General features: G+C 54.9%; 98 protein-coding genes, 2 tRNA genes, 2 pseudogenes, 1 riboswitch and 1 other annotated feature (2 of these 104 running past the window's edge). Of the genes and pseudogenes, 64 read left to right on the forward strand and 38 right to left on the reverse strand.

Annotated features, from left to right (window positions below):
* On the forward strand, positions 1 to 325 hold the 3' end of the coding sequence (locus LG383_RS04460; RefSeq protein ID WP_225758418.1) for a polysaccharide biosynthesis tyrosine autokinase. Its footprint begins 1,859 nt before the window's first position; only the last 325 of its 2,184 coding nucleotides appear in the window; its start codon lies beyond the left edge, outside the window; the stop codon is at positions 323 to 325.
* Positions 326 to 372: 47 nt separating this feature from the next.
* On the opposite strand, the gene LG383_RS04465 is transcribed toward LG383_RS04460, so the two are convergent.
* From LG383_RS04465 to LG383_RS04495, 7 genes are all read right to left on the reverse strand, one after another.
* Positions 373 to 1,839 carry an aspartate aminotransferase family protein gene (locus LG383_RS04465; protein ID WP_225758419.1) on the reverse strand — a complete coding sequence of 489 codons (1,467 nt, stop codon included), beginning with the start codon at positions 1,837 to 1,839 and terminating at the stop codon, positions 373 to 375.
* An 18-nt stretch (positions 1,840 to 1,857) separates the two neighbouring features.
* On the reverse strand, positions 1,858 to 3,240 hold the full coding sequence (locus LG383_RS04470) for a diaminobutyrate--2-oxoglutarate transaminase (RefSeq protein ID WP_039031094.1): 1,383 nt from the start codon (positions 3,238 to 3,240) through the stop codon (positions 1,858 to 1,860).
* 226 nt (positions 3,241 to 3,466) lie between these two features.
* Complete coding sequence (locus LG383_RS04475) at positions 3,467 to 3,943, reverse strand: hypothetical protein (protein ID WP_225758420.1); 477 nt, start codon at positions 3,941 to 3,943, stop codon at positions 3,467 to 3,469.
* 404 nt (positions 3,944 to 4,347) lie between these two features.
* A complete protein-coding gene (locus LG383_RS04480; RefSeq protein ID WP_225758421.1) occupies positions 4,348 to 4,740 on the reverse strand; it encodes a hypothetical protein in 393 nt (130 codons plus the stop codon).
* On the reverse strand, positions 4,737 to 6,125 hold the full coding sequence (locus tag LG383_RS04485; protein WP_225758422.1) for a PAAR domain-containing protein: 1,389 nt from the start codon (positions 6,123 to 6,125) through the stop codon (positions 4,737 to 4,739). Before LG383_RS04485 ends, LG383_RS04480 begins: the two co-directional genes overlap by 4 nt.
* An 857-nt stretch (positions 6,126 to 6,982) precedes the next feature.
* Positions 6,983 to 8,407: a PAAR domain-containing protein gene (locus tag LG383_RS04490; RefSeq protein WP_225758423.1), complete on the reverse strand. Its 1,425-nt coding sequence runs from the start codon at positions 8,405 to 8,407 to the stop codon at positions 6,983 to 6,985.
* Positions 8,408 to 8,905, reverse strand: a complete 498-nt coding sequence (locus LG383_RS04495; protein WP_225758424.1) for a hypothetical protein — start codon at positions 8,903 to 8,905, stop codon at positions 8,408 to 8,410. It abuts the gene before it with no gap.
* 242 nt (positions 8,906 to 9,147) lie between these two features.
* Positions 9,148 to 9,245: riboswitch (TPP riboswitch) on the forward strand.
* A gap of 35 nt (positions 9,246 to 9,280) precedes the next feature.
* Between LG383_RS04495 and thiM the strand changes: the two genes are divergently transcribed.
* Genes thiM through LG383_RS04510 form a run of 3 tightly spaced genes read left to right on the forward strand, consistent with a single transcriptional unit; the run spans position 9,281 to position 11,637 of the window.
* A complete protein-coding gene (gene thiM / locus LG383_RS04500; protein ID WP_225758425.1) occupies positions 9,281 to 10,051 on the forward strand; it encodes a hydroxyethylthiazole kinase in 771 nt (256 codons plus the stop codon).
* Entirely contained in the window at positions 10,048 to 10,848 is an 801-nt protein-coding gene (gene thiD / locus LG383_RS04505) for a bifunctional hydroxymethylpyrimidine kinase/phosphomethylpyrimidine kinase (RefSeq protein ID WP_225758426.1), read from the forward strand. The genes thiM and thiD overlap by 4 nt, the downstream gene beginning before the upstream one ends.
* 42 nt (positions 10,849 to 10,890) lie before the next feature.
* Complete coding sequence (locus LG383_RS04510) at positions 10,891 to 11,637, forward strand: GntR family transcriptional regulator (protein WP_225758427.1); 747 nt, start codon at positions 10,891 to 10,893, stop codon at positions 11,635 to 11,637.
* Here the strand turns inward: LG383_RS04510 and LG383_RS04515 are convergent.
* From LG383_RS04515 to LG383_RS04525, 3 genes are read right to left on the reverse strand one after another with little or no spacing between them, the layout of a single operon-like run.
* Complete coding sequence (locus tag LG383_RS04515) at positions 11,611 to 12,564, reverse strand: PfkB family carbohydrate kinase (protein ID WP_225758428.1); 954 nt, start codon at positions 12,562 to 12,564, stop codon at positions 11,611 to 11,613. The genes LG383_RS04510 and LG383_RS04515 overlap by 27 nt on opposite strands.
* Positions 12,561 to 13,565, reverse strand: coding sequence for an ADP-ribosylglycohydrolase family protein (locus LG383_RS04520; RefSeq protein WP_225758429.1), 1,005 nt, complete (start codon positions 13,563 to 13,565; stop codon positions 12,561 to 12,563). Before LG383_RS04520 ends, LG383_RS04515 begins: the two co-directional genes overlap by 4 nt.
* Positions 13,562 to 14,839, reverse strand: a complete 1,278-nt coding sequence (locus tag LG383_RS04525; protein ID WP_106993530.1) for a nucleoside permease — start codon at positions 14,837 to 14,839, stop codon at positions 13,562 to 13,564. The genes LG383_RS04520 and LG383_RS04525 overlap by 4 nt, the downstream gene beginning before the upstream one ends.
* Before the next feature lie 253 nt (positions 14,840 to 15,092).
* Here LG383_RS04525 and fbaB point away from each other — a divergent pair, with 253 nt between their 5' ends.
* From fbaB to LG383_RS04560, 7 genes are all read left to right on the forward strand, one after another.
* Positions 15,093 to 16,145 (forward strand): class I fructose-bisphosphate aldolase, encoded by a 1,053-nt coding sequence (fbaB, locus tag LG383_RS04530; RefSeq protein ID WP_106993529.1) that lies wholly within the window; start codon positions 15,093 to 15,095, stop codon positions 16,143 to 16,145.
* Positions 16,146 to 16,396: 251 nt separating this feature from the next.
* Complete coding sequence (locus tag LG383_RS04535; RefSeq protein WP_106993528.1) at positions 16,397 to 17,551, forward strand: mandelate racemase family protein; 1,155 nt, start codon at positions 16,397 to 16,399, stop codon at positions 17,549 to 17,551.
* Positions 17,552 to 17,584: 33 nt separating this feature from the next.
* A complete protein-coding gene (locus tag LG383_RS04540) occupies positions 17,585 to 19,201 on the forward strand; it encodes an ABC transporter substrate-binding protein (protein ID WP_225758430.1) in 1,617 nt (538 codons plus the stop codon).
* Positions 19,198 to 20,235: an ABC transporter permease gene (locus LG383_RS04545; RefSeq protein ID WP_225758431.1), complete on the forward strand. Its 1,038-nt coding sequence runs from the start codon at positions 19,198 to 19,200 to the stop codon at positions 20,233 to 20,235. Before LG383_RS04540 ends, LG383_RS04545 begins: the two co-directional genes overlap by 4 nt.
* Complete coding sequence (locus LG383_RS04550) at positions 20,232 to 21,137, forward strand: ABC transporter permease (protein ID WP_106993525.1); 906 nt, start codon at positions 20,232 to 20,234, stop codon at positions 21,135 to 21,137. The genes LG383_RS04545 and LG383_RS04550 overlap by 4 nt, the downstream gene beginning before the upstream one ends.
* Entirely contained in the window at positions 21,100 to 21,972 is an 873-nt protein-coding gene (locus LG383_RS04555; RefSeq protein WP_269468423.1) for an ABC transporter ATP-binding protein, read from the forward strand. The genes LG383_RS04550 and LG383_RS04555 overlap by 38 nt, the downstream gene beginning before the upstream one ends.
* Before the next feature lie 9 nt (positions 21,973 to 21,981).
* Positions 21,982 to 22,755 (forward strand): ABC transporter ATP-binding protein, encoded by a 774-nt coding sequence (locus LG383_RS04560; protein WP_106993524.1) that lies wholly within the window; start codon positions 21,982 to 21,984, stop codon positions 22,753 to 22,755.
* A gap of 95 nt (positions 22,756 to 22,850) precedes the next feature.
* Here the strand turns inward: LG383_RS04560 and yegS are convergent, their stop codons facing one another.
* The 6 genes from yegS to ycgZ form a co-directional block, all read right to left on the reverse strand.
* Complete coding sequence (gene yegS / locus LG383_RS04565; protein WP_106993523.1) at positions 22,851 to 23,750, reverse strand: lipid kinase YegS; 900 nt, start codon at positions 23,748 to 23,750, stop codon at positions 22,851 to 22,853.
* 127 nt (positions 23,751 to 23,877) lie between these two features.
* The gene (locus LG383_RS04570; protein WP_106993522.1) at positions 23,878 to 24,216 is read right to left on the reverse strand and encodes an anti-adapter protein iraM; all 339 of its coding nucleotides are present in this window, start codon (positions 24,214 to 24,216) and stop codon (positions 23,878 to 23,880) included.
* A gap of 406 nt (positions 24,217 to 24,622) precedes the next feature.
* On the reverse strand, positions 24,623 to 25,984 hold the full coding sequence (gene yegQ, locus LG383_RS04575; protein WP_225758432.1) for a tRNA 5-hydroxyuridine modification protein YegQ: 1,362 nt from the start codon (positions 25,982 to 25,984) through the stop codon (positions 24,623 to 24,625).
* Between the two features lie 172 nt (positions 25,985 to 26,156).
* The gene (locus LG383_RS04580) at positions 26,157 to 26,423 is read right to left on the reverse strand and encodes a biofilm development regulator YmgB/AriR family protein (RefSeq protein ID WP_106993569.1); all 267 of its coding nucleotides are present in this window, start codon (positions 26,421 to 26,423) and stop codon (positions 26,157 to 26,159) included.
* Positions 26,424 to 26,473: 50 nt separating this feature from the next.
* On the reverse strand, positions 26,474 to 26,788 hold the full coding sequence (locus LG383_RS04585) for a hypothetical protein (protein WP_106993520.1): 315 nt from the start codon (positions 26,786 to 26,788) through the stop codon (positions 26,474 to 26,476).
* A 139-nt stretch (positions 26,789 to 26,927) separates the two neighbouring features.
* Entirely contained in the window at positions 26,928 to 27,167 is a 240-nt protein-coding gene (gene ycgZ, locus LG383_RS04590; RefSeq protein WP_106993519.1) for a regulatory protein YcgZ, read from the reverse strand.
* A gap of 304 nt (positions 27,168 to 27,471) precedes the next feature.
* Here ycgZ and LG383_RS04595 point away from each other — a divergent pair, with 304 nt between their 5' ends.
* Both LG383_RS04595 and LG383_RS04600 read left to right on the forward strand, forming a co-directional pair.
* Positions 27,472 to 28,692 carry a diguanylate phosphodiesterase gene (locus LG383_RS04595; protein ID WP_225758433.1) on the forward strand — a complete coding sequence of 407 codons (1,221 nt, stop codon included), beginning with the start codon at positions 27,472 to 27,474 and terminating at the stop codon, positions 28,690 to 28,692.
* A gap of 114 nt (positions 28,693 to 28,806) precedes the next feature.
* Complete coding sequence (locus LG383_RS04600) at positions 28,807 to 29,550, forward strand: MerR family transcriptional regulator (RefSeq protein WP_225758434.1); 744 nt, start codon at positions 28,807 to 28,809, stop codon at positions 29,548 to 29,550.
* Between the two features lie 39 nt (positions 29,551 to 29,589).
* Here LG383_RS04600 and baeR read toward each other — a convergent pair whose 3' ends face one another.
* The 7 genes from baeR to yegD all read right to left on the reverse strand — a co-directional run bounded on the left by baeR (position 29,590) and on the right by yegD (position 42,159).
* Positions 29,590 to 30,312, reverse strand: a complete 723-nt coding sequence (gene baeR, locus LG383_RS04605) for a two-component system response regulator BaeR (protein WP_106993516.1) — start codon at positions 30,310 to 30,312, stop codon at positions 29,590 to 29,592.
* Positions 30,309 to 31,712, reverse strand: coding sequence for a two-component system sensor histidine kinase BaeS (baeS, locus tag LG383_RS04610; protein ID WP_106993515.1), 1,404 nt, complete (start codon positions 31,710 to 31,712; stop codon positions 30,309 to 30,311). The genes baeR and baeS overlap by 4 nt, the downstream gene beginning before the upstream one ends.
* Positions 31,709 to 33,124, reverse strand: a complete 1,416-nt coding sequence (locus tag LG383_RS04615; RefSeq protein WP_225758435.1) for an MFS transporter — start codon at positions 33,122 to 33,124, stop codon at positions 31,709 to 31,711. Before LG383_RS04615 ends, baeS begins: the two co-directional genes overlap by 4 nt.
* Positions 33,124 to 36,201, reverse strand: coding sequence for a multidrug efflux RND transporter permease subunit MdtC (mdtC, locus tag LG383_RS04620; protein ID WP_225758436.1), 3,078 nt, complete (start codon positions 36,199 to 36,201; stop codon positions 33,124 to 33,126). The genes LG383_RS04615 and mdtC overlap by 1 nt, the downstream gene beginning before the upstream one ends.
* Positions 36,202 to 39,327, reverse strand: a complete 3,126-nt coding sequence (locus LG383_RS04625) for an MdtB/MuxB family multidrug efflux RND transporter permease subunit (protein ID WP_225758437.1) — start codon at positions 39,325 to 39,327, stop codon at positions 36,202 to 36,204.
* Positions 39,327 to 40,559 carry an MdtA/MuxA family multidrug efflux RND transporter periplasmic adaptor subunit gene (locus LG383_RS04630; protein ID WP_225758438.1) on the reverse strand — a complete coding sequence of 411 codons (1,233 nt, stop codon included), beginning with the start codon at positions 40,557 to 40,559 and terminating at the stop codon, positions 39,327 to 39,329. Before LG383_RS04630 ends, LG383_RS04625 begins: the two co-directional genes overlap by 1 nt.
* Positions 40,560 to 40,806: 247 nt before the next feature.
* Positions 40,807 to 42,159 (reverse strand): molecular chaperone, encoded by a 1,353-nt coding sequence (gene yegD, locus LG383_RS04635; RefSeq protein ID WP_225758439.1) that lies wholly within the window; start codon positions 42,157 to 42,159, stop codon positions 40,807 to 40,809.
* 133 nt (positions 42,160 to 42,292) lie between these two features.
* On the opposite strand from yegD, the gene alkA reads away from it, so the two are divergent.
* A complete protein-coding gene (alkA, locus tag LG383_RS04640; RefSeq protein WP_225758440.1) occupies positions 42,293 to 43,156 on the forward strand; it encodes a DNA-3-methyladenine glycosylase 2 in 864 nt (287 codons plus the stop codon).
* On the opposite strand, the gene LG383_RS04645 is transcribed toward alkA, so the two are convergent.
* A complete protein-coding gene (locus LG383_RS04645; RefSeq protein ID WP_225759505.1) occupies positions 43,127 to 46,456 on the reverse strand; it encodes a diguanylate cyclase in 3,330 nt (1,109 codons plus the stop codon). The two genes, alkA and LG383_RS04645, sit on opposite strands and share 30 nt — an antisense overlap.
* A gap of 333 nt (positions 46,457 to 46,789) precedes the next feature.
* Between LG383_RS04645 and udk the strand changes: the two genes are divergently transcribed.
* The 3 genes from udk to asmA all read left to right on the forward strand — a co-directional run bounded on the left by udk (position 46,790) and on the right by asmA (position 49,985).
* The gene (gene udk / locus LG383_RS04650) at positions 46,790 to 47,431 is read left to right on the forward strand and encodes a uridine kinase (protein WP_032612454.1); all 642 of its coding nucleotides are present in this window, start codon (positions 46,790 to 46,792) and stop codon (positions 47,429 to 47,431) included.
* A 91-nt stretch (positions 47,432 to 47,522) separates the two neighbouring features.
* A complete protein-coding gene (gene dcd, locus LG383_RS04655; protein ID WP_106993508.1) occupies positions 47,523 to 48,104 on the forward strand; it encodes a dCTP deaminase in 582 nt (193 codons plus the stop codon).
* Positions 48,105 to 48,131: 27 nt separating this feature from the next.
* Positions 48,132 to 49,985 (forward strand): outer membrane assembly protein AsmA, encoded by a 1,854-nt coding sequence (gene asmA, locus LG383_RS04660; protein WP_225758441.1) that lies wholly within the window; start codon positions 48,132 to 48,134, stop codon positions 49,983 to 49,985.
* Positions 49,986 to 50,460: 475 nt separating this feature from the next.
* Here asmA and LG383_RS04665 read toward each other — a convergent pair whose 3' ends face one another.
* Entirely contained in the window at positions 50,461 to 52,044 is a 1,584-nt protein-coding gene (locus LG383_RS04665) for a TerC family protein (protein WP_225758442.1), read from the reverse strand.
* Between the two features lie 692 nt (positions 52,045 to 52,736).
* On the opposite strand from LG383_RS04665, the gene LG383_RS04670 reads away from it, so the two are divergent.
* The 35 genes from LG383_RS04670 (at position 52,737) to ugd (ending at position 93,820) form a co-directional block, all read left to right on the forward strand.
* The gene (locus LG383_RS04670; RefSeq protein ID WP_225758443.1) at positions 52,737 to 53,873 is read left to right on the forward strand and encodes a polysaccharide export protein; all 1,137 of its coding nucleotides are present in this window, start codon (positions 52,737 to 52,739) and stop codon (positions 53,871 to 53,873) included.
* A gap of 5 nt (positions 53,874 to 53,878) precedes the next feature.
* Positions 53,879 to 54,322: a low molecular weight protein-tyrosine-phosphatase Wzb gene (gene wzb, locus LG383_RS04675; RefSeq protein ID WP_106993504.1), complete on the forward strand. Its 444-nt coding sequence runs from the start codon at positions 53,879 to 53,881 to the stop codon at positions 54,320 to 54,322.
* 2 nt (positions 54,323 to 54,324) lie between these two features.
* A complete protein-coding gene (wzc, locus tag LG383_RS04680; RefSeq protein WP_225758444.1) occupies positions 54,325 to 56,487 on the forward strand; it encodes a tyrosine-protein kinase Wzc in 2,163 nt (720 codons plus the stop codon).
* Positions 56,488 to 56,507: 20 nt separating this feature from the next.
* On the forward strand, positions 56,508 to 57,347 hold the full coding sequence (gene wcaA, locus LG383_RS04685) for a colanic acid biosynthesis glycosyltransferase WcaA (RefSeq protein WP_106993567.1): 840 nt from the start codon (positions 56,508 to 56,510) through the stop codon (positions 57,345 to 57,347).
* 2 nt (positions 57,348 to 57,349) lie between these two features.
* Positions 57,350 to 57,838: a colanic acid biosynthesis acetyltransferase WcaB gene (wcaB, locus tag LG383_RS04690; protein ID WP_103792230.1), complete on the forward strand. Its 489-nt coding sequence runs from the start codon at positions 57,350 to 57,352 to the stop codon at positions 57,836 to 57,838.
* The gene (wcaC, locus tag LG383_RS04695; protein ID WP_106993502.1) at positions 57,835 to 59,052 is read left to right on the forward strand and encodes a colanic acid biosynthesis glycosyltransferase WcaC; all 1,218 of its coding nucleotides are present in this window, start codon (positions 57,835 to 57,837) and stop codon (positions 59,050 to 59,052) included. The genes wcaB and wcaC overlap by 4 nt, the downstream gene beginning before the upstream one ends.
* Entirely contained in the window at positions 59,027 to 60,247 is a 1,221-nt protein-coding gene (gene wcaD, locus LG383_RS04700) for a colanic acid polymerase WcaD (protein WP_225759506.1), read from the forward strand. Before wcaC ends, wcaD begins: the two co-directional genes overlap by 26 nt.
* Before the next feature lie 11 nt (positions 60,248 to 60,258).
* On the forward strand, positions 60,259 to 61,005 hold the full coding sequence (gene wcaE / locus LG383_RS04705; RefSeq protein ID WP_106993500.1) for a colanic acid biosynthesis glycosyltransferase WcaE: 747 nt from the start codon (positions 60,259 to 60,261) through the stop codon (positions 61,003 to 61,005).
* 15 nt (positions 61,006 to 61,020) lie between these two features.
* Entirely contained in the window at positions 61,021 to 61,569 is a 549-nt protein-coding gene (wcaF, locus tag LG383_RS04710) for a colanic acid biosynthesis acetyltransferase WcaF (protein ID WP_166182942.1), read from the forward strand.
* 27 nt (positions 61,570 to 61,596) lie between these two features.
* Positions 61,597 to 62,718 (forward strand): GDP-mannose 4,6-dehydratase, encoded by a 1,122-nt coding sequence (gmd, locus tag LG383_RS04715; protein WP_106993498.1) that lies wholly within the window; start codon positions 61,597 to 61,599, stop codon positions 62,716 to 62,718.
* A 2-nt stretch (positions 62,719 to 62,720) separates the two neighbouring features.
* A complete protein-coding gene (locus tag LG383_RS04720) occupies positions 62,721 to 63,686 on the forward strand; it encodes a GDP-L-fucose synthase (RefSeq protein WP_225758445.1) in 966 nt (321 codons plus the stop codon).
* Between the two features lie 2 nt (positions 63,687 to 63,688).
* Positions 63,689 to 64,162, forward strand: a complete 474-nt coding sequence (locus LG383_RS04725; RefSeq protein ID WP_225758446.1) for a GDP-mannose mannosyl hydrolase — start codon at positions 63,689 to 63,691, stop codon at positions 64,160 to 64,162.
* The gene (gene wcaI / locus LG383_RS04730) at positions 64,159 to 65,382 is read left to right on the forward strand and encodes a colanic acid biosynthesis fucosyltransferase WcaI (protein WP_225758447.1); all 1,224 of its coding nucleotides are present in this window, start codon (positions 64,159 to 64,161) and stop codon (positions 65,380 to 65,382) included. The genes LG383_RS04725 and wcaI overlap by 4 nt, the downstream gene beginning before the upstream one ends.
* Positions 65,383 to 65,385: 3 nt before the next feature.
* Positions 65,386 to 66,822: a mannose-1-phosphate guanyltransferase gene (gene cpsB, locus LG383_RS04735; protein ID WP_225758448.1), complete on the forward strand. Its 1,437-nt coding sequence runs from the start codon at positions 65,386 to 65,388 to the stop codon at positions 66,820 to 66,822.
* Between the two features lie 118 nt (positions 66,823 to 66,940).
* Positions 66,941 to 68,311 carry a colanic acid biosynthesis phosphomannomutase CpsG gene (cpsG, locus tag LG383_RS04740; protein ID WP_225758449.1) on the forward strand — a complete coding sequence of 457 codons (1,371 nt, stop codon included), beginning with the start codon at positions 66,941 to 66,943 and terminating at the stop codon, positions 68,309 to 68,311.
* Positions 68,312 to 68,360: 49 nt separating this feature from the next.
* Positions 68,361 to 69,755, forward strand: coding sequence for an undecaprenyl-phosphate glucose phosphotransferase (gene wcaJ, locus LG383_RS04745; protein WP_106993492.1), 1,395 nt, complete (start codon positions 68,361 to 68,363; stop codon positions 69,753 to 69,755).
* 1 nt (position 69,756) lies between these two features.
* Complete coding sequence (wzxC, locus tag LG383_RS04750; protein ID WP_225758450.1) at positions 69,757 to 71,235, forward strand: colanic acid undecaprenyl disphosphate flippase WzxC; 1,479 nt, start codon at positions 69,757 to 69,759, stop codon at positions 71,233 to 71,235.
* Positions 71,236 to 71,250: 15 nt separating this feature from the next.
* Positions 71,251 to 72,531 (forward strand): colanic acid biosynthesis pyruvyl transferase WcaK, encoded by a 1,281-nt coding sequence (gene wcaK, locus LG383_RS04755; RefSeq protein WP_156264201.1) that lies wholly within the window; start codon positions 71,251 to 71,253, stop codon positions 72,529 to 72,531.
* Positions 72,528 to 73,748, forward strand: coding sequence for a colanic acid biosynthesis glycosyltransferase WcaL (gene wcaL / locus LG383_RS04760; RefSeq protein ID WP_225758451.1), 1,221 nt, complete (start codon positions 72,528 to 72,530; stop codon positions 73,746 to 73,748). Before wcaK ends, wcaL begins: the two co-directional genes overlap by 4 nt.
* Positions 73,749 to 73,761: 13 nt before the next feature.
* On the forward strand, positions 73,762 to 75,147 hold the full coding sequence (wcaM, locus tag LG383_RS04765; RefSeq protein WP_225758452.1) for a colanic acid biosynthesis protein WcaM: 1,386 nt from the start codon (positions 73,762 to 73,764) through the stop codon (positions 75,145 to 75,147).
* Positions 75,148 to 75,325: 178 nt separating this feature from the next.
* Complete coding sequence (galF, locus tag LG383_RS04770; RefSeq protein ID WP_106993487.1) at positions 75,326 to 76,222, forward strand: GalU regulator GalF; 897 nt, start codon at positions 75,326 to 75,328, stop codon at positions 76,220 to 76,222.
* Positions 76,223 to 76,548: 326 nt separating this feature from the next.
* The gene (gene rfbB, locus LG383_RS04775; RefSeq protein ID WP_225758453.1) at positions 76,549 to 77,634 is read left to right on the forward strand and encodes a dTDP-glucose 4,6-dehydratase; all 1,086 of its coding nucleotides are present in this window, start codon (positions 76,549 to 76,551) and stop codon (positions 77,632 to 77,634) included.
* Positions 77,634 to 78,533 (forward strand): dTDP-4-dehydrorhamnose reductase, encoded by a 900-nt coding sequence (rfbD, locus tag LG383_RS04780; protein ID WP_225758454.1) that lies wholly within the window; start codon positions 77,634 to 77,636, stop codon positions 78,531 to 78,533. The genes rfbB and rfbD overlap by 1 nt, the downstream gene beginning before the upstream one ends.
* A gap of 52 nt (positions 78,534 to 78,585) precedes the next feature.
* Complete coding sequence (gene rfbA, locus LG383_RS04785; RefSeq protein ID WP_225758455.1) at positions 78,586 to 79,464, forward strand: glucose-1-phosphate thymidylyltransferase RfbA; 879 nt, start codon at positions 78,586 to 78,588, stop codon at positions 79,462 to 79,464.
* A 333-nt stretch (positions 79,465 to 79,797) separates the two neighbouring features.
* Positions 79,798 to 81,033, forward strand: a complete 1,236-nt coding sequence (locus tag LG383_RS04790; RefSeq protein WP_225758456.1) for a flippase — start codon at positions 79,798 to 79,800, stop codon at positions 81,031 to 81,033.
* On the forward strand, positions 81,033 to 81,860 hold the full coding sequence (locus LG383_RS04795; RefSeq protein WP_225758457.1) for a glycosyltransferase family 2 protein: 828 nt from the start codon (positions 81,033 to 81,035) through the stop codon (positions 81,858 to 81,860). The genes LG383_RS04790 and LG383_RS04795 overlap by 1 nt, the downstream gene beginning before the upstream one ends.
* 331 nt (positions 81,861 to 82,191) lie before the next feature.
* A complete protein-coding gene (locus LG383_RS04800) occupies positions 82,192 to 83,001 on the forward strand; it encodes a hypothetical protein (RefSeq protein ID WP_225758458.1) in 810 nt (269 codons plus the stop codon).
* Between the two features lie 19 nt (positions 83,002 to 83,020).
* Positions 83,021 to 84,361, forward strand: coding sequence for a hypothetical protein (locus LG383_RS04805; protein ID WP_225758459.1), 1,341 nt, complete (start codon positions 83,021 to 83,023; stop codon positions 84,359 to 84,361).
* A gap of 208 nt (positions 84,362 to 84,569) precedes the next feature.
* On the forward strand, positions 84,570 to 85,694 hold the full coding sequence (locus tag LG383_RS04810; protein ID WP_225758460.1) for a glycosyltransferase family 4 protein: 1,125 nt from the start codon (positions 84,570 to 84,572) through the stop codon (positions 85,692 to 85,694).
* A gap of 48 nt (positions 85,695 to 85,742) precedes the next feature.
* Positions 85,743 to 86,849 (forward strand): glycosyltransferase, encoded by a 1,107-nt coding sequence (locus tag LG383_RS04815; protein WP_225758461.1) that lies wholly within the window; start codon positions 85,743 to 85,745, stop codon positions 86,847 to 86,849.
* Position 86,850: 1 nt separating this feature from the next.
* A complete protein-coding gene (locus LG383_RS04820) occupies positions 86,851 to 88,272 on the forward strand; it encodes a mannose-1-phosphate guanylyltransferase/mannose-6-phosphate isomerase (protein WP_225758462.1) in 1,422 nt (473 codons plus the stop codon).
* Positions 88,272 to 89,699, forward strand: a complete 1,428-nt coding sequence (locus tag LG383_RS04825; RefSeq protein ID WP_225758463.1) for a phosphomannomutase — start codon at positions 88,272 to 88,274, stop codon at positions 89,697 to 89,699. Before LG383_RS04820 ends, LG383_RS04825 begins: the two co-directional genes overlap by 1 nt.
* A gap of 83 nt (positions 89,700 to 89,782) precedes the next feature.
* A complete protein-coding gene (locus LG383_RS04830) occupies positions 89,783 to 90,838 on the forward strand; it encodes an acyltransferase (RefSeq protein ID WP_225758464.1) in 1,056 nt (351 codons plus the stop codon).
* Positions 90,839 to 90,994: 156 nt separating this feature from the next.
* Positions 90,995 to 92,401, forward strand: a complete 1,407-nt coding sequence (gene gndA / locus LG383_RS04835) for an NADP-dependent phosphogluconate dehydrogenase (RefSeq protein ID WP_225758465.1) — start codon at positions 90,995 to 90,997, stop codon at positions 92,399 to 92,401.
* 252 nt (positions 92,402 to 92,653) lie between these two features.
* A complete protein-coding gene (ugd, locus tag LG383_RS04840) occupies positions 92,654 to 93,820 on the forward strand; it encodes a UDP-glucose 6-dehydrogenase (RefSeq protein ID WP_106993475.1) in 1,167 nt (388 codons plus the stop codon).
* Between the two features lie 45 nt (positions 93,821 to 93,865).
* Here ugd and LG383_RS04845 read toward each other — a convergent pair whose 3' ends face one another.
* Positions 93,866 to 94,870: an NAD-dependent epimerase gene (locus LG383_RS04845; RefSeq protein WP_225758466.1), complete on the reverse strand. Its 1,005-nt coding sequence runs from the start codon at positions 94,868 to 94,870 to the stop codon at positions 93,866 to 93,868.
* Positions 94,871 to 95,064: 194 nt separating this feature from the next.
* Here LG383_RS04845 and wzzB point away from each other — a divergent pair, with 194 nt between their 5' ends.
* Positions 95,065 to 96,045, forward strand: coding sequence for an LPS O-antigen chain length determinant protein WzzB (wzzB, locus tag LG383_RS04850; protein ID WP_225758467.1), 981 nt, complete (start codon positions 95,065 to 95,067; stop codon positions 96,043 to 96,045).
* A gap of 37 nt (positions 96,046 to 96,082) precedes the next feature.
* Here the strand turns inward: wzzB and hisIE are convergent, their stop codons facing one another.
* The 9 genes from hisIE to hisL form a co-directional block, all read right to left on the reverse strand.
* The gene (gene hisIE / locus LG383_RS04855) at positions 96,083 to 96,694 is read right to left on the reverse strand and encodes a bifunctional phosphoribosyl-AMP cyclohydrolase/phosphoribosyl-ATP diphosphatase HisIE (RefSeq protein ID WP_225758468.1); all 612 of its coding nucleotides are present in this window, start codon (positions 96,692 to 96,694) and stop codon (positions 96,083 to 96,085) included.
* The gene (hisF, locus tag LG383_RS04860) at positions 96,688 to 97,464 is read right to left on the reverse strand and encodes an imidazole glycerol phosphate synthase subunit HisF (protein WP_225758469.1); all 777 of its coding nucleotides are present in this window, start codon (positions 97,462 to 97,464) and stop codon (positions 96,688 to 96,690) included. Before hisF ends, hisIE begins: the two co-directional genes overlap by 7 nt.
* Positions 97,446 to 98,183 carry a 1-(5-phosphoribosyl)-5-[(5-phosphoribosylamino)methylideneamino]imidazole-4-carboxamide isomerase gene (hisA, locus tag LG383_RS04865; RefSeq protein WP_225758470.1) on the reverse strand — a complete coding sequence of 246 codons (738 nt, stop codon included), beginning with the start codon at positions 98,181 to 98,183 and terminating at the stop codon, positions 97,446 to 97,448. The genes hisF and hisA overlap by 19 nt, the downstream gene beginning before the upstream one ends.
* The gene (gene hisH, locus LG383_RS04870; RefSeq protein ID WP_225758471.1) at positions 98,183 to 98,773 is read right to left on the reverse strand and encodes an imidazole glycerol phosphate synthase subunit HisH; all 591 of its coding nucleotides are present in this window, start codon (positions 98,771 to 98,773) and stop codon (positions 98,183 to 98,185) included. The genes hisA and hisH overlap by 1 nt, the downstream gene beginning before the upstream one ends.
* Positions 98,773 to 99,840: a bifunctional histidinol-phosphatase/imidazoleglycerol-phosphate dehydratase HisB gene (gene hisB, locus LG383_RS04875; protein ID WP_225758472.1), complete on the reverse strand. Its 1,068-nt coding sequence runs from the start codon at positions 99,838 to 99,840 to the stop codon at positions 98,773 to 98,775. Before hisB ends, hisH begins: the two co-directional genes overlap by 1 nt.
* Positions 99,837 to 100,898 carry a histidinol-phosphate transaminase gene (gene hisC / locus LG383_RS04880; protein WP_225758473.1) on the reverse strand — a complete coding sequence of 354 codons (1,062 nt, stop codon included), beginning with the start codon at positions 100,896 to 100,898 and terminating at the stop codon, positions 99,837 to 99,839. Before hisC ends, hisB begins: the two co-directional genes overlap by 4 nt.
* The gene (gene hisD / locus LG383_RS04885; protein WP_225758474.1) at positions 100,895 to 102,199 is read right to left on the reverse strand and encodes a histidinol dehydrogenase; all 1,305 of its coding nucleotides are present in this window, start codon (positions 102,197 to 102,199) and stop codon (positions 100,895 to 100,897) included. Before hisD ends, hisC begins: the two co-directional genes overlap by 4 nt.
* 5 nt (positions 102,200 to 102,204) lie before the next feature.
* A complete protein-coding gene (hisG, locus tag LG383_RS04890; protein WP_106993465.1) occupies positions 102,205 to 103,104 on the reverse strand; it encodes an ATP phosphoribosyltransferase in 900 nt (299 codons plus the stop codon).
* 45 nt (positions 103,105 to 103,149) lie between these two features.
* Positions 103,150 to 103,273, reverse strand: a sequence feature (His leader region).
* Positions 103,249 to 103,299, reverse strand: a complete 51-nt coding sequence (gene hisL / locus LG383_RS04895; RefSeq protein WP_001364200.1) for a his operon leader peptide — start codon at positions 103,297 to 103,299, stop codon at positions 103,249 to 103,251. (Overlaps the previous feature by 25 nt.)
* A gap of 174 nt (positions 103,300 to 103,473) precedes the next feature.
* Between hisL and LG383_RS04900 the strand changes: the two genes are divergently transcribed.
* The 4 genes and pseudogenes from LG383_RS04900 to LG383_RS04915 all read left to right on the forward strand — a co-directional run bounded on the left by LG383_RS04900 (position 103,474) and on the right by LG383_RS04915 (position 106,897).
* On the forward strand, positions 103,474 to 104,301 hold the full coding sequence (locus LG383_RS04900) for an SDR family oxidoreductase (protein WP_166182917.1): 828 nt from the start codon (positions 103,474 to 103,476) through the stop codon (positions 104,299 to 104,301).
* Positions 104,302 to 104,341: 40 nt separating this feature from the next.
* Positions 104,342 to 105,327 (forward strand): annotated as a pseudogene (locus tag LG383_RS04905) (LysR family transcriptional regulator).
* 159 nt (positions 105,328 to 105,486) lie between these two features.
* On the forward strand, positions 105,487 to 105,549 hold the full coding sequence (gene yoeI, locus LG383_RS22995) for a membrane protein YoeI (RefSeq protein WP_100780850.1): 63 nt from the start codon (positions 105,487 to 105,489) through the stop codon (positions 105,547 to 105,549).
* The gene (locus LG383_RS04915; protein WP_166182915.1) at positions 105,539 to 106,897 is read left to right on the forward strand and encodes an APC family permease; all 1,359 of its coding nucleotides are present in this window, start codon (positions 105,539 to 105,541) and stop codon (positions 106,895 to 106,897) included. Before yoeI ends, LG383_RS04915 begins: the two co-directional genes overlap by 11 nt.
* Before the next feature lie 96 nt (positions 106,898 to 106,993).
* On the opposite strand, the gene sbcB is transcribed toward LG383_RS04915, so the two are convergent.
* The gene (gene sbcB / locus LG383_RS04920) at positions 106,994 to 108,430 is read right to left on the reverse strand and encodes an exodeoxyribonuclease I (RefSeq protein ID WP_225758475.1); all 1,437 of its coding nucleotides are present in this window, start codon (positions 108,428 to 108,430) and stop codon (positions 106,994 to 106,996) included.
* A 192-nt stretch (positions 108,431 to 108,622) separates the two neighbouring features.
* On the opposite strand from sbcB, the gene dacD reads away from it, so the two are divergent.
* The 4 genes from dacD to LG383_RS04940 all read left to right on the forward strand — a co-directional run bounded on the left by dacD (position 108,623) and on the right by LG383_RS04940 (position 112,054).
* A complete protein-coding gene (gene dacD, locus LG383_RS04925) occupies positions 108,623 to 109,795 on the forward strand; it encodes a serine-type D-Ala-D-Ala carboxypeptidase DacD (RefSeq protein ID WP_166185370.1) in 1,173 nt (390 codons plus the stop codon).
* A 121-nt stretch (positions 109,796 to 109,916) separates the two neighbouring features.
* Entirely contained in the window at positions 109,917 to 110,390 is a 474-nt protein-coding gene (gene sbmC, locus LG383_RS04930; RefSeq protein WP_106993459.1) for a DNA gyrase inhibitor SbmC, read from the forward strand.
* Between the two features lie 102 nt (positions 110,391 to 110,492).
* Positions 110,493 to 111,551: an FUSC family protein gene (locus LG383_RS04935; protein WP_106993458.1), complete on the forward strand. Its 1,059-nt coding sequence runs from the start codon at positions 110,493 to 110,495 to the stop codon at positions 111,549 to 111,551.
* Positions 111,552 to 111,718: 167 nt separating this feature from the next.
* Positions 111,719 to 112,054, forward strand: a complete 336-nt coding sequence (locus tag LG383_RS04940; protein WP_103180181.1) for a DUF496 family protein — start codon at positions 111,719 to 111,721, stop codon at positions 112,052 to 112,054.
* Positions 112,055 to 112,164: 110 nt separating this feature from the next.
* Here LG383_RS04940 and LG383_RS04945 read toward each other — a convergent pair.
* A tRNA-Asn gene (locus tag LG383_RS04945) sits at positions 112,165 to 112,240 on the reverse strand.
* A 6-nt stretch (positions 112,241 to 112,246) separates the two neighbouring features.
* On the opposite strand from LG383_RS04945, the pseudogene LG383_RS23000 reads away from it, so the two are divergent.
* From LG383_RS23000 to LG383_RS04960, 3 genes and pseudogenes are all read left to right on the forward strand, one after another.
* A pseudogene (locus tag LG383_RS23000) lies at positions 112,247 to 112,426 on the forward strand (DUF5951 family protein).
* Positions 112,402 to 113,910 (forward strand): EmmdR/YeeO family multidrug/toxin efflux MATE transporter, encoded by a 1,509-nt coding sequence (locus tag LG383_RS04955; protein ID WP_106993453.1) that lies wholly within the window; start codon positions 112,402 to 112,404, stop codon positions 113,908 to 113,910. Before LG383_RS23000 ends, LG383_RS04955 begins: the two are co-directional and overlap by 25 nt.
* Before the next feature lie 80 nt (positions 113,911 to 113,990).
* Positions 113,991 to 114,066: transfer RNA gene (locus LG383_RS04960), tRNA-Asn, on the forward strand.
* A gap of 81 nt (positions 114,067 to 114,147) precedes the next feature.
* Here the strand turns inward: LG383_RS04960 and LG383_RS04965 are convergent.
* On the reverse strand, positions 114,148 to 115,343 hold the 3' portion of the coding sequence (locus LG383_RS04965; protein ID WP_225758476.1) for an aminopeptidase P family protein. It continues 577 nt past the right edge of the window; 1,196 of the gene's 1,773 nt are visible here — the last part of the coding sequence; its start codon lies beyond the right edge, outside the window; its stop codon occupies positions 114,148 to 114,150.

The raw sequence follows: 115,343 nt of genomic DNA on the forward strand, positions 1-115,343 counted from the left end.
GCTGATGCACGACCGTTTCCGCGAGTTTATGGTCTGGGCCAGCGCGCAGTACGACATGGTGATTGTCGATACTCCGCCGATTCTGGCCGTTACGGATGCCGCGCTGGTGGGCCGGGTGGCAGCCACCACGCTGCTGGTGGCGCGGTTTAACGTTACCAGCGTCCGGGAGATGGAGGTCAGCCAGCGTCGCCTGCAGCAGATGGGGGTCAACATTAAAGGGGCAATCCTGAACGACGTCGTGAAGTCGGCGGCCAGCTATTATGCTTCGGGTTACGATGCTTACGGCTATTCCGCAGCGCAGAGCGCAAAGAATAAAGCGAGATAACGAGGGGAATAAAGACCCGGCAGCGAGCGCTGCCGGGTTGAACAAACTTACTTCGCCAGCAGCTCGTGCGCCGTGCGTTCCACCAGTGACAGCAGGACTTTGACATCCTCCAGCGTCACGATTGGGTTCAGTAGGGTCAGCTTCAGGCAGGTGATACCGTTATGCTCGGTCACACCGACGTTGGCACGGCCCGATTCCAGCAGCGCATCACCGATCTTCTGGTTGAGCAGCGCAATGGCCGCATCGTCCAGATTCAGCTCAGGGCGGAAGCGGAACAGCACGCTTGCCAGCTGGGGTGGCATCACCAGTTCCAGCTGTGGCTGTTCAATCACATACGCGGCAACCTGCTGCGCCATGGTCACACCGTGATCGATGATCTCAGCGTATTTCTTCTGGCCCAGCGCCTCCAGGCTCATCCACAGCTTCAGTGCGTCGAAGCGACGGGTGGTCTGCAGGGATTTGGACACCAGGTTTGGTACGCCAGCCTCTTCGTCAAACTCAGAGTTAAGGTACGCCGCCTGATAACGCATCAGCTCATAGTGACGCGCCTCTTTCAGCAGGAATGCGCCGCAGCTGATGGTCTGGAAGAACTGCTTGTGGAAGTCCAGCGTCACTGAATCCACCAGCTCGATACCGTCGAGGTAATCGCGATACTTCTCGGACATCAGCAGCGCGCCGCCCCAGGCCGCATCCACGTGAACCCAGATGTTCTGCTTCGCCGCCAGCTCTGCAATCGCACGCAGCGGATCGATAGCACCCGCATCCGTGGTGCCGGCAGTGGCAACAATCGCCAGAATCTTTTCGCCGTTGGCATTGCACTGCTCGATTTTCGCCGCCAGATCATTCAGATCCATACGCGAACATTCGTCAGTTTTTACCTGAATAACGGACTGATAGCCGAGGCCCATCAGCGCCATGTTCTTCTGCACGGAGAAGTGCGCGCTGTCGGAGCACAGAACGCGGATCTTACGCAGATCGCCCACCAGACCATCCTGCTGGACGGAGTGGCCCTGACGCGCGAAGAACGCATCGCGCGCCAGCATCAGACCCATCATGTTGCTCTGGGTGCCGCCGCTGGTGAAGACACCGGCGTCGCCAGGCTGGTAACCCAGACGGGTACGCAGCCACTCGATCAGTTTTATCTCGATAATGGTCGCAGACGGGCTCTGATCCCAGGAGTCCATACTCTGGTTGGTGGCGTTGATCATCACTTCCGCCGCCTGGCTTACCACCAGACTCGGGCAGTGAAGATGCGCCACGCACTGCGGATGATGCACCGCCAGGCTGTCTTTCAGGAAATATTCAACGGCACGCTCGATGGCGGTCTCGTTGCCCAGCCCTTCCGGGCTGAAATCCAGGTTGATACGTTCGCGCAGCTCGGCAACCGTTTTACCCTGGTACATTTCCGGCTGTTTCAGCCACTGCATAACCGCCTGGGTGCTCTGCTCGATGGCCTGCTGATAGGCTTCGATGCTGTGCGCCGACGACGACAAAATCGGGTTTAAATCTGACATTGTATCCATTGTCTCCGGTTAGACTGGGCGAACGCCCGCAGCAAGCAGCGCCTGCTCAAATTTGTCCAGGAACACGTTCAGCTCCTGATCGCTGATCAGCAGGGAAGGCAGCAGACGCACAACGTTACCGTTACGACCGCCACGCTCCAGAATCAGACCGGCTTCGAAGCATTTCTTCTGGATCAGCGCAGACAGCTCGCCATCACCCGGGAAGCAGCCCATATGGTCAGCAGCTTCGTGCGGTTTCACGATCTCGATGCCGATCATCATGCCCAGACCGCGCACGTGACCGATGACCGGATAACGTTTCTGCAGCTCAACCAGCTTCGCTTTCAGCCACTCGCCCTGGGCGGCAACTTTATCGGCAATGTTCTGCTCTTTGAGGATCTGCAGGGTGGTGAGGCCAGTAGCCATCGCCAGCTGGTTGCCACGGAAGGTACCGGTATGGTGACCAGGAGACCAGGCATCGAACTGCTTTTTGATACCCAGCACGGCCAGCGGCAGGCCGCCACCGACAGCTTTGGACATCACGACGATGTCTGGCTGGATACCTGCGTGTTCAAAGGCGAAGAATTTACCGGTACGGGCAAAGCCTGCCTGAACTTCGTCGAGGATCAGCAGAATGCCGTGCTCTTCGGTCACTTTACGGATGCGCTGCAGCCACTCAACCGGCGCCGGGTTCACGCCGCCTTCGCCCTGAACGGCTTCCAGGATCACGGCAGCAGGTTTACGCACGCCGCTCTCGACGTCGTTGATCAGGTTTTCGAAGTAGTAGGTCAGGGCTTTCACACCCGCTTCGCCGCCGATACCCAGTGGGCAGCGGTACTCGTGCGGGTAAGGCATGAACTGCACTTCTGGCATCATGCCGTCAACCGCTTCTTTCGGAGACAGGTTGCCGGTCACGGACAGCGCGCCGTGGGTCATGCCGTGATAGGCACCGGAGAAGCTGATAATGCCGCTGCGGCCAGTCACTTTTTTCGCCAGCTTCAGCGCGGCTTCAACAGCGTCCGCACCGGATGGGCCGGTAAACTGCAGGCAGTACTCTTTGCCCTGACCTGGCAGCATAGAGAGCAGGTATTCTGAGAACGCGTCTTTCAACGGCGTGGTCAGATCCAGGGTATGTAACGGCAAGCCGCTGGTAATGACACTTTGGATGCTTTTCAGCACATCAGGATGGTTATGACCCAGCGCCAGCGTTCCCGCTCCGGCCAGGCAATCCAGATACTCTTTGTTATCCGCATCGGTGATCCACACCCCATCCGCCTTAGTAATAGCTAAAGGCAGTTTGCGCGGATAACTCCTGACATTGGATTCCATTTCAGCCTGACGGGCCAGATAGGTTTCGTTGGTTTTGAAAGAAGAGGCATTCAAAGTATCAATACGGACTTTATCCGTCATCATATCACTCCTACAACCGCAGCTCAGCACGTGGCCACGATTGAATAATTAATTAAGAAAATGAGAAGGGCATCAAAAATCGCGGCCAATATAGAGCCTTTTTGCGTAGGGCTCAATGGTTAATTGTTTATCGTTTTGTTACGCGCGTTGAAACAACGCGCGTAAGCCGTAACCCCGCATGGCAACTGAGGTTTCCTGGGGGGCACTCCGGGGGAAAAAGTGGGGTATTTTAGAATGCTTTAGGACTACTTTGAACAACGTTCAGAATCCCGTGATCGCGACCATGGGTTTTATTCCATGACGCATCAGTGACGCCATCCGCGTCGAGAGAAATCGACAGGATATAACCGGCTCCTTTGATCTCGTAAAAATTAGCATTCAACCGCTTCACCGTGGCTTTCTTGCCGTTGATGATGGCCTGGGTGAAGCCATTGTTGATGGTGGCTTTGATACCGTTAGCGCTAAAAGAGGCTTCGCGCAGCGGATCGGCAACATGGGCCGCCTGGCCATGTTGTACGGCGTCATGGGCATTTTCTAAGGCCTGTTTTTCGGCAGCAGCATTGATCGTGGCCTGACGGTTCTGGTCTGCGATATAGCACGCATCACGGCTGACGCCCTTTGCTTCACACTGCGCTAACCGCTGCTCTTCAGAGACACAGCCCGACAGCAAAGCGGCAATCACACCCACCAACAGAATCTTTTTCATACATTAACCTTAAAGGAGTGAGGAAGGTTTTCCCCGGTTGTTGATTCGATAATTATTATTGGCCTGGCCACTTTTTGCTGGTGTCTATATTAGAGACGCAACAGTGGCGCGCGCTGAATATCACGCAAGGGGCGTTTTCTCAGGTTGACGAAGATCACATTTAGCACGGATAGCTAAAAACTTGAGATTTGTCCTGGTGAATGGTTACTCACGAGTTACGGGAAGGTTTAAGGTATGTATGTCCTAGTTGTGCTGAGAGAAACGTTAGAACTCAGAAAGGTTAGTGCATTCCATTTTGCACGCGATTTATTCTACTGCAATGTATGTAATTGATATGATCGGTCTTAGGCGATTTCTTTATAATAGAACTACAGGGGCATTGCTACCCCTGATTGTTCAGAAAATTATTCAGCTCTAAATTTAAACATAATTAATAAACCGATAAAGCACAATGTTCCAATTACCATTGCAAAATATTTTATATAAAACCATGAAATGTCACTTTTGTCTAAATTTTTAAAAAAAATAATTTCCTCTTGTGTTAATGTCTTTTTTGTTGCTGGAAAATTCGTGAAAAGCAATGCGCAAATCAAATAGGACTCTTTATAACCCCAAAAGAAAAAACCACCATTTTTCCCCACTGTCATTGAGAATGGTGTATACCCAAACTGTTTTTTAAATTTTTCGACTATAGCATCAAATTTTCTTTCTGTTAATTTACCATAGATTAGATAGAATAAAAAAGATAGAAAAAATAAAGACAGTAAAATGATTAAAGATATATCAAAGGGTTTCATTCAGCCTCCTCGAACAGGGTATAGAGCGAGTTACCTACTTTCTCTCCTCCCCAGTTGCCAGCCGTACCACCAGCGAAACCTAGAGTTCCACCAGCGATAAGTGTACAAGCCAAGCCTGCTGTTCCAGCGGTTCCAATGCCAAGGGCGATACACAGAGAAATTGCAAGAGAGCCTGTTAAAATACCGCCGCCAACTCTCCCTGAGAAACTGCCTTTTTCAGTGTATTTCTTCCTGATGCATTTAGCTTCACGACCAATTGAGCAAGCCTCATTTATCTCATTCATTGAGTGAACCGCACTGAACCCAATACCTACGTAGCCAGTATATTTCATAGCTTTAACGTATTTAGCTGCTCGTTCAATGTGAGTGGCATAGCCTTCAATGTCACTGATCCCCGTTCCATTCCATTTGTGGGTAATAGAACTGCTGGAGAGGCCGAGCGCGTTTTTTATTTTGGTATACTCTCCGAATTTCATCGCCTTATTCAGGAAGCTAACTTTGAGTATAGGCTCAAGCTCTTTAAATAACTGGCTACGTCTCACGTAAAATTGTTCACCAATCAACGCACCTCTTGTTAAGTAGGTATTCTTGTATGTATCCTGGATCTCTTTAAGAATTTTTTCGATATTCTCAAAGTATTTCCCAACAGGATCAGCGGCAAGGCCAATTCCAGTATCAGCGTAACTGGTGAAATTAGCTATGGTGGCGTAATGCATATGCAGGAAGTTAGCTTCCTGGTGTGTCAACGGTTCCAGTACGGTATCAATGCGCTGTTTTGCCACTTTCATGTGAGCGATTTGTTCGTCGTCCTGCATTTCAGGATCAACCAGAAGCATAATCGAACCGGCTTTATAGCTTTTGTCTGTACCATTCAGCGTAGCGAATAGCTCTTTGGCACCTGCTGGTGGAGTGCCTGTAAATAGCAGACGTTGCCAGGCTTCTGTAGTACCGCCGTAGGGGAGCACGGCGAAACCTGCATCTGTGCCTTTTTTCCTTTTCGCTGTCTGGGCGTGTTGTTCTGGTTCTGCCTCTGAACTTAAGTTCGGCATAAGTGCATTTGGTACAAGAGCAACAGCCGCAGCACTTGAATTTTTTGATAGATATAGAGTTTCTTGTTCGTAACAGTCAGGAATAGAAGGGATGAATTTGGCTTTGCAGGGGCAGGAACTGATACTATCCAGTGTTCCAGCCAGTCTTCTACCTTTGTTCCAGATGTCAGTGGTACCACCCAGTATTTTATATGTACCAGGATGCTTTCCGCATGACACCAGGTCACCTTCGCGCGCTCCGGCTACACCATACCAGCTTAGTGTTTCATCCCCTGTGAGTATCTTCCCTTTACAGGTTGTTGGATCACCAACCCGTAGATAAAAACCTAGCGCCATAACTCTCTCCGTTTGTTATGTCAAGATTTATGATGGCTATTCTACAAACAAAAACCTGGCAAGCAACAAATATCATACTTAAGTTAAATTTATTTTGTTTATATCAGCTTGGTTGAGTGTTGATGTAAATCAACCCCCAATTTGCTTTTCACGTTGAAAATATCCCGATGCTTTTGGAACTGTATTAAGCACAGCCAATCATTGCTTATTTCAGGGATGAAAAGTAGAGTGCAACGGCGATTATTGCATTCGATTCGTCATAATGTCTGCTTTTCGGCATTGGCTGACTGGGTGAAAAACATTCGGCACCTACAGCAAACCTGAGGTCAAAGGTAAAGAGGAGGGATCGCTAAACGATATTGACATACGTTCCCCTTATCCTCTGCTTCTTTTGTAATTGATGGGTTGGACAAGGAGTAAATGGTTAGAATGAGAATAAGCCAAATAAAAATATATTTGGCTTTTTTTGTCACGCTTTGATAAATAGATAAGAGGAAATGACATTAGAAAGGAGTAAAATAGTAGTTATCAAAAATAATGTGAACTTGACTTTTAGCCATGATGTCATTTCATTGGGTAAAGTTCTGATGAAATCATAATGGTCTGAGTTCATACCTCTAACTATGAAATTGCTTTTTTTTACAATAAGAGGGAAGAAGAAATAAAAATCTTTTTGGAATGTAAAAAATAGCCCCCCTGCCTGAGCAAGTGTTATTCCATTTGGTAGAAATCCAAATCGCTCGCGGAAAAGTTCACACAATATAATATGATGCTTATTTTTTAATGCGGAATACCCATATGTTATGATTGTAGAAACCATAAAGAGTACGAATAAAATAGCAGATGTAATATTCACGCTATTTACCTATCGAGTTATAAATCATCTCACCAAAGCCTTCGCCTTTGTCTGAGAAGTATTCACCAGCAAGGATACCGCCACCACTCCCAAGTATTACACCACAGGCTAATGCGCCAGCCCCACCCACCTCTATTGTTGTAACACCCAAAACTAAAGAGCAGATACCCATACCAATAGCACCTCCTGCATATCCGCCAGCAAGCCCCCCTGCGAAACTACCAATCTCAGTATATTTTTTCCTATTACATGCAGCCTCTCGACCGGTTGAACAAGCCTCATTTATCTCATTGATTGAGTGAACCGCACTAAACGCTATTCCAACGTAACCAGTATAACGCATCGCTTTGGTATATTTAGCCGCTCGCTCGATATGCGTTGCGTAACCTTCAATATCACTTATCCCTGTTTCATTCCATTTATGAGTGATTGAACTGGTAGATAAGCCAAGCACATTTTTAATTTTCGTATACTCACCAAACTTCATGGCCTTATTCAGGAAACCAACTTTGAGCACACGGTCAAGTTCAGTGAATAGCTGAGCACGTCTAACATAAAACTGTTCGCCGATTAATGCACCTCTTGTTATGTAGGTATTCTTGTATGTATCCTGGATCTCTTTAAGAATCTTTTCGATATTCTCAAAATATTTCCCAGCTGGATCGGCTGCAAGCCCTATACCTTTATCGGCAATATTAGAGAAGTTAGCAATCGTGGCGTAATGCTTATGGAGGAAGTTAGCTTCCTGGTGTGTCAACGGTTCCAGTGCGGTATCAATGCGCTGTTTTGCCGCTTTCATGTGAGCGATTTGTTCGTCGTCCTGCATTTCAGGATCAACCAGAAGCATAATCGAACCGGCTTTATAGCTTTTGTCTGTACCGTTCAGCGTAGCGAATAGCTCTTTGGCACCTGCTGGTGGAGTGCCTGTAAATAGCAGACGTTGCCAGGCCTCTGTAGTACCACCACAGGGGAGAACAGCAAAACCTGCATCAATACCTGTTTTCTTTTTAGCTGCCTGTGCGTGTTGTTCTGGTTCTGCTTGCGGTTGTTGAGATGCAGCAAAAGCGGCTGCTGCGGTTGCCGCTTCTGCCAGATACCTTGCTGTTGCCTGAGAAGGGGACTCACCTGGGCCGATCCAGCCCAAAGGGGCTATGATACGGTTAGAACCAGAGGGGCATCCACATAAAACGACGCACCTGTCCACTGCTACAGGGATCTGGTGAATTGTGCGGTGTGGCTCACCTTCAACAACTTTCCCTTCTTTGCCACATTTCGGGCAAGCGGTGGTCTTGTCACCCAGAACAATTGGGCGGCGACCAAGGATGTTACCAAAAGAAAGTGATGGGATGAGTTTTGCGCCAGTTGTAGTTTGATCACCAAACAACGCCATTCCCCGCCCTAAAACGTTTGGACGCATTCCCCCCATTTACGCCACCTTTTCAACAGTCAGAAAATCATCTGGCATTGATTCACTCTCGCGAACAGTGAACACTGATCCATAATCTGGGGTGCTGATAATCACATCTCCGTTATCAAGCAAGCTACCAACCAGCGCAATTCCTTTACCTTCCCATTCGCTTAACTGCCCGGCGCTGGAGATGATGACAGCCTTCGTTCCGTCTGGATAAGTGACGGTTGCACCTTCTGTAACCATACTGACCCATTGACCATTATCAAGCTGGACTTTCATACCCTGGCTCGGATCTGGGTTAGGTTCATCTACAGTGCCACCCCGAAGAGTGAGACTTCCGGCAACGGCTGCGCGATAGATGGCTATAACTGGATGGTATTTGGCGTACTCTTGCTGTTCGATAACGAGTTGGCGGGCTTCTTCATTCATTTCGGACAGTTGCTTGTCGGTATAACGAGAAACTTCAAAAGATGCGCTGATTTCAGGGGTGAGATCGTTGTTGTACTGTTTCATAAGTCCTTCTACTTGTTATAGAAATAATCACAGAGGTCATTTTACAAGCAATAACCACATGCGCAACAAGTATTAGGCCTAAGTGAAACTATGTTTCTTGCATCGCTCCTTTTTTGCTGGCTGGGGTGGGGGTTATAAAAGGGGTTATGCGTATTTTCACAGTGAAGAAGCGATAACCAGGAGGGCGGGCTTGCGTCAGCATGCCACTTCCCCTAAGCTGGCAAAAAGTAAGTTAACTTGTACCAAATGACTCGGGGTGCCCTTCTTCGTTGAAGGCTGAGAAATACCCGTACCACCTGATCTGGATAATGCCAGCGTAGGGAAGTCAGATGCCCTTCGGGCAATCGCTTCTTCGCGCAAGGCAGGAGCGATACCATGCAGCCTGACCTGCTCAATTTACACGCCTTACACCATTTCCGAACCCATTCCCCGCTGACCCACTGTATGACCAACGACGTGGTGCAGACCTTTACCGCCAACGTTTTGCTGGCCCTCGGCGCATCACCGGCGATGGTGATAGAAGCCGAAGAGGCTGAACAGTTCTCCGCTATTGCCGATGCGCTGCTGATTAACGTCGGGACCCTGACCGCCTCGCGTGCCCAGGCGATGCGCCGGGCGATTGAAAGTGCGGTGGCGGCGGGTAAACCCTGGACGCTCGATCCGGTGGCCGTTGGCGCCCTGGCGTACCGGACCCGTTTTTGTCAGCAAATTCTCGCCCTCAAACCGGCGGCCATTCGCGGCAATGCCTCTGAAATTCTGGCCCTGGCCGGGATGAGTGCAGGCGGGCGCGGCGTTGACACCACCGATACCGCCGCCAGCGCGCTGCCGGCAGCCCAGGCGCTGGCCCGGCAGACCAATGCAATTGTGGCGGTGACCGGGGAGGTGGATTACGTTACTGACGGGCTGCGGACCCTGACCATTACCGGCGGCGATCCGCTGATGACCCGCGTGGTGGGCACCGGCTGCGCCCTGTCTGCGGTCGTGGCGGCCAGTTGCTCACTGCCGGGCGACCGGCTGGATAACATCGCCGCGGCCTGCGGCTGGATGAAACGGGCCGGGACGCTGGCGGCAGCGCAGAGTCGGGGGCCGGGCAGTTTTGCCCCGGCGTTTCTGGATGCCCTGTGGGATCTGGGGGCGCAATCATGAAACGGATTAATGCCCTCACCATCGCTGGCACCGACCCGAGCGGCGGGGCCGGGATCCAGGCCGACCTGAAAACCTTCTCGGCGCTTGGGGCCTACGGCTGCTCGGTGATCACCGCCCTGGTGGCGCAGAACACCCGCGGGGTGCAGTCGGTCTATCGCATCGAGCCGGACTTCGTGGCGGCGCAGCTGGAGTCAGTGTTCAGCGATGTGCGCATCGACACCACCAAGATCGGCATGCTGGCCGAAACCGATATTGTCGAGGCGGTGGCGGAGCAGCTCCTGCGGCATCGGGTCAAAAACGTGGTGCTGGACACGGTGATGCTGGCGAAAAGCGGCGATCCGCTGCTGTCACCCTCCGCCGTCGACACGCTGCGTAAAAAGCTGCTGCCGCAGGTGGCGCTGATCACCCCCAACTTGCCCGAAGCGGCGGCGCTGCTGGGTGCCCCACATGCACAAAACGAGCGAGAAATGAAAGAGCAGGGCACGGCGTTACTCGCCCTGGGTTGCGGTGCGGTGCTGATGAAGGGCGGTCATCTGGATGACGCTGAAAGCCCCGACTGGCTGTTCACCCGCGACGGAGCCACGCGCTTTACCGCCCCGCGTATCAAGACTAAAAACACCCACGGCACCGGCTGCACCCTCTCCGCCGCGCTGGCTGCGCTGCGTCCACGCCATGACAACTGGCCTGATACGGTGCAGGAAGCCAAGCGCTGGCTCTCTGCCGCGCTGGCCAAAGCCGATAGTCTGGAGGTGGGTCACGGTATTGGTCCGGTACACCATTTTCATGCATGGTGGTAAGCCTTATACTGGCAGGACACATCAGGCCTGAGAAAAACAGAGATGGAACAAGCGCATACCCGACTAATTGCTCAACTGACTGAACGGATCGCTGCCCCTGACAATACGCCGCTGTATCTGAAGTTTGCCGAAACCGTAAAAAATGCGGTGCGCAGCGGGGTGCTGGAGCATGGAAATATTCTGCCAGGCGAGCGCGATCTGAGCCAGTTGACCGGGGTGTCGCGCATTACCGTGCGTAAAGCGATGCAGGCGCTGGAAGCAGAGGGTGTGGTGACGCGCGCCCGTGGCTATGGGACGCAAATCAATAACATTTTTGAATATTCACTCAAAGAAGCGCGCGGGTTTTCTCAGCAGGTGGTGCTGGGCGGTAAAAAGCCCAATACGCTATGGGTCAATAAGCGCGTGGTGAAGTGTCCGGAAGAGGTTGCTGCTCAGTTGTCGATTGCCCCGGAAAGTGATGTCTTTCTGCTGAAACGTATTCGCTACGTGGATGATGACGCCGTCTCGATTGAAGAATCCTGGGTTCCGGTGGCACTGATCCAGGACCCGGACGCCATTGGTATTTCGCTGTACGACTACTTCCGCAACCAGAATATCTTTCCGCAGCGTACCCGTTCTCGCGTCAGTGCCCGCATGCCGGACATTGAATTTCAGACCCACATTAAAATGGATGACAAAATACCGGTGCTGGTGATCAAGCAGGTTGCGCTTGACCAGCAACACCGGCCCATCGAGTACAGCATCAGCTACTGTCGCAGCGATCTATACGTTTTTGTGTGCGAGGAGTAACTCCTCGCGCGTGGGGGCGCAATCTCCCCCGCGATGGCTGACCACCCAGGCGGCCACGGCATTGCCCAGCATCACGGCGTCAGCAATATCCCATCCCGCCGCCAGGCCGGCAAGCGTGCCGCCCGCGTGGCTGTCGCCTGCACCAATGGTGTCGACCATGGTGGCCGGAAAGGCAGGAACATGACCCGAGGCGTCAGCGTCATACCAAATCGCACCATCTTTGTCGTGACGGACAATCAGCACTGAGCCGAACCGTTGCTGCCAGTGGGCACCTAGCATCTCATCCTCTACACCCCATCTTTCAGCGGCAAGTTGTGCCTCCTGGCGATTGAGCGACACGATCGGCTTGCAGGCCATAATCCGTGTCATCAGCGCATCAGGAATATCCGCAATCCGTGGCCCAAAGTCGATGAACGTGGTCACGTCCTGAAGGCCTTCCAGCCAGCCCGTCAGTAACTCACCGCATGGCGATGCCAGCTGATAACCGGACAGATAGACCAGACTATTTTGCGGCACGTTAAGCGCATCAAGCCAGGGCTGCTGCCACTGATTCTCCACCCCGCTAAACGACATAAACGTTCGCTCGCCGTCAGGCTCCACCAGCGCCAGGCACCAGCCGTTATCGCCGGTTTCGGCTTCCACCACGCTGTGAAGATCCTGTCTGGCCATCGCTTGACGAATAATGTCCGCCCACACGCCATGGCCGACGGGCAGCGCATTTTGTGCGGTGATCCCCAGGCGTTTCAGGGCGATGGCAATGTTTAACGCGCAGCCGCCGATGTTGACGCCCTGCTGTTTGAGCTCGATATCACACCCGCGCCAGGGCAGGGCGTAAGCATCGGCGATAACGTCAATCACCGCTGCCCCCAGTACCGTCACCGGGCGTGTGGCGTGTAATGCGTCAAGACGCCGGGAAAAAGAACTCATACCGCCTCCCTTTGCTCCCGGTAATGCAGGAGTTTTTCGCCATAATGACCAAAATCGAGCTGGTTAACGGCGTCGAGTTCGTTCTTTAGCCCCGGGTCAATCGCCTGCACGCCGTGCAGGGCCCCACAGATAGCCGTTGCCATCGCGCCAATGGTGTCCGTATCACCGCCCAGATTGGCGCATAACATGGCGCAGCGGTTCGGGTCAGTACCGGCCAGCTCGACCATCGCAATCGCCGCCGGAACCGATTCAATGGTACTGGTTCCTGCCCCGACGAGTTGATACACCTGCTCGCTGGCGGACTCTGTGCCATTGGCCTCCCGCACGGTTTTAAGCGCCAGCTCAATGCGCGCGGCAAGCGACGCACTGAAGGTGGTGGTGTTGGCTTCCTGTGCATAGCGGGCAACAGCCGGCAGGGCATCGGCAATGTTCTGCCAGCGCTCACCGTCGATGGCGCACGATATCGCCCAGGCAATCACCACCGCACCGGCGATGGCAAGGTCCGATTTATGGGTCGGGCTGGAGGCCAGCGCGACCTGTTCAACAAAGTGCTCCAGACGCGAAGCCGGGAGCAGGCAGCCCAGCGGGGAGGCGCGCATCGCTGCACCATTGGTGACGCCGTTGTTTTCCAGTTCGCTCACCGGCTTGCCGTCGCGAATGGCGTTGAGGGCGATTTTCGATGTCGGGCCGAGTACGTTCTTATTAAAGGCGTCGAAGTCGAGCGCCCAGTGCAGGATGTGTTTGCCGATAACATCCGCATCAATCTGCCCGTCGCACTCGATAATCGCATCGGCCAGACACAACGCCATTGAGGTATCATCGGTGAACTCAGCGCGGTCGAAATAACAAGCCGCGTTATTTTCCGCCGGGCCGGGCAAGAAACGGTCAATCCAGCCGAAATGCGCTTTTACACGCTTTCTCGGCCACAGCTCTGATGGCATGCCCATCGCATCCCCTAAAGCCTGCCCGTAAAGCGCACCGAGAATACGTTGTTGTTTCATTTAACTTCCCCTTGTGTCAGCGCGGTATCGCCATCAACCACCTCAATTGCGGTGATCTCTTTATCCGATTCGCGGAAAAACAGCATAAACAGCACGGCAATCACCGCAATCATGATTGCACCAAACGTCCACATTCCGGCCCAGTTGAAGGTCAACCCATTCACCGGCTCTTTGTAAGCGAACATTTTTTCCATCATTACGCCGCCCAGACGGTAACCCAGCAGGCTACCAAAGCCCTGACAGCACAGCGTAATCAAGCCCTGCGCCGCGGTACGCATATGCGCCGGCGCTTTTTTGTCCACGTAGATGTACGCGGTCACGTAATAGAAGTCGTAGCTCACGCCGTGCAGCAGGATGCCGAGGAACAGCAGGGCGTAGGTGAAGTATTGTTCCGCCCCGCCGTAAACAAAGAAACCATAGCGAATGGCGGCGGTGATAAGACCCAGCAACAAGACCTTCTTAATACCAAAGCGTTTGGTAAAGAATGGCAGAGCCAGCATAAAGAAAATTTCTGAGAACTGACCGAGCGTCATCCAGCCCGTCGCGTTTTTCATACCTACTTCCGTCAGATATCCGGTGGCGAAGATGTAGTAGAACGCCAGCGGCATCGCGAACAGGAACGAGCAGAAGAAGAACACCAGGAAGTTCTTATCGCGCAGCAGGATCAGCGCATCCAGCCCCAGCATCACTTTGAAGTCCAGCTTGCCGGTACTCTTCGGCGGCGTATTCGGCAGGAACAGTGCGAACACGCCGAGCAGGGCAGAGCTGGCAGCGGTCATCAGCAGCGGAATATTGGTGTCGGAGATATCGCTATAGCCCATCATCTGCGGCAGGAACCCACAGGCCAGGCCGGAGGCGATCCAGCCGATAGTGCCCATCACGCGAATGCGTGGGAAATCCGCCTCGACATCGTCAACATTAGCAAAAGCGATACTGTTGGTCAGGGCGATGGTCGGCATATAGGTCAGGGAGTAGGCCAGCAGCAGCGGGAAGAAGGTGCTGAACTGGGTTTGTTGCGCGGCGAAGTACATCAGAATGGCACCGGCAAACATCAGCACCGCCAGCACTTTCTGGGCGGCAAAGAAGCGATCGGTCAGCGAGCCGACCAGGATCGGCGAGAGGATCGCCGCAATCGCGGTACAGGCATAAGACCAGCCGATTTCTCCGGCACTAAAGCCGCTTTTACTCAGCCATAGCCACAGCGGCACAAACCATGCGCCCCAGATAAACCATTCAACAAACATCATGAATGACAGTTGGACTTTCGTTTTCATTGTTTAATCCTGCATGTCAGAGAGGGTACGCCTTTAACATACCACTCAATAATACCTTTTAAATACCTTTGTGGTGATTGTTTGATCGGTGTAACAAAATTGTTGTACACGAAACGCGCCAGCGACCGGTACGGAAAAAACGCTGCGGGCGGTGGAAATAGAGGAGAGGCAGTACCAGGCTTAGTCTGCTCACAACAATGTGAGCCTGGATAATTTGCGCCGACATCACGTCGGCACTGACGGGAGGAAAACCATGACTGATATTACGCAATTGCTGGGCAAAGATGCCGACAGCCTGTTACAGCATCGTTGTATGACCATTCCAGCCGACCATCTTTACCTGCCTGGCCATGACTACGTCGACCGCGTGATGGTGGACAACAACCGTCCGCCGGCGGTGCTGCGAAACATGCAGACGCTGTACAACACCGGACGTCTGGGCGGGACAGGGTATCTGTCGATCCTGCCGGTGGACCAGGGCGTGGAGCACTCCGCGGGCGCGTCCTTTGCCGCTAACCCGCTCTATTTCGATCCAAAGAACATCGTCGAGCTGGCGATTGAGGCGGGCTGTAACTGCGTGGCCTCTACCTACGGCGTGCTGGCGTCGGTCTCGCGACGTTACGCGCACCGCATTCCGTTCCTGGTCAAGCTTAACCACAACGAAACCCTGAGTTACCCCACCGAATATGATCAGACGCTTTACGCCAGCGTTGAGCAGGCTTTCAACCTCGGTGCGGTCGCGGTGGGTGCTACCATCTATTTCGGTTCAGAGCAGTCGCGCCGTCAGATAGAAGAGATCTCAGCCGCCTTCGAGCGTGCCCATGAGCTGGGTCTGGTGACCGTGCTGTGGGCCTATCTGCGTAACCCGGCCTTCAGCAAAGACGGGACGGACTACCATGTTTCTGCCGATTTAACCGGCCAGGCCAACCATCTGGCGGCCACTATCGGGGCGGACATCGTCAAGCAGAAAATGGCCGAAAACAACGGCGGCTATACCGCGGTGAAGTTTGGCTATACCGACGATCGGGTGTACAGCAAACTGACCAGCGATAACCCCATCGACCTGGTGCGCTACCAGCTGGCGAACTGCTATATGGGCCGTGCCGGGTTGATCAACTCCGGCGGCGCGGCAGGGGGGGAAACCGATCTCACCGATGCGGTGCGCACGGCCGTTATCAATAAACGCGCGGGCGGGATGGGTCTGATCCTCGGTCGCAAGGCGTTTAAGAAATCGATGGCCGATGGCGTGAAGTTGATTAATGCCGTGCAGGATGTCTATCTGGATAAGAAAGTGACCATCGCGTAACCATACTGCCGGGTGGCGACTATGTCTTACCCGGCCTACAAACTTCATTCAAAAATCCCTCCCGATCCACTTCACACTTCCCCTGGCTTTTGTGAAAAGTGTCACTCCCCCCCGTGCAGATGCACAAGAAATGGTCAGCGCTTAGCGGAATTTGTCTAAGGCAGTGGATGAATTTTGCGCTTACAGTTAGTTTCGAAACAGCTTTTCAAAATGCTAAAGGCACTGAACCTACGTTGTTTTAAGGACTAATAATGAAAATCGAATCTGTAAACGTCACCGTCTTTCAGTATCCCACGCGCCGTGTCTCCGATACCGCCGGGCACTCCCACCCGGGCCCGGAGAGTCTGGCCAAAATGGCGATGCTGACCATTACCGCAGACGATGGCACCAAAGGGTATTCATTTGCACCGCCGGAAGTGGTGCGCCCTTTTGTGGTCAATACCTTCTTTCGTAAAGTGATGGTCGGCCAGGACGCGTTCAATCGCGAGAAGATCTGGCAAGAGCTGGCACACTGGCAGCGCGGCAGCGCCCACCAGCTGACCGAACGCGCGCTGGGGTTTGTGGAGCAGGCGCTGTGGGATCTGATTGGCCGCAAACTCAATATGCCGGTGTGGAAACTGCTCGGCGGCTACCGCGACAAAGTCCCGGCCTACGGCAGCACCATGTGCGGCGATGACCTGCCGGGTGGCCTGTCGACGCCGGAAGAGTACGCCAGCTTTGCCGAGACGCTGGTCGCCCGCGGCTATAAAGCCATCAAGCTGCACACCTGGATGCCGCCGGTCTCCTTCGCTCCTAATCCAAAGATGGACGTCAAGGCCTGCGCTGCGGTGCGTGAAGCGGTCGGCCCGGATATCGATCTGATGATCGACGGCTATCACTGGTACAGCCGCACCGAAGCACTGTACATCGGCAAGGAGCTGGAGAAGCTCAACTTCGCGTGGTTCGAAGAGCCGATGGAAGAGGAGAGCATGTCCTCCTATGCCTGGCTGGCGGAAAACCTCTCCATTCCGATCATCGGGCCGGAAAGCCTGGGCGGCAAGCACCACAGCCGCGCCGACTGGATCAAAGCCGGGGCCTGCGACATTCTGCGCGCCGGATCGAATGGCGTCGGCGGTATCTCGCCGACCCTGAAAGTGGCGAACCTCGCAGAGTCGTTCGGCATGGACTGCGAAGTGCACGGCAACGGCGCGGCGAGCCTGGCGGTAATTGGCGCCATCAAGAACTGCCGCTGGTATGAGCGCGGCCTGCTGCACCCGTTCCTCGATTACGACGAACCGGCGGCGTATCTGCACAGCCTGATCGACCCGATGGATGATGAAGGCATGGTCAGCCTGCCGACGCGCCCGGGACTCGGCGAAGACATTAATTTTGCGTATATCGAAGCCAATACCGTCAGCCACGACTGACAAATAAAAACGTACCCTACAGGCGATATATACATGAAAAGATCTCCTCTGGCAGGAGCGTGTTTACTCGCGCTCGCGCTGATGATGGGGAGCGGTGCGGCGTACGCAAAAACGCCGCCCGATCAGCTCATCATCGGTATGAACATGAACAACCTGCTGACTCTCGATCCGGCCGCGATGACCGGTAACGAAGTGGTCGGCATTGTGGTCAATCTCTACGATTCGCTGGTGGAACTGGACCCCAACACCCTCACCAACGTCAAACCGGCGCTGGCGAAATCCTGGGACATCTCCCCGGACGGTAAAACCCTGACCTTCCATCTGCGCGATAACGTCACCTTCCACTCCGGCAACCCGCTCACCGCCGAGGACGTGGTGTGGTCGATGCGCCGCCTGCTGCACCTGAACCTGGCTCAGGCCTCGGTGTGGAAATCTTATGGGTTTTCTAAGAAGAATATCGATCAGCAGATTAAAGCCCTCGATGACCACACCGTGCAGCTCACCCTGCCGAAGGCTAACGATCCGCAGCTGGTGATCTACTCCCTCGGCGCGCTGGGCAACCTCGGCGTGCTGGACCGCAAAACGGTGCTCAGCCACGAGGTCAACAGCGACTGGGGCAACCGCTGGCTGACCACCAACGAAGCCGGTTCCGGGCCATTTATGCTCGACACCTGGCAGGCAAAAGACGTACTGCGCATGCAGCGCAACCCGACCTACTGGCGCGAATCGCCGAAGATGAACCGCGTGGTCCTGCGCCACTTCCAGGAGTCGCAAACCCTGCGCCTGATGGTGGAGAAGGGCGATCTGGATATCGCCAGCAACATGGCGGTGGCGGACATCAACGCTCTGCGTAAGGATCCGCAGCTGACGGTGGAGGCCGTGCAGAAGGGTACGGTCTACTACGTGGCGATGAGCATGAAGGAGGCGCACTTTGCCAACCCGAAAGTGCGCGAAGCGGTACGCTACCTGATTGACTATCAGGGTATCAACAAGGCGCTGATGCCGGGCTACGGCGTGCTGCACCAGCGGCCGATCAAGGCCGGGATGCCGTCAACGCTGCCGGATCCCGGCTACAAGCTGGATATCCCGCGCGCCAAAAAACTGCTGGCAGAAGCGGGCTACCCGGACGGCTTCGACACCACCCTGCGGGTGCTGGCGGATCAGCCGTTCCTTAATATCGCCATCGCCGTGCAGTCCACCCTGATGCAGGCGGGCATTAACGCCAAAATTATCACCGGCACCGGGAACCAGATCTACGGCGCGATGCGCGAGCGCAAGTTCGACATGCTGGTCGGACGCGGCGGCAGCGGGGTAGAGCCCCATCCGCACTCCAGCCTGCGCGCGCTGGTCTATAACCCGGACAACAGCGACGAGGCACGACTGACGAACTTCCAGGGCTGGCGCACCGGTTTTTACGACAAACCGCTGAACGAGATGATCGACAAAGCCCTGCTGGAGCGCGATCCGCAGAAACAGATTGCCGATTACCAGCAGATCCAGGTGCGTTATGACCAGTTGATCCCGGCCCTGCTCCCGCTGTCGCAGATGGTTGATTCGGTGGTTGTGCGCAACGAAGTCAAAAACTTCCAGTCGCATCCGTCGGCCACCACCTTCCTGCGCGAAGTGTACAAAACCGGAGGTGAAAAATGAGCGTTGCGATCCTCGCCCCGGGCTCCCGCACCCGCCGTTTCTCAAAACGGCTAACCCAGGTGCTGGTGACCCTGTTCGGCCTGCTGGTGCTGACCTTCTTTATTGGCCGGGTGATGCCGGTGGATCCGGTGCTGGCGATTGTCGGCCCGGATGCCGACCACAGCACCTATCAGCAGGTTTATCAGCAGCTGGGCTTTGACAAGTCCCTGCTGACCCAGTTTGGTATCTACCTTAACAACCTGCTGCACGGCGATTTCGGCAATGCCCTGCTGACCGGCAAACCGGTGCTGGACGACATTATGCGCGTCTTCCCGGCGACCCTCGAGCTGGCGACGATGGCGATTATTGTCGGGGCTGGTTTAGGTATCCCTCTGGGGGTGCTGGCCGCCGCACGGCGTAACAGCGTCTCAGATTATGTGGTGCGCATCATCAGCCTCGCCGGTTACTCCACGCCGATCTTTTGGGTCGGGATGATGGGGCTGCTGCTGTTCTACGCCTGGCTCGGCTGGGTGGGCGGCGCAGGACGGCTGGATCTGGGTCTGGACGGCCTGGTGCCGCGTCGCACCGGATTGATGACCGTCGACGCCCTGCTGGCAGGCAACAGCGCGGTGTTCTGGAACGCCATTAACCATCTGGTGCTGCCGGCCTCGCTGCTGGGCTTCCACTCCCTGGCCTACATCAGCCGCATGACCCGCAGCTTTATGCTGGCCCAGCTGTCGCAGGAGTTCATCATTACCGCCCGGGTGAAAGGTTTAACCGAGCGGCAGGTGATCTGGAACCACGCGTTCCGCAACATCCTCGTTCAGTTGCTCACCGTGGTGGCGCTGGCCTACGGGTCGCTGCTGGAAGGGGCGGTGCTGATTGAAACCGTCTTCTCCTGGCCGGGCTTTGGCTCCTATCTTACCGGTAGCCTGCTGCTGGGGGACATGAACGCGGTGATGGGCTGCGTCCTGCTGGTGGGGATCATCTTCGTGATGCTCAACCTGCTCTCTGACATGCTGTATCAACTCTTTGACCCGAGGACGAAATCATGACCGTTTCTCTGGATACACCCCTGCAACCTGTTCGCAGCGAAGGACGTCAGCGTCTGGCGCGGATGGCCCGTCGCTCGCTGGGCTTTGCCGGGCAGATGGCGCGTAACCCGCTGACGGCGATTGGCGGCGGCATCATTCTGCTGCTGTTGATCGTCGCGGCCTTCGCGCCGTGGATTGCGCCGTACAACCCGCTGGTACAGGATCTGAATAACGCCCTGGTGGCGCCGAATGCCCAACACTGGTTCGGCACCGACGAGTTTGGCCGGGATATCTTCAGCCGCCTGGTCTACGGCTCGCGCATTACGCTCTATATCGTGCTGCTGGTGTCGGTCACCGTCGGGCCGCTGGGGCTGCTGCTGGGGGTTACCGCCGGGTACTTTGGCGGCAAGGTCGATGCGGTGCTGATGCGCGTTACCGATATCTTTATCTCCTTCCCAAGTCTGGTGCTGGCGCTGGCGTTTGTCGCCGCCCTCGGTCCTGGGCTGGAGCACGTGGTGATTGCGATTACCATCACTGCCTGGCCGCCGATTGCCCGTCTGGCCCGGGCCGAAACCCTCTCGTTGCGCCAGGCCGACTTTATCTCTGCCGTGCGTCTGCAGGGGGCCTCCCCGGTGCGGGTGCTATGGCGTCACATTGTGCCCCTGTGCCTGCCGTCGGTGATTATCCGTATAACCATGAACATGGCTGGGATCATCCTGACCGCCGCCGGTCTCGGCTTCCTCGGTCTCGGCGCGCAGCCGCCGGAGCCGGAGTGGGGGGCGATGATCTCCAGCGGGCGCACCTACATGATGGAGTGCTGGTGGGTAGTGACTATTCCGGGGCTGGCGATCCTGATTAACAGCCTGGCGTTCAACTTCTTAGGAGATGGCTTACGTGACATCCTCGATCCTCGCAGCAACTGATGCGCCACTGCTGGACGTGCGTGACCTGCACGTCGACTTTATCAACGGACGCGCGGTCACCAACGCGGTGCGCGGCGTCTCCTTTCAACTGGGGCGCGAGAAGCTGGCGATTGTCGGCGAGTCGGGCTCCGGCAAATCCACCGTCGGACGGGCGCTGCTGCGCCTGCACCCGGCAAAGGCGCAGATCACCGCCACCCGGATGCAGTTTGGCGATGTCGATTTACAGAAGGTCAGCGAGGCGCAGATGCGCGGCATTCGCGGCAAGCGTATCTCGATGATCATGCAGGACCCGAAGTACTCCCTTAACCCGGTGGTCTGCGTCGGGGATCAGATTGCCGAGGCCTGGCTGACCCACCATCCGGGGCGCAAGGCGGAGGCGAAAGCCAAAGTGCTGGAGATGCTCGATGTGGTGCGCATTCGCCAGCCGGAGCGGGTCTATCAGCTCTATCCGCACGAGATTTCCGGCGGGCAAGGGCAGCGCATCATGATCGCTATGATGCTGATCACCGACCCGGAACTGGTGATCGCCGATGAGCCCACCTCGGCACTGGACGTCTCGGTGCGCCTGCAGGTGCTGGGTCTGCTGGATGATTTAGTCCAGTCCCGCGGGCTGGGGCTGATCTTTATCAGTCACGACATCAACCTGGTGCGCAGCTTCTGTGACCGGGTGCTGGTGATGTACGCCGGACGGGTGGTGGAGTCGATTGCCGCCTGCGATCTGCACAACGCCCGGCACCCGTATACGCAGGGTCTGATCAATGCCCTGCCGGAGATGAATCACCGCCGCCCGGTGCTGCCGGTGTTGCAGCGCCAGGCCAGCTGGCTGACCGAATAAGGAGCGAAGATGATCGAGGTAAAAAACCTGAATCTGGCCTTCGGCGAAGGCGAGAAACGCAGCCAGGTGTTGTATGACGTCAATATTAACGTCCAGCCGGGGGAGATTTATGGCCTGGTGGGGGAGTCGGGCTCGGGCAAAACCACGGTGCTGAAGTGCCTGGCCGGGTTGTTCACCCACTGGGACGGGGCGCTGGCGATCAACGGCCAGCCGCTGGAGCGGCGCATCAGCCCCCAGCGCTGTCGGCTGGTGCAGATGGTGTTTCAGGATCCCTACGGTTCGCTGCACCCGCGGCATACCATCGGCGATATTCTGGAGGAGCCGCTGCAAATCCACGGCATCAACGACCGGGATCGGCGCATTCACGCGCTGCTGGATAAAGTGGGCCTCAATCGCGCCTTCCGCGATCGCTATCCGCATCAGCTCTCCGGCGGCCAGCGTCAGCGCGTGGCGATTGCCCGGGCGCTGATCCTGGAGCCACAGGTGCTGCTGCTCGACGAGCCGACCTCGGCGCTGGACGTCTCGGTGCAAGCGGAGATCTTAAACCTGCTGGCGGAGCTGCAGCGTGAGTCGAAGCTCACCTATCTGATGGTAACTCATGACCTGGGGGTGATCGCCCATCTGTGCCAGAAGGTGGCGGTGATGCAGTACGGTAAAATCCTCGAAACCCTGACGGTGGATGACCTGGTGGCAGGGCAGGCGCAAACGGATTACACCCGGATGCTGGTTAACGCCAGCCAACAGTATTCCCGCGAGATGGCCCGGGAGGTGGCGGTGTATTAGGCCGGCGGCTATTGCCGGGTGGCGCTGCGCTTACCCGGCCTACAAAATTACGGTTTTCGTAGGCCGGGTAAGGCGAAGCCGCCACCCGGCAACCCTCACCGGAGTAACGGACAATCCGGTGGCAACCGGCACTGGAGGGCGCCAGGCAACAGCGCGATGCGGAAATGATCGCCGCTCAGCGGTTCGCCATCCAGATTAAAGGTCATGCCGTGGGGGGCAACGACCTCAAACCAGGCTGACTGACCGTCGATGACGTTCGGGCTCTCTTCCGGTCTGGTCAGGGTCGTCAGCAGCGCCGGAAGCAGTTCGTTGGCGGAAAAAATGCGCAGCTGGAGCTGTCCATCGTTAATCAATGCATCCGGGCAGAGCTGTTGCCCGCCTCCCGCCTGACGGCCATTGCCGATACCGATCACCAGCGCATCGCCCTCCCAGCGAAAGTTCTCGCCGCGAATTTCACACGTATCAGGCTTGAGTAAATCCATTCGCGCCAGACCGTGGATCAGGTACGAGACACCGCCCAGCGCGGCTTTCATTTTTTCCGGCGTTTCGCTGGTAATGCGGGTGCCAAACCCGCCGGTCGCCATATTGATAAAGCAGGTAGTGTCGTTGACCCGGGCGATATCCACCGCCGTGGCTTTACCGGCGATCGCCAGCTGCAGGGCCTTGTCGAGGCTCTCGGGGATCCCGGCGCTGGTGGCAAAATCGTTGGCGGTGCCGAGCGGCAGAATACCCAGCGCCGGACGCTGCGCGTCGGGCAGGTCAATCAGCGCCGTCGCCACCTCATTGATGGTGCCATCGCCGCCGCCCGCAATGACGGTCTCCACCCCAAGGTCGCAGGCTTCCTGAATATAACGGGCTGCATCACCTTTCTCCCATGTCACGCGGACATGGATCACCACTCCTTCTTCCCGAAGAAGCGTCACGGCTTCGCGCAACAGGTCGTTGCCTGTCCCTTTGCCGTTAAGAATTAATAAACTTGCCGGATAGGTCGCCATCCACATTGCTCCTGTGCTGATCTTTCAAAAGTGTATCGCAGCGCGGACAAAAGCGGGTAAGAAGAGGATGAAAGGATAAAAATTAAATGAGTGGCGAGGCGAAACGTGCGCCACTCGGACCGGGCTTTTATGAGGCGATGGCGCCATACGGGCATAACGCGAACACGCAGTCCTGGCGATGTTCACAGCGGGTGAGCAAATTGCCATGGTTGCCGGGACAGCCTGAATTCGCCAGTAATGATGACCAAAAGGAGGGGTTATAGGAAAAAGTTCGCATGATGTGAAGCTTTCTGAGTCTGCCATCAATGGCAATGCCGAAGGGGCCGGTAACAAGGACTGAACCAATGCTGATAAAATAGTCGCCTTTATACCAGATGATTAGCCTGAGATTTTTAACCGTAAGAACATGTATAAATATTGTTCCGGTACGCGGGCATACCATCCTGTTTTCAACCACCCAGTACATATATTTCTCCTTATCCTTAAGTGAAATTTCATTCATAAAGAGAATAGCATCGCCCAGGCTGTTGATAACCCTGAATTTGATAAATTGATAAATCCTGGGGTTTCTGGTTGTAAATATAACTTAATTTACGTTACAGCCATTTTCGAAGGGGATGAAATACCACCATGGGAGCAGGTGACGCCCTATAAGGGAGATTAAAAAACAGGCTAAGAAAATAAGGCGGAGTTTTTTTAGGCAAAAAAATTAGCCTGCGTAAGGGAGATTACTCAGGCTAAGGAGGTGGTTCCTGGTACAGCTAGCATTTATGGGTTATGTTTTTCAGCGTCATGGATAATACCCGTATCAAACGCAGCGGTATGTGATCGAATTCTAAGAATCATCTCATACCAGAAAATAACCCCTAAAATCACCCGACGTGCGGATTACGGGTATTTTCTCCGGTGAAATTACGCATCAGCAGGGCATAATCCAGGGAAATATCTTCCGGCACTGGCAGCCAGACGGTATGGCCGTCTCCCGGCGCGACCGATACCGCTTCACCTTTCCCGTTTTCCATATGTTCGAGGGTGAAGTTGACGTTGCCTTGCGGGGTCATCAACTCCAGGCTGTTACCCACGAGGAATTTGTTTTTCACCGCCACGGCTGCGAGAGGGCCTTTGCGCTCGCCGGTGAACTCACCGACAAACTGCTGGCGCTCGGAAAGCGAGTGACCGTAGTCGTAATTCTGGTAATCATCGTGGGTATGACGACGCAGGAAGCCTTCGGTATAGCCGCGGTGCGCCAGCCCTTCCAGGGTATCCAGCAGGGTCGGGTCGAAGGGTTTGCCCGCCGCCGCGTCGTCGATCGCCTTGCGATAGACCTGGGCGGTACGCGCGCAGTAGTAATAGGATTTGGTGCGGCCTTCAATCTTCAGCGAGTGCACGCCCATCTGGGTCAGGCGCTCAACGTGGGCGATGGCGCGCAGATCTTTTGAGTTCATGATGTAGGTGCCGTGCTCGTCTTCGAACGCGGTCATGTACTCGCCCGGGCGCTGGGCCTCTTCAATCATAAACACGCTATCGGTCGGCGCCCCGATGCCCAGCGTCGGCTCAATGGTCTGCACCGGGATCGGCTCGTGCTTGTGCACGATGTTACCGACATCATCCTGCTTCCCTTCCTGGACCTTATATTCCCAGCGGCAGGCGTTGGTACAGGTGCCCTGGTTCGGGTCACGCTTGTTGATATAACCCGAGAGCAGGCAACGGCCAGAGTAGGCCATGCACAGCGCACCGTGGACGAAAATCTCCAGCTCCATTTCGGGAACCTGGCTGCGGATCTCTTCGATCTCTTCCAGAGACAGCTCGCGGGAGAGGATCACGCGGGTCAGCCCCATCTGCTGCCAGAATTTCACCGTCGCCCAGTTAACGGCATTGGCCTGCACCGAGAGGTGAATATCCATCTCCGGGAAGTTCTCCCGCACCAGCATGATTAAACCCGGGTCCGACATGATCAGCGCATCCGGCCCCATCTCCACCACCGGCTTCAGGTCGCGGATAAAGGTTTTCAGCTTGGCGTTATGCGGCGCGATGTTCACCACCACGTAGAATTTTTTCCCCTGCGCGTGGGCTTCGTTGATGCCGAGCTGCAGATTCTCGTGGTTGAATTCATTATTACGCACGCGCAGCGAGTAACGCGGTTGGCCCGCATAGACGGCATCGGCGCCATAGGCGAAGGCGTAACGCATATTTTTCAGCGTTCCCGCCGGGGAGAGGAGTTCCGGTTTAAACATGTTTGTTCTCGTTCTGATGACAGGTCAGATGCGCACACCAGGTGGGCGCCGGGAGGAGATCCCATACTTTAAGGGCGGGCATTGTAACGCTGCGGGGCGGGGAGGTAAATCCTTCAGATAACAAAACGCCGACGGCAGGACAGTACCGTCGGCGTTTCATTCACCGGGGCGATTAGAGATCGTCCTGGGTATGATCGACAATAATTTCCAGCGTTTTACGGATGATATCCGCTCTGACAACGTCGCGTGTGGACTCAATCTGCTGGATCAAGCGTAAAATAATCGCTTTGTTGGTCAGCGGTTCCTTCGCTTCCACAATCGCGCCCACAACGGATTCCAGCAGCGCCCACTCTTCGGCTAACAAACCACCGGCGCTACGGAAATAGTTGGATAACGCAGCATTAGGCAGTTGGTCATAAAAGTCTGATTTCTGGAGCATAGCCTGACTCATAGTGTCGCACCGGTTAGGTTAATAAATGAATAATACAGTCAGTGTTTTTTGCTGTCGGCTTGCTGTCTGGTGCCAAACAGGGGATACACATTGCTGTTGTTTCGACCATCCGTGTCCCATTCCTGCTGTTCATTCATCGGCTTGCGTTGCGCGCCGCCCTTACCATCGTTGGATATTTCCAGGATGATTTGGGAAAGCACATTCCGACGCTGGCCGTCTCGCTCTGTCGATAACATCTGTTGCAGCCTTTGCAGCAAAAGCTTCATGCTGATGGGGCCGTTATCCTTAAGCAGAGAAAGAGTGGCTTCGCCAATAAGTTCATCAGTAAGTCGTTCATGGTCACTTCTGTTCATAACTACGTCTCTGTTGCCACACCTACCTGTAAGAGGAATTGCGGCATTAAGTCAGTCTGTGGCGACAGTATAAAAAAAGTGTCCCGAAGAAAAAACTGACTTGAAAACAATTCAATTAGCAGCTGTGGGCGTACGTCTCTTAACGATCAAACAGCAGGCCAATCAGCGTCTGGTAACGGCTCTCCTCTTCCTGATCCGTTGCCTGTTCCATCCGGTAAAGCAGTCGGGTGCAGATGGATTTTCGGTTGAGGATTTTCCCTTCCCGAAGGAGCTCCACGACGATTTGTCCCAGCGTTTCCTGCTGGGAAGGCTGGTTTGCTTTATTAAAATACTGGGTAATGGCATTGGCTGTATTCGGTGCAAACCCGTTCTCGCGCATATGTCACTCCTGAAATCCGCAGAGCTAAAAAATGGTTAATGTCTTGTTAACTGAGGAATACTGTACAGGCTAATTGTACAACTTAACAAATATATTTTGATCATTACGTGCTAAACAATAAATATCAATATGTTAACCGTAATAAAATTGGCAAAATAGAAAGAAAATATTGTACATTTTCGGTGATTTTTACCGTTATTTCCGTAACAGGAAAAGGGCGACGCCAGCCCCGGATGGGTTAACAAGACGTAACACCAACCATCTGATACCGTGGACTTTCATTCACCTCCTCTATTGGAAACATATGCTCACTACCATCATTTACCGTAGTCACTACCGTGACCACGTACCGGTTACTGTGCTGGAAGACATGGTTGTTGCAGCAAACAAAAAGAACAGCGAAGCCGGGGTCAGCGGCATTCTTCTGTTCAACGGCAAGCTCTTTTTTCAACTGCTGGAAGGACCCGAGGAGAGCGTAAGAGCCATTTACCGCGCCATATGTGAAGACCCGCGCCACCACAACGTGGTGGAGCTGCTGTGCGATTATTCTCCCTCGCGGCGCTTCGGTAAGTGCGGTATGGAACTCTTTGATTTACGTCGATACGATCCTGAAGAGGTCCTGCAAAACGTACTGGATAAAGGCACGACCAAGTATCAGTTAACCTATAACGACAGGTCGCTGCAGTTCTTCAGAACCTTCGTCGAGGAGAGTGAAAAAGAGAACTACTTTGAGCTGCCGTCAGGGGAGCAGTGGGACTTTATTGCCGATAATGACGCCCCCAGCGTTCGCTCCCTGACGCGGCGCTACAGCGAGGTGTGCAACTTTGCCTTCCAGCCGATTATCGATCCGCTGGCGCGGGAAATTGTCTCGCTGGAAGCCCTGATCCGCACCCCGGAAGGGGCCCTGTCCGGGAACTGGTTCGAAGGGTATGTGGGGGATGAACTCTACGAAGCCGATCTGAAAAGTAAGAGCGTTGCGTTTGCGATGGCCAGTGCGCTGGGGCTGGGCGATCAGAGCCTCTCTGTAAACCTGCTCCCGATGACGCTGGTCAACGTGCCCAATGCGGTCAGCTATCTGATTCAGGAGATAGAGGCCAACGGGCTGGTGCCTGAGCAGATCGTGGTGGAGTTTACGGAGAACGAAGTCATCTCCCGTCTCGACGAGTTCACCGGCGCGGTGCGTGAGTTAAAGGCCGCCGGGATCGGCGTGACCATCGACCACTTCGGCGGCGGTTTTGCCGGGCTGCTGCTGCTGGCGCAGTTCCAGCCAGACCGGATTAAGATTAACCGTGACCTGATCCGCGACGTGCACAAGAGCGGTCCACGCCAGGCTATCGTGCTGGCCATCATCAAATGTTGTACAGCTTTGGAAATTTTGATCTCCGTGGTCGGTGTTGAGCAGCCAGAAGAGTGGATGTGGCTCGAATCCGCCGGGATTTCTCACTTCCAGGGACACCTGTTTGCCCACCCTCAACTGGCCGGCATCCCGCCTGTGTCATGGCCTGAGCCGCGCGACACCTTCTGAAACTGATACTCATCGGGCAGTGATACAATTCTGTTGTACAATATAACAAGTTGTACACCCCGGTGAGATTCGTTACCTTGGGTAACGAATATATCGGTCAGGAAGGGAGAATCGATGGCCTTTTACAGTATTGGCGATGTGGCTGAACGCTGCGGCATAAACCCCGTTACCCTGCGCGCATGGCAGCGCCGGTACGGGTTGCTCAAGCCTCAGCGCAGCGAAGGCGGGCATCGACAATTTGATGACGACGACATCCTGCGCATTGAAGAGATCAAGCGCTGGATTGAGCGTGGCGTGCCGGTTGGCAAGGTCAAAGCGCTGCTTGATCAAGGAAAAGCGCCTGAGCCCGGCGACTGGTCTGCGCTGCAGGAAGAGATGATTGGTACGTTACGCCAGGTTAACCCGACCAAACTGCGTGCGAAAATTGCGGCCTTCATTGCGCTCCATCCGGTGGATACCCTGATTGACACCGTCTTTGAGCCCCTGCGCAATACCCTGAGCCTCGATCGTGATACTGCACGCGCCATGCGCAGTCTGCTGGATGGCATTCTGATTGAGCATGCCGTATCAAGCCTCACGGCCTCGCGTGTTAAAGCGGGCAGGGATGCTTTACTGATCGGGTGGGGGATTGAGGACCGTACTGGTCTGTGGCTGGAGGGCTGGCGCTTATCTCAGCAAGGCTGGCGCATTGATGTCTTTGCCGAACCCCTTGATTTACCCCATCCTGAGTTCTTCCCCGGGCAACAAATTCTGGTCTGGACGGGCCGGGTGATTTCTCCGGAACAGCTTCAGCAGCTGGACCACTGGCAAAAGCAGGGCTATGCCATCAGGGCATACGGCGCGGCGAACGCGGCCTGATCGGCTTACCCGCCGCAGCGGGTACTGTTTTTCCTCATACTATCCCATACGGCACGCATCCGCTTCCCAGCGATACCCCACGCCATATACCGCCCGAATAAACGACTGATCCGCGTCGAGGGATTCCAGCTTGCGACGCAGGTTTTTGATATGGCTGTCGATGGTACGGTCGGTCACCACCCGGTAGTCATCATACAGATGGTTCAGCAGCTGCTCGCGGGAGAAGACCTTGCCCGGCTCGTGGGAGAGGGTTTTCAACAGGCGGAACTCGGCGGGGGTCAGATCCAGCAGCTTGCTGCGCCAGCTGGCCTGGAAACGGCTTTCGTCGATGATCAACGGACTTTCGGCATCCAGCGCCTGCAATTCACGCTGCGGTTTGCAGCGGCGGAGAATGGTTTTCACCCGGGCGACCACTTCGCGCGGGCTGTAGGGTTTGCAGATGTAATCATCGGCGCCGATCTCCAGCCCCAGCAGGCGGTCGATCTCTTCGATTTTGGCGGTCACCATCACGATCGGCACTTCAGAGAAGCGGCGGATCTCGCGGCACAGGGTCAGGCCGTCGGTGCCGGGCAGCATCAGATCGAGCAGGATCAGATCCGGCGGGGTGTGGCGCACATACGGCAGAACCTGATCGCCGTGGCTGATAAGCGACGGGGCATAACTTGCCGCCCGCAGATAGTCGATTAATAACTGCCCAAGCTTAGGCTCATCCTCCACGATCAGGATGCGGGGTGTGTTTTCGTCAATGGGTAACTCAGTCATACTTCTCTCGATAAATCGCGTTCCAGCGGTAGCTCTACTGTAATGCTAACCCCGCCAAAAGGCGAATGGGCGGCGCGGATGGTGCCCCCGTGGGCCTCAACGATGTTGACGCAGATCGCCAGCCCCAGGCCGGAGCCGCCGCTGGCACGGTTGCGGGAGCCTTCGGTGCGATAAAAACGTTCAAACAGCCTGTTGAGCTGCTCGTCAGAGACGCCGGGCGCGGTGTCGGCAAAGGTCAGCGCAAAACGGTGATCTTCGCATTTGCCGGAAATACGCAGCATGCCCCCGGGGTCGGTATAGCGCAGGCAGTTTTCCAGCAGGTTGTTGAAGAGCTGCATCAGCCGGTCGCGATCGCCAAACACCACCGCGTTCTCCGGCAACGACAGCTCGATGCGCAGGTCGCGGCTGGCAAAGCGTTCGCGGAAGACGCCGCTGGCCATTTCCAGAATGTTAATCACATCCACCGGCGCTTTCTGATAGGCCAGCGCCCCCTCGTCGGACATCGATAGCTGATGCAGGTCGTCCACCAGCTTGGTCAGCGTGCCGACTTCCGCCTGTAATGAGGTGACGGATTCCGGGGTGAACTGGCGCACGCCATCCTGAATCGCCTCCAGCTCGCCGCGCAGCACCGCCAGCGGGGTGCGTAGCTCGTGGGAGATATCGGCCATAAAATCCCGCCGCATCTGCTGGTTCTTCTCCAGGGTACTGGCGAGCTGGTTAAAGTCCTGCGCCAGCTTGCCCAGTTCGTCCTGGCTGCGGGTATCCACCCGGGTGGTGAAATCCCCCGCCGCCAGTTGATGCGTGCCTTCCACCAGCCGTTTTACCGGGGCTAAGAGTCCACGCGCCAGCGGGAAGGTCGCCAGGGCCGCCAGCAGGGTGGAGAGGGCGACAATCAGCCAGCTGGTCTGGCGCTGCTGCCGGTCAAAGTTGATGTCGGTATTGCGCGTCAGCCGCTCCACCGGAGAGGCGATCACCCAGCCGACGGCAGCGCCGTTCACCGTAATGGCCCGCTTCGTACCGTCCGGCGGCACCGGGGCGCGCGGGCCGACCAGCACCCGCATCTCCTGGTCGATCACCCAGAACTGGGTCCGCCAGCCGTGGGGAGGCATGCCGGGGCCGGGGCGATCGTCGTCGGTGTCGTGCTCCAGCGAGCGCAGGATCTGGAAGATAAACCGGTCATTGTTGCGTAAAAAACGCCAGTTGCCGTGCAGGGCGTACTGCTCGGCCAGGGCATCGCTTAACCCCTGTAGCCGCTGCTCGTTACCGTGTTTGATGTAGTCGATAAAGCCGCGCTCAAAGCTGACCCGCACCGCCCAGTGCATGGTGATCAGCAATACGATGCAGGTGGCAAAGATGGCCAGAAACAGCTTGCCGGTAATGCCGGGCCGCCAGAACTTCATGGTTCACTCCTTTTGCGCCGCCTGAGGACGACATTCTTGCTGGTATCATCCGGGACCCGGGCGAAAACAATGGCCGGCAGGGCGATAATCAACGCCATGCTCAGGTAGGTGTAGAGGAATACCTGATGGACGACGGGACTGTCGGTGGTCAGGTGCTGCTGGCCGTACATGCCCAGCAGCAGCCCGGCGATGGTCACCCCGACGCTCATCGATAGCTGCATAATCATCGACAGCAGGCTGTTGCCGCTGCTCGCCTGCTCGTCGGGCAGATCTTTCAGGGTCAACGTGTTCATGGACGAGAAGCGGATGGAGTTGATCATCCCCTGGCAGAACAGCACCAGCGGCAGGACGTAGTACCAGCCCAGCAGCGCCACGGCCATAAACAGCAGGCTCACCAGCGCCAGCCCGAGGGTGGAGGCCACCAGCACCCGGCGATAGCCGATCGCGTTCACCACCTGGACTACAATGCGCTTCATCCCCATGCTGCCAAGCACCATCGGGATCATCATCAGCCCGGCGTGGAACGGCGAATAACCGAGGCCAATCTGCAAAAAGACCGGGGTCATAAACGGCAGCATCCCGCTGCCGATGCGCCCGACAAAGCTGCCGAGCAGCCCCAGCCGGTAGGTGGTATTACGAAACAGGCTCAGGCTGAACAGGGCGCGATCGTTATCCCGGGCATGCCACAGATACCAGAGAATGGAGATCACCCCGATAGCGACCAGTCCGGCCAGTGACAGGGTGGAGATCCCCAGCCCTTTCTGCCCGTCCAGCGCCAGGGTGAGGGTCGCCATGCCCGCCGCCAGCAGGAAGAAACCCACCAGATCGAAGCGCCGGGTCTGCATTTTGTAGTTCGGCATCAGCCAGAGGGTGGCGATCGCCCCGATAATGCCCACCGGCAGGTTAATCAGGAAGATCCAGTGCCAGGAGGCATACTCCACCAGCATTCCGCCGAGGGCCGGGCCGAGCAGCGGCCCCACCTGGCCGGGCAGGGTGACGAAGGTCATCGCCGCCATGTACTGCGCGCGCGGGACGATCTTCATCACCGTCAGCCTGCCGACCGGAACCATCATCGCCCCGCCAACGCCCTGCAACACCCGGGCCATCACCAGCCCGTTCAGCGTCTCTGCCCGGGCGCAGAACAGCGATCCGGCGGTAAACAGCACGATGGCGGTAAAGAAGACATTACGCACCCCGACCTTGTCCGCCAGCCAGCCGCTGGCGGGCAGCATTACCGCCACCGTCAGCACATAGGCGACGATCACCATATGCATATGCAGCGGGCTCTCCCCCAGGCTTTGCGCCATTGAGGGGAGGGCGGTATTAACGATGGTCGTATCCAGGGCCTGCATAAAAAAGCCGAAGGCGACAATCCATAGCTGCCAGCGAACGTTGGCGGGGAGATCAGTCATTAGCCGGTTACCGTCTCTTTCTGTTTACGTGAAAAACGCACCCGTAAGCGATCAAAGAACAGATAGACCACCGGGGTGGTGTACAGGGTCAGCAGCTGGCTCATCACCAGCCCGCCGACAATGGTGATCCCCAGCGGCTGACGCAGCTCTGCGCCGTCACCTGCGGAGATCACCAACGGCAGAGCTCCAAACAGCGCCGCCAGGGTAGTCATCATGATCGGACGAAAACGCAGCAGGCAGGCCTGGAAGATCGCCTCCTGCGGGGTCATGTTGCCGTTGCGTTGCGCCTCCAGCGCAAAGTCGACCATCATGATGGCGTTTTTCTTTACGATCCCGATTAACAGCATAATGCCAATCAGGGCAATCAGGCTGAAGGGCGCGCCAAACAGCTCCAGCGCCAGCAGCGCCCCCACGCCCGCCGAGGGGAGGGTGGAGAGAATGGTCAGCGGATGGACGTAGCTCTCATACAGCACCCCGAGGACGATATAGACCGTGGCAATCGCCGCCAGAATCAGGATCACCTGCGAGTTCATGGTCTCCTGGAATACCTGAGCGGTACCGGCAAAGCTGCCGCGCACCGTTGACGGCACCCCGAGCTGGGTCATGGCGCGATTAATGGCCTCGCTGGCTTCCGACAGGGATTTGCCGGTCGGCAGGTTAAACGACACCGTCGACGCCGCCGACAACCCCTGGTGGTTCACCGACAGCGGCGCGTTCGAAGGCTGCCAGCGGGCGAAGTACGACAGCGGGATCGCCTTGCCGTCGTTATTAATCACAAACATCTTATCCAGGGCACTGATGTCCTGGGTGTAGCGCGGATCAACCTCCATTACCACCTTGTACTGGTTCATCGGCTGATAGATAGTGGAGATCTGCCGCTGACCGAAGGCGTTGTTCAGCAGGCTGTTGGCGGCACTGACATCGATGCCCAGTCGGGACATGGTTTCGCGATCGTAGGTCAGGGCCATCTCCGCACCGTTGTCCTGCTGATCGGAGTTAACGTCCGCCAGCTCCGGCAGGGCCGCAAGCGCCTTACGAATTTTCGGCTCCCACTCCCGCAAGGCGGCGAGATCGTCCGACAGCAGGGTGTACTGGTAGCTGGCGTTCGACTGACGCCCGCCGACGCGGATATCCTGCACTGCCACCAGGAACATGTTCGCCCCCGGCTCTTTGGCGAGTTTCACCCTGAGGCGGTCGATCACCTGCTGGGCGGTTTCGTTGCGCTCGTCGCGCGCCTTGAGGGTGATAAACATCATCCCGCTGTTGACCCTTGAGCCGCCGGTAAAGCCGGTGACGTTATCCACGGCCGGGTCTTCACGGATGATCTTCATGAAATCCTGCAGCTTGCCGCGCATCGCCTGGAAGGAGATGCTCTGGTCGGCCTGAATGCCGCCCATCAGCACCCCGGTGTCCTGCTCCGGGAAGAAGGTTTTTGGGATGGTGATGTACATCCAGACGTTAAGCGCGATGGTGCCGATCAGCACCAGGCCGACGATCCGGGTGTGGTTCAGCACCCACTTCAGCGATTTGCCATAACTTTCCTGCAGCGCCATCAGCATCCGGCCAAAGCCTTTTTTGCGCGGCTGCGACTGGGGCGGGCTGCGCTTGAGCATCCAGCCGCACATCATCGGCGTCAGGGTTAAGGAGACTAACAGCGAAATGCCGATCGCCACCGACAGCGTCACCGCAAATTCCCGCAGCAGACGCCCCGGAAGGCCGTCCATCAGCAGCAGGGGCAGGAACACCGCCACCAGCGACAGGCTCATGGAGAGCACCGTAAAGCCCACTTCCCGGCTGCCCTGCAACGCCGCCTGGAGCGGTTTCATCCCCGCTTCGAGGTGGCGGGAGATGTTCTCCAGCACCACGATGGCGTCATCCACCACAAAGCCGGTGGCGATGGTCAGGGCCATCAGCGACAGGTTGTTGAGGCTGAATCCGCACAGGTACATGGCGGCAAAGGTGCCGATCAGCGATACCGGCACCGCCACCGCCGGGATCAGCGTTGCGCGTCCGGAGCGCAGGAACAGGAACACCACCAGGATCACCAGCGCTACCGAGATGATCAGCGACTGCTCCACCTCCTCCAGCGAGGCGCGGATGGTGGGGGAGCGGTCCTGGGCGATCTGCAGGTCGATGGCTGCCGGAATAGTCTCCTGCAGCTCCGGCAGACGGGCGCGGATGCTGTTCACCGTCTCAATAATGTTGGCTTCCGGCAGCTTGCGGATCATCAGCAAAATTGCCGGTTTGGCGTTGGTCATCCCGGCGTTGCGCACGTCCTGCACCGAGTCGGTGACGCTCGCCACGTCGCTTAAGCGCACCGCCGCGCCGTTGTTGTAGTGGATGATTAAGGGCTGATATTCCGCGGCGGTTTTCAGCTCGTCGTTGGTCTGGATCTGCCAGCGTTGGCTGGCATCCTCCACTGAACCCTGAGGTCTACGCACGTTGGCGTTGCTGATGGCGCTGCGCACGTCATCCAGCGACACGCCCTGGTTAAACAGCGCCTGCGGATTCAGCCCCACGCGCACCGCGGGCAGGGAGCTGCCGCCAACGTCGACATCGCCCACGCCGTCGATCTGGGCGATGGTCTGCGCCAGCTGGGTGGAGGCGAAGTCGTACAACTGCCCCTGGGAGTAAGTATCCGAGGTCAGGGTCAGGATCATGATCGGCGAGTCAGACGGGTTGGCTTTGCGGTAGGTCGGCCGGCTCGGCATCCCGCTCGGGAGCAGGCTTTGCGCGGCATTGATCGCCGCCTGCACGTCCCGCGCCGCGCCGTTGATGTCGCGGTTAAAATTGAACTCGAGGATGATGCGCGTGCTGCCAAGGGAGCTGCTGGAGGTCATCTCGTTGACCCCGGCAATGCGCCCGAGGGAGCGCTCCAGCGGCGTCGCCACCGACGAGGCCATGGTCTCCGGCGAAGCCCCGGGCAGCGAGGCGCTGACCATGATCACCGGGAAATCCACCTGCGGCAGCGGGGCGACCGGCAGCAGCCGGAAGCCAAGTACGCCGCAGAGAGTGATGGCCAGCGAAATCAAAATCGTCGCCACCGGGCGGTAAATGAAGAGGGCGAAAAACTTCACTTACGCCTCCTCTTCGTCACGTTTCGGGAAGCGGCTTTTGGTCCACAGCGCTAACCGGTCAAACAGCAGGTAGATCACCGGAGTGGTGAACAGGGTCAACACCTGGCTCACCAGCAGACCGCCAACCATGCCGATGCCTAACGGACGGCGCAGCTCGGCCCCGACCCCGGTGCTGAGCATCAGCGGCAGGGCACCGAGCAGCGCCGCGAGGGTGGTCATCAGGATCGGACGGAAACGCAGCAGGCAGGCCTGATAGATCGCCTCCCGCGGCGGCATGCCCTGCTCACGCTCGGCGGCGAGGGCAAAGTCGATCATCATGATGGCGTTCTTCTTGACGATGCCGATCAGCAGGATGATGCCGATGATCGCAATCACGTCCAGCTCGCTGCCCGCCAGCATCAGCGCCAGCAGGGCCCCCACGCCTGCGGTCGGCAGGGTCGAGAGAATGGTGATCGGGTGGATAAAGCTCTCATACAGCACCCCCAGCACGATGTACATCGCCACCACCGCGGCAACGATCAGCCAGATGGTGCTCCCGAGCGCCGCCTGGAAGGCGAGGGTGCTGCCCTGGAATTTGGTCTGGATGTCGGTCGGGAAGCTGAGGTTTTTCTCCGCGTCGGTGATGGCCTGCACCGCTTCGCCCAGCGAGTAATCGTCCGGGACGTTAAACGAGATGGTGGTGGACGGGAACTGATCCAGATGGTTCACCGCCAGCGGGGTATAGCGCTCCTCCACTTTGGCGATGGCGCTGAGCGGCACAATCCCGCCGCTGCTGCTGGTCAGGCGCACCGAATCGAGCGCCGCCAGGCCTGGCGTCTGTTGGGTATCGTGCTCCAGCACCACCCGGTACTGGTTGGCCTGGGTGTAGATGGTGGAGATCAGGCGCTGGCCGAAGGCGTTGTACAGCGCGTTATCCACGTCCGCCATGGAGATCCCCAGGCGGCTGGCGCTGTCGCGATCGACGTTGATGTATGCCGCGAGGCCTTTGTCCTGCCAGTCGCTGCTGACGTCGGAGAGCTGCGGCAGCTGCTGTAGCTCATCCACCAGCTGCGGCACCCAGGTGCTGAGGGCCTCGAGGCTGGTGGCCTGCAGGGTGAACTGATACTGGGTGCGGCTCACCGTGGTGTCGATGGTCAGATCCTGGGTCGGCTGCAGGTACAGCTCCACGCCCGGAACTTTTGCCACCGCGCTCTGCAGGCGGTCGATCACCGTATTCACCCGGTCGTCACGATCGTCCAGCGGCTTGAGGTTGATCTGCAGGCGGGCGCTGTTGAGCGACGGGTTGGTGCCGTCGACCCCGACGAAGGCGGTCAGGCTCTCCACCGCCGGATCTTTCATGATCGCTTCCGAGACCGCCTGCTGGCGCTGGGCCATGCTGGCGAACGACACCGACTGCGGCGCCTGGAGGGTGCCCTGAATAATGCCGTTATCCTGGATCGGGAAGAAGCCTTTCGGGATCATCACCCACAGCAGCACGCTCAGGGCCAGGGTGCCGAGCGCCACGCCGAGGGTCGCCCACGGGTGGTTGAGCACTTTTGCCAGCATGCGGCCATAGGCGGCAATAATGCGCTCAAACATCCGCTCTGAAGCGCGGGAGAAGCGGTTCTGCTTGCGCAGGGACTCGTGGCTCAGCATGCGGGCGCACATCATCGGCGTCAGGGTCAGGGAGACCACCGCTGAGATGAGGATCGCCACCGCCAGGGTTACGGCAAACTCGCGGAACAGGCGGCCGACGATATCGCCCATAAACAGCAGCGGGATCAGCACCGCAATCAGCGAGAAGGTGAGGGAGATAATGGTGAAACCGATCTCACCGGCCCCTTTCAGCGCCGCCGCCAGCGGCTTTTCGCCTTTTTCGATATAGCGGGAGATGTTCTCGATCACCACGATGGCGTCATCCACCACGAAGCCGGTGGCGATAGTCAGAGCCATCAGGGTCAGGTTGTTAATCGAGAAGTCGAGGAACACCATCACCGCGAAGGTGCCCACCAGCGACAGCGGCACCGCCACGGCGGGAATAATGGTCGCCGGAACGTTGCGCAGGAACAGGTAGATGATCATCACCACCAGCGCAATCGCCAGCATCAGCTCAAACTGGGTGTCGCTGACCGAGGCGCGGATGTTGGTGGTGCGGTCCGACAGCACCTTGACGCTGACGGATTTCGGCAGGCTGTCGATAAGCGTTGGCAGCATGGCGCGGATGCTGTCGGCGGTATCGATGATATTCGCCCCCGGCTGGCGCTGGACGTTCATCACGATCGCCTGCTGCTTGTTGGCCCACGCCCCGAGCCAGCTGTTTTCTGCCCCTTGCTCAACGGTTGCCACGTCGCCTAAGCGGATCGCGGCCCCGTTCTGGTACGCGACAATCAGCTGACGATACTCATCCGCGGACTGCATCTGGTCGTTGGCGGAGAGCGTCACCGCCCGGGTCGGGCCATCGAGGGAGCCTTTCGCCGAGTTGACGTTGGCGTTGCTGATGGCGGTGCGGATGGTTTCGCTGGTCAGGCCGAGAGAGGCGATCGCCTGGGCGTTCAGCTTGACGCGAACCGCCGGGCGCTGGCCGCCGGAGAGGGTCACCAGCCCGACGCCGGAGACCTGGGAGATCTTCTGCGCCACCCGGGTTTCCACCATGTCTTCGACCTGGGTCATCGGCATGGCGGAGGAGGTGACGGCGAGGGTCATGATCGGCGGATCCGCCGGGTTGACCTTGCTGTAGACCGGCGGGTTAGGCAGGTCGGAGGGCAGCAGGTTGGTGGCGGCGTTGATCGCGGCCTGCACCTCCTGCTCGGCAACATCCAGCGACAGGCTGAGCTGGAACTGTAATGTCACCACTGACGCACCGCCGGAACTCTGGGAAGACATCTGCTTCAGGCCCGACATCTGGCCAAACTGGCGCTCCAGCGGGGCGGTAATGGCCGAGGTCACTACGTCCGGGCTGGCGCCAGGATAAAGCGTCACCACCTGAATGGTGGGGTAATCCACTTCCGGCAGGGCAGAGACCGGCAGGAAGCGGTAGCCGATGATCCCCGCCAGCAGGATCGCCACCATCAACAGGGTGGTGGCAACAGGGCGCAGGATAAACAGACGTGACGGCCCGCCTGTAGCGCTCGGGGGCATCACCTGCATCAGGCGTTCTCTCCCTGTTTTTTATGGTCGCGTTTAGCAGGTGCGGCAGGGGTGTCGCTGTGGGCTTCCACCACTTCCACTTTTGCCCCTTCGGTCAGACGGTCGATGCCGTCGGTCACCACGCGGTCGCCTGCCGACAGCCCGGCGGCAATCACCACGCTCTGGCTGTCCTGAATGCCCGGTTTCACCAGGTGTTTGCTGACTTTGTTGTCGCTGTTCAGCACCCAGACGAAGTTGCCTTCGTTACCCATCTGCAGGGCTGCGGTCGGGATCACTACCGCATTCTCTTCGGTGGCCACCAGCATCCGGGCGTTAACAAACTGGTTCGGGAACAGGGCGTCGTCCTGATTGTTGAAGCGCGCTTTCAGCTTGATGGTGCCGGTGGTGGTGTCGATCTGGTTGTCGAGGCTCAGCAGGGTGCCGTCGCTCAGCTTCTGCTTGTTGGCGCGATCCCAGGCTTCCACGGTTAAGCTCTGCCCGGCTTTTTGCGCCTGGATCACGGTGGCGATATCGCTCTCCGGCAGGGTAAACACCAGGTCGATAGGGTGAGTCTGAGTGAGCACCACGATCCCGGTGGTATCGCCGCTGGAGATCTGGTTGCCGATATCCACCTGTTTTAAACCCACGCGCCCGTCGATAGGGGCGGTGATGCGGCTCCAGTCGAGCTGGAGCTGCGCGCTGGCCACGGCGGCTTGATCCGCTTTGATGGTGCCGAGGCTTTCGCTCACCAGCGCCTGCTGGGCATCAAGCTCCTGGCGGGAGACGAGGTTGGTTTTCACCAGTTGTTGATAGCGGGCCAGATCGCGGCGGGCATTGGCGAGGGTGGCGGTGTCTTTCGCCAGCTGTCCCTGGGCCTGAGCCAGCGCGACCTTGAACTGGCTGGGATCGACTTCCGCCAGCAGATCGCCCGCTTTCACCTGCTGCCCTTCCTGGAAGTGGAGGGCGATCAACTGTCCGTCGACGCGGCTGCGCACGGTAACGGTGTTGGCGGCAGTGATGGTGCCGAGCCCGGAGAGATAGCGCGGCACGGATTTACTGACCGCGGTCGCGGCCTGCACCGGCGCCAGAGGACCGCTGCGCATCCCGTGGCGTCCACCGCCTGCCGGGCGCTGCGCCTGGCTTGACGCACCAGCAGGGGTCGAAGAGTGTTGATGCCAGTACCACGCGGCGGCAAGGGCCACCACAATGATGCCAGCGGCGATTACCCAGCGGGATTTATTGCGGCCTTTCATCGTTATACGTACTCATCCTGAAACTGTGCGGAAAATAATACTAGTTTAGTGAGGCAATGGAGCAGAAAAATGGAGGAAATATGGAAGACTGTCTGGAATTGTCTGAATGGAGGTGAAAGCAAAACGGCAACGCAAGTTGTCGTTTTTAGTGTTTTCTCCCTCTCCCTGTGGGAGAGGGCGGGGTGAGGGCAACAGGCCGCACCAGTTGTAGGCCGGGCAAGCGCAGCCGCCACCCGGCATTTCCACCTTAGCTGAAGACCACCTGCGCCCAACGGGCCAGCCCGGCGGTGACGGAGCCAAAATCATCGCCCCCGGCAATCGGGATACCCGGCAACTGCTGCGCCAGCGCTTTTTTGATCAGCGGTGAACGGGCGCTACCGCCGGTGAGATAGATCACGTCCGGCTTTTCGTTGCCGTTATCCAGCGCCAGCTGCACCTGTTCCAGAATGCGCTGTAACGGCTGCGCCAGCGCCGCTTCCAGCCCCTGCTGGCTGATGGCGGTCGCCAGCTCATCGCTGATGAACGGCAGCGTTACGGCATGCTCTGCGGCCTCCGAGAGCGCAATTTTGCTCTCTTCCGCGCTGCGCACGACGCGATAGCTCAGACGCTGACGCCACACTTTATGCAGCAGCGCCACTTTATCGCCGTCCTGGGCGTCGCGCACCAGATCGTTAAGAAAACGTCCATTGGCGACGCTGTAAAAATCACTCTGGGCAGGCACATCGTTGATCGCCACGGCGTTCCACCACGGCAGGATCGGCAGGGCGGTGCCTTTTTCGGTCTGGCCGCCCATACCGAGCAGCGGCATCAGGCTCCGGAAGGCGAGGGCGATATCCAGGTCGTTACCGCCGATACGGCAGCCGCTGTGTCCCAGCAGGCTGGTTTCGCGATCCCGGCGCTGTTGCCATTGTGGGCCCATCAGCAGCAGCGAGCAGTCGGTGGTCCCGCCGCCGATATCCACTACCAGCACCCGTTTTTCACCGCTCAGGGTCGCTTCAAAATCGAGACCAGCAGCAACCGGCTCGTACTGGAACACCACGTCTCGGAACCCGGCGCGCTGGGCGGCACGCTCGAGGATCCCCTGCGCCTGCTGGTTAGCCTCATCGCCACCCAGCCCCTGGAAGTTGATCGGACGGCCAATCACCGCCTGGGTGATCTCTTCCGTCAGCTGGGACTGCGCCTGCTGGCGAATATGCAGCATCATGGCGCAGACCAGATCTTCAAACAGCGCCACCTGCTGCGGCTTCAGGCCGCTGGCACCGAGGAAGGATTTCGGTGACTTAACGAAGTACACCTCCTCCGGGTCCTCAATATAGTGACCCAGCGACGACAGTCCGAACTGCACGCTACCCGGGGTGACATCGATATCTTCGTCGCGGTTAAAGTTGACCGCGCGGCGCAGCAGCGCCTGCGTTTCCGTGCCGGTGGCCGGAACCTGGTGATGGCGGTACAGCCACTCGCTCACCGCCTCGCGGGTCGGTGCGCAGAGCATCGACGGCAGCAGCGTGCTGTTATTTTCCATTTTCAGCAGCTGCGGCTGCCCGTTTTGCATTACTGCTACAGAGCAGTTGGCGGTGCCATAGTCAAATCCGATAAACACGTCAGCGTCCCCATGCCATTGAGAAGGGGCGAGACTTTAGCGAAATGTCAGGCTGGCGACAACAGGAATATGAAAGCAAGGCGCAACCCGCCATCTCCGTTTATGCTGAGACAGGACAACAAAAGGAGCGACGATGTTTACCCTCACCTGGCAGCCGCCCTATGACTGGCAATGGATGTTGAAATTTCTTGGCGATCGTGCGGTGGCCGGGATTGAAATCGTGACCGCCACTGACTACACCCGCAGCTTTGCCTGCCAGGGCCATCGGGGGCTGATCCACGTCACGCCGCATCCCGGGGGCACGCTGGAGGTGGTGCTCAGCGACGGGCTGCTGCCGATTGCCGATCTCTGTCTGGAACGCATCACCCGCCTGTTCGATCTGCACTGCGATCCGCAGCAGATCGCCGCTACCCTCGGCACCCTCGGGGCCGCGCGCCCCGGCCTGCGCCTGCCGGGTTCAATGGATACCTGGGAGCAGGGGGTGCGCGCCATCCTCGGGCAGCTGGTCAGCGTGGCGATGGCGGCGAAGCTGACCGCGAAGCTGGTGGCGCTGACTGGCGACCCCCTGCCGGAAGCGCCGGGCTATCGCTGCTTCCCGGAACCTGCCGCGGTGGCAGGGGCCGATCCGCTGGCGCTGAAGGCGCTGGGTATGCCGCTGAAGCGCGCGGAAGCGCTGATCCATCTGGCGCAGTCGGTGGTAGCAGGGGATTTCCCGGCGGAGGCCCCGGAGGATATCGCCAGCGCGATAAAAGCGCTGCAGACCCGGCCGGGGATTGGCCGCTGGACGGCGAACTACTTTGCCCTGCGCGGCTGGCAGGCAAAAGATGTCTTTCTGGCGGATGACTATCTGATTAAGCAGCGTTTTGCCGGGATGACCCCGGCGCAAATCCGCCGCTATGCCGAACGCTGGCAGCCGTGGCGCTCGTACGCCCTGCTGCACATCTGGTACACCGACGGCTGGACGCCGTCAGTTGATGCCGAAATAACTGGTATTTAGCAGCAGTTCCAGCGGCTGCGGCTCACCGATGGTGTTGCCGAAGATATAGTCGATACCAATGCCGGAGAGGGTGTCCATCATGATCGGCTGGTTGCTCGGCCCGGCAATGGTCTTGATGCCCAGACGCTGGGCATGGCCCTGAATAATGGTCACCAGCATCTCATCCATCAGATTACCGTGGACGTTAACCACCAGCTCCGGATCGAGGAGCAGGTAATCGGCCATTTGCGCGCTCAGGTGGTTGAACACCTCCATATCGCGACCAACATGGCTCAGGATAATGCGGCATCCGGCCTGGCGCAGTTTATCCAGATTGTTGCGGGAGTGCTCATCCTCCAGCGTCAGCACGCTGACGTGCACCACCAGATGCAGCAGACGCGGCTGCAGCGGACTGGCGCTCAGCATCTCCAGCAGCTCATCCACCAGCGTGGCGCTGGCAAGACCGGCCATCGACAGCGGCAGGGCGACCCCGGTGCCTTTGCTGGTCAGTGGCGTGGCGAAATTGCGGAAAAACTCCTGCAGGATCCGTCTGTCGAGGGCGTGAATTAACTCAGGCTCCGCCAGTCCGGCCCGGAAGGCTTGCTCTTCCAGCATCTCGCCGTCGTTGGTCCACAGACGCAGGGCCAGCATCCAGAAGGTGCTGCTCTCGGGAACCCGCGGTGAGGCGACGCTGCGGGCGATCATCAGCAGATGATTGTCTTTGATCATATGCCACTGCTCGTCGAGGGAGATGGTGCCCGGCGCGTTGTGCATCCGTTCCTGCTGCGGCTCATACACCGTCACCACGCCGCGACCGTTATTTTTCGAGGAGTAGCAGGCGATATCGGCCTGCGACATCACCTCAGAGGCCTGATTGTTGCGCTCGTCGATCTGGGTGATCCCGGCGCTGGCACCGATCCGGTGCAGGCGGCCCTCCCACATAAAGTGATACTCGTTGATGGCGTCAATGATGCGACCCGCTATGTAGCGCGCGCTTTCGGTATTGCAGTCCGGCAGCAGCAGGCCGAACTCATCCCCGCCAAGGCGCGCCAGCATGTCGGTGGAGCGCAGCATGCTGAGCATCAGCGACGACAGCTCCCGCAGCAGGGCATCCCCCGCCGCGTGGCCAGCCGTGTCGTTGACCGCCTTAAAGCGGTCCAGATCGATAAACACCAGCGCGTGACGCTGACGGGTCTCCTGCACGGTATGTAACATCCGCTTGAGATAGGATTCGAAGCTGACGCGGTTCGCCAGGTGGGTGAGGGCATCGTGCGAGGCGTTGTAGCTCAGCTCGCGCAGCATTTTGCGCGACTCGGTGACGTCCTGAATGACCAGCACCGAGCCGATATTCTGTCCGTCGAGGGTGCTGAGTGGGGTAATGCTGTAGTGGATATCGTAGCTGCCGCCGTTGCGGCTGTGCAGCACCACGTCCTGTTCGATGTCGGTCCGGGACATATCCCCGCTGTGAATGTTCTCCATCAGCGGGCCGTTATCCCCGAAGGTAATATGCAGCACCGAGAGGATCGGTTGCCCCAGCGCATCCTGCTGCAGCCAGCCGCTCATCTTCTCCGCCACCGGGTTCATAAAGGTGACATTCATATTCACGTCGGTACAGAGCACCGCTTCACCGATGGAGTCGAGGGTAATATGCAGACGCTCTTTTTCCTGGAACAGCGCCTCATTCAGCTCCTTGACCTCGGTCATGTCCATATTGATGCCGAGCAGACGTTCCACTTCACCCTGTTTATTCAGCACCCGGTTTGCCAGGGCGCGGATATGGCGAATACCGTCTTTCACCCGGATACGGAACTCCAGCTTGAAGGGGATACGGGCCGCCAGCGCATCGCGCACCACCTGTTCTGCCTGGGCGCGATCTTCCGGCAGCATGCACTCGTGCCACAGCTGCCAGGTGGGTTTAACGTGGGCCGGAACTTCGTACAGCTCGAACATACGCTTGTCCCAGCTGATGACGTTAGGTTTGACGTCCCACTCCCAGATGCCGATCCCGCCCGCTTCGTTGGCCAGGGTAATACGCTCCATCAGGCGCTTATTGACCCATTCGGTATGCTTGAGATCGTTAATGTCTTCGATCTGGGCGATAAAGTAGAGCGGCGTGCCGTCGGCGTGACGCACCAGCGACACCGCCAGTAGCGCCCAGACCACCTCCCCATTACGGGTGTAGTAACGTTTCTCCAGCGAGTAGCTGTTGATTTCGCCCTTTAACAGCTGGTCCAGCTGCTCCAGGTCGCTTTCCAGATCTTCCGGCCAGGTTAACTGCTGGAAGTTAAGGGCGCGCAGCTCTGACTGGCTGTAGCCGAGGAACTGACACAGGGCTTTATTGGCCTGCAGCCACTGGCCGTCGGTGCTGACCAGCGCCATGCCGATGACGGAATACTCCATCGCATTGCGGAAGCGCTCTTCGCTCTCGGTAATGTGCTTGCGCTCTGCGCGGAACGCATACATCACCATGGTCATGACGTTGGCGGGCAGCAGCATCATCAGGAACGGCAGCCAGGGGGCGTTGATCATCACGCTGGCATTTTGCGTCACCAGCGAGGTGGGATTTTTGGCGATCATCAACGACACCATCATCACCGTGACGAGGAACACCAGGAAGGCTTCCAGGCGCGGGAGACGCACGGCGCTCCACATCAGCAGAACAATAATGGCCGTAAACGGCCACGGCAGAAACTGCAGGGCGATCCAGCTCAGGATCAGCGTTACCACCATGGTCAGCAGCGTTTCGAACAGCAGGCGCGGATTGCGGTGACGCAGAAGATAGTGCGGTTTGAACAGCAGGCCTAACGGCACCAGCGCCAGCGAGCCGATGGACTCCGACAGCACCCAGACCAGAAAACTGCGCACGGGCTCGTCATTTGGTACCAGCAGATAAATCAGCACTCCGCCCAGCAGGGGAGGGATCACGGCGCTCCCGATGGCCAGACGGATCCAGTCTCCGAGGTTCTGCAGGGGATTGTAGCTGGGGAGCAGTTTACGCAGCAGCAGGGCCCCGACGAAGGCCTCTGCGATGTTGATGCCGGCGAACCACAGGTTGAGCGACTCCCAGGAGAAGATCAGCCCGGAGGCACAGATGTTACCGAGGGTGCAGGCGAGGGCGATCCCGGGCCACATCTTCCCGGCGTGGCGATAAAACGCCACCATCATAATGGCGGTCGGGAACCATAAAGGTGCCAGAAATGTTCCGAAACGCGTTAATTCAAGCGAGAAAAGAGTGAAGATGAAGGTAACCAGACCAAGACTGACAAGCCGTAGTAAAGGATGTGGCGTAGTTACCAAAACGCGCTGGTATTTTTTATTCATTACCGCTTTATCCGAAGACGCCATGCCGCCAGGAGCCAACTCCGGACGAATTCATTTCTAATTTGAATCATGCTAGTACAAACAATTTACAATTAATATGGTAGGCGCTCATAATTTGACATCACAGAGTTATTAAATACTTATCCTGCAAAGATTTCATCCTGGGTGCTGAAAAAGTGAGCGGGAAAATTTATGGCAGGGACGATCCGCCTGGACTTTGAACCCGTCTCGCATAACATTTCTATTCGACTGGTATCAGGCCCGTGAAATCCCTATAATTGCCGCGTTTGACGCTCAGGCGTCGTCCTTCCTTACATCCAGGTTACTCAATTTATGACTGATAAGTCTCATCAGTGCGTCATTATAGGCATCGCCGGCGCATCGGCTTCAGGTAAAAGTCTCATTGCCAGTACGCTTTACCGTGAATTACGTGAACAGGTCGGTGATGAGCACATCGGTGTCATTCCAGAAGACAGCTACTACAAAGATCAAAGCCATCTGTCGATGGAAGAGCGTGTTAAGACCAACTATGACCATCCCAGCGCGATGGATCACAGCCTGTTATTCCAGCACCTTCAGGCCCTGAAGAACGGCACCGCCATTGAGCTGCCGGTGTATAGCTATGTTGAACACACCCGTCTGCAGGAAACCGTTCGCATTGCCCCGAAAAAGGTCATCATTCTCGAAGGGATCCTGCTGCTGACCGACGCCCGTCTGCGCGAGTCGATGAACTTCTCGATTTTTGTCGATACCCCGCTGGATATCTGCCTGATGCGACGCATCAAACGTGACGTGAACGAACGCGGCCGCTCCATGGATTCAGTCATGGCGCAGTACCAGAAAACGGTACGCCCAATGTTCCTGCAGTTCATTGAGCCTTCCAAACAGTATGCCGATATCATCGTGCCGCGCGGGGGTAAAAACCGCATTGCCATTGATATTCTGAAAGCGAAAATCAGCCAGTTTTTTGAATAACACGCGCGAATTGTGTACCGTTCAAAGATAATCGGGTTCGCCCTCCGGCTTTGTTGGCCAGAGGGCGCGATGCACCAAAGGAGAAAGTGGCATGCGTCTTTGTGACCGAGATATTGAAGCCTGGCTGGACGAAGGCCGTCTGACCATCACCCCGCGCCCGCCGGTCGAGCGGATTAACGGCGTCACCGTCGATGTGCGTCTGGGGAATAAGTTTCGTACCTTCAGCGGTCATACCGCGCCCTTTATCGACCTGAGCGGACCGAAAGATGAAGTCAGCGCGGCACTCGATCGGGTGATGAGCGATGAAATCGTGCTGGCCGATGGCGATGCGTTTTACCTGCACCCGGGTGAACTGGCGCTGGCGGTCACCTTTGAGTCTATTACCCTGCCGGCAGATCTGGTGGGCTGGCTCGACGGGCGCTCCTCTCTGGCGCGTCTGGGGCTGATGGTGCACGTCACCGCGCACCGTATCGATCCCGGCTGGTCCGGGCGGATCGTGCTGGAATTCTTCAACGCGGGTAAACTGCCGCTGGCGCTGCGCCCGGGCATGATGATCGGCGCGTTGAGCTTTGAGCCGTTAACCGGTCCGGCGGCCCGTCCGTATAACGCCCGCCAGGATGCAAAATATCGCGACCAGCAGGGTGCGGTCGCCAGTCGTATTGATAAAGACTGAGCTTAAATCCGGTCCATTGAGGAAGCCATGAGAAGAGTTCTGACAACGCTGATGATTTTGCTGGTGGTGCTGGTTGCTGGCCTGTCAGCGTTGGTTCTGCTGGTCAACCCCAATGACTTTCGCGCCTACATGGTGCGTCAGGTCGAGGTCCGCAGCGGGTATGCGCTGAAGCTGGAGGGGCCGCTGCGCTGGCACGTCTGGCCGCAGCTGAGCATCCTCTCCGGGCGCATGTCCCTTACCGCGCCGGGAGCGTCGGTGCCGCTGGTGGCTGCCGACAATATGCGCCTCGACGTGGCGTTGATGCCGCTGTTTTCGCATCAGCTGCAGGTCAATGAGGTGATGCTCAAAGGGGCGGTGATCCAGCTGACCCCGCAGTCTGAGGCGGTGCGTAACGCCGATGCGCCGGTGGCCCCACGTGAGAACACCCTCCCGGATAAAGCGGAAGATGCCGGCTGGTCATTCGATATTGGCCGCCTGAAGGTGGCCGACAGCCTGCTGGTGTTCCAGCACGAAGGTGACGAGCAGGTCACGGTGCGCAATATCAACCTGCAGATGGAGCAGGATGAGCATCACAAAGGCAAGATCGACTTCAGCGGCCGCATTAACCGCAATCAGCGCGATCTGACGCTTTCCCTCGCCGCCAATGTGAATGCCTCTGACTATCCGCACCTGCTGAGCGCTGACATCCAGCAGTTGAGCTGGCAACTGACCGGCGTCGATCTGCCTGCACAGGGCATCAGCGGCCAGGGTACTTTGCAGGCGCAGTGGCGTGAAGAGCAGAAGCAGCTTGAACTCAATCAACTCAATTTACAGGCCAATGACAGCGCGATGACCGGCCAGGCCAGCGTGATCCTTGGCAGCGAACCGCAGTGGAACATGAACCTGCAGTTCGACAATCTTAATCTGGAAAACCTGCTCCCGGCCCAGGCCGCCGCGGCCGCCGACGGCGAGGCGGTGCAGCAGGGGCAAACGCAGGCCAAACCTCAGCGCCCGGTGATCTCCTCCAACCTGGAGCAGCCCGATTACAACGGCCTGCGCGGCTTTAGCGCCGATATCCTGCTGAAAGCCAACAGCGTGCACTGGCGGGGTATGGACTTCAGCCAGGTCAGCAGCCAGATGACCAACAAGAACGGCCTTCTGACCATTGCTGAGCTGAGCGGTAAAATGGGAGAAGGGCATATCTCTTTACCCGGCACGCTCGACGTGCGTAAAGCGGTCGCCCGGTCCTCTTTCCAGCCGCGTCTGGATAACATTGAGATCGGCACCATTCTGAAGGCCTTTAACTACCCGATTTCGCTCACCGGTAGCCTGACCATGGCCGGTGATTTCTCGGGCAGCAAGATTGACGCCGACGCCTTCCGTCACCACTGGCAGGGCCAGGCCCATCTGGAAATGCAGAACACCCGCATGGAAGGGCTTAACTTCCAGCAGCTGGTGCAGCAGGCGGTGGAGCGTAGCAGCAACGTGAAGGTAAAAGAGAACGTCGACAACGCGACCCGTCTGGACAGCTTTGTCACCGACCTGAGCCTCAACGCAGGGCAGGTGACGCTGAAGGATATGCAGGGTGAATCGCCAATGCTGACGCTCGAAGGAAACGGGAGTCTGGATCTGATCAAAGAGACGGCCGACACCCGCTTCAAAATCCGCGTGCTGGAGGGCTGGCTGGGTGAAAGCAGGCTGATCGATTTCCTGAAAACCACGCCGATCCCGCTGAACGTCTACGGCAACTGGCAGGCGCTGAACTACAGCCTGCAGGTGGATCAGCTGCTGCGTAAACATCTTCAGGATGAGGCGAAACGTCGTCTTAGTGGTTGGGCGGAGAAGAACAAAGATTCGCAGAACGGCAAAGATGTGAAGAAGTTACTGGAGAAGCTTCAGTAAGCGCTTTCCCCTCACCCTAACCCTCTCCCCGGAGGGGAGAGGGAACAGTCTGGTGCGGTCTTATAGACTGAACTCGATCGTGTTTTCTCCCTCGCCACTATGAGGAGAGGGCGGGGTGAGGAGTCGCAGAACGGCAAAGATGTGAAGAAGTTACTGGAGAAGCTTCAGTAAGCGCTTTTTCCCCTCACCCTAACCCTCTCCCCGGAGGGGAGAGGGAACAGTCTGGTGCGGTCTTATAGACTGAACTCGATCGTGTTTTCTCCCTCGCGCCTATGGGGAGAGGGCGGGGTGAGGAGTCGCAGAACGGCAAAGATGTGAAGAAGTTACTGGATAAGCTTCAGTAAGCGTTTTTTCCCCTCACCCTAACCCTCTCCCCAGAGAGGAGAGGGAACAGTCTGGTGCGGTCTTATAGACTGAACTCGATCGTGTTTTCTCCCTCGCCCCTATGGGGAGAGGGCGGGGTGAGGGGAACGCATCACAACTCGTAATCCACATCATCCTGCGTCATCAGCGGGATCAGCTGCACCTTCTGCACCCGGTGGTTTTCCACCTCCAGGGTTTTCAGCGCATAATCTCCCACCTGAACCTCTTCCCCCGGCTGCGGGATCCGCTGCAGATACTCCATCAACAGACCGGCAATGGTGTGGTATTCGCGCTTATCGTCCAGCGGCAGCGGTACGTACTGCACCAGATCCTCCAGCGGCATATGGCCGTTGGCGGTCCAGCTGCCGTCGGCATTCTTCTGAATATCGTGCCGGGCGTCGATCTCTTCCACTTCGTTCGGCAGATTACCGGCAATGGTCTCCATCACGTCGCTGAGCGTCACGATCCCCTCTACAGAACCAAACTCATCCACCACGAAGGCGAAATGGGTGCGCGCGTTGCGGAACTGCTCCAGGGCCTGCAGCAGCGGCAGCACTTCCGGGAACACCAGCGGCTGGCGGATCAGCACACGCAGGTTGAGCGGCTCGCCGCGCAGCTGCTGATTGAGCAGATCGATAACGTGCACCACGCCCAGCAGCTCCTCCTCCTGCTCCCCGCCGGTGACCACAATACGGGTGTGCTGGTTTTTATCCAGCAGCGCACGAATGGTGCTCTCGGGCGTGTTCAGGTCGATATGTTCAATATCGTGGCGCGAAGTCATGATGCTGCTGACCGAGCGCTGGTTGAGATGCAGCACCCGCTCAATCATTCTCCGCTCCTGCGGGGCAAAGATCGGGCTGTTGTCGTGGTCGGCCAGCAGCGAAGCCGTCTGCGCATCCAGCTCGGCATCCTCCTTTTTACCGCTCAGCAGGCGAATAACCGTGTCGGCGGTGCGCTGGCGCAGGGTCTGATTGGCAGAGAGGAAGCGGCGGCGGTTGAAGATGGCCAGCTGGTTCAGCGCCTCAATAATCACCGAGAAACCAATCGCGGCGTACAGATAGCCTTTCGGTATGTGGAAGCCAAAACCGTCTGCCACCAGGCTAAAGCCGATCATCAGCAGGAAGCTCAGGCATAAAATCACAATCGTCGGGTGATCGTTGACGAAGCGGGTGAGCGCCTTGCTGGCCATTACCATCAGGGCAATGGCGATAATCACCGCGGCCATCATCACCCCAAGGTGATCGACCATCCCCACGGCGGTGATCACTGAATCCAGGGAGAAGACGGCGTCCAGCACCACGATTTGCGCTACCACAGCCCAGAATTTGGCCCCGCGCCGCTGGGTGGGGTTCTCGTTGTCCTTGCCTTCAAGCCTTTCGTTAAGCTCCATGGTGGCTTTGAAGATCAGGAAAAACCCGCCAAAGAGCATGATCAGATCGCGGGCGCTAAAGCCAAAACCGTGGACGGTAAACAGCGGGCGGGTGAGCGTCACCAGCCAGGAGATAGAGGCCAACAGCAGCAGGCGCATCACCATCGCCATTAACAGGCCGGTAATGCGGGCGCGGTCGCGCTGAGCAGGGGGCAGTTTTTCGGCGAGAATAGCGATAAAGACCAGGTTATCGATACCGAGCACAAGTTCCAGCACCACCAGGGTGACCAGCCCGGCCCATATTGATGGATCTGCTATCCATTCCATAGTGTGAGTAATACCTTTTGTTATATGACAATTGTCACATTTCGATCATGGATACTGCGCCTGAAAAATGCAATGCCAGCCGGACATTTATCTGTACAGATTTTACTGAATCACGGTGGAAATAAACCCTGCGCTCTGTGGGTTAATATTGTGAATAGTCTGTATTATCGCAAAATAAGAAATATCGCAGGTCAAAGTGCTTCCTTCAATAAAGTCAATATCAAGCTATTCCTAAAAATGCAGAAGTGTGGCCGTTAATATTAATCTTAAAAGCCACGCCTTCGTTGATGTTTCCTTGCCTGCTATTCCGTTAGCTGCAACAATTCTTTCAGCATCAAATTGCGCTGTTTTTTGCTGCTATTTCTGTATCGGTTTAATGACATGAAAAACTTATATCGCGTTCGGAATTATCCGGCCTTTTATATTTTTCGTTATGCCGTGCCAAAGAGGGTGTTTACTCATAACTTACTGTTTAAACAGTAGATTGGTAACTGAAAGCCAAGGGCGGTAGCGTGCCTGAAAGCGTGTTAATCAGCCTCGATTATTCTGTCAATAGTCTGAATGCAAATAAGCCTCTTTTAGGACTGATGCCAGTTATATTTCACTTTTATTGACTGCATGCTAAAAGTAATACGCCTCCGCGCTTATTTAAATGCACAGGATAATTACTCTTCCATAGTGATAAATAATCAATGATGAAATCCAAAATGAAATTGATGCCATTATTGGTGTCTGTGACCTTGATGAGTGGTTGTACGGTCTTTCCCGGCAGCAATATGTCAACATCGGGCAAGGATGTGATTAAACAGCAGGATGCTGATTTTGATATCAACCGCATGGTGAATGTTTATCCAATGACCCCGCAGCTGGTTGAACAATTACGCCCCCGCCCGGTTGTCGCACGGCCGAATGTCGACCTCGAGCAGGAGATCGCCAACTACCAGTACCGCGTAGGGCCTGGAGATGTCATCAACGTTACCGTCTGGGATCACCCGGAACTAACCACCCCGGCGGGGCAGTATCGTAGCTCCAGCGATGCCGGTAACTGGGTTCAGTCGGATGGCACCATGTTCTATCCCTATGTCGGCAAAATACGTGTTGCCGGCAAAACGCTCTCCCAGATTCGTAGTGATATTACCGGCCGTTTAGCGCAGTACATCGCCGATCCGCAGGTGGACGTTAATATCGCCGCATTCCGTTCACAGAAAGTCTATGTCTCCGGCCAGGTGAATAAATCTGGCCAGCAGCCGATCACCAACGTGCCGCTGACGGTGCTCGACGCCATCAACGCCGCGGGCGGGCTCACCGATGGCGCCGACTGGCGCAATGCGGTGCTGACCCATAAAGGTAAAGAGGAGCGTATCTCCCTGCAGGCGCTGATGCAGAACGGCGACCTGAGCCAGAACCGTCTGCTCTATCCAAGTGACATCCTGTTTGTGCCGCGCAATGACGACCTGAAAGTGTTCGTGATGGGCGAAGTGAAGAAACAGAGCACCCTCAAGATGGACTTCAGCGGTATGACCCTGACCGAAGCGCTGGGCAACGCGGAAGGGCTGGATATGAGCACCTCCGACGCCAGCGGCATCTTCGTGATCCGTCCGATCACCGGAAATGGTGGGAAGGGCAAGATTGCCAACGTCTACCAGTTGGATATGTCTGATGCGACCTCGCTGGTGATGGCAACCGGGTTCCGCCTCCAGCCGTATGACGTGGTCTACGTCACCACCGCGCCGATTACGCGCTGGAACCGTGTGATGAACCAGCTGATGCCGACTATCAACAATATCCATACCATGACCGACACGGTACATCAGTACCACAACTGGTGATAACGATGTTTAACAAAATTCTGGTGGTTTGTGTGGGGAACATCTGCCGTTCCCCCACCGCTGAGCGGCTTTTAAAACAGTACCAGCCACAGCTGACCGTCGCGTCAGCCGGGCTGGGCGCGCTGGTCGGCAAAGGGGCCGATGAGCGCGCAAGTCAGGTCGCGGCAGAGCATCAGCTTTCGCTCGACGGGCATTGCGCCCGTCAGGTGACAGCCAGCCTGTGCCGGGACTACGACCTGATCCTCGCCATGGAAAAACGCCACATCCACGCCCTGTGCGATATCGCACCGGAGATGCGCGGCAAGGTGATGCTGTTTGGTCACTGGGACAATGAGCGTGAGATCCCCGATCCGTATCGCAAAAGCCATGAAGCGTTTGAGGCGGTTTACACCTTACTCGACCAGTCTGCCCGCCAGTGGGCACAGGCACTGAACGTTCAGCAGGGATAATAATGACAGCAAACGTAAAACCTTCTTCCTCCCCGAGTGCGGGCGGTGATGAGATTGATATTGGTCGCCTGATCGGCACCGTGGTCGAGGCGCGCTGGTGGGTGATAGGCATCACCGCGGTATTTGCCGTTGCGGCGGTGATTTACACCCTCTTCGCTACGCCGATCTACAGCGCCGATGCGCTGGTACAAATCGAGCAGAACAGCGGCAGCTCGCTGGTGCAGGACATTGGTTCAGCGCTGGCGAACAAGCCGCCCGCCTCGCAGGCGGAAATTGAGCTGATCCAGTCCCGCCTGGTATTGGGTAAAACCGTGGACGATCTGGATCTCGACATCGGCGTCAGCAAAAACACCTTCCCGGTGTTTGGCGCGGGCTGGGACCGGTTGATGGGCCGTCAGAACGACACCGTCAAAGTCACCACCTTTACCCTGCCTGCCGGGGGAGCAAGTCAGGTCTTCACCCTCGGGGTGCTGGGCAAAGATCAGTATGAACTCACCAGCGACGCCGGCTTTAGCGCCCGCGGCAAGGTGGGGGAGATGCTGACCAAAGACGGCGTGAGCATGATGGTTAGCGCCATTCATGCCCAGAGCGGCAGCGAGTTCACCGTCAGCAAATTCTCAATGCTGGGAATGATCAATAACCTGCAGGGCAACCTGACGGTCACCGAAACCGGGAAAGATACCGGGGTGCTGAGTCTGACCTTTACCGGGGAAGACAAGGATAAGATCCGCGACATTCTCAACAGCATCACCCGCAACTACCAGGCGCAGAACGTGAAGCGTAAGTCGGAAGAGGCGTCAAAAAGTCTCGACTTCCTTGCCAAACAGCTCCCGGAAGTGCGCGGCCATCTGGATGAAGCCGAGAACAAGCTCAACGCCTTCCGTCAGGATAAAGATTCCGTTGACCTGCCGCTGGAAGCGAAATCGGTGCTGGATTCGATGGTCAACATCGACGCCCAGCTCAACGAGCTGACCTTTAAAGAGGCGGAAATTTCCAAGCTCTACACCAAACGTCACCCTGCCTACCGCACGCTGCTGGAAAAACGCCAGACCCTGGAAGAGGAAAAAGCGAAGCTCAATGGCCGCGTCACCGCGATGCCAAAAACCCAGCAGGAGATCCTGCGTCTGACCCGAGACGTGGAGTCCGGTCAGCAGGTCTATATGCAGCTGCTGAACAAACAGCAGGAGCTGAAGATCACCGAAGCGAGCACCGTAGGCGACGTGCGGATTGTCGATCCGGCCATCACCCAGCCCGGCGTGCTGAAGCCGAAGAAGGCGCTGATTATTCTCGGCAGCATTATTCTCGGCCTGATGCTCTCCATCGTTGGCGTGCTGCTGCGCTCCCTGTTTAACCGTGGGATCGAAAGCCCGCAGGTGCTGGAAGAGCACGGTATCAACGTCTACGCCAGCATCCCGCTCTCCGAGTGGCAGAAGTCCCGTGACAGCGTCAAAACCACTAACGGGGTTAAACGCTACAAACAGAGCCAGCTGCTGGCAGTCGGTAACCCAACGGATCTGGCCATCGAAGCCATTCGTAGCCTGCGCACCAGTCTGCACTTCGCCATGATGCAGGCCAGCAACAACGTGCTGATGCTCTCCGGGGTCAGCCCGTCGATCGGGAAAACCTTCGTCTGCGCCAACCTCGCTGCGGTGGTCAGCCAGACCAACAAACGTGTGCTGCTGATCGACTGCGATATGCGTAAGGGCTACACCCACGAGCTGCTGGGCACCAACAACGTTAACGGTTTGTCGGACATTCTGCTCGGCAAGGGCGATATCACCCAGTGCGCGAAACCGACCTCCGTGCCTAACTTCGACCTGGTCTCCCGCGGGCAGGTGCCGCCGAACCCGTCGGAACTACTGATGAGCGAGCGCTTCACCCAACTGGTGAAGTGGGCCAGCGAGAATTATGACCTGGTGATCATCGATACCCCGCCAATCCTGGCAGTCACCGATGCGGCAATCGTGGGTCGCCACGCGGGCACCACCCTGATGGTGGCGCGTTATGCGGTCAACACCCTGAAAGAGGTCGAAACCAGCCTCAGCCGCTTCGAGCAGAACGGCATTCCGGTGAAAGGGGTGATCCTCAACTCCATCTTCCGCCGTGCCGCTGGTTATCAGGATTACGGGTATTACGAGTACGAATATAAGTCGGACAGCAAGTAATGAGCCATTCGGGGAATACCATGACAACACGCCCTTTGATTTCTATCTATATGCCGACATGGAACCGTCAGCAGCTGGCGATCCGTGCGATAAAGTCGGTATTGCGCCAGGATTACGACCACTGGGAGCTGATCATCGTCGATGATTGCTCCTCCTCCTGGGAACAGCTGCAGCAGTTTGTCACTGACCTCAACGATCCGCGGGTGGTCTACACCCACAACGCCATCAACTCCGGTGCCTGCGCGGTACGCAATCAGGCGATCCTGCAGGCCAACGGTCAGTACCTGACCGGTATTGATGACGACGATGAGTGGACGCCGAACCGGCTCTCGACCTTCCTGGCGCATCAGCATCATCTGGTGACCCATGCGTTCCTGTATGCCAACGACTACGTCTGCGAGGGGGAGGTCTACTCCCAGCCCGCCAGTCTGCCGTTGTACCCGAAATCACCTTACTCGCGCCGCCTGTTCTACAAGCGCAACATCATCGGCAATCAGGTCTTTACCTGGGCATGGCGCTTCAAGGAGTGCCTGTTCGATACCGAACTGAAGGCCGCCCAGGACTACGACATCTTCCTGCGGATGGTGGTGGAGTATGGCGAGCCGTGGAAGGTGGACGAGGCGACGCAGATCCTGCACATCAACCACGGCGAGATGCAGATCACCTCCTCGCCGAAAAAGTTCTCCGGCTACTTCCACTTCTACCGCAAACACCGGGACAAGTTCGATCGCGCCAGCCGCAAGTATCAGCTGTTTACCCTGTATCAGATCCGCAACAAGCGCATGAACTGGCGCACGCTGCTGACGCTGATCTCGGTGCGCAACGGTAAGCGTCTGGCTGACGGACTGCGGGGGAAATAATGGTGCTGGAAGATTGTCGCGCAAACAGCTGGAGCCTGCGCCCCTGCTGCATGGTGCTGGCCTACCGGGTGGCCCATTTCTGCTCCGTCTGGCGCAAAAAGAACGTCCTCAACAACCTGTGGGCGGCCCCGGTGCTGGTGCTGTACCGCATCATCACCGAGTGCTTCTTCGGCTATGAAATCCAGGCCGCGGCCACCATCGGACGGCGCTTTACCATTCACCACGGCTATGCCGTGGTGATCAATAAATTCGTGGTTGCCGGGGATGATTTTACCATCCGCCACGGCGTGACTCTCGGCAACCGCGGTCCGGACAGCCTTGCCTGCCCGGTGATTGGCAATAACGTTGAGCTGGGCGCCAACGTGGTGATGATTGGTGATATCACCGTAGGCAATAACGTCACCATCGGAGCCGGAAGCGTAGTGCTCGACAGCATCCCGGACAACGCACTGGTGGTGGGCGAGAAGGCCCGGGTGAAGGTGATCAAATGAATATTCTGCAATTTAACGTGCGTCTCGCCGAGGGCGGGGCGGCAGGGGTGGCGCTGGATCTGCACCAGCGCGCGCTGCAAAAAGGGCTTCAGTCGCGCTTTATCTACGGCTACGGCAAGGGCGGCAAGAAGAGCGTCAGCCACGACCGCTATCCGCAGGTGGTGAAACATACCCCGCGTCTGACCTCGGTGGCGAATATTGCGCTGTTCCGTCTCTTTAACCGCGATCTGTTCGGCAACCTTAACAGCCTGTATCGCACCGTGACCCGCACCGCAGGCCCGGTAGTGCTGCATTTTCACGTCCTGCACAGCTACTGGCTGAAGCTGGAAGAGGTCGTGGCCTTCTGCGAGAAAGTGCAGGCGCACAAACCCGATACCACGTTCGTCTGGACCCTGCACGATCACTGGAGCGTCACCGGCCGCTGCGCCTTTACCGACGGCTGCGAAGGCTGGAAAGAGAATTGCCAGAAGTGCCCGACGCTCGGCAACTATCCTCCGGTGAAGGTGGATCGCGCTCATCAGCTGGTGGCCGGTAAACGTCAACTGTTCCGCGACATGCTGGCGCTCGGCTGTCAGTTCATCTCCCCCAGCCAGCACGTGGCCGATGCGTTTAACAGCCTGTACGGGGCAGGGCGCTGCCGAATCATCAACAACGGCATCGACGTGGCCACCGAAGAGATTCTGGCCGAGCTGACCCCGGTCGCCGTGACGCCGGGCAAACCGAAAATCGCGGTGGTTGCCCACGACCTGCGCTACGACGGCAAAACCAACCAGCAGCTGGTGCGCCAGATCATGGCCCTCGGGGACAAAATCGAGCTACACACCTTCGGGAAGTTTTCGCCCTTTGACGGTGCCAACGTGATTAATCACGGCTTCGAAACCGACAAGCGCAAGCTGATGAGCGCCCTGAACGGCATGGATGCGCTGGTGTTCAGCTCCCGGGTTGATAACTACCCGCTGATCCTGTGCGAAGCGCTCTCCATCGGCGTGCCGGTGATCGCTACCCACAGCGACGCGGCGCGGGAAGTGCTGGAGAAATCAGGGGGAAAAACCTTCACAGAAAACGAGGTGCTGCCGCTGGTGCAGCTGTCGAAGGCGGAAATTGCACAGGCCGTTTTTGGCACTGACCTGGAATCGTTCCGCACCCGCAGCCGTCAGGCCTACAGTGGACAACAGATGCTGGAGGAGTATGTCTCGTTCTATCAGAATCTGTAGCTATCTGCTGCTGCCGCTGATCTACCTGCTGGTCAACGTCAAAATTGCCCAGCTGGGTGAAAGCTTCCCGATCACCATCGTGACCTTCTTACCGCTGCTGCTGTTGCTGTTTGTCGACAAGATCAGCGTGAAAAAACTGATGATTGCCCTGGGGTTGGGGGTGGGGCTGACGGCCTTTAACTACATCTTTGGTCAGTCGCTGGACGCCAGCAAATATGTCACCTCCACCATGCTGTTTGTCTATATCGTGATCATTATCGGGATGGTGTGGAGTATTCGCTTTAAAACCATCTCGCCGCACAATTATCGGAAGATCCTCAGGTTCTTTTATCTGGTCATCGGCATCATTGTGACGATAGCGGCGCTGGAGATGGCGCAAATTATTTTGACAGGCGGCAGTAGCCTGATGGAAATAATTTCGAAATATCTTATTTACAGTAATAGCTATGTACTGAATTTCATTAAATTTGGTGGCAAGCGTACGACGGCACTCTATTTCGAACCGGCATTCTTTGCTCTGGCGTTAATCTCAATTTGGCTCAGCATCAAACAGTTTGGTATCAAAACGCCCAAGAGCGATGCTATGATTCTTGCAGGAATAGTCCTGTCAGGATCGTTCTCCGGGGTAATGACCTTTATCCTGTTTTACCTTCTTGAGTGGGCGTTTCAGTATCTGAATAAAGAGGCGATCAAGAAAAAGTTACCTTTAGCGATCATTTCATTGTCAGTGTTCCTGGTCGGGGTGGTATTTGCCTTCCCGTATATTTCCGAACGCCTGGGTGATTTGGGTACCGAGGGATCGTCATCTTATTATCGTATTATCGGTCCGCTGGTGATGGTGGGTTACTCTTTAACCCATATTGATGGCGTAGTCAGATTCGGCTCACTTTACGAATATGTCGCATCATTCGGAATCTTTAACGGTGCGGACGTCGGAAAAACCATAGACAATGGCCTGTATCTGCTGATTATTTATTTTTCGTGGTTCGCAGTGTTATTAACGGCGTGGTATCTGTTCAAAGTTTTCAAAATGACGATCAGCGCTTTTGGTGATAATCAGAATTTTCGCGTACAGCTTTATCTTTTTACGCCGGTGTCGCTGTTTTTTACCGGGTCAATATTTAGCCCGGAATACGCATTCTTAATTGTTTGCCCGTTTATTTTGCGCAAGGCGCTTAATATTACGCATTCATAACGAGGTGGTTTATGTTACTCAGCGTTATTACTGTTGCCTTCCGTAATCTTGACGGCGTGGTAAAAACCTGGCGTTCGCTGCGCAACCTGGCCCGCGATCCCAGCCTCAGTTTTGAATGGATTGTGGTGGATGGCGGTTCCAACGACGGCACGGCAGAATTTCTCGAAAAACTGAACGGTGAGTTCAACTTACGTTACGTCAGCGAGAAGGACCGCGGTATCTACGATGCCATGAATAAAGGCATCGACATGGCGCAGGGTCGCTACGCGATCTTCCTCAATTCTGGCGACATTTTTCATGACGATGTGGCGCAGTTTGTACGCCAGCTCGGTGACGTGCAGGGTAACGCCATGATCCTCGGCGATGCGTTACTCGATTTTGGTGACGGAAATAAAGTGCGCCGGGCGGCGAAACCGGGCTGGTATATTTACCACAGCCTGCCGGCTAGCCATCAGGCGATTTTCTTTCCGGTAAGCGGATTAAAAACGTACCCGTACGATCTGCAGTACCGCGTCTCGTCGGATTACGCCCTGACCGCCAGAATGTATAAAGCCGGTTATCCGTTTAAACGTCTCCCGGGGCTGGTATCTGAATTCTCGATGGGCGGCGTGTCAACCTCGAATAATCTTGAATTATGCCAGGATGCCAAAAAAGTGCAGCGCGAAATATTGCGCATGCCGGGTGTGCTCGCGGAATTGTCTTATTTATTGCGTCTGAAAACGACCGGTAAAACAAAAGCCTTATATAACAAAGCCTGAATATAAGGAAACACGATGCAGGAATTAAGTGGCTTCTCTGTGCCAAAAGGATTTCGTGGCGCAGGCGGTATTAAGGTGCAGTTATGGTGGGCAGTTCAGGCGACGTTATTTGCCTGGTCGCCGCAAATAATGTACCGCTGGCGCGCCTTTTTATTACGTCTGTTTGGCGCAAAAATCGGAAAAAACGTAGTGATTCGCCCGTCGGTAAAAATTACTTACCCGTGGAAATTAACCTTAGGGGATAACGCCTGGGTGGGTGACGAGGCGGTGTTATATACGCTGGGTGATATTTCGATTGGCGCCAATTCAGTGGTGTCGCAGAAGTGTTATCTCTGCACCGGCAGTCACGATTATATGAGTCAACATTTTGATATTAATGCGCAGCCCATCACCCTGGGTGAGAAATGCTGGCTGGCGACCGATGTCTTTGTCGCGCCGGGTGTTTCCATTGGCGATGGCACCGTTGTTGGTGCGCGCAGCAGTGTTTTTAAATCGCTTCCGGCAAATAAGCTTTGCCGTGGCAATCCCGCAGTGGTGATACGCGAACGCGTTGAAACTGAATAACTTCTGATAAGTCTGGAGAAAATAAACATGTCTAAAGTCGCTCTCATCACCGGCGTTACCGGACAGGATGGTTCTTATCTGGCGGAACTCCTGCTGGAAAAAGGCTACGAAGTGCACGGAATCAAACGTCGTGCCTCCTCGTTTAACACCGAGCGCGTGGATCATATCTACCAGGATCCACATGCAGCAAACCCGAAATTCCACCTGCACTACGGTGACCTGACCGACAGCTCCAACCTGACCCGTATTCTGCAGGAAGTGCAGCCGGATGAGGTTTACAACCTGGGCGCGATGAGCCACGTAGCGGTCTCCTTCGAATCCCCGGAATACACCGCCGACGTGGATGCCATGGGTACCCTGCGTCTGCTGGAAGCCATTCGCTTCCTCGGTCTGGAGAAGAAGACCCGTTTCTATCAGGCGTCTACCTCCGAGCTGTATGGCCTGGTGCAGGAGATCCCGCAGAAAGAGACCACCCCGTTCTACCCGCGCTCTCCGTATGCCGTGGCTAAAATGTACGCCTACTGGATCACCGTGAACTACCGCGAGTCCTACGGCATCTACGCCTGTAACGGTATTCTGTTCAACCACGAATCCCCGCGCCGCGGCGAAACCTTCGTGACCCGTAAAATCACCCGCGCCATCGCCAACATTGCTCAGGGTCTGGAATCCTGCCTGCACCTCGGCAACATGGACTCCCTGCGTGACTGGGGCCATGCCAAAGACTACGTGAAAATGCAGTGGATGATGCTGCAGCAGGAAAAACCTGAAGACTTCGTGATCGCCACCGGCGTGCAGTACTCCGTGCGTCAGTTCGTTGAGATGGCGGCCGCCCAGCTGGGTATCAAGCTGCGCTTCGAAGGCACCGGCGTGGAAGAGAAGGGTATCGTGGTCTCCGTGACCGGCCATGACGCACCGGGTGTGAAGCCGGGCGATGTGATTGTCCAGGTTGACCCGCGCTACTTCCGTCCTGCTGAGGTGGAAACCCTGCTCGGCGACCCAAGCAAAGCGCACGAAAAACTGGGCTGGAAGCCGGAAATCACCCTCCAGGAGATGGTGTCAGAGATGGTTGCCCACGATCTTGAAGCGGCGAAGAAACACTCCCTGCTCAAGTCCCATGGCTACGAGGTTGCCATCGCGCTGGAGTCCTGAGTATGAGCAAACAACGAATTTTTGTTGCCGGTCATCGCGGAATGGTGGGTTCCGCGATTGTTCGCCAGCTGGAACAGCGCGGTAACGTCGAACTGGTCGTTCGCAACCGTGATGAACTGAATCTGCTCGATGCGGGCGCGGTACAGGCATTTTTTGCCGAGCAGCGCATCGACCAGGTCTATCTGGCGGCGGCAAAAGTGGGCGGCATTGTCGCCAACAACACTTATCCGGCAGATTTCATCTACGAAAACATGATGATTGAGAGCAACATCATTCACGCTGCGCATCTGCATAACGTGAACAAGCTGCTGTTCCTCGGCTCATCCTGTATCTACCCGAAGATGGCCAAACAGCCCATCGCCGAGAGCGAGCTGCTGCAGGGCACGCTGGAAGCGACCAACGAGCCCTACGCCATCGCCAAGATTGCCGGGATCAAGCTGTGCGAATCCTATAACCGCCAGTACGGTCGCGACTATCGCTCGGTGATGCCGACCAACCTGTATGGCCCGAACGATAACTTCCACCCGAGCAACTCGCACGTGATCCCGGCGCTGCTGCGTCGTTTTCACGAGGCGACCGTCAGCAACGCACCGGAAGTGGTGGTGTGGGGCAGCGGCACGCCAATGCGCGAGTTCCTGCATGTGGATGACATGGCCGCCGCCAGCATTCACGTGATGGAGCTGGCTCGCGAGGTGTGGCAGGAGAACACCGAGCCGATGCTGTCGCACATCAACGTTGGCACCGGAGTGGACTGCACTATCCGCGAGCTGGCCGAGACTATCGCTCAGGTGGTGGGATACAAAGGCCGCGTGGCCTTCGATGCCAGCAAACCCGACGGCACGCCGCGCAAGCTGCTGGATGTGACCCGTCTGCATCAGCTGGGCTGGTTCCACGAGGTGACGCTGGCCGCAGGGCTGGCCAGTACCTACCAGTGGTTCCTGGAAAACCAGCAGCGGTTCCGGGGGTAGATATGTTTTTAAGTCAGGAAGATTTTGCCACTGTGGTGCGTTCCACTCCGCTTATCTCCATCGATCTGGTGGTGGAGAACGAGCGGGGGGAGTTCCTGCTCGGGCAACGCACCAACCGTCCGGCTCAGGGCTACTGGTTCGTGCCGGGTGGGCGAGTGCAGAAAGACGAGACGCTGGAAAATGCCTTTGCCCGTCTGACACAGGCGGAGCTGGGGCTGCGTTTGCCGATGACGGCGGGGCAGTTCTACGGGGTCTGGCAGCACTTCTATGACGACAACTTTTCCGGCACCGGTTTCACCACCCACTACGTGGTGCTGGGCTATCGCCTGAAGGTGAATGAGGCAGACCTGCGTCTGCCTGATTCTCAGCATGACGACTACCGCTGGCTGACGCCTGAACAGCTTCTGGCCAGCGATAACGTGCATGACAACAGCCGGGCCTACTTCCTGGATCAGTCAGGGGTGCCGGGTTTATGAAAATTTTGGTGTACGGCATTAACTACTCCCCGGAGCTCACCGGTATCGGCAAATACACCGGCGAGATGGTGGAGTGGATGGCCAGCCAGGGGCATGAGGTGCGGGTCATTACGGCCCCGCCTTATTACCCTGAGTGGCAGGTGGGCGAAAATTATTCAAACTGGCGCTATCGTCGCGAAGAGGGAGCTGCCACCGTCTGGCGCTGCCCGCTGTATGTGCCGAAACAGCCATCGACCTTAAAGCGTTTGATTCATCTGGGCAGTTTTGCCCTGAGCAGTTTCTTCCCGCTGATGGCGCAACGTCGCTGGAAGCCGGATCGCATTATTGGCGTGGTGCCGACCCTGTTTTGCACCCCAGGCATGCGCCTGCTGGGCAAGCTCTCCGGGGCCCGCACTCTGCTGCACATTCAGGATTATGAAGTGGACGCCATGCTCGGTCTGGGCATGGCGGGCAAAGGCAAGGGCGGCAAAGTCGCGAAACTGGCCAGCGCCTTTGAGCGCAGCGGCCTGCATAACGTGGATTATGTCTCGACCATCTCCCGCTCGATGATGAACAAAGCGCAGGAGAAGGGCGTGGCGGCGGAGAAGGTGATCTTCTTCCCAAACTGGTCGGAAGTGGCGCGTTTTCGCGACGTCACATCTGACGATGCAGCAGCGCTGCGCGCACAGCTGGGTCTGGCTGAGGCGCAAAAGATTGTTCTCTATTCCGGCAATATCGGTGAGAAGCAGGGTCTGGAGAGCGTCATCGATGCTGCCGCCGCGCTCAGCGATAAGCCCTTGCAGTTTGTAATTGTCGGCCAGGGTGGCGGCAAAGCGCGGCTGGAGAAACTGGCCCGCGAGCGCGACCTGCATAACATTCAGTTCTTCCCGCTGCAGTCTTACGATGCCTTACCGGCGCTGCTGAAGATGGCCGACTGCCATCTGGTGATACAGAAGCGCGGCGCGGCGGATGCGGTCCTGCCCTCCAAGCTGACCAACATTCTGGCAGTGGGCGGCAACGCGGTGATCACTGCCGAAGCCCACACCGAGCTGGGCCAGCTGTGTGACAACCTGCCGGGGATCGCCGTCTGTGTGGAGCCGGAGTCGGTACCCGCGCTGGTAGAGGGGATCGAACAGGCGCTGAACATGCCCAAAGAGAACAGGGTAGCCCGTGACTATGCCGAACGCACGCTCGAGAAAGAGAACGTGCTGAGCCAGTTTATTGCAGATATTCGGGGATAAATCATGAGTAAAAATACGTTGTACCCGGTGGTAATGGCAGGTGGCTCTGGCAGCCGGTTGTGGCCGCTCTCCCGCGTGCTCTATCCAAAACAGTTCCTCTGCCTGAAAGGGGAACTCACCATGCTGCAGACTACGGTCAACCGCCTGAACGGCGTGATGTGTGAAAGTCCGGTGGTGATCTGTAACGAACAGCACCGCTTTATCGTCGCCGAGCAGCTGCGTCAGCTGAACAAGCTGACCGAAAATATCATTCTGGAACCTGCCGGACGTAACACCGCCCCGGCCATCGCCCTGGCGGCGCTGGCCGCCCAGCGCAGCAGCCCGGATTGCGATCCGCTGATGCTGGTGCTGGCCGCGGATCACGTGATCCAGCAGGAAGAGGCGTTCCGCGAGGCCGTGCGTTCAGCCATTCCTTATGCCGAAAGCGGCAAGCTGGTGACCTTCGGCATCGTGCCGGATATGCCGGAAACCGGCTATGGCTACATTCGCCGTGGCAACGTGACGCCGGGTGAGGGGGACAACCTCGCCTTTGACGTGGCGCAGTTTGTCGAAAAACCGAATCTGGAAACCGCCCAGGCCTATGTCGCCAGCGGCGAGTATTACTGGAACAGCGGCATGTTCCTGTTCCGCGCCGGACGTTATCTGGAAGAGCTGCGGAAGTACCGCCCCGATATTCTGGACGCCTGCGAAAAAGCGATGGCTACCGTTGACCCGGATCTGGACTTTATCCGCGTTGACGAAGCCGCGTTCCTCGCCTGCCCGGATGAATCCGTGGATTACGCGGTAATGGAACGCACCGCCGATGCAGTGGTGGTGCCGATGGATGCTGGCTGGAGCGATGTTGGCTCCTGGTCCTCGCTGTGGGAAATCAGCAACCAGACGCCGGAAGGCAACGTTCATCACGGGGATGTAATCAGCCATAAAACGGAAAACAGCTACGTCTACGCTGAATCCGGGCTGGTGACTACCGTCGGGGTGAAGGATCTGGTGGTGGTCCAGACCAAAGACGCGGTGCTGATTGCCGATCGCAACGCGGTGCAGGACGTCAAAAAAGTGGTCGAGCAGATCAAAGCCGATGGCCGCCATGAGCACCACATTCACCGTGAAGTGTACCGTCCGTGGGGCAAATATGACTCCATCGACGAGGGCGATCGCTATCAGGTTAAACGCATCACCGTGAAACCGGGCGAGGGGCTGTCGGTGCAGATGCACCATCATCGCGCCGAGCACTGGGTGGTGGTGGCGGGAACTGCCAAAGTGACCATTAACGATGTGGTGACGCTGCTGGGTGAAAATGAATCCATTTACATCCCGCTGGGGGCGACCCACTGCCTGGAAAACCCGGGGAAAATCCCACTCGATCTGATTGAAGTGCGCTCCGGCTCGTATCTGGAAGAGGACGACATCGTTCGCTTCGAGGATCGCTACGGGCGGGTTTAGCCCCTGAGCGTGGCTTGCCGGATGCGCGTTGCTTATCCGGCCTACGAATGACGCAAAACAAAAAATTAAATTGGCCCTGTTTGGGTCGGGCCAACTGTTGCCTGAATAAGGGGTAATGATGCAAAAATTAACCTGTTTTAAAGCCTACGATATTCGCGGCAAGCTCGGTGAAGAGCTGAATGAAGACATTGCGTGGCGCATTGGCCGCGCCTACGGCGAATATTTAAAGCCAAAGACCATTGTGCTGGGCGGCGACGTGCGTCTGACCAGCGAAGCCCTGAAACTGGCCCTGGCGAAAGGGCTGCAGGATGCGGGCGTTGACGTGCTGGATATCGGTTTGTCCGGCACCGAAGAGATCTACTTTGCCACCTTCCATCTGGGCGTTGACGGCGGGATCGAAGTGACCGCCAGCCATAACCCGATGGACTACAACGGCATGAAGCTGGTGCGCGAAGGGGCTCGCCCGATCAGCGGCGATACCGGTCTGCGTGACGTCCAGCGTCTGGCGGAAGCCAACGATTTCCCGCCGGTGAACGAGGCGAAACGCGGCAGCTATAAAAAGATTGATCTGCGTGAGGCCTATATCGATCACCTGCTGGGCTACATCAACCTGGCGAACCTCAAGCCGCTGAAGCTGGTGATCAACTCCGGCAACGGCGCGGCAGGCCCGGTGGTGGACGCTCTGGAAGCCCGCTTTAAAGCGCTTAACGTGCCGGTGACCTTCGTTAAAGTCCACAACACCCCGGACGGCACCTTCCCGAACGGTATTCCAAACCCGCTGCTGCCGGAGTGCCGGGCCGATACCCGCAACGCGGTGATTGAGCACGGCGCGGACATGGGCATCGCCTTTGACGGCGACTTCGACCGCTGCTTCCTGTTCGATGAAAAAGGGCAGTTTATCGAGGGCTACTACATTGTCGGCCTGCTGGCTGAAGCCTTCCTCGAGAAAAACCCCGGCTCGCGCATTATTCACGACCCGCGTCTCTCCTGGAACACGGTGGATGTCGTGGCTGCGGCGGGCGGCACCCCGGTGATGTCGAAAACCGGCCATGCCTTTATCAAAGAGCGGATGCGGGAAGAGGATGCGATCTACGGCGGAGAGATGAGCGCTCATCACTACTTCCGTGATTTTGCCTACTGCGACAGCGGGATGATCCCGTGGCTGCTGGTCACTGAACTGCTGTGCCTGAAGGGCCAGACGTTGGGTGAGCTGGTGCGCGACCGCATGGCGGCCTTCCCGGCGAGCGGGGAGATCAACAGCACGCTCGCGGCCCCGGCCGAGGCGATTGCCCGCGTGGAGAACCACTTCGCTCTGCACGCGCTGGAGATCGACCGCACCGACGGGATCAGCATGACCTTCCCCCAGTGGCGCTTCAATTTACGCTCGTCGAACACCGAGCCGGTGGTGCGCCTGAACGTGGAATCCCGCGCCGATGCGGCGCTGATGGCGGCGCGAACGCAGGACATTATGGCGCTGTTGAATCAGTAATCCTTGCCCCTCTCCCGACGGGGGAGGGGCCCCTGAAACAGGAACAACGATGACAAATCTAAAAAAGCGCGAGCGAGCCAAAACGAATGCATCGTTAATCTCTATGGTGCAGCGTTTTTCTGATATCACCATCATGTTCGGTGGCTTGTGGATGGTGTGTAAACTCAGCGGGCTGCCCTTCCTCTACATGCATCTGCTGATGGCGCTGATCGCGCTGGTGGTCTTCCAGATGATCGGCGGCATGACTGATTTCTACCGCTCATGGCGTGGCGTCAAGATCGCCACCGAGCTGCTGCTGCTGTTGCAGAACTGGACCTTGAGCCTGGTGTTCAGCTTCGGGCTGGTGGCCTTCAACAACGACTTTGATAATCGCTTTGCTACCTATTTTGCCTGGTACCTGCTCACCAGCGTGGGGATGGTGGTCTGCCGATCGCTGATCCGCTACGGCGCAGGCTGGCTGCGTAACCGCGGCTACAACACCCGTCGGGTGGCGGTGGCCGGGAGTATGCCCGCCGGACTGGCGCTGCTGGACGGTTTTCGTAAAGAGCCGTGGCTGGGGTTTGACGTGGTCGGGGTTTATCACGACGCCCAACCCGGTGGCGTATCGGCTGACTGGGCGGGGAACTACTCCCAACTGGTAGACGATGCCAAAGCTGGCAAGATCCACAACGTCTATATCGCCATGCCGATGAGCGATGAGGCCAGAATCAAAACCCTGATGCGCAAACTGGCGGACACCACCTGCTCGGTGATCCTGATCCCCGATGTATTTACCTTTAACATCCTGCATTCCCGCATTGAAGAGGTAAACGGCGTGCCGGTGGTGCCGCTGTATGACACGCCGCTCTCCGGCCTCAATCGGGTGCTGAAGCGCGTGGAGGATATCGTCCTCTCATCCCTGATCCTGCTCCTGATCTCCCCGGTGCTCTGTGCCATTGCGCTGGCGGTGAAGCTCACATCAAAAGGGCCGGTTATCTTCCGCCAGACCCGCTACGGTATGGACGGTAAGCCGATTATGGTGTGGAAATTCCGCTCCATGAAGGTGATGGAGAACGACGAGGTGGTGACCCAGGCGACGCAAAACGATCCGCGCGTCACCCGCGTCGGTAACTTCCTGCGTCGTACCTCCCTCGACGAACTGCCGCAGTTTATTAATGTGTTAACCGGGGGCATGTCGATTGTCGGCCCGCGTCCGCACGCCGTGGCGCATAACGAGCAGTATCGCGCTCTGATTGAAGGCTACATGCTGCGCCACAAAGTGAAACCGGGCATCACCGGCTGGGCGCAGATCAATGGCTGGCGCGGCGAAACCGACACCCTGGAGAAGATGGAAAAACGCATTGAGTTCGACCTGGAGTACATCCGCGAGTGGAGCCTCTGGTTCGATATCAAAATTGTGTTTCTTACCGTCTTCAAGGGCTTTGTGAACAAAGCGGCGTATTAAGATGAGCTTACGTGAAAAAACCCTCAGCGGGGCAAAGTGGTCGGCTATCGCCACGGTGATCATCATCGGCCTCGGGCTGGTGCAGATGACGGTGCTGGCGCGCATTATCGATAACCACCAGTTTGGCCTGCTGACCGTCTCGCTGGTGATTATCGCTCTCGCCGATACGCTGTCGGACTTCGGCATCGCCAACTCGATTATTCAGCGTAAGGAGATCAGCCATCTGGAGCTGACCACCCTCTACTGGCTGAACGTCGGACTGGGGATTGTGGTGTGCGTGGCGCTGTTTCTGCTGAGCGATGCCATCGCTGGCGCACTGAACAACCCGGAGCTGGCCCCGCTGATGCGCGCATTGTCGTTTGCGTTTGTGGTAATCCCGCATGGGCAGCAGTTCCGCGCGCTGATGCAAAAGGAGCTGGAGTTCAGCAAAATCGGCATGATTGAAACCAGCGCCGTGCTGGCCGGGTTTACCTTTACCGTGGTCAGCGCCCACTTCTGGCCGCTGGCGATGACCGCCATCCTTGGTTATCTAGTCAACTCTGCTGTACGTACACTGCTGTTCGGCTTCTTTGGTCGCAAGATTTACCGCCCTGGCCTCCACTTCTCGCTCAAATCGGTATCATCCAACCTGCGCTTCGGCGCCTGGCTGACCGCCGACAGCATCATCAACTATGTGAACACCAACCTCTCTACGCTGGTGCTGGCGCGCATCCTCGGCGCCAGCGTGGCGGGGGGCTATAACCTGGCGTACAACGTGGCGGTGGTACCGCCGATGAAGCTCAACCCGATCATCACCCGCGTGCTGTTCCCGGCCTTTGCCAAAATTCAGGACGACACTGAAAAGCTGCGGATCAACTTCTACAAGCTGCTGTCGGTGGTGGGGATCATTAACTTCCCGACCCTGCTGGGGCTGATGGTGGTCTCCGGCAATATGGTGCCGCTGGTGTTCGGTGAAAAGTGGGTCAGCATTGTGCCGATCCTGCAGCTGCTGTGCGTGGTGGGCCTGCTGCGCTCGGTCGGTAACCCGATTGGGTCCCTGCTTATGGCCAAAGCCCGCGTTGATATCAGCTTCAAATTCAACGTTTTCAAGACATTCCTGTTTATTCCGGCGATCGTCATCGGCGGCCATCTGGCCGGCGCGATGGGGGTGACGCTGGGCTTCCTGCTGGTGCAAATCATTAACACCGTGCTGAGCTACTTCGTGATGATTAAGCCGGTGCTGGGCTCGAGCTATCGCCAGTACATCCTGAGCCTGTGGCTGCCGTTTTACCTGTCGCTGCCGACGCTGGCGGTGAGCTATGGCTTAGGGCTAGCCCTTAACGGCCATCTGCCGCTGGCGGCGCTGCTGGCGGTGCAGGTCGCTGCCGGTGCGCTGGCCTTCGCGGTGATGATTGTGCTGTCGCGTAATGCGCTGGTGGTAGAGATCAAACGTCAGTTCTGCCGCAACGAAAAGATTAAAACGCTGCTTCGCGCAGGCTAATTTTAAGAGGTCATTATGAAATTACTGATTCTGGGCAACCATACCTGTGGTAACCGTGGTGACAGCGCCATTCTGCGCGGCCTGCTGGATGCCATTTACGCGCTGTCGCCGGAGACTGAAGTCGATGTGATGAGCCGCTACCCGGTGAGCTCCTCCTGGCTGCTGAACCGCCCGGTGATGGGCGATCCGCTCTACAGCCAGATGAAACAGCACAACAACGCTGCCGGGGTAATGGGGCGGGTGAAAAAGGTGCTGCGCCGCCGCTATCAGCACCAGGTGTTACTCTCCCGCGTGACCGATACCGGCAAGCTGCGCAACATCGCCATCGCCCAGGGCTTTACCGATTTTGTCCGTCTGCTTTCCGGCTACGACGCCATCATTCAGGTGGGCGGCTCCTTCTTCGTTGACCTCTACGGCGTGCCGCAGTTCGAGCATGCGCTCTGTACCTTTATGGCGAAAAAGCCGCTGTTTATGGTCGGCCACAGCGTCGGGCCATTCCAGGATCCACAGTTCAACCAGCTGGCAAACTATGTGTTTGGCCACTGCGATGCTCTGATCCTGCGTGAGTCGGTGAGTCTGAATCTGATGCAGCGCAGCGAGATTGACACCACCAAAGTAGAGCAGGGGGTGGACACCGCCTGGCTGGTGGATCATCAGGAGGCGAACTTTACCCCCAGCTATGCGGTGCAGCACTGGCTGAACGTGGTGGGGCAGCAAAAAACCGTCGCCATCACCCTGCGCGAACTGGCTCCGTTCGACAAACGTTTGGGTACCACTCAGGCAGCCTACGAAAAGGCTTTTGCTGAGGTGGTGAACCGGGTGCTGGATAGCGGCTATCAGGTGCTGGCGCTCTCCACCTGTACCGGGATCGACAGTTACAACAAAGATGATCGCATGGTGGCGCTGAATCTGCGCCAGCACGTCAGCGATCCGTCGCGCTATCACGTGGTGATGGACGAACTTAACGACCTGGAGATGGGCAAACTGCTGGGCGCCTGCGATCTGACCGTGGGTACCCGTCTCCATTCGGCGATCATCTCCATGAACTTTGGCACCCCGGCCATTGCCATCAACTACGAACACAAGTCTGCCGGGATCATGCAGCAGCTGGGGATGCCGGAGATGGCGGTGGATATTCGCCATCTGCTGGATGGCTCCCTGGGCGCGATGGTGGGCGACACCCTTGGCCAGCTGCCGGCCATCAACGAACGCCTGGCGGTGGCGGTGAAAGCCGAACGTGAGAACGGCATCAGGATGGTGAAATCGGTGCTGGATCGGGTCGGGGAGGGCAAATGAAGGTTGGTTTCTTCTTACTGAAATTCCCGCTGTCGTCCGAAACCTTTGTGCTTAACCAGATCACCGCGTTTATTGATATGGGTTATGACGTGGAGATTGTCGCCCTGCAGAAGGGCGACACACAAAATACCCACGCCGCCTGGACCCAATATGACCTGGCCAGCAAAACCCGCTGGCTGCAGGATGAGCCGCAGGGCAAGCTGGCGAAACTGGGCTACCGCGCCCGCCAGACCCTCCGGGGGCTGCATCGCCCGGGCACCTGGAAGGCGCTGAACGTCTCCCGCTATGGTGCCGAGTCGCGCAATCTGATCCTCTCCGCTATCTGCGGCCAGACGGCACAGCCCTGGCGTGCGGATGTGTTTATCGCTCACTTCGGCCCGGCCGGTGTGACGGCGGCCAAGCTACGCGAGCTCGGGGTTATCGAGGGCAAAATCGCCACCGTCTTTCACGGGATCGATATCTCCAGCCGCGACGTGCTGAACCATTACACCCCGGAATATCAACGCCTGTTTCAGCGTGGCGATATGATGCTGCCGATCAGCGATCTCTGGGCCGGACGGCTCAAAAGTATGGGCTGCCCGCCCGAGAAAATCACCGTCTCACGCATGGGTGTGGATATGCAGCGCTTCACCCAACGTCCGGTTAAAGCCCCGGGAAGCCCGCTGGAAATTATCTCGGTGGCGCGCCTGACCGAGAAAAAAGGGCTGCATGTGGCGATCGAGGCCTGCCGCCAGCTTAAAGAGCGTGGGGTGGCGTTTCGCTATCGCATCCTCGGCATTGGCCCCTGGGAACGCCGCCTGCGTACCCTGATCGAACAGTATGGGCTGGAAGCCCATGTCGAGATGCCCGGGTTCAAGCCCAGCCATGAAGTTAAAGCCATGCTTGATGCCGCGGATGTGTTCTTGCTTCCGTCAGTCACCGGCGCGGATGGCGACATGGAAGGCATCCCGGTGGCGCTGATGGAGGCGATGGCGGTGGGGATCCCGGTGGTCTCTACGGTGCACAGCGGCATTCCAGAACTGATCGAGCCTGGCCACTCCGGCTGGCTGGTGGAAGAGAACAACCCGGCGGCACTGGCCGGGCAGCTGGAGAGCTTTGCTTCACTTGACGATCGGGCGCTCTCGCCGGTGCTGCAAAACGCGCGCCGGAAAGTAGAGACCGATTTCAATCAACACCTGATTAACCGGCAGTTAGCCACTCTGCTTCAGACGCTTTAAAAAGGGAGGCGATATGCCGAAAGAGATGACGCGACGCGCGTTTGTCACCACCTGTTCCGTCCTGGCTGCCGCACCGCTGATCGGCGTGCGGGCCGCCGCCACCAGCAGCACGGTCGATATCAGCCGCTATAACCATCGTGACTGGATCGCGGCGTTCAAGAAGGCCTTTACCGACGGCGATACCGTGGTGGTGCCCGCCGGGCTGACCTGCGACAACATCAATACCGCCATTTTTATCCCCGAAGGTAAAACCCTGCGCATCCGCGGCGCGCTGACCGGTAACGGGCGCGGGCGGCTGGTTCTTCAGGATGGCAGTAAAGTCATTGGCGAAGGGGAGGGGCGTAGCGAAAATATCACCCTCGACGTCCGCGGCTCCGACTGCGTGATTCAGGGGCTGGCGATGAGCGGTTATGGCCCGGTGACCCAGATTTACATCGGCGGTAAAAAGCCGCGGTTGATGCGCAACCTGCTGATCGACAACCTGCGGGTGACGAAAGCCAACTATGCGATCCTGCGTCAGGGGTTCCACAACCAGGTGGATGGCGCCAAAATCACCAACTGCCACTTCAGCTATCTGCAGGGCGATGCCATTGAGTGGAACGTGGCGATCAACGACCAGAACATCCTGATCTCTGACCACGTTATCGACCATATCGACTGCACCAACGGCAAGATTAACTGGGGGATCGGCATCGGGCTGGCCGGCAGCACCTATGACAATGCCTACCCGGAAGACCAGGCGGTGAAGAACTTTGTCGTCGCCAATATCACCGGCAGCAACTGCCGCCAGCTAGTGCATGTCGAGAATGGTAAACACTTTATTATCCGTAATGTTAAAGCCCGAAATATCACCCCGGACTTTAGCAAGAAAGCGGGGATTGATAACGCCACGGTAGCAATATATGGCTGCGATAATTTTGTCATCGATAACGTAGAAATGATCGACAGCGCAGGCATGTTAATTGGTTACGGGGTGATCAAAGGCAACTATTTGTCGATCCCGCAGAATTTTCGCCTCAACAATATTCATCTCGACAACCAGAAGCTTGCACGTAAATTGCGCGGAATACAGATCTCTTCCGGCAATGCCACCTCGTTCGTGGCGATCACCAATCTCGAAATGAAGCGCGCTACGCTGGAGCTGCATAATAAACCGCAGCATCTTTTTATGCGTAATATCAACGTGATGCAGGATGCCACTGTCGGACCCGCACTGAAGCTGAATTTTGACCTGCGCAAGGATGTGCGTGGGAAATTTATGGCCCGGGAAGAGACGCTGCTCTCACTGGCGAACATTAATGCGGTTAATGAGAAAGGCCAAAGTTCGGTGGATATCGACCGCATCGATCAGCACACGATTAATACGGAACGGCTGAATTTTAATCTGCCGAAGCGCTAAATATTAACCAAACACCATTTTGCGAAGATTCCTGGAATTTAAGCGCGCGGATTCGGACTGCATCCACTGGTATTCGTCTGGCAGCGGCGTAACATCTACGCCTGATTTGTAGCAAATCGTGCTGGCGAAACCAGGCTAAAGAGCTATAATTCGGCAACCATTTTAAGGTGGAAGAAATATGATTAATTTGAAAGCGGTTATTCCGGTAGCCGGTCTGGGCATGCATATGCTCCCGGCCACAAAAGCCATTCCTAAAGAGATGCTGCCGATCGTTGACAAGCCGATGATTCAGTACATCGTCGACGAGATTGTTGCTGCAGGGATCAAAGAAATCGTTCTGGTAACCCATTCTTCGAAGAATGCGGTGGAAAACCATTTCGACACCTCCTACGAACTTGAAGCCCTTCTGGAGCAGCGCGTTAAGCGTCAGCTGCTGGCGGAAGTGCAGTCCATCTGCCCGCCAGGTGTGACCATTATGAACGTTCGCCAGGCGCAACCGCTTGGGCTCGGTCACTCTATCCTGTGCGCGCGTCCTGTGGTCGGCGATAACCCGTTTGTGGTTGTTCTGCCGGACATTATTCTGGATAACGCCTCTGCCGATCCGCTGCGCTACAACCTTGCAGCCATGGTTGCCCGTTTCAACGAAACCGGCCGCAGCCAGGTACTGGCGAAGCGCATGAAGGGCGATCTGTCCGAATACTCGGTGATTCAGACCAAAGAGCCGCTGGATTCAGAAGGTCAGGTCAGCCGTATTGTTCAGTTTATTGAGAAACCGGATCAACCGCAGACGCTCGACTCCGATCTGATGGCCGTGGGTCGCTATGTGCTTAACGCTGAAATCTGGGCTGAGCTGGAGCGTACCGAGCCAGGCGCCTGGGATCGTATTCAGCTGACGGATGCTATCGCGGAACTGGCGAATAAGCAGTCTGTGGACGCCATGCTGATGACCGGTGACAGCTACGACTGCGGTAAGAAGATGGGATACATGCAAGCCTTTGTTCAGTATGGCCTTCGTAACCTGAAAGAAGGGCAGAAGTTCCGGGAAAGCATGAAGAAACTATTAACCAACGATTAACGATTGGTTGGTCGTTGACTAAACGGCAGTGGATCATTCCGGGCTTTCATAGGCCATGAGAATGACACTGCCGTTTTCTTTTTAAATATTTTCTTAAATTTCAGTCAGTTAATTGCTGCTTTTTTGTATTGTTAGCCTGTTTTTTTCCCTTGTTTCTGCTGGCATTTAAGACGACAATTATTAATTGACTTGAATGCTGATCTGGCGCCATTTTGCCGGGGTCAGACGACAACATATCCCTATTATGAACCACGTTCAGTGCACTGGTAGCTGTTAAGCCAGGGGCGGTAGCGTGTCTGAACTATTCAATCTACGGAAAATAACGCGTGAAAATTCTTGTTACTGGCGGTGCTGGTTTTATCGGCTCTGCGGTTGTCCGACATATTATTCAAAACACTCAGGATGAAGTCGTTAATGTCGATAAATTAACCTATGCAGGTAACCTGGAATCTCTGGCTGACGTGAGCGCCAGCCCGCGTTACGCATTTGAGCATGCTGATATTTGCGATAAAGCGGCGATGGATCGTATTTTTGCCGAGCATAAGCCTGATGCGGTGATGCACCTGGCGGCGGAAAGCCATGTTGACCGTTCCATTACTGGCCCGGCTGCCTTTATCGAGACCAATATCGTCGGCACCTACGTATTGCTGGAAGCGGCCCGTGCGTACTGGTCAACGCTTGGCGAAGAGGCGAAGAAAGCATTCCGTTTCCACCATATCTCCACCGATGAAGTGTATGGCGATCTGCCGCACCCGGATGAACACCCAGCGTCTACTGAGCTACCGCTGTTTACCGAGACGACGGCCTATGCGCCAAGCAGTCCGTATTCGGCCTCGAAGGCCTCCAGCGATCACCTCGTACGCGCCTGGTTGCGTACCTACGGGTTCCCGACCATCGTGACCAACTGCTCGAACAACTACGGTCCTTACCACTTCCCGGAAAAACTGATCCCGCTGGTGATCCTGAATGCGCTGGACGGTAAAGCGCTGCCGATTTACGGTAAAGGCGATCAGATCCGCGACTGGCTGTATGTTGAAGATCACGCCCGTGCGCTCTATACCGTGGTAACTCAGGGTCAGCCAGGCGAGACCTACAACATCGGCGGCCACAACGAGAAACAGAACCTGGATGTGGTTTATACCATTTGCGATCTGCTTGATGAAATTGTGCCGAAAGAGGGCTCATATCGCGATCAAATTACCTACGTAACTGACCGCCCGGGCCATGACCGTCGTTATGCCATTGATGCCGATAAGATTAGCCAGACCTTAGGCTGGAAGCCGCAGGAAACCTTTGAGAGCGGGATCCGTAAAACGGTGGAGTGGTATCTGGCCAACACCCAGTGGGTGGAGAACGTGAAAAGCGGTAACTATCAATCCTGGATTGAACAGAACTACGGGGAACGTCAGTAATGAATATCCTTTTGTTCGGCAAAACAGGGCAGGTGGGTTGGGAGCTGCAGCGTTCGCTCGCCCCGCTAGGTAACCTGATTGCCGTCGATGTTCACTCTACCGAGTATTGCGGTGATTTCAGTAATCCTGAAGGTATTGCTGAAACCGTGCGCCGCATTAAGCCGGATGTCATCGTCAACGCGGCGGCCCATACCGCCGTAGATAAAGCCGAGTCTGAGCCCGAATTCGCGCAGTTGCTGAACGCCACAAGCGTGGAAGCCATTGCCAAAGAGGCTGAAAAAATCGGTGCCTGGGTTGTACACTATTCTACCGATTACGTTTTTCCTGGCGATGGTGAAAATGCGTGGCGGGAAACGGATGCCACTGCACCTTTGAACGTGTATGGCGAAACCAAACTCGCCGGTGAAAAAGCTCTGCAGGAAAATTGTGCCCGTCACTTAATTTTCCGCACCAGTTGGGTTTACGCGGGCAAAGGGAATAACTTTGCCAAAACCATGCTGCGTTTTGCCAAAGAACGCCCGGAGATGTCGGTCATCAACGATCAGTTTGGTGCACCAACAGGCGCTGAACTGTTGGCAGATTGCACGGCGCATGCGATTCGTGTGGCTATGAAACAACCTGAAGTCGCAGGGCTCTATCACCTGGTTGCAGGTGGCGTGACCACATGGCACGACTACGCCGCGCTGGTATTTGACGAAGCGCGTAAGGCTGGCATTGAGCTGGCGATTACTAAGCTCAACGCGGTACCTACCAGTGCTTATCCTACCCCTGCACGTCGCCCAAATAACTCCCGTCTGAACACGGAAAAATTCCAGCAAAACTTTGATCTGGTATTACCTCAATGGGATATCGGCGTAAAACGTATGCTGGCTGAGCTGTTTACGACTACTGCGGTCTGACCTTAAATTTAATGCCCGTTTACGGGCATTTTGCACATATAGAGATGATGAAATGAAAACGCGTAAAGGGATTATTTTAGCCGGTGGCTCCGGAACTCGTCTGTACCCGGTCACTATGGCTGTCAGCAAACAACTGCTGCCCATCTATGACAAGCCGATGATTTACTACCCGCTGTCCACGCTTATGCTGGCGGGTATTCGCGATATTCTGATTATCAGTACTCCTCAGGATACTCCACGTTTTGAGCAATTGCTGGGTGATGGCAGTCAGTGGGGAATTAACCTGCAATATAAAGTCCAGCCGAGTCCGGACGGTCTGGCACAGGCCTTTATCCTGGGCGAAGAGTTCATTGGTGAGGACGACTGTGCGCTGGTGTTGGGTGACAACATCTTCTATGGCCATGATCTGCCGAAGTTGATGGACTCCGCGGTAAGTAAAGAAAGCGGTGCTACCGTCTTTGCTTATCACGTGAACGATCCTGAGCGCTATGGTGTCGTAGAGTTTGATAAAGACGGTATTGCTGTCAGCCTCGAAGAAAAACCGGTTGAGCCAAAAAGTAATTACGCCGTAACCGGGCTCTATTTCTATGACAACAGCGTTGTTGAGATGGCGAAAAGCCTTAAGCCGTCTCCGCGTGGTGAACTGGAAATTACAGACATCAACCGAATTTATATGGAGCAGGGGCGTCTGTCCGTTGCCATGATGGGACGCGGTTTCGCCTGGCTGGATACCGGTACGCATCAAAGCCTGATTGAAGCCAGCAACTTCATTGCGACTATTGAAGAGCGCCAGGGGCTGAAGGTGGCGTGTCCGGAAGAGATTGCGTATCGCAAAGGGTTTATTGATGCGGAGCAGGTCAGGAAACTGGCTGAACCGTTAAAGAAAAATGCTTATGGCCAGTATCTCCTAAAAATAATAAAAGGTTATTAACAACCAGCATCGTTAACACTAAGATTTCGGGTATAATAAATCCTTCCCTAACGGTCCGACTGAAGAACGTGATTACAGCAATAAGAGATATTATTTAAATTATTTGAAGGGAATTCGGCTTGTCTTGAATGCTATCCCAGGGAATTACATCAAAAAATTAAAGGTAAGTGGCTCGAATTGCACCACCAGTCTAAGTATTATGCATAAGGAAAATGCGTTATTGTAAAAAGCAAGGTTACTAATTCACTAATAATAAATACCCTTACTTCTCCCAATTAAAATGTATTATTATTTACTGCAATGTAAACAGTCTCTATTAGGATGCTTCAAAATTTGGATAAATCAATTTTAAAAAACATCATATCTCTTTTTTTAGTTCAGGGTGTAGGTTATATTTTACCTCTGGTCACTCTTCCATACCTCGTCAGAGTCTTGGGGCCCGCAGGCTATGGTAATTTAGGGTTCTCATTAGCATTAATTCAATATTTTATACTGCTGACGCAATATGGATTCGATTTTTCGGCTACTAAAGAGATAGCTATCCATAAGGATAACAAAAATAAAGTCAGTGAGATATTCTGGTCAGTTATTTACTGTAAAATTGCGTTATTGATTTTAAGCGGAGTTATATTATTAATCGCTATGCAGTTTGTGCCGCTTCTTAAAAAGAATGATGATATTGTTTTTGCATCTTTCGTTAGCGTAATTGGAATGGCATTTTTACCTTCATGGCTCTTTCAGGGTAAAGAGAAAATGGGGCGCATGGCCATTTATAATATAATAGCCCGGACTTTAACGTTGCCTGCAACATTTTTACTAGTACAGTCCCCGCAAGATGTCTGGATTGCTGCATTAGTAACAAGTTTTGGGATAGTACTGGCTACATTGTTTAGTCTGATTATTGTGTACCATGAACGTTGGGTAGATTTTCGCAGGCCAAATATAGAGCATATTAATGAAGCTATGACCGGGGGCTGGCATATATTTTTATCAAATATAGCAGGTAATTTGTATATCAATAGCATTCCAGTTTTTTTAGGTTTCATGACCAAGCCTGAAACTGTTGGGCAGTATGTTGCCGCTGATAAAATCAGGCAGGCAGTTCAAGGATTGATGGGGCCGGTTACGCAGGTATTTTATCCTAGAATAAGTGCGTTGATGTCAAGTGACAAAGTTAAAGCAATAAGATTAATTAAAGGTTTGTTTAAAATACAATGCGCGGCGGCATTTTTGATTTCATTGTGCATATTTATTTTTGCCGAAAAAATAATACTGGTTCTATATAGTAAGCAATATACTGAAGCTGTTTTTTTATTGAAGTTGATTTCACCCCTGGTGTTCATTATCAGTATAAGTAATGTTCTGGGAGTGCAGGGTATGCTGACGATGGGTATGAAAAAGGCATTCAGTAAAATTGTTTGGCTTGGTGCCGTAATTAACACACTAATCATATTCCCATTTATATATAATTATCAGGCAGAAGGTGCAGCTATTTCTGTTTTAATTACGGAAGTGTTAATTATGTTGTTAATTATCTACAAGGTCAGAAATATATGGAGTGACTTATAATGCCTGCTCTAGGTTGTGTAGTTGTTTGGTACAATCCATCAAAAAAAGAATTAAATAACATTAAGTCTTATTATGCTCATGTAGATAAAATTTATATAGTCGATAACTCCGATAGAGATAATTCCGGTTTATTGAACACTCAAGACTTTTCTGCGGAGAAGATCGAATATCATCCAAATCTAACTAATATTGGTATTGCTTCTGCATTAAATAAAGGTTGTCTATTTGCGATTGAAGATGGGTTTGAATGGGTTATGACAATGGATCAGGATTCAACTTTTCCTGAGCATGAAATAACAACGTTAGTTAATGAGTTTGAAGCTAAAGTAAAAGTCTATAAAGATATCGCGATAGTTGCACCGAGAACATCTGATTTACAACCCCATGGGTTCGTGGAAAAAGTTATCACTTCAGGGAACATCGTTAATCTTCACGCCTACAAGCAAGTTGGTGGTTTTGATGATGAGCTTTTTATCGATGAAGTAGATCATGATTTTTGCTTTAAATTAATGCAGGCTAACTATAAGATTTTTCTACTTTCAAATGTGCGCATGGCTCATTCCTTAGGGAATAGTAAAATCCATAATTTTATATTTAATTATAAATTTCATGTAATGCATCACAGTCCAGTAAGGAAATATTATATTATTCGAAATCGATTAGTTGTGAGAAAAAGATATCCTGCATATACACGTAGATATATAAAAGATAATATTCACCTCTTGATTAGCATTATACTTTTTGAAAGCAATAAACTTGAAAAGATAATTAATGTTGCTAGAGGGTATTTTGATTATAAGAAAAATAAATTGGGAAAAATAAAATGACGAATGTTATACCTGATAAGAGGGTAGGCGCAGTATATTGATTCAATCTATGTGAGACAAAATACATCCCCTCACTAACTAAACGAAGCACATATCCACTATACACTTTATTAGTTTAGAAAAAAATTCGGGCGTAAATATTTAATAATACCGAATGAAAGAATATCATTTTTTTCATCATCGTGCCTGTGGTGCTTTCGATCCTGAGTCTTTTAAAATCATCTTTTGTAGAGCATGTCAACTTTACATAATTTTATTACAGCTATGTGGTTTAAATTTTCGAACCGGCAGTGTTATCTTTAAACCTTATTTAATTTATTAAAAACTAATTATGAAAGCTTATATTATTGTCGCTCTTTATTATCCGCACTATTTCGAAAAAGTAAAAAAAGAGATATTTGCTATCTTTAATAAAACGGATTTTCATGTTTTATTTGTAGACAATAGCGGCAAGCTGCTCCCTCAAAATGAGTCTGAAGGAAATATAAATTGGCTTAGAGGCAGCAACGTAGCGGGTGAATTTTCAGCTTGGGATGAAGGTTATGCATTTCTGGCGGAAAACAGTACGCCACGCAGCGATGATATCGTTATTTTCATGAATGATACTTTCTGCCACCATCGCTTTTTCACTTTCTACGATAGAATACTCTACCGCAGGGCGATAGCACACTGCGCCTGCAATAGTTTCTATGGCGAGTTAAATAGGACTGGCGCGGTCTTTTCTGTCAATGAGCTACCATTGACCGCATGGATCTCATCCTATGTTTTCATGAGCCGTATGGAAAACATCGATAAGTTGCTTCCTTTGAACTATGCGTCGACAATTAGTAACAAACACCTCGCCCAAATCGAGAGTGGGCTGGCACAGCGGAAGGTAGATGTACCCCTCTTTTCGGAAAACCTTAACCAGCATCTTAGTCACTGGCTTTTTCCGGTTAGCGGCAACGGATGGTACAAAGCGGGTAAAATCTCTCCAGCAATTCTCTTGTTCAAGCTTAAGGCTATCATTAATGAAAAGTTATTGACCCATAAGGCGCTTAAAAGCGATCTCTTTGTAGAGGATATCTATAAAGGGAAACCGGGCAGAATATATAACTCGCTGCGCAATAGACTTTACATTTTTTGCAAACGCCATAAATGATAATAAGTGACATAAATTGATGAATACCAATAACATTGAAATAAGCGCTCCGGGCAGAAAATATTCCAGATTCGCATCACTATGTTTACTGATCATACTCCTTGCGATGACCCTAAACGATTTGCCCTTACAGCAATTTTTAGGCACGCTAGGCGCAAGTCCTATGTGGGCCGTAACATTGATAATGTTTGTGTTATTTGTTATTAATAATAAATTTTATCTATATTTAGATAAATACAGTCGTCTCTTTATGATTTATTTTTTGGTGACCTTTAGTATATCCTTTATTCAGTGTGTCTATTATTATTTTGCTGAAGGGACTATGTTAAACGCTTATGGTGTGTCTGTCCTTAACAAGCATTTCTTTGCTTCTTCATATTACTTTTTCTATTTCTTGACAGTTTTCTGTGCAGGTTATGCGCTGCTGTCGGTATCTTGGGATTTTTTCGCAAAATCTATTATTTTGATTGCTTTTTTTCTGACAGTTATTATTGCTGTCGAATATGTTATGCCGAATGTACTCGCACCAATCCATTTGAGCATGGAGGGATATGAGGTTGGTTCACGCCTGCGGGTGTTATCACCTGAACCGTCAATAGCGGCTTTCACGTTTAATATCTTTTTATTGCTGGCAATAACACTCAGTAACGTCAGCATCGTCAGGCTCATCCTTTGGGGCGCGCTGCTGGTAGGAAACCTGCTTATTGGCTCTAAGTCCTCGTTGATGTTGATGATGCTTGGCGCGCTTCTGGTCTTCTATTTTAATATGACGTTAATACAGAAATTAAAATCTCTCATTGTGCTTGTTCCGGTTGCTGCAGCGGCAGTATATATTTTTCTTAACAAAGTATTGCCTGCTTTGACAGTAGATATAGAAAATTTCACCAGCGTGAGCACACGTATGATCACCTCGTTATGGGCGATCTGCAGCTTGTTCTTTTACCCCTTGGGTGAAGGATATGGTACTTACACCGCCTGGTTTGTCGATCCTCTCAATTTTGCGATAAGCTTATCCAGTGGTCTGGTACCTTTTCAACTTAACCTGCTCGAAATTAATAATATGATTGATACCGGCGATTATCTAGCCGCGAAATCTGGCATATTGTTTTCTATTGTTCATAGCGGATTTATAAGCGTCATATTTTATTTTATGCTTTACAAAAATGCTTTTCTGGATATTAAGGCCAGTAACGCTGGTCACTATCATAAAATAATGCTGCGCGTAACTATGTGGTACTCTCTCCTGTCAATTTTATTAGCTGTAAACATGGAGGTACTATATACATTTCTTTTGCCCTTTATCGTTGTGAATAGTTTAAATAAAAAAGTATTAAGAGCAAATAGCGTTGAGCAGCATTAAGACAACATATCTTGTTCAATAAAGAGCTGAATAATGCGGCTATGCTCTGACAACAAAACCGATCGTTATTTTTAGGAACTGCTAACGGCGAAAATTTGAGCAGACTGACAATGATAACGATGAAAGGTAACGCTGACTATACGCCTACTTTAAAGCGAGCTTTATACATTGAATTTAATTAATTAGAGCCATCACCGGGTAAATGATAATGGGAAAAATGCTTTATATATCAATGTCTCTGGAAAGTTCAAACTATGGCGGGAGTATTGTTTCCAGGGCAAATTTAAAGGCATTGAAAGCCAACGAAAGCCTGCAGATCAAAGAGATCGCGATAGTCAGGAAAAAAGAGCATAACTATGCTTGGGAATTACTGGCTAAGAGCTCAAAAGTTCAGACAGCCATAAACAATTTATGTGGCTTCGCGGGTAGGCTAAATGCTGAAATTTTCAACAAAATTAAAGGAATTATTCAAGAATATCAACCGACTATTCTATATCTTGATTCAAGCCTATTGGGAAGCGTAGCGGAGTGGTGTAAAAAGAGAAATCCTGCTATCAAAGTAGTCACCTTTTTCCATAATGCTGAAGTTGATTTTGAAAAGGATCGCCTTAAGAGTGGTAAAATCCATTATTTACCATCGTTTTTTTCAACAACCGTAGCAGAAAAAAAAGCAGTTAAATACAGTGATCTATTGATAGCCCTGCATCAGGCCGATTCGGACCGGCTTTTTAAGCTCTACCAAAGGAAAGCGGACTACTGCGTCCCAGTTTGCATAGTAGATGAGCCCATCGCGGATAGTGTGCTTTACGGAACTGATCTCGCGCAGACCAAGCCTTTCATTGTTGGCTTTATCGGCACAGCCTTTTATGCGAATACTGAAGCTGCGAAATATATCTCTCGACATATTGCCCCCGCGTTTGCTGAGGATAGCCAAGTACAATTTGTTATCGCTGGTAACGGATTCGAGAATTACGCAGCAAAATTAGGCAAGCCCAATGTCGTCATCAGCGGCTTTGTGGAGTCGCTGGAAGATTTTTATAAAAATGTTGATGTAATTTTATCACCCATATCCATTGGTGGGGGCATGAAAGTTAAAGTTGCTGAAGCACTTAAATACAATAAAAAAATCATCGCTTCAACTTTTACTCTGATTGGGTACGAGCAGTCGCTGACGAGTCCTGATATTATCAGCTGCAGCAGTAAAAAAGAGTACATTACAGCCATTAGACATGCCAGAGACACACGGATTAACGTTTCATCAACAAGGAAATTATTTAAGAAATATTACTCTGATCATGCATGTGAAGAGTATTTTAAAAAAATATTTAACTGACAACTGTTTAATGAAAATTAGAATTTTATTTTTTTCAAAGAGGTATATGTGCGTATTCTAGAAGTAAGTAAGCTGTATCCTCCATTCTGGGGGGGGATCGAGACGGTGGTTTATGATATATCGACAGTACTGAACCAAGAAGGCTACGCTGTTGATGTGTTATGTGTATCGGAAAAAAACAACTCTTCAAAAGAAGTTATCGATAACGTAAATGTTTATCGGTGCGCCAACCTCGTCCATTTGGCAAGTACTTATATTTCTTTTGAATTTATCAAGTTCTGGCAAAAAATAAGAAATAATTATGATGTTATTCATATTCATTTGCCCAATCCTCTTGCGCTACTTGCTTTTTTATTATTTAAGCCGCGTAAAGATAGTAAAATCATTGTTCATTGGCATAGTGATATAGTAAAGCAAAAATATCTTAAAATTCCATTTATCCCGCTGCAGAACTATTTACTCTCTCGCTGTTATAAAATTATTGCAACCAGCCACGTGTATGCTGAAGCTTCGGAGGATCTTCAGAAATATCTCAATAAGATTGAAGTTATCCCTATCGGTATCGATGAAGAAAAGATGGTTGCTACACCAGAGGCTGTCGCCCATATAAAACAACGTTATGCCGGAAAATTTGTCATTTTCTCATTAGGTCGTCATGTCTACTATAAAGGCTTTGAATATCTTATCGAAGCTGCAAGATATCTCGATGAAAATCATATTATTCTTATTGGCGGTCAGGGTGAGTTAACCCAGGAATTAGAAGCGAAGATCAAAGAGTATAAACTCCAGGACCGGGTAAAAATGTTGGGACGCATTTCTGCTACGGAGTTGCCGGCCTACTTTAATGCAGCGGATGTGTTCTGCCTTCCTTCTGTCGAGCGCTCTGAAGCCTATGGTGTGGTGCAACTTGAGGCGATGGCTTGCGGTACGCCAGTTATCTCCACTGATATCCCGGGCTCCGGTGTCGCATGGGTCAACAAACATGACGTGACGGGATTAGTCGTTCCGGTGAAAAACGCACAGGCATTAGCAGCAAGTTTTAATTATTTGCGCGAGCACCCAATTAATAGAAGACAAGTACAAGAGTATTTTAAACAGCATTATACTAGGTCCAAAATGGTTGATTATCTCATCAAGGTTATAGAGGGAGCTTAATATGAAAATATTACCGGTTATTATGGCAGGGGGTTCCGGAACACGCCTCTGGCCCCTTTCGCGCTCTCTGTATCCAAAACAATTTTTATCATTAGTAGAAGATGCTTCGTTACTGCAGGCTACTCTGCTACGGCTTAATAGCCTGGAGTGCAGCATCCCTTTAATTATCAGCAATAATGAGCATCGCTTTATCGTTGCTGAACAACTACGCCAGGCGGGAATTAACGACTTTGACATCATTCTCGAACCTGTCGGCCGCAACACGGCTCCGGCTATTGCCCTTGCAGCACTACATGCATTAAAAGATGGTGACAATCCTATTATGCTGGTGCTGGCTGCTGATCACGTCATCCAGAATGTCGATGCGTTTTGTAGCAGTGTAATTCAGGCGCAGACGCAGGCGGCGGAAGGTAAAATGGTCACCTTTGGCATTGTGCCCTCACGGGCTGAAACCGGCTACGGCTACATTCGCCAGGGCGAGGCAATTGATGAGTCGGTCTACAAGGTTGATAAATTTGTTGAAAAACCTGATCAGACCACCGCAGAATCCTATTTACGTGACGGGCACTACCTGTGGAACAGCGGAATGTTCATGTTTAAAGCCAGCGTCTATCTGGCAGAGCTGGAAAAATTCCGGCCCGACATCCTTAACGCCTGTAAGCTTGCGATGGCGGGTGCATGCATCGATCTTGATTTTATCCGACTTCAAGAAGCTGTTTTTGCCGCTTGTCCAGATGACTCGGTTGACTATGCCGTAATGGAAAAGACCAGCCACAGCGTCGTTGTGCCAATGGATGCACAGTGGTGTGACGTTGGCTCCTGGAGCTCGTTATGGGACATCTCTACCAAGGATGACAATGGCAACGTTACTCACGGCGATGTCATCTATCACAATAGCAATAATAATTATGTTTATGCTGAAAGCTCGCTGGTGACCACAATTGGCGCTGACGATCTGGTAATTGTACAAACGAAAGACGCGTTGCTAATTGCAAAACAGGATCAGGTTCAGGACATAAAAAAGGTTGTTGACGTCCTAAAGCGTGAAAACCGCAGCGAGCATATCTCTCACCGCGAAGAGTATCGCCCTTGGGGACGTTATGACTCGGTCGATCAGGGCGGCCGCTACCAGGTCAAACGTATCACCGTTAAGCCAGGGGAGCGCCTCTCCACACAAATGCATTATCACCGCGCAGAGCATTGGGTGGTTGTTGCCGGGACTGCTAAGGTCACGCGGGGCGATGACGTTTTCCTGGTTTCTGAAAATGAATCAATGTTTATTCCGGTAGGGGTCGTACATACGCTGGAAAACCCTGGAAAGGTGCCGTTAGAAGTAATTGAAATCCAGTCGGGAACCTATCTTGGTAGTGACGATATTGTGCGCTTCGATGATAAGTATGGTCGTATTAAGGACAATAAATAATGTTAAATTCCAGACATATAATCGCCAGCAGTAATATTGCGTTTGGAACCAGCGGCGCACGAGGACTGGTCGTCGATTTTAAACCTGAAGTCTGTGCTGCATTTGCTCACGCTTTTATTGATGTTATGGCGGAAGATTTTATATTTGATACCGTCGCGTTATCCATTGATAACCGCCCGAGCAGCTATGCTATGGCCCAGGCATGCGCTCAGGCCATCATCGCTAAAGGGCTTAAGGTGGTTTACTACGGTGTGATCCCAACTCCTGCGCTTGCTAACCAGTCTTTGCAAGACGAAATCCCTGCCATTATGGTTACCGGCAGCCATATCCCATTCGATCGTAACGGGCTAAAATTTTACCGTCCCGATGGTGAGATCACCAAAGCTGATGAGCTCAGCATTTTGCAGCGCGAGTCTGCTTTTAGCATTGCCCTACCACTGCCTGAGTTGACGGCGTCTTCATTGGCCGCCGATAACTACATGGCTCGCTATACTTCTCTGTTTGCTGCCGATACGCTGGCGGGCAAGCGCATCGGTGTTTACGAGCACTCCAGTGCTGGACGCGAGCTGTACGCCAAAATGCTGACCCAACTCGGGGCTGAAGTGATTAGCATTGGCCGAAGCGACGAGTTTGTACCTATCGATACCGAAGCAGTCGCAGAAGAAGATAAAGTAAAAGCCTTGAAATGGGCAAGCGGGCTTAAACTCGATGCTATCTTCTCAACTGATGGCGATGGGGATCGTCCGCTTGTGGCTGATGAACAGGGCGAATGGTTGCGAGGCGATATCCTGGGCCTGCTTTGTGCAAAGGCGCTGCGTATTGAGGCCCTGGCAGTTCCGGTCAGCTGTAATACCGCAATTGCAAAATCCGGCCTGTTTAAGCATGTCGAGCTAACAAAAATTGGTTCACCCTATGTCATTGCGGCTTTTGCCGGGTTAAGCGCCGATTACGCTCGTATCGCCGGGTTTGAAGCTAACGGGGGTTTTTTACTCGGTAGCGATATTACCTTTGGCAATAATGCGATTACCGCACTGCCTACTCGCGATGCCGTGTTGCCGTTCCTGATGCTCTTAGCCAGCGCCGTGTCCGCAAAGGTTCCGATGTCGCATCTGTTACAGGACCTGCCGCAGCGATTTACCCACTCAGATCGTATCCAGAACTTCTCCACGGCGCTGAGCAAACAGATTATTGCTGATGCCCAGCAGGCTCCGGGCACTTTTATGCGTTCTATTGGTTTTAGCCTGGGCATCAAAAGTGTGGATACCACTGATGGCCTGCGAATCACCTTCAGTGATGATGCGGTGATCCATCTGCGTCCATCGGGTAATGCCCCTGAGCTGCGGTGCTATGCTGAAAGCAGTAGTGCGCCTGCCGCAGCGACGCTGGTCGAACATACGCTTACCCAACTGAAAAAGCTATCGGAATAATATTTATTATTAATTTGTATAAAAGAATAGGGCAACATACTATGTTGCCCTATTTTTAACCGACCCAGGTTGATGGAAAATATATGATTGCTACAAGATTGCAGGGGATTGAGGTATTAAGAGTCTTTGCTATATTTATGGTAATTTTAATTCATTCAACGCCGGAGTATACAGATGGTGCGGAGACGAATGTAGCTGCACTGATATTACAGTCAGTGTCACGTGCAGGATTTATCTGCTTTTTTATCATTAGTGGTTATTTTGCACTTAATGAAAAAATTGTTAGCTTGAAAAAATATTATTATAATAGATTTGTCGCTATCGTTATACCTTTCTTAATTTATGCCTATATTCATTATTTTATGTTGCACTTTAATTTTGGCCGGGACGATCATGCCCTTTCAGGTTTCTTTTCATTGACCACCGTAACTGAGTTCCTGCATGCGGTCATTATCGGACCCGCTTTGCATGGTTCAATGTTTGTTTCACTTCACTTCTGGTTTGTTTACTGGATCTTGGGGGCCATTACGGTTGCGCCCTTTGTAGGCTACGTTATTCAGCGCCTTGAGCCAGGCATCAGACTCAAGGCCATCGCTTTCTTACTCTGCATTAGCTGGTATCAGCTCTATATCAAACGCTACTTCCCGGACGCATACATCATTACGTTGCCTTTTATTTCAGATGGCTGGTTCATCTATTTCCTCATCGGTGGACTTATTAATGGCTTGGATCTTACTAAATACAAGAAGTATGCCTACGGGCTCTGTATTACAGGTTACGCACTAACGCTATTTTTGACTTGGTTCAACTTTACAGTGGCGGGTAATAACCAGGCACCGTACGGTATCGACATTAATATGGTACTTTGCGCCTGCGGTTTTTTTATAGTTTTCCAAACTCTACGGGAGGGGCCGTTAACACGATGGATTGCAAAAGCATCAAGGCACACCTATGGTATCTATTTAACGCATGTGTTTATGATGTATTTTGTCAGTGGTTTCACCAAAAAGGCCACCAGCAGCGATATCATTAATTCCGTATTCACGGCGGTGATGGCTTTTATACTCGCGCTAATCTTTTCCTTTATTATTGATAATGTTTTTGTTTTAAGATTGTTAAAAAAATTAAAGTTTGGTTAGACTTCATCATTGTATTTAATATCATCAGTTTTGAGGTTCCCTTTTACGAAGTAAATGCAGGCTGATGCTATTCAAAAGCGCCTAAGATAGGTTAACATCATAACAACATTTATCTGCGTTATGATTCGCAGTGACCACACCTGACAGGAGTATGTAATGTCCAAACAACAGATCGGCGTCGTCGGTATGGCAGTGATGGGGCGCAATCTGGCGCTGAACATCGAAAGCCGTGGTTATACCGTCTCCGTTTTCAACCGCTCCCGTGATAAAACCGAAGAAGTGATTGCCGAGAATCCAGGCAAAAAACTCGTTCCTTTCTATACGGTGCAGGAGTTTGTTGAATCTCTGGAAACGCCTCGTCGTATCCTGTTAATGGTGAAAGCAGGCGCTGGCACTGATGCAGCCATCGACTCGCTGAAACCGTATCTGGAAAAAGGCGACATCATCATCGATGGCGGTAACACCTTCTTCCACGACACTATTCGTCGTAACCGTGAACTGTCAGCTGAAGGGTTTAACTTCATCGGTACCGGTGTATCCGGCGGTGAAGAGGGCGCGCTGAAGGGCCCATCCATCATGCCTGGCGGTCAGAAGGATGCCTATGAGCTGGTCGCGCCAATCCTGACCAAGATCGCTGCGGTTGCTGAAGACGGTGAGCCGTGCGTAACCTATATCGGTCCGGACGGTGCAGGTCACTATGTGAAGATGGTTCACAACGGTATCGAATACGGTGATATGCAGCTGATTGCCGAAGCCTATTCTCTGCTGAAAGGCGGTTTGAACCTCTCCAACGATGAACTGGCGCAAACCTTCACTGACTGGAACAACGGCGAGCTGAGCAGCTACCTGATCGACATCACCAAAGATATCTTCACGAAGAAAGATGAAGAGGGTAAATACCTTGTTGATGTGATTCTGGATGAAGCGGCGAACAAAGGTACCGGTAAATGGACCAGCCAGAGTTCACTCGATCTGGGCGAGCCACTGTCTCTGATCACCGAATCGGTCTTCGCACGTTATATCTCCTCTCTGAAAGAGCAGCGTGTTGCAGCATCTAAAGTGTTGACCGGTCCGCAGGCGAAGCTGGCAGGCGATAAAGCTGAATTTATCGAGAAAGTCCGTCGCGCACTGTACCTGGGTAAAATCGTCTCCTACGCGCAGGGCTTCTCTCAGCTGCGTGCCGCGTCTGATGAGAACAACTGGGATCTGAACTACGGCGAAATAGCGAAGATTTTCCGTGCCGGTTGTATCATCCGTGCGCAGTTCTTGCAGAAAATTACTGATGCGTACGCTGAAAATGCGAACATCGCTAACCTGCTGCTGGCACCATACTTCAAGCAGATTGCTGATGATTACCAGCAGGCGCTGCGTGACGTTGTGGCTTACGCAGTGCAGAACGGCATTCCGGTGCCAACCTTCTCTGCTGCAGTCGCGTATTACGACAGCTATCGTGCTGCCGTGCTGCCTGCCAACCTGATTCAGGCGCAGCGCGACTACTTCGGTGCGCATACCTATAAGCGTACCGATAAGGAAGGTGTGTTCCACACCGAGTGGCTGGATTAATCTGATTTAACTCAGTCACGTAGCGAGACCCGGTGAACGTCACCGGGTTTTTTTTATTCGCAATATCCCCGTGTTACCTCACCTGGTTCATCCGACAGGCTATACTGCAGCATAAATCACTATAATTGTCCCTTCCTGCAGCCAGCCATTCGCCTTGACATCAACTCAGCATACGCGGTAAAAACCCAAAAAGTTGCTTATTGCGGTGGGGCGGTTGTCGCTCCCGACACTTAACTTAAAGACGTTAATCCAATGAAAATAACAATCTCCGGAACAGGTTATGTGGGTCTCTCAAACGGGATCCTGATTGCGCAGCACCATGAAGTGGTGGCCCTGGATATCGTGCAGGCCAAAGTGGATATGCTGAACCAGAAGATCTCCCCCATTGTGGATAAAGAGATTCAGGATTATCTGACCAATAAGCCGTTGAATTTCCGCGCCACTACGGACAAAGTTGACGCCTACAGCGGTGCGGATTTTGTGATCATCGCGACGCCAACTGACTACGATCCAAAAACCAACTATTTCAACACTTCAAGCGTGGAAGCGGTGATCAAGGATGTGACGGCAATTAACCCGAACGCCGTGATGATCATCAAATCGACCATTCCTGTTGGTTTCACCCAATCGATCAAAGAAGAGCTGGGTATCGATAATGTCATTTTCTCACCAGAGTTTCTGCGTGAGGGCAGGGCTTTGTACGATAACCTGCACCCGTCACGTATCGTCATTGGGGAGCGCTCGGAGCGTGCGGAACGTTTTGCTGCTCTGCTGCAGGAAGGTGCCATTAAAAAGGACATCAATGTCCTGTTCACCGATGCGACGGAAGCTGAAGCTATCAAGCTCTTCGCCAATACCTATCTGGCGATGCGAGTTGCCTACTTCAACGAGCTGGACAGCTACGCAGAGAGCCTGGGGCTGAATACCCGTCAGATCATCGAAGGCGTCTGCCTCGACCCACGTATCGGCAACCACTATAACAACCCTTCCTTCGGGTACGGTGGCTACTGTCTGCCGAAAGATACCAAGCAGCTTCTGGCTAACTACCAGTCCGTACCGAACAACTTAATTTCTGCGATTGTGGATGCCAACCGCACGCGTAAGGACTTCATCTCCGACTCCATTTTGGCGCGTCAGCCGAAAGTAGTGGGCGTATATCGTCTGATCATGAAGAGCGGGTCGGATAATTTCCGCGCCTCCTCCATTCAGGGGATTATGAAGCGTATTAAGGCGAAGGGCGTTCAGGTCATTATCTATGAACCGGTGATGAAAGAAGATGAATTCTTCCATTCACGTGTGGTTCGCGACCTGGATGCCTTTAAGAAAGAAGCGGACGTGATCATCTCTAACCGGATGGCAGAAGAACTGTCTGACGTAGCGGATAAGGTCTATACCCGCGATCTGTTTGGCAGCGACTGATTTATCGATACCAAAGAAGCCCGGCATCATCGCCGGGCTTCTTTTTTAAACCTTATAAAACTCGCGATACCAGTCCACGAAGTTCTTCACGCCCTCTTTAACCGAGGTCTGCGGTTTAAAGCCAATCACCTCATATAGCGCCGTGGTATCTGCGCTGGTCTCCAGCACATCACCCGGCTGAATCGGCATCATGTTTTTATCCGCTTCAATGCCTAACGCTTCTTCCAGCGCCGTGATGTAGTCCATCAGTTCGACAGGTGAGCTATTACCGATGTTATAGACTCGGTAAGGCGCAGAACTGGTTGCCGGGGAGCCAGACTCAACCGTCCAGTTACTGTCCGCTTGTGGAATAACATCCTGCAGACGAACAATAGCTTCAGTAATATCATCGATATAGGTGAAATCGCGCTTCATCTTACCGAAGTTATAGACATCGATACTTTTGCCTTCGACCATAGCTTTGGTGAACTTAAACAGCGCCATATCGGGACGACCCCACGGGCCGTAGACGGTAAAGAAGCGCAGGCCAGTGGTCGGCAGGCCGTACAGATGGGAGTAAGTGTGCGACATCAGCTCGTTGGCTTTTTTGGTCGCGGCGTACAGGGAAACCGGGTGATCGACGGAGTCGTCAGTCGAGAACGGCATCTTCCGGTTCAGACCGTAAACGGAGCTGGAAGAGGCGTACAGCAGGTGCTGCACCTTATTATGACGACAGCCTTCCAGAATGTTCAGATGACCCACCAGGTTGGCTTCGGCATAAGCATGCGGGTTGTCCAGGGAGTAGCGTACACCCGCCTGGGCGGCAAGATGGATCACACGGTCGAATTTTTCAGCGGCAAAGAGAGCTGCCATACCGTCACGGTCGGCCAGCTCAAGCTTATGGAAGCTAAAGTTCGCGGAGGTGAGCAGATCAAGACGCGCCTGCTTCAGGTTCACATCGTAATAGTCATTGAGGTTATCGATACCCACAACCTGATGTCCGGCATCCAGGAGCCGCTTGCTGACATGAGCGCCGATAAAGCCTGCTGCGCCAGTGACCAGAAATTTCATAACTGTCCTCATCTGTTACTTATCATGTCCGGTGCGTTAAGTACCGGATTTGGGGTATGATAACGCGATGCGCAGGGTTACCAAACATCATATTTTCGATATCGCTAATCGGATTCCTATAGAAAATCCGTCAACAATCGATAAACTATATCTGAAACTTTATTATTTGCGCTTTTTGGCCTTGTAAGGATTATATGACGCAGAACAACAATAACGTGGTCACGCGAAGCAGTGACCCTGAGCAGATTGATTTGATTGATCTATTGGTACAGCTGTGGCGTGGGAAATGGTTAATTGCTGCGTTTGTCGCCATCGCCCTGATTATTGCTGGTGTGTACCTGGTTTTTGCTAAAGAGAAGTGGACATCTACCGCGATCATCACTCAACCTGATGCAGCCCAAATTGGTGGCTACAGCAATGCGCTAAATACACTTTTTGGAAGTAATGCGCCAAAATTAACTGATATTCAGGAGAGCGTAATTACTCGTTATAACGCCTCTTTCTCGGCATTGTCCCAGACGCTGGAAAACAAGGTTGACGCGGAAAAGCTGACAATCGAGCCTACAGTTAAAGGTCAAAATTTCCCTTTAAGTATCAAATATGTGAGTAATTCAGCCGAAGCGGCACAAAAGCAGGTGGCGCAGTATATTCAGCAGGTAGATGAGCTGATTCAAAAAGAGCTTCAGGTTGACCTCAACGATAACATCAAGCAGCAGGTCACCAGCTTGAATGATGTGCTGGGTAACCAGGAGACTATCGCCCAGGAGCAAAAAGACCTGCGGATCAGACAGATCTCGGAAGCCCTGAAGTATGCTGAAGCGGCCAACATTACAACGCCAAAAATCCAGCAAACCCAGGATGTGACTCAGGAAACGATGTTCCTGTTAGGTACTGAAGCGTTACAAGAGATGATCACGCGTGAGTCATCGCGTCCGCTGACGTTGTCCGACAGCTACTATCAGAACAAACAGAAACTGCTCGATATTCAGAAGCTGAAAATCGATCCGACAACCATCCATGCGTATCGCTATGTGATGAAGCCGGACCTGCCGATTCGTCGTGATAGCCCTAAACGTTCGCTGGTGCTGATTCTGGCGGTACTGCTGGGCGGAATCATCGGCTCCGGTGTTGTATTAGGTCGTAATGCTCTTCGCAACTACCAGGCCAAAGCCTGATATAAACTGAAAAAAAAACCGGGTTTCCCCGGTTTTTTTATTTGTGTCGCTGACGTAGATTCTCAATCACCGTTGTTAAATCGAGATCCTGATCCTGCAGCAGCACCAGCAGGTGATACATCAGGTCAGAAGCTTCATTTGTCAGCTCGTCCCGGTCGTTCACAGTAGCGGCCAGGGCTGTCTCCACCCCTTCCTCCCCCACTTTCTGCGCTATACGCTTAGTGCCGCTGGCGTACAGTTTCGCCGTATAGGAACTCTCAGGATCCGCCGTTTTGCGCTCAGCCAGCAGTCGTTCCAGCTGGTACAGGAACAGCCACTGGTGGCTGGCATCGCCAAAGCAACTGCTGGTGCCAAGGTGGCAGGTCGGCCCGATGGGGTTAACCAGTACCAGCAGGGTATCGTTATCACAGTCAGGTGTGATGCTGACCACATTCAGAAAATGGCCGGAGGTTTCGCCCTTGGTCCACAGACGCTGTTTGGTGCGCGAGAAAAAGGTTACTTTACCGCTGTCGATGGTCTTCGCCAGCGCGTCCTTATTCATATAACCCAGCATCAGCACTTCACCGGACACCGCGTGCTGCACCACCACCGGCATCAGGCCGTCGGTTTTTTCCCAGTCCAGCTGCGCGCGTTGTTGCTCTGTTAACATATCCTGATCTCCACGCCCTGATTCGCCAGGAACGTTTTTAACTCACCAATATTAATAATTTGCTTATGGAACACCGAGGCCGCCAGCGCGCCGTCAACATCGGCATCGCGGAAGGCTTCAAGGAAGTGTTCCATGGTGCCTGCGCCGCCCGAGGCGATCAGCGGCACGTGGCATACTTCGCGCACTTTCTTCAGTTGTTCGAGGTCATAGCCGTTACGCACCCCGTCCTGATTCATCATGTTCAGCACAATCTCACCCGCGCCGTGCTTCTGCACTTCCTGCACCCAGTCCAGCGTCTCCCACTGGGTGACGCGGGTCCGGCTCTCATCGCCGGTGTACTGGTTGACGTGGTATTTGCCAGTGGCGTCGTCAAACCAGGTATCAATCCCGACCACGATACACTGCACGCCAAAGCGGTCGGCCAGGCGGGTGATGAGTTCAGGATCGGCCAGGGCAGGGGAGTTAATGGAAATTTTGTCCGCGCCGAAGGTAAGGATCTTCGCTGCATCGTCTGCCGATTTAATCCCACCCGCCACGCAGAATGGGATATCAATCACTTCCGCCACGCGCGCGACCCAGCTTTTATCGACCACGCGACCATCGCTGGAGGCGGTGATATCGTAGAACACCAGCTCATCGGCACCTTCTTCCGCATAGCGTTTTGCCAGGGGAACGATATCGCCGATGATCTCGTGATTGCGGAACTGCACGCCTTTCACGACCTGACCATCACGCACGTCGAGACAAGGAATTATCCGTTTTGCCAGCATTGAATCGCCTCCTTAACCGTAAATTTTTCTTCCAGCAGGGCGCGACCGACGATCACCCCACATACACCGGTTCCGCGCAGGGCGGCGATATCATTCAAATCACCAATACCACCGGATGACTGGAACGCCACCTGCGGATAACGGGCGCAGACCTCTTCGTACAGCGACACGTTAGACCCGGCCAGCGTGCCGTCGCGGGAGATATCCGTGCACAAAACATGCTTCAGACCCACGGGCAGATAGCGATCCACCAGCTCCTCAAGCGTCACGCCGGAGTTCTCCTGCCAGCCACTGACCGCCACCTGTTTATTACCCTGGTCGTCAATACGCACGTCCAGCGCCAGCACCAGCGCGTCGGCGCCAAAGCGTTTGAACCAGCCTTGTACCATCTCGGGATCTTTTACTGCGGTAGAACCTACCACCACGCGCGCCACGCCCGCTTCCAGCAGCGCCGCCACGTCCTCTTCGGTACGCACGCCGCCGCCAACCTGGACCGGGACGTTAACGCCCGCTACCAGTTTTTTCAGCAGCGAGATCTGGCGTTTGGCCGGATCTTTCGCGCCGGTCAGGTCAACCAGGTGCAGCACTTCCGCTCCCTGGGCGGCATAGTCCTGCAGGCGCGGCAGCGGATCGTTACCGTAGTCGCGCTGCTGGCCATAATCACCCTGGTGCAGACGGACAACCGTGCCGTCGATTAAATCTAAAGCGGGAATAATCATCACATCTCCAGGAAGTTTTTCAGCAACTGTGCGCCAGCGGCTCCGGAACGCTCCGGGTGGAACTGCACGCCGTAGAAATTATCTTTCTGCACGGCCGCGGTGAAGGCTTCGCCATAGTGGCACTGGGCGATGGTATTGGCGTTCACCGGCATTGCGTAGCTGTGAACAAAATAGAAATACGCCCCGTCCTCGATACCACGGAACAGTCGGTCACCCGCTTTCGGATAGACCCGGTTCCAGCCCATGTGCGGCAGCGGCAGACCGTGGTCGGTCATTTTCGGCACATCCTCGTCGATGATACCCAGCAGATCCACGCCGTTAGACTCTTCACTACGGCGGCCCAGCAGCTGCATCCCCAGACAAATACCCAGCACCGGCTGGGTACAGGCTTTAATCAGATCAACCAGCTCACGCTGGTGGATCTGATCCATCGCCGACTGCGCCGTACCGACGCCCGGTAAAAAGAGTTTGCTCGCGTGCAGTACCACATCCGGATCGCGGCTGACCAGCGGATCGTAGCCGTGACGCATAATCGCAGATTTCACCGAGTTGAGGTTGGCGCAGCCGGTATCAAGGATCACCACGTTCATTACAGCACTCCTTTCGACGACGGCAGGGTATCGCCTTCCACGCGAATGGCCTGGCGCAGGGTGCGGCCAAAGGCCTTGAACAGGCTTTCCACGCGGTGGTGATCGTTCTTACCTTTGGTTTTCAGGTGCAGCGTCAGGCCCATGGTGTAGGAGAGGGAGCGGAAAAAGTGCTCAACCATCTCGGTGCTCAGGTCGCCCACGCGCTGGTAGGTAAAGTCGGCTTTATATTCCAGGTGCGGGCGGCCGGAGATATCGAGCGCACAGCGGGCCAGGCACTCGTCCATCGGCAGCACAAAGCCAAAACGGCTGATGCCGCGCTTATCGCCCAGCGCCAGCCTCAACGCCTCGCCCAGCGCCAGGCCGGTATCTTCGACGGTGTGGTGATCGTCAATGTAGAGGTCACCTTTAACGCCGATCTCCATACGGAAACCGCCGTGGGTGGCGATCTGATCCAGCATATGATCGAAGAAGCCCACGCCGGTGTGGATCTTGCTGCCGCCTTCGCGATCCAACCACACCTTGACGTCGATCTGCGTCTCTTTGGTATTACGCTCCACGTGGGAGTAGCGGTCACGTTTGGTCAGCTGATCGCCAATCATCGCCCAGTTCAGGCCCTCACGCTGATAGCGCAGACCCGTGATGCCCATGTTGGCTGCCAGCTCGATGTCCGTGGCGCGATCGCCGATCACGTAGCTATTCGTTTTATCCAGCGCCGTATCGGCCAGGTACTGCTCAACCAGCTGCACTTTCGGTTTACGGCAGTCGCAGTTGTCGGCAGGCAGGTGCGGGCAAATCAATACCTCATCAAACACCACGCCCTGAGAGGTGAGGATCTGCATCATCAGGTCGTGGGGGCCGTCGAAATCAGCCTGCGGGAAGCTGTCCGTGCCGAGGCCGTCCTGATTGGTGATCATCACCAGCTTAAACCCGGCTTTCTGCAGCTTAAGCAGTACCGGGATGACGTCGGCTTCAAAGGCCAGTTTGTCGAAACGATCGACCTGATAATCACTGGGTGGTTCCGAAATGATAGTGCCGTCACGATCGATAAAGAGGTACTTCTGGCTCATACTTTCTCCGCATTCAGGGCGTCGATAACGCGCTGGCTCTCTTCTCGGGTACCCACGGTAATGCGTAAGCAGCCACTTAAAGAGGGTTGTTTGTTCTGGTCTCGTAAGATAATGCCCTGATCCCACAAAGATTTAAATACTGCACTCGAGGCGGTGAAACGCGCCAGAATATAGTTGGTTTCCGAGTCGAAAACCTGCTCCACGCAGGGGATGGTTTTCAGCTGGCTGACGAGATACGTCCGCTCGTCTACGATCTGCGCTACGCGGCTCCGCATGGCCGCAATGCCCTCTGGCGACAGCGCCTGGGCGGCGATATCCGCCACCGGCGTCGAGAGTGGATAAGGTGCAATCACCTTCATCAGCAGGTCGATCACCTCTTTATTCGCCAGCGTAAAGCCGCAGCGCAGCCCGGCGAGAGCAAAAGCTTTTGACAGGGTGCGCAGGATCACCAGGTGCGGATACTCTGCTAACCAGCCGGTCAGCGTCGCCTGTGGGCAAAACTCAATATAGGCTTCATCGGCCACCACCAGAGCTTTGCCACGAGTCATCTCCAGCAGCGAGCGGATATCCTGAGGGTTAATCAGCTGGCCGGTAGGGTTATTCGGGCTACAGACAAACACCACCTTCACGCCGTCGAGGTTATCGGCGATACCCTGCAAATCGAGCTGCCAGTTTTCCAGGGCAGGCACTTTACGCAGTTCAACGTTGAAGGTTTCGGTACTGACGCTGTACATCCCGTAGGTTGGCGGACAGTAGAGTACCGCGTCTTTGCCCGGCTCGCAGAAGGCGCGGATCAGCAGTTCAATGCCTTCATCCGCGCCGCGGCTGACCAGCACCTGCTCCGGTTGGATACCGGCATAGGCGGCATAGTTTTCAATTACCGCTTTCGGCTGACACTCCGGGTAGCGGTTTAGCGACTGCTGGGTCAGCTCGAAGCTGACGGCGGTAGGGAATTCATTGGCGTTCAGCCAGACGTCGCCATTACCACCCAGACGACGGGCAGACTGATACGGGGTCAGGGCGCGAACGTTGTCGCGGGCTAACTCTTCAATACTCATGCTTGCTCCTTCAGGGCGGCAACGCGCAGCGTCACGGCATTTTTGTGGGCGGTCAGCCGTTCAGCGGCGGCCAGCGTTTCGATGGTGGCGGCGAGCGACGCAAAACCTTCGCGGGAGAGTTCCTGTACGGTCATGCGCTTCTGGAAATCTGCCAGCCCCAGGCTGGAACAGGTTGAGGTATAGCCGTAGGTCGGCAGCACGTGGTTGGTGCCCGAGGCGTAATCGCCAGCGGACTCCGGCGACCAGTCACCGAGGAACACCGAACCGGCGCTGGTGATGCTGTCAACCAGCTCACGGGCATTGCGGGTCTGAATGATCAGGTGCTCCGGGCCGTAGAGGTTGGAAATGGCGATACACTGGTCCAGATCCCGGGCCACAATCAGGCGGCTGGCGGAGAGCGCCTGGCGGGCGGTATCGGCCCGCGGCAGATCGGCCAACTGACGTTCAACCGCTTCGCCGACCCATTGTGCCATAGCGGCATCCGGGGTCAGCAGGATCACCTGCGAATCCGGGCCGTGCTCGGCCTGGGACAGCAGATCGGAGGCCACGAAATCCGGCGTCGCGCCGCTGTCGGCAATCACCAGCACTTCCGACGGGCCAGCCGGCATGTCGATGGCTGCACCGTCCAGACGCTGGCTGACCTGACGTTTGGCTTCGGTCACAAACGCATTGCCCGGGCCAAAGATTTTATCTACTTTCGCGATGGACTCGGTGCCCAGTGCCAGAGCGGCAATCGCCTGCGCACCGCCTACCTTAAAGATCTCCTGCACGCCGCACAGTTGCGCCGCATAAAGAATTTCATCGGCAATCGGTGGTGGCGAGCAGAGCACTACCTTACGGCAACCAGCGATACGCGCCGGGGTGGCCAGCATCAGTACCGTGGAGAACAGCGGGGCGGAACCACCCGGGATATATAAACCCACAGAGTCAACCGGGCGGGTCACCTGCTGGCAGCGCACGCCTGGCATGGTCTCAACGTCAATGATCGGCAGTGCTTGTGCGCGGTGGAAGGTGTCGATGTTTTTGACCGCCACCGCCATCGCCTGCTTAATGTCCTCACCCAGGCGGTTACAGGCGTCAGTAATTTCCTGCTCGCTCACTTTCAGCGCACCCACTTCGGTTTTGTCGAATTTTGCGCTGTACTCCCGCAGGGCATCGTCGCCACGGGTTTTCACATTGTCCAGGATCTCCGCCACGGTGCGGGTAATGCTTTCCGAGGCCGAGATCGCCGGGCGCATCAGTAGGTCGCGCTGCTGTTCGGCGCTACAGGTGTTCCAGTCGATAACGGTGTTAAAGGTCATGGTTGTTACTCCATCATCTTCTCAATTGGCAACACCAGGATCGAACTGGCGCCCAGCGCCTTCAGTTTTTCCATGGTTTCCCAGAACAGGGTTTCGCTGCTGACCATATGCATCGCCACGCGCTGCTGATCCCCTGCCAGCGGCAGAATGGTTGGACGTTCAGCGCCCGGCAGCAGGGCAATCACTTCATCCAGACGCTCGGTCGGGGCATGCATCATGATGTATTTCGATTCGCGGGCCTGGATAACGCCCTGAATACGGGTCAGCAGGCGGTCAATCAGCTGCTGTTTGGCTTCCGGCATTTCGCCGTCGCGTTGGATCAGGCAGGCTTTGGAGCGGTAGATCACCTCCACTTCGCGCAGGCCATTTGCTTCCAGGGTGGCGCCGGTGGAGACCAGGTCGCAAATCGCATCGGCCAGACCGGCTCGCGGTGCCACTTCGACAGAGCCATTCAGCAGGCAGGATTTAAACTGCACCCCTTTCTGATCGAGGTAACGCTTCAGCAGGTGAGGGTAGGAGGTGGCGATACGCTTGCCATTCAGCCCGGCCGGGCCGTCCCAGGCTTCGTCAGCCGCGGTTGCCAGCGACAGGCGGCAGCCGCCAAAGTCCAGACGGCGCAGGGTGAAATAGCGCGGGTCTTCGCCCTGCGCGCGGCGGGTCAGGAGCTCTTCTTCCAGCACGTTTTCGCCAATGATGCCCAGATCGACTACGCCGTCCATCACCAGTCCTGGAATGTCATCGTCACGCACGCGCAGAATATCAATCGGCATATTCTCTGCCAGCGCGATCAGGCGCTGCGTGTGCAGGTTGATTTTAATGCCGCAGCGCGCCAGCAGTTCGCGTGAATCGTCGCTAAGACGACCTGATTTCTGCATAGCTATGCGTAAACGTGAATTATCTAACATTGTCGGTTCCTCATGATCCTGTTGTAACTTGCCTGAACACGGTCCAAAAAAAAGCCCCCGGAAGATGATCTTCCGGGGGCTTTTTCTTGCGTTCATGCACCGCTGGAAGATCTAACTGTCTTCCAGCACACATCGCCTGAAAGACTAGTCAGGATGATGGTGATGATGGTGGTGTTTAAATTGAACGCGTGTCATAAAATTCTCGATGAATGCTTATTCATGTGATGTCGTTTAACCTAAACCACTTGCGCTATATAAAGCAAGGGCTTTTTTTTATCATTAAATGATTTCATATTAGCGCTATCAATTGTCAGTTGCGCATGGCTGGCGTAGCCTTAAAGCAGAGGCGTAAACGTCAGGAGAAAATGCATGAAAAAGGTCGCAATTGTCGGTCTGGGATGGCTTGGAATGCCGTTGGCCATGTCGCTACTGGGGCGGGGCTGGGAGGTCACCGGCAGTAAAACCACCGTGGATGGGGTCGAGGCGGCGCGGATGTGCGGCATCGAAAGCGTTGAATTGCGCCTGGAGCCAGAGCTGGTGTGCGACACCGACGATCTGGATACGCTGATGAGTGATGTGGATGCGCTGGTGATCACCCTGCCAGCGCGTCGCACCGGACCGGGCGAGAGCTATTATCTGCAGGCAGTACAGGAAATTGTCGATAGCGCTCTCGCGTACCATATTCCACGCATTATTTTCACCAGCTCTACCTCGGTATATGGCGATGTGGAAGGCGCCGTGAAAGAGAATATGCCGCGCCAGCCGGTGACCGCCAGCGGGCGGGTATTAAAAGAGCTGGAAGACTGGCTGCATAATTTACCCGGCACGCAGGTTGATATATTACGCCTTGCGGGGCTGGTGGGGCCCGGTCGTCATCCTGGCCGTTTTTTTGCCGGGAAATCAGCGCCTGACGGCCAACATGGCGTCAATCTGGTGCATCTTGAAGACGTGATCGGCGCAATTACCCTGCTATTACAGGCCCCGAAGGGCGGGCACATCTATAATATATGTGCGCCCTCTCATCCAACACGCAGTACATTCTATCCGGTGATGTCGCGTCAGCTTGGCCTGGCAGCGCCGCACTTCCACGATGCCCCCGGAGCGGGGAAGGGCAAATTGATTGATGGGAACCGCATCTGTCATGAACTGGGATTTGAGTATCTCTTTCCCGATCCGCTGGTTATGCCAATGGAGTAACGCCGCTGGCGGAGCGTAAGCGCACCACAAGGGGGTGAGCATGAAACCGCTGCTGGATGTCCTTATTATCCTTGATGCACTGGAAAAAGAGGGGAGCTTTGCTGCGGCATCGGCAAAGCTGTTCAAGACCCCCTCTGCGCTCAGCTACACCGTTCACAAACTCGAAAGCGATCTGAATATTCAGATTCTGGACCGTTCCGGCCACCGGGCGCGCTTTACCCGCACCGGGCAGATGCTGCTGGAAAAAGGGCGGGACGTGCTGCATTCGGTGCGTGAGCTGGAAAAGCAGGCCGTCAAGCTGCATCAGGGCTGGGAAAACGAGCTGATTATCGGCGTGGATGATACCTTCCCGTTTTCCCTGCTAGCACCGCTCATCGAGGCCTTTTACGCGCGACACAGCGTCACCCGTCTCAAATTTATCAATGGCGTGTTAGCCGGTTCCTGGGAGTCGCTGGTGCAGGGCCGGGCGGATATCGTCGTTGGCGCGCTGCATGAGCCGCCCCGGCTTAGCGATTTTGGCTTTGCCTGTCTCGGGCAACTGGAGCAGGTGTTCGTCATCGCCCCACACCATCCGCTGGCCCAGGAGCCGGAGCCGATCAACCGGCGGGTGATAAAAGGTTATCGCGCGATTGTGGTGGGTGACAGTTCATTACCGAGCTGTACGGCCTCCTCCCAGCTCCTGGACGATCAGGAAGCCATTACCGTATTTGATTTTAAAACTAAGCTGGAGCTGCAAATTAGCGGCTTAGGCTGTGGCTATCTGCCGCGATATTTAGCCCAGCGTTTTATAGAAAGCGGTGCGTTGGTCGAGAAACAGGTCATCTCTCAATCCAGTTATGATTCCGTATGGATAGGCTGGAATGAGCAGACCGCCGGGCTTGCCAGCGCATGGTGGCGGCAAGAAATTTTAGCAAATAGTGCTATCGCTGCCGTTTATGCGCAGGGCGCAGCTGAGAAATCAGCGGATTAATAAAAAATTTAACTTTAGGATGCCTTTCGATCTCTTGCATTTTTACTATCATTTAGGGAAAATGCGCCGCAGCAAACATGGAATAATCGACGATATAAAAGGCGTCGATTATTTTTTTTTGCATGTAAGAAAACCATTAAATCCAAGAGGCCGGGCTTCGTACCGGATAGATATTTACTAAAATCCGACAGTTGTTGTCGCTGAGGAAGAAAGAAATGGGGCAATCATTCGCTTACGTGGCGGTATTCACCGTAAAGGAGAATAACCATGTCGCATAACGCAACTCCAAAAACCTCTCGCGTGGAATTACGTAAAACGCTTACGTTGATTCCGGTTGTTATGATGGGCCTTGCCTATATGCAGCCGATGACGCTGTTCGATACGTTTGGTATCGTTTCAGGCCTCACTGACGGTCACGTTGCAACGGCGTATGCCTTTGCGCTGATCGCGATCCTCTTTACCGCGCTGAGCTACGGCAAGCTGGTTCGCCGCTTCCCGTCCGCAGGTTCTGCGTACACCTATGCACAGAAGTCCATTAGCCCGGCTGTTGGCTTTATGGTGGGCTGGTCATCCCTGCTGGACTACCTGTTCATGCCGATGATCAACATTCTGCTGGCAAAAATTTACTTCGAAGCGCTGGTGCCTTCCGTACCTTCGTGGATCTTCGTTGTGGCGCTGGTGGCCTTTATGACCATCTCTAACCTGCGCAGCATCAAGACCGTGGCCAACTTCAACACCCTGATTGTTATTCTGCAGATGGGTATTGTGGCGGTCATCGTGGGTCTGATCATTTACGGCGTTTCTCACGGTGAAGGCGCAGGTACGCTGACCAGCACCCGTCCGTTCTGGTCTGAAGGCGCGCATGTTGTGCCGATGATCACCGGTGCGACGATCCTGTGCTTCTCGTTCCTCGGCTTTGACGGCATCTCTTCTCTGTCTGAAGAGACCAAAGACGCTGAGCGTGTGATCCCGCGCGCTATCTTCCTGACGGCGTTGCTGGGCGGCATCATCTTTATCGGTGCCTCTTACTTCCTGCAGCTGTACTTCCCGGATATCTCTCGCTTCAAAGATCCGGACGCGTCACAGCCAGAAATCATGCTGTATGTTGCCGGTAAAACCTTCCAGTGGGGCGTGCTGATCTTCTCCAGCGTCACCGTTCTGGCATCCGGTATGGCGGCACACGCGGGCGTTTCCCGTCTGATGTACGTGATGGGGCGTGATGGCGTGTTCCCGACTCGCTTCTTCGGTTATGTTCATCCGAAATGGCGTACCCCGGCATGGAACGTGCTGCTGGTGGGTGTGATTGCACTGATGGCAATTAAATTTGACCTGGTTACCGCTACGGCGCTGATTAACTTCGGTGCGCTGGTTGCCTTTACCTTTGTTAACCTCTCCGTGATCTCTCAGTTCTGGATCCGTGAGAAGCGCAACAAAACGCTGAAAGACCACTTCAACTACCTGCTGATGCCGGTATGTGGCGCGTTGACTGTGGGTGCGCTGTGGATTAACCTGGAAGAGAGCTCAATGGTTCTGGGTCTGATCTGGGGTGGTATCGGTCTGATTTACCTGGCATGCGTAACCAAAAGCTTCCGCAACCCGGTTCCTCAGTACGAAGATGTCGCATAATTAATTGACTGCAAAGCCCGTAGGCCCGCGCAAGCGTAGCGCCGCCGGGCAAAAAAAAGCCGGAGACATCGCCTCCGGCTTTTTTGTTTTCTCAGGTTACACAATCTCCTGCGCATACTGATACAGCGCCTTCAACAGCGCCTGCTTTTCAGCATTCCCTTCATACTCACCGTACAGCATCTCCAGCTCCTGGGCGTAAGCCTGCAAATACTCCGGCGTAAACACGTTGCGGCGATGCTGCAACCACCGTTCCTGCTCGGCCTCATCCAGGGTGCCGGGAAAATTACGCGCCCGGTAGTTAAAAATCAGCTTGTTAATGCGCCGATCGGCAAAAGTGATATCCAGCGCGGGCAGGTTACGGGGATCGGTCTGCAGCACGATATTCATGGCAGAGCGGTCAGCGTCGCTGAAAAAGCCGTTATAGAGCTGGGCATCGACGTTCTCTGACGGAACGAACGGCTCCGCTTCGGCAAAAATCGCCACTACCTTCTCGCGCACCTGCGGGTTATCCCGCAGCAGTTTCAGGTTGTCCAGGCAGTGCTGGCGGTTGATGCCCAGCCGTTCCGCATCGTCCGGGCGCAGGGTGTTGGCGGGAGCCAGCACCGGGCACTTGTTGATATGCACCAGCTTCACCGGCACCGCGGCATCATCGCCCAGCGCCTCTTTTGGGGTGTACAGCCGCTCGCGCAGGGTATCGCTATCCAGCGTCAGCAGGGGGGTAATATCCCCGGCCAAATCCACCATAATCACCGCGTTGCGGTTGTCCGGGTGCCAGGCCAGCGGGGCCACCCAGCTGGTATTTCCGCGCCAGGCGCCAAACATTCCGGAGATGTGCATCAGCGGCTTCATCTGCGGCACGTCAATCAGGGTGGTGAGTTTCTGCTTACTGCGATGGCTGAGCAGGTACTCAAACAGCTTCGGCTGCCGGGTCTTCACCAGCTTCGCCATGGCGATAGTGGCGTAGACATCGGCCATCGCGTCATGAGCGTTGCTGTGTTCGATACCATTCGCGCGGGTCAGATGTTCAAGGCGGAAGCTGGGTAACCCGTCTTCGTTTTCGGGCCAGTTGATCCCTTCAGGACGCAGGGCATAGCAGGCGCGCATCACATCCAGCAGATCCCAGCGCGAGTTCTTGTTTTGCCAGCTCCAGGCATAGGGATCGTAGAAGTTGCGGTAAAAAATATGCCGGGTCACTTCGTCATCGAAACGCACGTTGTTGTAGCCCACCACGCAGGTGTTAGGCACGGTAAACAGGTCATGAATGCGACGGGCAAACTCAGCCTCATTTACCCCTTTTTCCCGGGCTTCCTGCGGCGTGATGCCGGTGACCATCACCGCGCCGGGCTGAGGCAAATAGTCATCGGCGGGTTTGCAAAAGAACACTTCCGGCTCGCCGATGATATTGAAATCGGCATCGGTGCGGATGGCGGCGAACTGGGAAGGGCGATCCAGCGAGGGGCTGGTGCCAAAGGTTTCGTAGTCGTGAAATAAAAATGTAGGCAGCGCGGCGGAGTCAGACACCAGTAATACCATCCTGTTTATGAGTGACACCACTATGGTAAACCATCCCACCTGGCACGCCGAAGGAAAAGCGCCGTCAGCCTGCAAATTTGCGAGGCATCGTCCGGAAAAAACCTGCGTGCTGTCACATTTTTTTGCAATTATTCCAGGTATCCAGCGGAAAACTTACGTAAAAAGGGCAACGATTTTAAATGACCTGAGGATATACCGTTGAAACGCCGTCTGTTTATTGCTGTTTCTTTACTCACTTTGAGCATTTCTTCCGCGCTGGCTGCCGACCCGATTAATTATGCGCCGCAGCCGCCAGCTATCCAGGCCGGTTCCTGGGTACTGATGGATTACACGACGGGGCAGATTTTAACGGCGGGCAACGAACATCAGCAGCGCAATCCGGCCAGCCTGACCAAGCTGATGACCGGCTATGTGGTGGATCGCGCCATCGACAGCCATCGCATCACCCCGGACGATATGGTCACGGTTGGTCAGGATGCCTGGGCCAAGGGCAATCCGGTATTTGACGGCTCCTCGCTGATGTTCCTGAAGGCGGGCGAGCAGGTTTCGGTGCGTGACCTCAGCCGGGGCCTGATTGTTGACTCCGGTAACGATGCCTGCGTGGCGCTGGCCGATTACGTGGCGGGCGGGCAGCCGCAGTTCGTCACCATGATGAATGATTACGTCAAAAAGCTGAATCTGCGCGATACCCATTTTGAAACGGTGCACGGTCTGGATGCGCCGGGCCAGCACAGCTCGGCATTCGATCTGGCGGTGCTTTCCCGGGCCATTATCCACGGTGAACCGGCGTTTTATCACATGTACAGCGAGAAGAGCCTGACCTGGAACGGTATCACCCAGCAGAACCGTAACGGCCTGCTGTGGGATAAGTCCCTCAACGTCGATGGCCTGAAAACCGGGCACACCTCCGGCGCCGGTTTTAACCTGATTGCCTCAGCCGTGGACGGTCAGCGCCGACTGATTGCCGTCATCATGGGGGCTGAGAGCCCGAAAGGCCGCGAGGATCAGGCGCGCAAGCTCCTGCACTGGGGACAGCAGAACTTCGATACCGTGCAGATCCTGCGTAACGGCAAGCAGGTGGGCATCGAGCGCATCTGGTACGGCGATAAAGAGCAGATTTCGCTGGGGACCGATCAGGACTTCTGGCTGGCGCTGCCGAAAGCGGAGCTGCCGAACATCAAAGCCAAATATGTGCTGGATAAAAAAGAGCTGGAAGCGCCTATCGCCGCGCATCAGCGGGTCGGGGAGATCGAGCTGTACGACCGCGATAAGGTGGTCGCCCACTGGCCGCTGGTGACCCTGGAAAGCGTCGGTAAAGGCGGGATGTTCTCACGCCTGAGCGACTATCTGCATCATAAAGCCTGACGGCAGAATGAGCAGGCTGGCGACTGTGCGAGCCTGCTCGCATAATAGACAGGTCATCATTGTTAAACCGCTTTTCTCTGCATTAGAGTGTATGTATATACAGTAACCAATCGGAGGCAGCATGGACTACAGCATCAAGCACCAGAATAAACGCAAAATCGCCGGTTTTCATATGGTTGGCCCCTGGGAGCAGACCGTTAAGCAAGGTTTTGAGCAACTGGTGATGTGGGTAGATGGCCGACATATTCAGCCGCTGGAGTGGGTGGCGGTCTATTACGATAATCCTGATGAAGTCCCGGCGGAAAAATTACGCTGCGACACGGTTGTTACCGTGCCGGACGATTTTGTCATCCCCGCCAACAGCGAAGGGGTGATCCTCACCGAAGTGGCCGAAGGCGATTACGCGGTAGCCAGCGCCCGCGTTGAGAATCACGACTTCGCCACGCCGTGGAACCTGTTCTTCGACAGCCTGCTCGAAGATGTCGATTACCAGATCGCGCCGAAACCCTGCTTCGAACGTTACCTGAATGACGGTAACGCCGACGGCTACTGGGATATCGAGATGTTTATTCCGGTCCAAAACCGGGTGGCGTAACGCTACACGTATGCTTACGCTTCACAGGGTTTTTCTGCCGGATGCCACCGCTCCGGCAGAAAACGCAGTACAATCAGGGTTTGCCGTAATGCTGGAGAGCGTGTGCGCCCCGACAAAACTCTGACGCCCTTTGAAATCCGACTGTATCGCCACTACCGCACCGTGCACGGATGCCGTATCGCGCTGGCGTTTATCCTCACCTTTTTACTGGTGCGTCTGCTGGACGTGCCGGAAGGCACCTGGCCGCTGATTACTCTGGTGGTAATCATGGGCCCCATCTCCTTCTGGGGTAACGTAGTGCCACGCGCGTTTGAGCGCATTGGCGGCACCATTCTGGGCTCGGCGCTGGGGCTGATTGCCCTGAAGCTGGAGCTGTTCTCCCTGCCGCTGATGCTGCTGTGGTGCGCGGCAGCGATGTTCCTCTGCGGCTGGCTGGCGCTCGGCAAGCGGCCCTATCAGGCGCTGCTGATTGGTATCACCCTCGCGGTGGTGATTGGCGCGCCGACCGGGGATATGCACACCGCGCTGTGGCGAAGCGGCGACGTGATCCTCGGTTCCCTGCTGGCGATGCTGTTTACCGGGATCTGGCCGCAGCGGGCGTTTCTGCACTGGCGTATCCAGATGGCGAACTACGTCACTGCCTTTAACCGGGTTTATCAGGCGGGCTTTTCTCCCAACCTTGTTGAGCGTCCGCGGCTGGAAAAACATCTGCAAACCATCCTTAACGACGTGGTAAAAATGCGCGGCCTGATCACCCCGGCCAGTAAAGAGACCCATATTCAGAAAGCTATCTTCGAAGCGATCCAGACCGTCAGCCGCAACCTGGTCTGCATGCTGGAGCTACAGATCAACGCCCACTGGGCCTCCCGGGCCAGTCACTTTGTGATGCTGAATGCCCGGACCTTAAAAGAGACGCAGCAGATGACGCAGCAGACGCTGCTCACCATCGCCCACGCGCTCTATGAAGGCAATCCGCAGCCGATTCTGGCTAATACCGAGCGGCTGAACGAAATCGTTGCCGAGCTGCGGCAGCTGATAAACGATCAACGCAGTGAAAACGTGGCGGAAACGCCTATTCATGGCTATGTATGGTTGAGCATGGAACTTGCGCGCCAGCTGGAGCTGTTGTCACATCTTATCTGCCGGGCATTGCGCAAATAAAAAGCGGCTATGCACGGTTGTGATGGCTGCTGCTTCGATTCAGCAGAAATTGAGGTTATGATAGGGACAAAGGAAAAATTATTGTCATCAGCAATCGCTGTCAGTAAGGTTAACGGCATCGCGGTTGTTTAAACGAATCCGAATCTCACATTATCAGGGGTGTAAAAATGGAAACTACCAAGCCTTCGTTCCAGGATGTTCTGGAATTCGTCCGCCTGTTCCGCCGCAAGAACAAACTGCAACGTGAAATCCAGGACGTTGAGAAGAAGATCCGTGACAACCAGAAGCGTGTTCTGCTGCTGGACAACCTGAGCGATTACATCAAGCCAGGCATGAGCGTTGAAGCCATCCAGGGCATCATCGCCAGCATGAAAAGCGATTATGAAGATCGCGTCGACGACTACATCATCAAAAATGCTGAGATCTCTAAAGAACGTCGTGAAATCTCGAAAAAGCTGAAAGTCATGGGCGAGATGAAGCACGCTGAAGCCAAAGGCGAATAAGCGCCGCTGAACATGCTAAACCCTCCGACCTGTCGGAGGGTTTTTTTTGGGCCGCGATTTACCGAATCCGGAAAAGCAAAAAGCCTGCTCGAAAGCAGGCTTCTTAAATGTGGCTCCTCTGACTGGACTCGAACCAGTGACATACGGATTAACAGTCCGCCGTTCTACCGACTGAACTACAGAGGAATCGTTGTGGAGCGTTATCTTAGCGGCGAAAAAACTTTTGTCAAACCTGATCTTACCCGCTTTCGATCAACTGCTGATTCTGTCGTCAGTTTGACGTAATTACCAACATATTTTTGTGGGAAATACTTTGCAGGATCTGCATTTCTCCCTCATCATTTGAAATGGAGTTTCAACTTTTCTCGCTAAGGTCCATTTTGAACGTCACCTCCGCTTTACGCCAGGCCGTGATGCGCACGCCCTGGTATGCCAAACGTAAGAGTTACAAGGTTCTCTTCTGGCGTGAAATCACCCCTCTTGCCGTGCCTATCTTTCTGGAAAACACCTGCGTCCTGCTGATGGGGGTGCTCAGCACTTTCCTGGTCAGCTGGCTCGGCAAAGAAGCGATGGCGGGCGTTGGGCTGGCCGACAGCTTCAACATGGTGATCATTTCGTTCTTTGCGGCCATCGATCTCGGGACCACGGTGGTGGTGGCCTTTAGCCTGGGGAAACGCGATCCCCGACGCGCGCGCGCTGCCGCCCGGCAGTCGCTGGTGATCATGACCCTGTTCTCCATTGTGCTGGCGGCGGTGATCCACTATTTCGGGGAAGAGATCATCAACGTGGTGGCCGGCGAGGCGACCGGCGAGGTGAAAGCTCTGGCGCTGTCCTACCTTGAGATGACGGTGCTCAGCTATCCGGCTGCGGCCATTGCGCTGATTGGCAGCGGGGCGTTGCGCGGGGCAGGTAACACCAAAATTCCGCTGCTGATAAACGGCGGGATGAATATCCTCAACATTATGATCAGTAGCGTGCTGATTTACGGTCTGTTCTCCTGGGACGGGCTCGGCTTTGTTGGGGCCGGCCTCGGGCTGACCATCTCACGCTATATCGGCGCTGTCGCCATTATCGTGGTGCTGGCGGTCGGTTTTAACCCGTCGCTGCGCATCAGCATCAAGAGCTATTTCAAGCCGCTTAACTTCGCCATTATCTGGGAAGTGATGGGCATCGGCGTGCCCGCCAGTATTGAGTCGGTGCTGTTCAACGGCGGCAAACTCCTGACCCAGATGTTTGTGGCCGGGATGGGTACCGACGTGATTGCCGGGAACTTTATCGCCTTTTCCGTCGCGGCACTGATCAACCTACCAGGCAACGCCCTCGGGTCCGCCTCCACCATTATCACCGGAAAACGGCTCGGTAAGGGGCAGATCGGCCAGGCGGAGCGTCAGCTACGCCACGTATTCTGGCTCTCGACGATTGGCCTGACCGCTATTGCCTGGGGAACCGCGCCCTTCGCCGGGCTGCTGGCGTCGTTCTATACCCATGAGCAGGACGTTAAAGACGTGGTGGTGATCCTGCTCTGGCTGAACGCTGCCTTTATGCCGATCTGGGCTGCCTCATGGGTGTTACCTGCCGGGCTGAAAGGGGCGCGCGATGCCCGTTTCGCGATGTGGGTCTCGATGCTCGGCATGTGGGGCTGCCGTGTGGTCGCGGGTTATACGCTGGGGATCATGCTGGGGATGGGCGTGGTTGGGGTCTGGCTGGGGATGTTCCTCGACTGGGCGGTTCGCGGGGCGCTGTTCTACTGGCGAATGATCAGCGGACGCTGGTTGCAGAAATACCCGCGGCCACAGCGTAATAATGTGGCGGTTGCCGCCTCAGAACGGGTAGTGAATGTGCAAAGTGGGGAATAAATCGGCAAACGATGCAAAATCTGCAATCTGCCTTTGACAACGCCAGGTGGCATCGCTAATATTCGCCCCGTTCACACGATTCCTCTGTAGTTCAGTCGGTAGAACGGCGGACTGTTAATCCGTATGTCACTGGTTCGAGTCCAGTCAGAGGAGCCACATTTAAGAAGCCCGCTTAAGGAAACTTAAGCGGGCTTTTTGCTTTTGCCCTCTCGCTGTGGGAGAGGGCTTCAGGCCGCACTATCTCTGCACACGCACCGGCGCCGTCGCCGCAACCAGCCATGGGCGTGCATCGCTGTTAACGTGCGGCGAAAGCACCTCCCGTACCTGCTGGTGATACGCATCCAGCCACTGGATATCCTTTTCGCTGAGTAGATGCAGCTCCACCTGGCTCAGGTCGATGGGGGCCAGGGTCAGGGACGCAAAGCGACAGAAGCCCGGCTGGCTCTCCACAATCTCCACCTGATTTTCAATGCGGATCCCATACTCATCGGCCAGATAGTAGCCAGGCTCGATGGTGATGATATTGCCTGCCACCAGCGGCCACGGGTTGACCTTCTTCGCGATACGTTGCGGGTTCTCATGGATCAGCAGCTGGTGGCCCACGCCGTGCCCCGTGCCATGATCAAAATCGAGCCCCAGCTCCCACAGCCCGCGTCGGGCGAAGGCGTCAATCTGATGCCCGCAGGTGCTGGACGGGAACTGCAGGGAGATAAGCGATAAAAAGCCTTTCAGCACTGCGGTGTAGTGCAGACGACACTGGGCGCTCAGGGGGCCGAAGGCCAGGGTACGCGTGGCGTCGGTGGTGCCGTTATGGTACTGACCGCCGGAATCGTTCAGATAAAAATGGGCGCGGGTAATGGCCGCATTGGTCTGCTCGCTGGAGTGGTAATGGCACATCGCCGCATTGCTGGCCGAGGCGGAAATGGTGGCAAAACTCTGCTCGATAAAGCCCGGTCGCTGCTGGCGGAACACCAGCTGCTGCGCCTGCGCTTCCAGCTCGGTGAGCGGATTACCCGCAGCCTCCCGGCGGGGCACCTCGTGCGCCAGCCAGGCAAGGAAGTTAACCCACGCCACGCCATCCTGCTGATGGCTGTCACGGTAGCCCGCCAGCTCGGTCGGGTTTTTATGCGCTTTCATGGCGGTGATCGGGTCGGCGTGCCAGAGGATCTCACCCTGCGGCTCAACGGCAAAGCGTAGGGCGACAGGCGCAGAATCGGCATCCACCATCACCCGCTTCCCGGCGCATAGCTGCTGGCTGCGAGGCAGAAAATCGGCTTCAGAGGCCAGCGTCAGGCTCTCCAGTAGGGATGCGGAAAGTTCCTGCGTTTTCTCAGGGGTGACAAACCACTCCACCGCGCCCTCGCGGCTCAACAGAGCAAATGAGTTCGGCACCGGGCTCATGGGAATATCGCTCCCGCGCACGTTCAGCAGCC

It is taken from the genome of Leclercia sp. Marseille-Q4284 (assembly GCF_916618945.1).
Taxonomy (GTDB): Bacteria; Pseudomonadota; Gammaproteobacteria; order Enterobacterales; family Enterobacteriaceae; genus Enterobacter; species Enterobacter tamurae.

Bases quoted from the DNA above. Each gene is read 5' to 3' on its own strand.
- LG383_RS04465 (WP_225758419.1), bottom strand. From the start codon at position 1,839: ATGTCAGATTTAAACCCGATTTTGTCGTCGTCGGCGCACAGCATCGAA.
- LG383_RS04470 (WP_039031094.1), bottom strand. From the start codon at position 3,240: ATGATGACGGATAAAGTCCGTATTGATACTTTGAATGCCTCTTCTTTC.
- LG383_RS04475 (WP_225758420.1), bottom strand. From the start codon at position 3,943: ATGAAAAAGATTCTGTTGGTGGGTGTGATTGCCGCTTTGCTGTCGGGC.
- LG383_RS04480 (WP_225758421.1), bottom strand. From the start codon at position 4,740: ATGAAACCCTTTGATATATCTTTAATCATTTTACTGTCTTTATTTTTT.
- LG383_RS04485 (WP_225758422.1), bottom strand. From the start codon at position 6,125: ATGGCGCTAGGTTTTTATCTACGGGTTGGTGATCCAACAACCTGTAAA.
- LG383_RS04490 (WP_225758423.1), bottom strand. From the start codon at position 8,407: ATGGGGGGAATGCGTCCAAACGTTTTAGGGCGGGGAATGGCGTTGTTT.
- LG383_RS04495 (WP_225758424.1), bottom strand. From the start codon at position 8,905: ATGAAACAGTACAACAACGATCTCACCCCTGAAATCAGCGCATCTTTT.
- thiM (WP_225758425.1), top strand. From the start codon at position 9,281: ATGCAGCCTGACCTGCTCAATTTACACGCCTTACACCATTTCCGAACC.
- thiD (WP_225758426.1), top strand. From the start codon at position 10,048: ATGAAACGGATTAATGCCCTCACCATCGCTGGCACCGACCCGAGCGGC.
- LG383_RS04510 (WP_225758427.1), top strand. From the start codon at position 10,891: ATGGAACAAGCGCATACCCGACTAATTGCTCAACTGACTGAACGGATC.
- LG383_RS04515 (WP_225758428.1), bottom strand. From the start codon at position 12,564: ATGAGTTCTTTTTCCCGGCGTCTTGACGCATTACACGCCACACGCCCG.
- LG383_RS04520 (WP_225758429.1), bottom strand. From the start codon at position 13,565: ATGAAACAACAACGTATTCTCGGTGCGCTTTACGGGCAGGCTTTAGGG.
- LG383_RS04525 (WP_106993530.1), bottom strand. From the start codon at position 14,839: ATGAAAACGAAAGTCCAACTGTCATTCATGATGTTTGTTGAATGGTTT.
- fbaB (WP_106993529.1), top strand. From the start codon at position 15,093: ATGACTGATATTACGCAATTGCTGGGCAAAGATGCCGACAGCCTGTTA.
- LG383_RS04535 (WP_106993528.1), top strand. From the start codon at position 16,397: ATGAAAATCGAATCTGTAAACGTCACCGTCTTTCAGTATCCCACGCGC.
- LG383_RS04540 (WP_225758430.1), top strand. From the start codon at position 17,585: ATGAAAAGATCTCCTCTGGCAGGAGCGTGTTTACTCGCGCTCGCGCTG.
- LG383_RS04545 (WP_225758431.1), top strand. From the start codon at position 19,198: ATGAGCGTTGCGATCCTCGCCCCGGGCTCCCGCACCCGCCGTTTCTCA.
- LG383_RS04550 (WP_106993525.1), top strand. From the start codon at position 20,232: ATGACCGTTTCTCTGGATACACCCCTGCAACCTGTTCGCAGCGAAGGA.
- LG383_RS04555 (WP_269468423.1), top strand. From the start codon at position 21,100: ATGGCTTACGTGACATCCTCGATCCTCGCAGCAACTGATGCGCCACTG.
- LG383_RS04560 (WP_106993524.1), top strand. From the start codon at position 21,982: ATGATCGAGGTAAAAAACCTGAATCTGGCCTTCGGCGAAGGCGAGAAA.
- yegS (WP_106993523.1), bottom strand. From the start codon at position 23,750: ATGGCGACCTATCCGGCAAGTTTATTAATTCTTAACGGCAAAGGGACA.
- LG383_RS04570 (WP_106993522.1), bottom strand. From the start codon at position 24,216: ATGTACTGGGTGGTTGAAAACAGGATGGTATGCCCGCGTACCGGAACA.
- yegQ (WP_225758432.1), bottom strand. From the start codon at position 25,984: ATGTTTAAACCGGAACTCCTCTCCCCGGCGGGAACGCTGAAAAATATG.
- LG383_RS04580 (WP_106993569.1), bottom strand. From the start codon at position 26,423: ATGCTCCAGAAATCAGACTTTTATGACCAACTGCCTAATGCTGCGTTA.
- LG383_RS04585 (WP_106993520.1), bottom strand. From the start codon at position 26,788: ATGAACAGAAGTGACCATGAACGACTTACTGATGAACTTATTGGCGAA.
- ycgZ (WP_106993519.1), bottom strand. From the start codon at position 27,167: ATGCGCGAGAACGGGTTTGCACCGAATACAGCCAATGCCATTACCCAG.
- LG383_RS04595 (WP_225758433.1), top strand. From the start codon at position 27,472: ATGCTCACTACCATCATTTACCGTAGTCACTACCGTGACCACGTACCG.
- LG383_RS04600 (WP_225758434.1), top strand. From the start codon at position 28,807: ATGGCCTTTTACAGTATTGGCGATGTGGCTGAACGCTGCGGCATAAAC.
- baeR (WP_106993516.1), bottom strand. From the start codon at position 30,312: ATGACTGAGTTACCCATTGACGAAAACACACCCCGCATCCTGATCGTG.
- baeS (WP_106993515.1), bottom strand. From the start codon at position 31,712: ATGAAGTTCTGGCGGCCCGGCATTACCGGCAAGCTGTTTCTGGCCATC.
- LG383_RS04615 (WP_225758435.1), bottom strand. From the start codon at position 33,124: ATGACTGATCTCCCCGCCAACGTTCGCTGGCAGCTATGGATTGTCGCC.
- LG383_RS04625 (WP_225758437.1), bottom strand. From the start codon at position 39,327: ATGCAGGTGATGCCCCCGAGCGCTACAGGCGGGCCGTCACGTCTGTTT.
- LG383_RS04630 (WP_225758438.1), bottom strand. From the start codon at position 40,559: ATGAAAGGCCGCAATAAATCCCGCTGGGTAATCGCCGCTGGCATCATT.
- alkA (WP_225758440.1), top strand. From the start codon at position 42,293: ATGTTTACCCTCACCTGGCAGCCGCCCTATGACTGGCAATGGATGTTG.
- LG383_RS04645 (WP_225759505.1), bottom strand. From the start codon at position 46,456: ATGAATAAAAAATACCAGCGCGTTTTGGTAACTACGCCACATCCTTTA.
- udk (WP_032612454.1), top strand. From the start codon at position 46,790: ATGACTGATAAGTCTCATCAGTGCGTCATTATAGGCATCGCCGGCGCA.
- dcd (WP_106993508.1), top strand. From the start codon at position 47,523: ATGCGTCTTTGTGACCGAGATATTGAAGCCTGGCTGGACGAAGGCCGT.
- asmA (WP_225758441.1), top strand. From the start codon at position 48,132: ATGAGAAGAGTTCTGACAACGCTGATGATTTTGCTGGTGGTGCTGGTT.
- LG383_RS04665 (WP_225758442.1), bottom strand. From the start codon at position 52,044: ATGGAATGGATAGCAGATCCATCAATATGGGCCGGGCTGGTCACCCTG.
- LG383_RS04670 (WP_225758443.1), top strand. From the start codon at position 52,737: ATGATGAAATCCAAAATGAAATTGATGCCATTATTGGTGTCTGTGACC.
- wzb (WP_106993504.1), top strand. From the start codon at position 53,879: ATGTTTAACAAAATTCTGGTGGTTTGTGTGGGGAACATCTGCCGTTCC.
- wzc (WP_225758444.1), top strand. From the start codon at position 54,325: ATGACAGCAAACGTAAAACCTTCTTCCTCCCCGAGTGCGGGCGGTGAT.
- wcaA (WP_106993567.1), top strand. From the start codon at position 56,508: ATGACAACACGCCCTTTGATTTCTATCTATATGCCGACATGGAACCGT.
- wcaC (WP_106993502.1), top strand. From the start codon at position 57,835: ATGAATATTCTGCAATTTAACGTGCGTCTCGCCGAGGGCGGGGCGGCA.
- wcaD (WP_225759506.1), top strand. From the start codon at position 59,027: ATGTCTCGTTCTATCAGAATCTGTAGCTATCTGCTGCTGCCGCTGATC.
- wcaE (WP_106993500.1), top strand. From the start codon at position 60,259: ATGTTACTCAGCGTTATTACTGTTGCCTTCCGTAATCTTGACGGCGTG.
- wcaF (WP_166182942.1), top strand. From the start codon at position 61,021: ATGCAGGAATTAAGTGGCTTCTCTGTGCCAAAAGGATTTCGTGGCGCA.
- gmd (WP_106993498.1), top strand. From the start codon at position 61,597: ATGTCTAAAGTCGCTCTCATCACCGGCGTTACCGGACAGGATGGTTCT.
- LG383_RS04720 (WP_225758445.1), top strand. From the start codon at position 62,721: ATGAGCAAACAACGAATTTTTGTTGCCGGTCATCGCGGAATGGTGGGT.
- LG383_RS04725 (WP_225758446.1), top strand. From the start codon at position 63,689: ATGTTTTTAAGTCAGGAAGATTTTGCCACTGTGGTGCGTTCCACTCCG.
- wcaI (WP_225758447.1), top strand. From the start codon at position 64,159: ATGAAAATTTTGGTGTACGGCATTAACTACTCCCCGGAGCTCACCGGT.
- cpsB (WP_225758448.1), top strand. From the start codon at position 65,386: ATGAGTAAAAATACGTTGTACCCGGTGGTAATGGCAGGTGGCTCTGGC.
- cpsG (WP_225758449.1), top strand. From the start codon at position 66,941: ATGCAAAAATTAACCTGTTTTAAAGCCTACGATATTCGCGGCAAGCTC.
- wcaJ (WP_106993492.1), top strand. From the start codon at position 68,361: ATGACAAATCTAAAAAAGCGCGAGCGAGCCAAAACGAATGCATCGTTA.
- wzxC (WP_225758450.1), top strand. From the start codon at position 69,757: ATGAGCTTACGTGAAAAAACCCTCAGCGGGGCAAAGTGGTCGGCTATC.
- wcaK (WP_156264201.1), top strand. From the start codon at position 71,251: ATGAAATTACTGATTCTGGGCAACCATACCTGTGGTAACCGTGGTGAC.
- wcaL (WP_225758451.1), top strand. From the start codon at position 72,528: ATGAAGGTTGGTTTCTTCTTACTGAAATTCCCGCTGTCGTCCGAAACC.
- wcaM (WP_225758452.1), top strand. From the start codon at position 73,762: ATGCCGAAAGAGATGACGCGACGCGCGTTTGTCACCACCTGTTCCGTC.
- galF (WP_106993487.1), top strand. From the start codon at position 75,326: ATGATTAATTTGAAAGCGGTTATTCCGGTAGCCGGTCTGGGCATGCAT.
- rfbD (WP_225758454.1), top strand. From the start codon at position 77,634: ATGAATATCCTTTTGTTCGGCAAAACAGGGCAGGTGGGTTGGGAGCTG.
- rfbA (WP_225758455.1), top strand. From the start codon at position 78,586: ATGAAAACGCGTAAAGGGATTATTTTAGCCGGTGGCTCCGGAACTCGT.
- LG383_RS04795 (WP_225758457.1), top strand. From the start codon at position 81,033: ATGCCTGCTCTAGGTTGTGTAGTTGTTTGGTACAATCCATCAAAAAAA.
- LG383_RS04800 (WP_225758458.1), top strand. From the start codon at position 82,192: ATGAAAGCTTATATTATTGTCGCTCTTTATTATCCGCACTATTTCGAA.
- LG383_RS04805 (WP_225758459.1), top strand. From the start codon at position 83,021: ATGAATACCAATAACATTGAAATAAGCGCTCCGGGCAGAAAATATTCC.
- LG383_RS04810 (WP_225758460.1), top strand. From the start codon at position 84,570: ATGGGAAAAATGCTTTATATATCAATGTCTCTGGAAAGTTCAAACTAT.
- LG383_RS04820 (WP_225758462.1), top strand. From the start codon at position 86,851: ATGAAAATATTACCGGTTATTATGGCAGGGGGTTCCGGAACACGCCTC.
- LG383_RS04825 (WP_225758463.1), top strand. From the start codon at position 88,272: ATGTTAAATTCCAGACATATAATCGCCAGCAGTAATATTGCGTTTGGA.
- LG383_RS04830 (WP_225758464.1), top strand. From the start codon at position 89,783: ATGATTGCTACAAGATTGCAGGGGATTGAGGTATTAAGAGTCTTTGCT.
- gndA (WP_225758465.1), top strand. From the start codon at position 90,995: ATGTCCAAACAACAGATCGGCGTCGTCGGTATGGCAGTGATGGGGCGC.
- ugd (WP_106993475.1), top strand. From the start codon at position 92,654: ATGAAAATAACAATCTCCGGAACAGGTTATGTGGGTCTCTCAAACGGG.
- LG383_RS04845 (WP_225758466.1), bottom strand. From the start codon at position 94,870: ATGAAATTTCTGGTCACTGGCGCAGCAGGCTTTATCGGCGCTCATGTC.
- wzzB (WP_225758467.1), top strand. From the start codon at position 95,065: ATGACGCAGAACAACAATAACGTGGTCACGCGAAGCAGTGACCCTGAG.
- hisIE (WP_225758468.1), bottom strand. From the start codon at position 96,694: ATGTTAACAGAGCAACAACGCGCGCAGCTGGACTGGGAAAAAACCGAC.
- hisF (WP_225758469.1), bottom strand. From the start codon at position 97,464: ATGCTGGCAAAACGGATAATTCCTTGTCTCGACGTGCGTGATGGTCAG.
- hisA (WP_225758470.1), bottom strand. From the start codon at position 98,183: ATGATTATTCCCGCTTTAGATTTAATCGACGGCACGGTTGTCCGTCTG.
- hisH (WP_225758471.1), bottom strand. From the start codon at position 98,773: ATGAACGTGGTGATCCTTGATACCGGCTGCGCCAACCTCAACTCGGTG.
- hisB (WP_225758472.1), bottom strand. From the start codon at position 99,840: ATGAGCCAGAAGTACCTCTTTATCGATCGTGACGGCACTATCATTTCG.
- hisC (WP_225758473.1), bottom strand. From the start codon at position 100,898: ATGAGTATTGAAGAGTTAGCCCGCGACAACGTTCGCGCCCTGACCCCG.
- hisD (WP_225758474.1), bottom strand. From the start codon at position 102,199: ATGACCTTTAACACCGTTATCGACTGGAACACCTGTAGCGCCGAACAG.
- hisG (WP_106993465.1), bottom strand. From the start codon at position 103,104: ATGTTAGATAATTCACGTTTACGCATAGCTATGCAGAAATCAGGTCGT.
- LG383_RS04900 (WP_166182917.1), top strand. From the start codon at position 103,474: ATGAAAAAGGTCGCAATTGTCGGTCTGGGATGGCTTGGAATGCCGTTG.
- LG383_RS04915 (WP_166182915.1), top strand. From the start codon at position 105,539: ATGTCGCATAACGCAACTCCAAAAACCTCTCGCGTGGAATTACGTAAA.
- sbcB (WP_225758475.1), bottom strand. From the start codon at position 108,430: ATGGTATTACTGGTGTCTGACTCCGCCGCGCTGCCTACATTTTTATTT.
- sbmC (WP_106993459.1), top strand. From the start codon at position 109,917: ATGGACTACAGCATCAAGCACCAGAATAAACGCAAAATCGCCGGTTTT.
- LG383_RS04940 (WP_103180181.1), top strand. From the start codon at position 111,719: ATGGAAACTACCAAGCCTTCGTTCCAGGATGTTCTGGAATTCGTCCGC.
- LG383_RS04955 (WP_106993453.1), top strand. From the start codon at position 112,402: ATGGAGTTTCAACTTTTCTCGCTAAGGTCCATTTTGAACGTCACCTCC.